Genomic DNA, 115343 nt, shown 5'->3' with positions numbered 1-115343 from the left:
TGGTTTAGTTATCAGTTGAATGCAAAGGGAGAAACCGCACCGATCTTAAGGCTCACCTACTTTGGCTTAGATGCGGGCCGCGAGTTTGAGATCCACATTAACGGCAAGTTACTCACACCAGTTACATTGAGCGGAGAAAAAGGCGCAGACTTTTATAGTCAAGACTACCCTATTCCCGCCGAAATGCTGAGCGACCCTAATCAGCCCTTTACCGTTAAGTTTGTCGTTAAAGCAGGCTCAATTGCAGGTGGTTTATATGAAGTAAGATTACTGAAGTCCACTGAATACCCGTAATTGCGTGAGAGTAATAAAGTCTGATACCCAATATTCACATATCGTAGGAAATGGCGGTTTAACCTCAGTTTACCGCTATTTAAACGCTTTCTGCCCCAAAACGTGCCAGAGAAGACTTTAGGCTCTCTCACGGTAATGACTCGGTTGACCTAGTTTTGTAATGTTTAAAGTGTTCTGGTCAACCCAAACTGGACACTTTTACTTGAGAATTATCAAACTCTACAGGTGACAGATCGTCACTAGCAGAATGAAGTCGCTCCAAGTTGTATTATTTCATGTAAGCCGCCACATCTTGCTTCATAAACTCCCTTGTTGGTTGATTAACTTTAAAAATCCAATCGTGTTTCAAATCAGTAAACGCTAAGCGCTTATTATTGTTGCTTATACAATTTTAGTTAGGAGAAGTTTTTAGCTTCACTTAGCAAGCGTTTGTTCATCACTGAGCTGATTATCAAACTGTGGCATGCCATCTGCTGACCAGGATATCGCGCGATAGTAGCTGTGGCGATTGCCGTCGGTGAGTGGCGTTCCCTGCAGTTCTAGGTAATTGCGGGCGTGGTAGAACATTAACTCCGTCTTACCGTCTTCTGCCAGTACAAAGCTGTTGTGCCCTGGACCAAAACGTTTAAGCGCTGGATTACTGCTAAATACGGGTGTGGGTGCTTTATGCCAGCTCTTGGGATCGAGGAGATCGGCCGTTTGATCCGCCCACAGTAAACCGATAGCGTAGCGATCATCTGTGGCGCTGGCGGAATAGGTCACAAAGACTTTGCCATTTTTAATGAGCACGGCAGCGCCTTCGTTGACTTTAAAACCCAGTCTTTCCCAGTTGAGCAAAGGTTCGGTGATGATGGTTTCCTGTGCTGACGCTTGCGTCGGCGACACCATTTTGGCGATCACCAATCCCGTGTTGTAGCTTTTAGCCTCATCTTGCTGCGCCCAAATAAAATAACGCTGTTCGCCAACTTGAAAGCTGGTGGCATCTAAAGAAAATGCATCGTGCGCCGTCTTAAGGCGTCCGAGTTCCTGCCACTCACCCGCCATCGGATCATCGCCATTTAAGCCTAATACAAACATGCGGTTATGAAAACGCAGGTCTTTATCACTGGCGGCATAATAGATATACCAACGGCCATCAATCTTATGTAGTTCGGGCGCCCAAATGTCGATGCTCATGGGCCCAGACTCATGCTTACGCCAAATGATCTTAGGCTTTGCTTGGCTCAGCCCTTGAATTGTGGTGGCATGGCGCAGTTCTATTCGATCGAATTCAGGTACAGAGGCGATAAAGTAATAACTGCCATCGTCGGCTTTAATCACCCAAGGATCGGCACTACGGGCAATAAAAGGCAAATTTTGAATGGTGGATGTGGGCTTTTGTGCATCAATTGCCTGATGAACGACAGCTTTATGCTCAAGCACAGGCACTGCATTCGCAGGGCTTGCCATACAAACCGACAGCGCAATTGACACCGCCAGTGCCGACAAACGGTTTGATTTAGGGTCAATTCGATTAGCGTTACCATGCTTATAGCTAATAGGTTTAGAGCGAGTCATTGAGGTTAACTTATCCATGGCTAGGTTTGCGTCCATTCAAGAGTTTTTGTAACACGATGAAGAAAAACAGTAATAACCCAATCACTATCTTGGTCCACCAACTGCTGAGCGTGCCATCGAAAGTAATGTAGGTCTGGATCACGCCCATTAAAAACACCCCAAGCACAGTACCTAACACAAAACCACTGCCACCGGTGAGCAAGGTGCCGCCAATCACCACAGCGGCAATGGCATCGAGCTCTACCCCAACTGCTCCGAGTGCATAACCGGAAAAGGTATAAAAAGTGAATACAATCCCCGCCAAGGTCGCGAGAAAACTACTGAGCGCATAAATACTGATGGTGGTTTTCGCGATAGAAACCCCCATTAACTCCGCCGATTGCGCATTACCGCCAAGGGCATACACATTGGTTCCGAAACGGCTATAGTGCATCATGACGGCAACAACGATGAAAAAAATGATAAAAATCAGTGAGCTGATATCAAGGGAGCCATGACCGGGTAAAGCAATGCTCAAATCGGCAATGGCATCGTAAAACGGATGGTCAATTGCGATTGATTCTTCACTGATGGTGGTTGCCATGCCGCGTGCTAAAAACATCCCCGCCAAGGTCACAAAGAAGGGTTGAAGCTTGTAAACGTGGATAATGCTGCCCATCAAGGCACCAAAGAGTGTGCCAAGGGGCAGAACCAGTGCAAATGCGAGCAGTGGATGCCAGTGATATTCGGTAATTAACACACTGGTGAGCACGCCACTTAAGGCAATCACTGAGCCTACGGATAAATCGATGCCCCCGGAGATGATGACTAACGTCATCCCGAGTGCGGTGATCAGTAAAAAAGCGTTATCACGGAATAAGTTAGTCACGACTCTGGCACTGGCAAAGCCTTCAAACTGCATTGAACCTATCAAAAACATCACTAGCAGTAAGGAGGCCGTGATCCATAGGGGAATAAAACGTTTAGCGATCATTTTTTGTCTCCAGCCTTGGCGCTGTTGAAGGTGCAAAGTTTGAATAGTCCCGATAGCTGACGTCTAAATTTCTCAGACTGCAGTAACAGTACACTTAAGATCACTATTGCTTTGATCAACAGGTTAAATTTGGCAGGTAAACCGCTGACGATAATCGTAGTGGCCAACGTTTGGATGATAAGTGCGCCGATGATCGACAACACAAGTGAGAAACGCCCACCGGTTAACGCTGCGCCACCAATCACTACAGCTAAGATGGCGTCGAGCTCAAGCCATAAGCCTGCATTATTAGCGTCTGATCCTTGAATGTCGGCAGTGCTTATCATGCCGGCTAACGCTGCGCATAATCCGGCAATGGCATACACGAACAGCTTGATGGATTTATCATTAATACCAAGGTAACGACTCGCTTTGGCGTTACAACCTACGGCCTCAATAAAAAGTCCCAAAGCGGTTCTGCGCAGCAATAATTGGGTCAGTAGCAACATGCCAATGACAATCCAAATCGGCATAGGTAAGCCTAAAAACTGCCCAACACCGATTGCCGCAAATGCTTCATGTTGAAAGGTAATGATCTGCCCCTGATTGATTAGCTGAGCGACGCCGCGCCCAGCAACCATAAGCAGTAAAGTCGCCACAATGGGCTGAATGCCTAAAACACTGACCAAGGCACCATTAATACAACCCGCCGCGAGGCCAACCATCAAACCCGCCAATACCACTGTCACTAAGCTGATATCCGGCACCAGCAAAAGGTTAGCGCAGACCGCGCCTGCGATTGCCATCACAGCACCAACAGAGAGGTCAATCCCACCTGTGGCAATGACTAAACTCATGCCAATCGCGAGCAAAGCGACTGGCGCACTGCGGTTTAAAATATCAATCAAGGAGCCATAAAGACGGTCATCTTGATAGGTTAAATGGAAAAAACTGCTGTCGATAAACAAGTTAACTAGCAGCAATAAGACTAACGCTAATAAAGGCCAAAGATAACGACCGAAGGACTTTGACTTACCCGCTTGATAACGGTCTGTTTTTTCTTTGGTCATTGTTTGCAGGCTATTCATAGGTAAAGCCTCCGGCGACATCATTTCTGCTGAGCTTTTCATTTATCCCTCCGCAATGGCTTGCATAACGTGTTGTGAGGTGAGTTCTGATCCCGTTAATTCACGCACTGCATAACGGTCGCGCATCACCACGACTTTGTTGGAGAATGCGACAAGTTCATCTAATTCGGAGGAGGCAACGAGCAGCGACATACCATCGTCACACAAGGACCTAATCAGTTTGATAATTTCGGCATGGGCGCCGATATCGATACCGCGGGTCGGTTCATCGAGCACTAACAAAATCGGTTCAATGGCAAGCCAGCGCGCTAAGATCACTTTCTGCTGATTACCGCCACTGAGCTGCTCTATGGGTTTGTCGGCATCGGGCGTGGCGATCTGCAATTTATCGATAAAGAACTGGGCAATTTCCTCTTGCCTCGCTTTCGATAAACAACGCCACCATCCCACCCTCGCCTGCAAGGCTAAAATGATGTTCTCGCGAATGGATAAAGGTCCAATGATGCCGTCAATTTTGCGATCTTCAGGACACAGCGCGATCCCCGCATGAATCGCATCAACAGGTTGTGAAAGGTTTAATTTTTTACCTGCTAAGTGAATGCTGCCGCTCTCGAGCACATCCAGTCCAAAAACCGCATTGCAAACTTCACTGCGCCCTGAACCTAACAAGCCAGCAAGACCCACAGCCTGACCCTTAGGCACAGTGAGCGTCATGGCTTGAATGGAGCCTTTAACTGACACGCCCTCAAGGGAAAGAAGTACCGCTGAAGTGCTTTTTTCTGAATTATTGTCAGTTTTCTTATCAACCAGTTGCTCTTGCAATGAACGCCCGAGCATAGCTTCAATCAATTGGGATTGGGGTAACTCAGATGTGAGATATTCACCAATAAACCTACCGTTTCGCAGTACCGTGATGCGGTCACTTATCTGGTAAACCTGATCGAGAAAATGGGTGATAAACACTATGGCCACACCCTTTTGCTTAAGCTGATTCAAAATACCAAACAGCACTTGCACTTCATTCGCATCAAGGCTGGCCGTTGGCTCATCTAATACCAACACTTTGGCTGACATGGCAACGCCACGGGCAATGGCGATAAGCTGTTGTACGGCTATAGAGTATTGCGACAGTGGCGCAGTGACATCAATATCCAGCTTGAACTGAGCCAACACGCTGCGGGCATCGGCATACATTTTATTAAAATGAATTAACCCAAAACGTTTAGGCTCGTAGCCCAGAAATAAATTCTGCGCCACGGAGAGGTTCGGAACCAGATTCACTTCTTGATAAACCGTGCTGATCCCGATTTTCTGCGCCTCAATCGGCGTACATAAATGCTGTTTTTCACCGAGAAAAACAATATCCCCGCCATCTTTGGATTGTGCCCCCGTCATCACTTTAACCAGTGTGGACTTACCCGCACCGTTTTCGCCCAAGAGGGCATGAACTTCCCCTGAATATAAACGTAAGTTCACCTCTTCTAGCGCTTTCACGCCGGGGTAATGCTTACTGATATTTTGCAGTTCTAAGATAAGGCTCATAACTTGTCTCCCCAAGAAACGCGTTATCGCGGCTTAGCGCAGACGACGTTTTTCATATTCAGCGGCGGCGGTTTCTTGGGTGTAAACATCACCCGTAGTGCTAATCAGTTTAGATTGGTCTTTGTTTCCCTTAAGGAATGCATCGATGGCATCAAAGGCTGGACTGCCTAAATAAGGACTCAATTCAACTGTTGCGTTGGCATCACCATCGGCCATGGCTTTGAAGTAATCCGGTACGCCATCAACTGAGACGATTAAGATATCAGTACCTGGTTTTAGCCCTGCTTCTTTAATGGCTTGCACGGCACCGAGTGCCATTTCGTCGTTATGTGCCCATACTGCGCACAAGGCTTGGCCGTTTTGTGCTTTAAGGAAACCTTCCATCACTTCTTTACCCTTAGCGCGGGTAAATTCACCCGTTTGGCTGCGGACAATCTTGGCATTGGGGTAATTAGCGATAACGGCATTAAAACCGGCGGCGCGATCGATGGCGGCAGTGGCACCAACTGTGCCCTGTAGTTCGGCGATATCACATTTGCCTTGGGTTTTATCCATTAACCACTGGGCGATTTTGCTGCCTTCTTCGGTAAAATCAGAGGCAATGCGGGTCAGGAATAATGAATCATCATCAACCTTAATATTACGGTCAACGATAACAACAGGAATGTGGGCACGTTTGGCTTCTTTCAGTACTGGTTTCCAACCCGTTTCGACCACTGGCGCAATAATAATGGCATCGACACCTTGGGCGATAAAGCTACGTACTGCTTTGATTTGGTTCTCTTGTTTTTGCTGTGCATCGGCAAATTTTAAGTCAATGCCCCTTTGCTTGGCTTCTGCTTTTACTGCCTCGCTGAAGCTGGTTCGCCAACCACTTTCTGAACCTACCTGTGAAAACCCCACAGTCGTAGCAAATGCGCAACTGGCACTAACGGCCCATAAACTGAATGCTGAAACTAATTTTAAATTTTTCATTATTATCCCTTTCAAAAATTTTAGTGACAAAGATCCCCAGACCTTCTTAATTCAGAAGATCAAACTTACAAAGCTATGTTATTTACACGTTATAAATTTTTATAAACGTCAGATATTTTTAAACTTATACACAGTAACTTGTTTATATAAAGTATTCGCTTCTAGCATCACAGTCGGAAAATGATCAATATTAACGGCGTTTGGATAACCATGGGTTTCTAAACATAAACCACGATATTGAATCAACGGCTGCCCATTATTATCAAGGTGTGAGCCATCTAAAAAATTACCGCTATAAAATTGCAAACCTAATTCAGTCGTGCTGATTTCCATCTCTCGCCCAGACATAGGGTCAATTAAATGTGCTATAGGTTTTAAGCTAAAGGATTGGCTATCACCTTTACTCTCCCTAATAAAATAATGATCATAGCCATTTTCTAAGTTGTGAATATCTTGGGAGATGGATTTGGATTGCCTGAAATCAAAGGGCGTGTTCTCGACTTGAATTGACTCACCCGTCGGAATTTGTTCTGCATCTAAAGCCAGAATGTGTTCTGAATAGAGTTGTAATGAGTGGCCTAAAATCCCGTTTTGTTTATCGGATGCCAGATTCCAGTAAGCATGATTCGTTAAACAAACAGGCGTAGTTTTATCGGATAGTGCCTCGTAACTTAAAGTTAACTCATTGTTTTCGTTTAAGCGGTACTCGATTTTTACCAGAAGATTACCCGGAAAGCCTTGATCGCCATCGGGACTCTGTATTGTGAAGATGGCTGCGACGGCATCGGGATATTGCTCGGTTTGGCATTGCCACTGGCAATGGCTTAACCCTTGAGGGCCGCCATGAAGTTGGTTACTACCTTCATTTGGCGTTAATTTAATGTGTTTGCCATTGAGTGGGAATTGAGCGCCACCAATTCGATTCGCAACGCGACCAGCTGTAATACCAAAATAATAAGGATTAGTTGCCCAATCTTGAATATTTTGGTAACTCAAACTTAAATCAATAGGCCGCTCATCTTTAGCATGAAGTTTAACTGACCAAATACTGGCACCGTAATTTGATAATAATACTTCTAACCCATGGCTATTGGTCAAAGTGATTAAATGCAACTCTCCAGGAAATGCGGTATGAGTTAATTTTCGCGTCGATATTGAGAGTTGCATAACGGTAATGTCACCTTTTAGTCGTTAAATTTCTAACAGCAGCACTCCTCTCCTATCCATGCGTATTAAATAACGACTTAATGAACCAAAAACTATATTGTTAATGACTAAATCCAACCACCATCAACGATAAAGTTTTGTGCAGTGCAGAGTTTGCTATCATCTGAAGCCAAAAATAATGCCATGGCTGCGATATCTTCTGGCATCACATATTCTTTGATACATTGATTATCTTCGATATGTTTTGCCGTATCTTTATCTACCCAGTGGGTTAATTGACGTTTAGTCATCACCCAGCCAGGCGTTAGGGTATTAATTCGAATTTTATCTTTACCTAAATCCGCAGCGAGTCCGCGGGTCAATCCCATAGCGCCGGCTTTAGAAGCGGTATACCCCGCCATGCCAGACTGACGATTATGCCAACTCATCGAGCCTAAGTTGATCACTGAGCCACCACCGAGGCGCTGCATTTGCTGCCTAACAGCTTGAACTGCAAAAAAATAATGCCGCAAATTGGTATTTAAACAGTGGTCCCAATACTCGGGCGTTACTTCATCTATGCTATGGCGTTGATCACAGGCGGCGTTATTGATTAAGACTGAGATCGCCCCTAATTCTTGTTCTACTGTCGCTAACACCGTTTTTAGTGCGTCGATATCAATCAGATCACAGGGATAAAACTTTAAGACTGCATCAGGTTGATTGGCTAATAAGCTGTTAACCAGTTGATTTGACTCATCCACAAGAATGTCGACAAATGCAACCTTCGCGCCCTGCTCTAAAAAAGATCTCACTAAGCAGGCGCCAATACCCGTACCGCCACCACTGATAAAAATGGTCTTTCCTTTTAAGCTCGGGTACTGATTACTCAACTTCATAACTCAACCTTTTTTTAAAATAATTATTTGGTTTTATTATAAAAGAAAAAGGCGCCATGTTTAATGGGAATGTGCCGGAATATCAGCACCTCGACATCCCACTAGAAAATCAAAGTCACAACCTTCGTCCGCTTGCAGCACTCTCTCTTTAAAAAGAGACAAATATCCAGTGCCGATAGGAATGGGTTTCACCGAGGCTAACTTAGCCAATCGATTTGCTAATTCGTCAGCGCTGATCTCAAGTTGCAGAATACCCGCAAAGGTATCAAGCGTGATCACATCACCATTTTGCACTGCGGCTAAGGGACCTAAATCCTGCGCCTCGGGCGCGACATGTAAGACTACTGTGCCAAATGCGGTGCCACTCATACGCGCATCTGAAATTCTGACCATATCTTTAATGCCTTTTTTCAATAGTTTAGGTGGTAATCCCATATTACCTACCTCCGCCATGCCCGGATATCCCTTAGGGCCGCAATTCTTGAGCACCATAATACTGGTTTCATCAATGTCCAGTTCTGGGGAGTTAATGCGAGCGTTGTAGTCATTAAAACTCTCAAAAACCACAGCTTTACCACTGTGTTTCATTAAATGAGGACTGGCCGCCGAAGGCTTAATTACTGCGCCTCGGGGAGCAAGATTTCCCCTTAAGATCCGAATCCCACCATTTTCAACTAAGGGCGCATCGATGTTCATGATGACCTCTTTGTTGTAGCAAGGCGCATCCACTACATTTGCCCACAGGGTTTGGCCGTTCACTGTTAAAGTGTCTTTATTCAATAAATTTTTATTAAACAGCTGCTTTAACACTGCGGGCAAACCTCCTGCATAGTAAAAGTCTTCCATCAAGTACTGACCTGAAGGTTTAAGATTCACTATGGTGGGCACATCGTAGCCGTGTGACCAATCGTCCAATGACAATTCAACACCAATACGACCTGCTATCGCTTTTAAATGGATCACCGCGTTGGTCGAGCCGCCAATCGCCGCATTGGTTTTTATCGCATTGATAAAAGCCTCGCGGGTCAATACTTTCGACAGCGTTAAATCCTCATGCACCATGTCAACAATACGCATGCCAGACATGTGGGCCAACACATTACGCCGAGAATCTACGGCAGGAATGGCGGCATTTTGCGGTAAACTTGTGCCTAAACTTTCCGCCATGCAAGCCATAGTTGATGCTGTGCCCATAGTATTACAGGTGCCCGTTGAGCGAGACATATCGGCTTCAGCATTCATAAACTCTGCCAGACTGATATTGCCCGCTTTATATTCTTGGTGCAGTTCCCAGACTAGTGTACCTGAGCCCACGTCCTTACCTTTGTGCTTACCATTGAGCATAGGTCCGCCAGTGACGACTATTGTCGGCAAGTTGCAACTGGCGGCGCCCATCAATAATGCGGGGGTGGTTTTATCGCAGCCAACCAATAAGACAACACCATCAATCGGATTACCGCGAATCGCTTCTTCAGTATCCATCGCTGCTAAGTTACGTGTCAGCATAGCACTTGGGCGTAAATTGGATTCGCCATTGGAAAATACGGGGAATTCAACCGGTATTCCCCCTGCCTCACGTATGCCATTTTTGACCCTTTGTGCTAAATCGCGCAGATGGCCGTTACAAGGTGTAAGTTCTGACCAAGTGTTACAGATGCCGATCACAGGTTTATTTTGAAAATGATGGTCTGGTATGCCTTGGTTTTTCATCCAGCTGCGATACATAAAGCCATTTTTGTCATCACTCCCAAACCAACTCGCAGAACGAAGTGCTTTCGTTTTTTTATTATTCATTTTCACACCTTCGTTATAACAATCTGTGCCTTAGTGAATGCACTCGGTTACCGCATTGACACTTACCTCGCCGCTGTATGCCGCTCTGTCCTCACCCAAAGTGGCAAAAAGACAGTCGTTAATCATTTGCGCTTTAAAGATTGCTAGTGGGTAAAAGTATTGGTATTACTATAATACTAAAATGTCAAAAAACAATAGAGGAATTATGAAAAAGGCACTTTTGAGTATTTGTTTAGTATTTAATTCGGCGGCATTTGCCGCTAATCCTGTGTTCCCCGAAGTGTTTACTGCCGATCCTGCCGCTATGGTCCATCAGGATACTGTGTACCTTTATACTGGGCATGATGTGGCCAAAGACAACAAAACCTTCTTTGAGATGCACGATTGGTTAGTCTTTAGTTCAAAGGACATGCTGAATTGGACCGAACACGGCAGTAAGTTAGCGGTTAAGGATTTTAGTTGGGCAAAAGGCGATGCTTGGGCAAGCCATGTAATTGAAAAAGAGGGTAAGTTTTATTGGTATGTTACAGCAAGACACGCCAAGATTAATGGCTTTGCGATTGGTGTGGCCGTTGCAGACAGTCCATTAGGCCCTTTTAAGGATGCGCGTGGGACGGCACTGATCACCAATGATATGACAACCGATACCGACATCGACTGGGATGATATCGACCCTGCGGTATTTATCGATGATGATCAGCAGGCCTATATTTTTTGGGGTAACTCAAAGCCTCGTTATGCCAAACTAAAGCCCAATATGATCGAACTCGATGGCCCTATTCACGCTATCGATGTGCCTAATTTCACCGAAGCGTTATGGGTGCATAAAAAGGATAAAACCTATTACCTTTCTTATGCCTCAGGTTTCCCCGAAAAAATCGCCTACGCGACCAGCGATAATGTAAAAGGCCCGTGGAAGTACCAAGGCATACTGAATGAAGTGGCAGGTAACTCACCAACAAATCATCAAGCAATTATTGAATTAAAAGGCAAATCTTATTTTATTTATCATACTGGCGCCTCGCAAAATGGCGGCGGTGAGTTTAGACGAACCGTTGCCATCGACCCGCTTTATTACAATGAAGATGGCACGATTAAGCGTATCCAGATGACGACGGAAGGCATTACTTCGGCGCAGTAATACTCTGATGATGGCTAATATGGTGCGAGGACAGTTGTAGAAACTAAAAAGGTGAGCCGAATATCGGATCACCTTTCTGTTGTCACCAAGCATGTGCGTGATGCTATTTGTGCTCGATATTCTTCTTTAGTGTATCTTGGGAGGTGGAGAGCAGTTTATTCATTTCTGCTTTAGCACGTTCACTGTCCCCTGCTTCAATCGCAGTATAAATGGCCTTGTGGCCTGGCAGTGATTCGAGGAAATCATCTTGGATGGTACTACTCAATCTAAAAATTTCGAGTAAAGCCGACTGAATTGATACGCCTAAAGAGACCATAAACTCATTGTTGGTCGCATCTAAAATCGCCATGTGGAAGTCAATATCCGAGGTATAAACCTCATCTGTGCCCACTTGCGCCGCTTCCATCTTGGCATAGGCTGCCGCAATGATTTCAAGTTGCGCTGGAGTACGTTTTTTCGCGGCAAGTTCGGCAGCAGCGGGCTCAAACACCTCACGGATTTCATACAACGACGTGTAAAATTCAGGCGAGGGTTTAGATTGAGAAAACCAATTTAAAATCACGGGATCGAACATGTTCCAATGGCGGCGCTCACGAATACGGGTGCCCAGTTTGGGACGCGACTCAATTAAGCCCTTTGCGGTAAGCACTTTAAAGGCTTCTCTGAGCGAAGTGCGAGACACCTCAAGTTCTTCACAAATGGTGTTCTCATTGGGAATATATTCACCCGGAGCATAAAATCCGCCAACAATACGCGAGCCAAGTTCGCTGGCCACCCAGTTGTGGATATTCTGCGGTCGGTTGTTTGCCTGATTTGCCATTGCGCCCTCTTATGTCCCGATATAGCCGAACAGAATCTAAAATAACTCGCTAAAAAAGCCGAAATTGATCAAATGTTATGATACTACCTTTCCTTAAAAACGTAACAGGTAATTTTTATAAAGCCAAGAATTTATGAGGGTTTCGCGCTAATTCATCCTTTCGCTTTCACCCCACTCTCACGCTTTTCTTTACACTGTAAGGCTGCTAGGGACAGGGTTAATTTACCTGCTACGGCTCATTTTATGCCTATTTTCGACAGGTTTTTAGTAGGATGGTTACGTTAGGAAATAATCGTTTTTAATATCAAAATCGATCAAGACATCGACCACAAACATGCCCGCTGATTGTGCTGCTTGAATACCTGCTTTTGCATCTTCAAACACGATACAACGCTCAGGGGCAATCCCCATCAACTCGGCGCAGCGCAAAAACGTATCTGGTGCAGGTTTGGGCGCGACGACTTGATCGGCACCAACCACATGGTCGACTAGCTCGAGTAAGCCGCACAGGGTTAAAATCTCAACCGCTTCCTCAGTATATGCGCCTGTACCTACTGCCATAGGGCGCTTGCCCGTATTCTGCTTGGCAAATTCGGCTAAACGGGTTGGCTTAACATAGAGGTGCATGGTTTCACGAACCAAGGCTTCTTTATAGTCATTCATAGCTTCACATGTGGCGTTCGGTGTTACACCAAAATGAGCAATTAAGATTTTAAGGGTGCCAATTGTAGGCACGCCAGCCAAGGATCGCATTAATGCGCCATCAATAGGGATCCCAAAGTGGGTTAATGTTTGTCGCCAAGCCTGTTCATGCAACTGGCCGCTATCGACCAAGGTGCCGTCCATATCGAAAATAATGCCATCAAAATCTGCGTACATACTGCTTTCCCAACCTTTAAGACTGAAATAAATTGACCAGCTCAACTCGTCTGACGTAAACACATTAACGTGTACAAATTGAAAAGCCGCCCTGAGGCGGCTTTGCACTATTAGCTTGAGATTATAGTCCTCTTGCTAGACCGTAATATACGGAATTCTGGCGAAGCTCATTTTTAAACTGACGAATACGAGTATCAGCATCGATGATCACCAGTTCAGCCCCCGCCATTTCTGCAAAGTCGACTATATTGTCAGTGCTGATGGCTTGGCTATAAGCTGAGTGATGCGCGCCGCCCGCATGGATCCACGCTGCTGCAGCAATAGACAGATTTGGACGCGGCTCCCACAGTGCCGAGGCAACGGGCAGATTTGGCAATTCCTGTGGTGGTGTCACTGTATCTAATTCATTGAGAATAATACGAAAGCGGTTACCAAGATCGATAGTCGATACGTTAATGGCCGGTCCCGCTTTACCGGTAAATAGCAGACGCGGAACATCGCAGCGCACACCAATCGTATGACGGTGAACTTCTAAACGTGGTTTAGCGGCGGCAATTGACGGACACACTTCAAGCATGTGCGCGCCGAGCACTTGATCTGTCACGCCAAAGTTATAGGTGTAATCTTCCATAAATGAAGTGCCACCGGTGCGGCCTTGGCCCATCACTTTCATGATGCGTACCATAGCTGCGGTTTTCCAATCGCCTTCGCCGCCATAACCCATTCCGTTTGCCATCAAACGTTGTGTCGCTAGCCCAGGTAAACCCGTCATGCCAGTTAAGTTTTCAAAGCAGTTAGTAAAGGCACCAAACTCGCCATCTTTTAAGAATTGGGTTAAGCCCAGTTCGATTTGCGCTTCTTTTCTTAAACGGTCAAGTTGGTATTCATCGTTAAACAATTCATTACTAATGACATATTCGCTCGCGTAGCGGTCGATCTGAGCCGTGATATCATTTTCGCTAATGGCATTAATTGCATCATTTAGCTCACCTAAACTGTAGGCATGCACTTCGTAACCGAATTGAATCTGCGCCGCTACTTTATCGCCTTCGGTCACTGCCACTTGGCGCATGTTGTCGCCAAAGCGTGCAATACGAAGATTTTGGCTTTCGTTCCAACCGGCCGCAGCACGGCACCAATCGTCCACTTGGGCTTGTACATCGTTTGTTTGCCAATGACCTACTACCACTTTGCGCTCTTTGCGCATGCGGGTGCCGATATAACCAAACTCGCGGCAACCGTGGGCACTTTGATGGGTGTTCATGTAGTTCATGTTAATGTCGGCCCAAGGCAGCTCGGCATTAAACTGAGTATGCAAATGCATGAAGGGTTTGCTGAGTTCATTCAAACCCGCAATCCACATTTTAGCAGGCGAGAAAGTGTGCATCCACAGGATAACGCCTACACAGTTTTCATCACTGTTGGCCGCTTGGCAAACAGCATAGATTTCGCGGGGTGATTTAACCGTAGGTTTATAGACGACTTCCATTGAAATTGCGTCTGACTGATTAAAACCGTGGACAATTTGCTCACTATTTTTCGCCACTTGCTCCAACACTTTAGGCCCGTATAAATCCTGCGAACCGGTCACAAACCACACTTGCTTTTGTTTGAATGCTTTCATATTGTTCTCTACCCTATAAATTTGATGATACTGGTAACGTGAAACCGATTGATTTTATGCACTATTTACTTAGGGCACTGTTTTGGCCGTAATAGGCGTCTTTACCGTGCTTACGTAAGTAATGTTTATCAATAAGCTCTTGTTTTAATGGCGAGATATTTGGCGACAAGGTTTTGGTTAGATAAGCCATTCGCGCGATTTCTTCGAGTAATACAGCGTGATAAACCGACTTTGCCGCGCTGTCTCCCCAAGTGAATGGCGCATGCCCCGCTACGATTACCATAGGTGACTCGCTTGGATTTCTATCAGCAAAGCAATCGAGAATTTGTACGCCCGTTTCTTCTTCATAATCGCGGCTTATTTGGTCATCACGCATCACAGCAGTGCATGGGATCTCTCCGTAAACATAATCGGCTTGTGTGGTTCCCAAACAAGGAATGGCGATTTGCGCCTGCGCCCATGCAGTAGCATAAGTCGAATGTGTATGGGTGATGCCGCCAATACTCTGCCATTGACGGTATAAATAAGTGTGCGTTTTGGTGTCGGATGATGGACGTAAACGCCCTTCGACAATTTGATTTTCAAGATCGACGATAACAATATCTTCGATCTTGAGATCCTCATAGGGCACACCACTAGGCTTAATGCCAATTACACCGAGCCTGCGATCAACTTGCGACACATTACCAAAGGTGTAAGTCACTAAATTGCGCTTCTCAAGCTCCATATTGGCTTCATAAACTTCGCGTTTCAGTTCAAGAAATGACATGTTATTTGGCTCCATCAACATAATGCCCTAGGGCTAAATACGCTTGATAAAGCGCTTGGTATTTTTCAGCATTGGCAGGATTTGGCGCATAAGTTTTGGCGACATTAGAGGCCATCACGGCTTGCGCACTTAACACATCGGGATACACGCCTGCAGCGGTTGCGGCATAAATTGCGGCGCCCAAGGCACAGCTCTGCTCGCTTTCCAGTACGTCGATGTTGCAATTCCACACGTCAGCGCAGGTTTGCATGATGAAATCTGACTTTTTAGAGATACCGCCAATCGTGACGACTTGATCGATTCGCACGCCCTCTTCCTTGAAGCGTTCGATGATGGCTCTGGCTCCGTAGGCACTGGCTTCGACTAAGGCTTTAAACACTTGCGGTGCATGGCTGCCCATAGTGATGCCGCTGATCGCCATAGATACTGATTGGTCGGCATCCGGGGTACGACGACCGTTAATCCAATCAAGCGCGACGATACCAGTGTCACCCACTGGAATAGTCGCAGCAGCATTACCCAGCTCAGTTAAGGTTTCATCCTCGAGCTGTGCAATCAGTTTGGCTTTCACTTCCTCGTCAAATAACGCTGAAGTATTGATATTTTTAATTGGCCAAGTGGTGAGGTCCTTAAACCAAGCGTAGAGATCGCCAAAGGCTGACTGCCCTGCTTCAAGACCAATTAAACCTGGCATAACTGAGCCATCGACTTGGCCGCAAATGCCTTTAATACAGCGGGAGCCAATGTCTTCATAACTGGCAACTGTGATATCGCAAGTCGACGTGCCCATCACTTTGGTGAGTACGCCTTCCTTGACATTGGCCCCCACCGCACCCGCATGACAGTCGAACGCGCCGAACGACACGATAACGTTGGTTGATAGTCCTAGATTGGCGGCCCACTCGGGCGTTAAGGTGCCGCAGATTTTATCAGAGGTGCAGGTTTCAACGGGTAAGCGATCACGAATTCCGTCCAGTAATGGATCGATAGCAACAAAGAATTCATTAGGTGGGTAACCATTCCATGACTCGTGCCACATGACTTTGTGACCCGATGCGCAGCGACCCGCCTTGTATACCTTAGGGTGAGTTGTGCCTGTCATTAATGCTGTGATCCAATCACAGTGCTCAACCCAGCTGTAAGCTGCTTGTCTCACTTCAGTGTCATGGCGCAGCACGTAAAGTGCTTTGGCCCAGAACCATTCAGATGAGTAGATACCACCTTCATATTTTAAATAGTTCTCTTTGGCGACTGTAGACGCTGCGGTAATTTGCTGGGCTTCAAGAATCGCGCTATGGTCTTTCCACAGTAAAAACATCGCATTAGGATTAGACGAGAATTCTTCTTTTAGGGCTAATGCCACACCTGCTTCATCAACGGCAATCGGTGTTGAGCCGGTCGAGTCAAAGCTTAAACCACACACGTTTGCCGCTGCGCCTGCGGGTGCTTTAGCCCAAAGTCCTTGTACAACCTCAATTAAACTTTCAATGTAATCTAAAGGATGTTGCCTAAATTGATTTTTAGCAGGGACGCAATACAGTCCCTTTTTCCAACGTGGGTAGTACACCACATTGGTAGCAACTTCAGCGCCGCTTTGTGTATCAACCAATAACGCGCGAACAGAATCAGAGCCGTAATCCAGCCCTAACGCGTAAGACCCTAAAACATTAGACATTAGCATCCCCGTACATTGAACTCTGCAATCAGCCAAGTGATCACAAACATTGTGAATATCATTTAGTACTACAATACTACTATAGCTCAATGGTATTACAATATTATTTTTATCAAAGAGTGATAATTTTTTTAACATCAGCAACAAGTTTATCGAGGTAATTGTTTTATAACGATTTGCTGTTTCTGCTAAATAGCGATAAAAATGCATCGGCAGAAAATTCGAGAAGTGCTGAAAATCGGTGATTTGAGTTAGCGTGGTCAATTTGGTGATTGACATCGAGCGGATGAGTGAGAATAATACGCGGCAGGTTGCAGAGAAGCCTGTCCGCAAAAGATGATATCACTCTGATAAATTAATAGCGTTGCGAATCGATTTCATATCGAACCCACAGCAATCAAATAAGTTTGGCTTAGCGGAATGCCAATAAACTTAGGAGAATTGTTTGTGAAACATGCAATAGCCATCACTTTCAAGCCCGCCAGTATCACTTTCTGACATTGTGCCCTTGGCAGCCACAGAAACACCCTCCCACGGGAAATATCACTCAGGCTCTCAGTCAACAGAGTCCTTAGGTACGTTAGCTATCCCTACTTTGTATTTACGTTTTGCGTTACCCATGGCATTCGCCATGATGCTCAGCGGCAGTTACAACTTAGTCGACTCTTATTTTATTTTGAAATACATCGGCGCCGATGCATTGGCTGGGGTAACGATTGCCTTCCCGTTACAAATGATGATTTTCGCTTTAGCCTGCATGATAGGAAATGGGACTGCGACCTTAGTGAGCCGATTTTTAGGGGCAAACGAGTTTGATAAGGCGAGTCAAATCGCGAATACCGGTTTCGCGTTAGCCCTATGTTGCGGCGTGATCGTCACTGTCGTGTCACTCGCCCAGCTTAATAATTTATTAGCATTTACTGGGGTAAGCTCAACACTTGCCTTAGCTGCTACAGAGTATCTACAACCCATTATCTGTTTTAGTCTGTTCACCTTTTTGTTATCCCTTAGCGGCGATTTACTCAGAGCACAAGGCAAAGTCGTGGTGATGCTGCTGGTTATCTTGTTGTCGGCGGTAATGAACATCCTGTTCGATACACTCTTTATTTCCGTATTGGAGATGGGCGTGAGTGGTGCGGCGTGGGCAACGGTGGCGGGCCAATGTGTGAGCCTATTTATCGCCGTCGTCTATTTTGTCCCAAATAACCGCTTTGCCAATAAGCAGGCGCTTCATAAGCAAGCTGCCCAGCCTATTTGTTTTAGAAAAGAGCAAATAAAGCTCAACCTCACTGAGATAAAAGCGATTCTTGGCTTGGGTAGCCCAATACTATTGTCATATCTTGGGATTGCCTGCGTGATCTCATTGGTAAATCATATTTTAGTCAGTCATTTAGCCAATGTAGTGCCCAATACGCCAGCGGCGAATGAGGTCGCGTACATGATCAGCGCTTATGGTTTGATCGGCCGCTTTAATATCTTTATCGCCCTGCCGCTCATGGCTCTCACCAGTGCAGCACAAACGATCAGTGCCTATAACTATGGGGCGATGGCATCATCTCGGGTGTTAGCGTGTGCTAAATGGGGAATCGTCTTGACCTGCTGTTATCTAAGTGTTGTGACAATCATATTTATGGGGTTTCCCACCTCGGCATTTGGTGTTTTCACCGATAATTACTCACTCATTGCCGCCTGTATTAAGATTTCGAGTGTGACGTTTATCGCCTTACCTTTGGCGGGGATCACAGGTATTGCGATTGCGGTGTATCAAGGCACAAACCGCCCTAAGCTTGCATTGCTATTATCTGGGATAAAAATCTATGGTTTGTTATTGCCCCTGCTGGTCCTGTTACCTCAACTATCCTTTACAGATATTTCATTTATCACAGGTGCATTAAACATTAATATCATGCGAAACGCTTTGATTGAGTTATGGATGGCCTTTCCAATTGCGGACATCTTAGCTTGTCTCTTGAGTTTATTGATCATCAGTATTTGGCCTTTCATTCACGTGCCGCAAGCAAATCGAGTCAGTCATGGAGGTAATGCAAAATGAAGTTAGCCAATATGAAAGACTCAAGCGCCATCGCATTAAATGAAACCAAAATTCGCGCTAAAAAGCTGCTCAAAGCTTGTCAGCAGGATGAGCTGCCAGCCAAGCAAAGAGTCACAACCTTAATGGCGAAGTTGGGCATCTTACACTCAGATCTCCAGTTAAAGCATTGCCAACAAGTGATTGCTCGTGAGCTAGGTTCTATCGATTTTTATCATTGCCAGCGAGTCCTGTCGGGTCAAGCCATACTCGGGGATGATTGGGGAAACTTATTCCACACTAAGCAATGCGAGACGCTACTCAATCATTGGTTTACTGGCTATTTAGCCGCCCGTGATTTTAATGCACAAGCTGAAGGCACATTGTTACTCCCCTACAAGAAGCAGTTTTTTGTGGTGGAGCGGCAGGATAACTGTAATGCGCTGAATTTGTCGATAATTTCGCAGCAGGTGGATAACGCCGGCGAACCGACTATCCTGAGGGATCTGGTGAGTAGTTATGCTAATGCAGACTGGCACGCCTTTGCGCTGGCCATGATCCAACACAAACTACCCAAAGTGTAATGATGGCTGAGATTGTCAGTGCATCATCTTGAATGAGAAAATCTAGAGTTAAATGACAAAAACCAACAAGGCCATCAGTGTTGATGACCTTGTTGGTGAAATATGCTGGAGGCACTGCGTTTCGAATCAGAAATTCAAGGCTAGAATAGCTAAAATGCAAAAAGCCGCTAATTACTTAGCGGCTTTTTGACTGAATATGGCGGAGGAGTAGGGATTTGAACCCTAGGTGGGCTATAAACCCACGCCGGTTTTCAAGACCGGTGCATTAAACCACTCTGCCACCCCTCCGAACGAGGCGCATAATATAAGTAAGTGTGTTGACTGTAAAGCACTAACTCTCAATTATGCGCCGATTGTTGCTATTACACTCAATCCGCTGGATTTTGCTTCACATCGGCCACTATGCCAACACGTGCGGGATCTGGCTTAGTGAAATGTTTGGCAAAATCGTCCCACCCTTGTTGGCTCTTCAGCACATAGCCGACCACAACTAAGATAGCGCAACATAGGATGCCCCAACCGATCGCTACTTCACCTAGGCTTGCCCACATAGCAACTAAGCTAGATGCACCGAAGGCAATGCTGATCTGCAAAAAGTTCTGTAATCCTGCGGCCTTAGCGGCATTCTGACTAAACTGCTGTAGCGCGCTGTTCACGACTATCGGGTAAATGGCGCCATTAGCTGCGGCCAAAATCGAGAACGAAATAAGCAGTGGGAAAATCGTGCTTGCTGGGAAAATCAGCGTGAACATGATGATCGAAATAACGCAGGCTGCGAAAATCGACAACAAGATATTCAGTGTTTGATGCCCGCCAATGCGTTTTATCAGTAACTTACTCGCATAACCACCGACAATAAACATGATGGTTTGCGGGATAAAGCTAAGGCCGATTTCAGTTGGCAGATAACCGTGCATTTCCATCACAATCGGCCATACGGTTAGATAAGCAAAGAAAGCACCGGAACAGGCGCCGAAGATCACGACGTTGCCTAAATAGCGGGTGTTTTTCAAAATTTGCCCATAAGATACCGCAGCATGTTCACTGTGTGTATGCTGACGCTTGCCTGGCACAAAGTACAATGTCATCAATATCAGTAGAAAAGCGATAACACACAAAGAGATAAAGATTGCACGCCAGCCTAATTCGTTCAGAATGTAAGCGCCAAGGATCGGCGCTAATGCAGGCGATAATGCGACCAGTGGCATAATGTTACTGAAAATACCCTGTGCTTTATCGGCATCATATTGCTCAACCACAATCGCTTGCCAAATAACCCCTGCACTACAGGCGCCAATCGCTTGGAAGAAGCGCGCGGTATTGAGCATTAGGATAGAATCACTGTTGGCAATAAACACGCTGGCAACGGCAAATAGCACTAGGCCAAAAATCAGTGCCCAACGTTTGCCGATTTTATTGACTAAGGGGCCATAAAGTAGCTGACCTAAGGCAAGACCCGCCAGGAAACAGGTCAGCGACATCGCCACCTGTGATGGGGTACTGTTAAGTGAGCCTTCAATTGCTTTGAAAGCAGGCAAATACATGTCAGTGGCAATAAAGCCGAGCATGCTCAACATGGCTAAATAGAATAGAAACATAAAGAACTTTATGTTTACAAAGGTGTTACTAGACGTTTTCATAAAATAATCGGGTCGGATTGACTAAAGCGTGCAGTCTAATGACTTGTTAAATTTATTGGAAACGTTTATTTTTGACTTGTGCTATCAATTATTTTCATTGGAACGGACGTCAGCTATGCTCTCAGAACAAGCGCTAGAACTCATAGATATTGTGGCTCGTGTAGGAAGTTTCACCGCGGCGGCGAATCGGCTGCATAAAGTGCCCTCTGCCGTGAGCTATGCGGTCAAGCAAATAGAAGAAGAACTCGGCGTCATTCTTTTCGAACGTCACCATCGCAGCGTAACCTTAACGCCTGCGGGTGAACATTTTATTAAGCAAGCCAGAACCTTGCTTACGCAGATGGACGAGATGAAGCGTGGCACGCAGCGCGTAGCCAACGGTTGGCAACCGACCTTGTCCATCGCGCTGGATAATATCGTCCGTGCCGATAGGATCAGCGTATTGATTGCTGACTTCTATCGGCATTTCCATGATATTGAATTGATTATTCGCATTGAGGTCTTTAACGGCGTTTGGGAAGCACTTGCCACGGGCCGCAGTGACATTGCAATTGGTGCAACAACCGCAATTCCAGTCGGCGGCGTGTACCAATATAAAGACATGGGCGATATTGAGTGGGCATTTTTAGTTAGCAAAAATCATCCATTGGCCAATATTGACCGCCCGCTCAGCGACGATGAACTGCGCCCTTTCCCCTCGATTTGTCTAGAAGATACCTCGCGGGAAATCCCCAAACGCATGACCTGGCTGCTCGAAAATCAACGCCGCCTCGTTGTACCCGATTGGATCCGCGCCATTAACTGTTTCCGCGAAGGTTTAGGCGTTGGTTATATGCCAGTGCACTTAGCAAGTGTGTTTATTAAAGCGGGTGCGCTGGTTGAGAAACAGCTAGAAAATCCGAAACAGACCAGCCCTTGTTGCCTCGCGTGGAATGCCGACAAGATGTCGCCTGCGCTCGCTTGGGTGCTGGAATATCTGGGCGATACTGAAAAATTGCATAAAGAGTGGCTGGCTTAAGCTTGGTTTAAACTCAATATGCTGATCTAGTCCTTATACTTGGCATGGAAATTAGCATTGGACTTGTCTTTGAAATAGGCATTGAAATTAACATTGAACTTGAAATTTGCTGTAAGTGCACCTAAGTTCAGCAGGCCTATTTATCAAGCCAATTAAGTTTTAACCAAGCATTCATGTGCTTAGTGGATAAAGATACTGATGCAGCCATCTCAATCCTAAACGTTTAGCACTTAAGATTGATATGGGAGATGAGGCAAAATTTTTAAGATTAACAATTTGTTATTCATGGTTCTATGACTTTCACCCGTATCTCAGGTACGGTATCATGAATGCAGTTAAGTTCGTTTTAGGATTTTACGGGAACTTAGTGTGCTGTAAAAAATCAAAATGATCAGTTTGGAAATGTGTCAACGGAGATCAACATGACCCAAGAAACCTTATATTCGACAAGTGCGTCAACACTGGAAGTGAACAAACTTCTTAAAAACACTTATATGCTGTTGTCTATGACATTGGCCTTCTCTGCTCTGTGCGCTGGCTTGGCAATGGCATTAAATATCAGTCCATTACTCTCCATTGGCTTATCCATTGGTGGCCTAGTGCTGTTGTTTGTGACCTTACGTAAAGCCGAGTCTGCAGCGGGTATCTTCTGGGTATTTGCCTTTACTGGTATGGAAGGCGCGTCACTGGGCTACATGTTAAATCACTATGCAGGCATGGCAAACGGTCCACAGCTGATCATGCAAGCACTGGGGTTAACGTCAGTGATTTTCGTTGCCTTATCAGCCTATGCAGTGACAACTAAGAAAGATTTCTCTTTCCTACGTGGGTTCTTGTTCGCTGGCTTGATTGTGGTGATTGCCGCTGCCGTAATTAACATCTTTATGGGTAACAGCATTGCCTTTATGGCGATTAACGCCGGTATTGCATTATTGATGACAGGTTTTATCCTGTTTGATACTAGCCGAATTGTGAACGGTGGCGAGACGAATTACATTCGCGCAACTATCTCATTATACTTAGATTTCTTAAACCTCTTCATCGCGCTGTTGCACCTTATGGGCATAGGCAACGATGACTAATCCTAGTTAGCGATTTTTAGCTTAACTTGCGTTAGAATGGCCCTACTTTTAGGGCCATTTTTATTTTAAATGAGCAAATTTATTATCCAAGTGAACGGGCCCGCTTATGGCACGTCGGCGAGTGTTAACGCCTTACGCTTTTCCCAAGCTGCACTTTTGGCTGGGCATCAGATTATCTGTGTGTTTTTTTATCAAGACGGCGTGTATAACTCCACAGATTTAAGCTTACCCGCCTCCGATGAAAACGATGTGATCAGTGACTGGAAACAGCTCGCGCAATCCCATCAGCTCCCGTTAGTCAATTGCGTTTCAGCAGCGCTGCGCCGTGGGATTTTAAGCAAGCAAGATGCCAGTGAGAATGGCCTAAGCCACTGGAATGTGGGCGAGTCATTTATCATGGGCGGTTTAGGCGAGCTTGTCACCGGCATTGAATCGGCCGATCGTTTGATCAGTTTTTAACTTTCAGGGTGACTATGAAAAAATTGTGTATTCTATTTCGCTGTTCGCCACACGGTACTGTTCGTGGCCGCGAAGGTTTAGATCTCGCCCTGCTGAGCGCCAGCTTTGAGCAAGAAGTGAGTTTAGTCTTTGTCGATGAAGGTGTGCTGCATTTGATTAAAGATCAACAGCCTGAGCTTATCGGCGCTAAAGATTACATCTCCACCTTTAAAGCACTGCCGCTGTACGATATCGAGTCGGTATTTGTCTGTAAGCAATCCTTAGCCGACTACGGCTTAAGCCATGGCTTACTGTCAGTTCCTGTTACTGTGGTCAACGATGAGGCCATCGCTGCCCATTTAAAACAGGTGGATGAGGTCTTAGTATTCTGATGATTTTACATCATATTCAAACATCTCCCAGCCGAGATAGTGCGTTGAAACTCTGCTTACGTTACGCCTGTAAGGAAGATGCGATTCTACTATCGAGCGATGGCGTGAACGCGTTACTGCTGCGTCAATGGGCAATGGCATTATCGCCCTTCAAGCTCATGGTCTTAAAAGACGATGTCGTCGCACGCGGCCTATCTGAGCGTTTAAAGAACGTGACGCTTATCGATTACAATGAGTTTGTGGCTCAATCATTACTCCATGACAAGGTGATAACGTGGTAAATCCATTGCAATTTAATGGCGCAGAAATCGCCCGTGACCATCAAGGTTATTTAAAAGATCTCAACGATTGGCAACCAGATATGGCTTTACTATTGGCGGCAGAAGAGCAAATCGTGCTTACGCCCGCCCATTGGGAAGTGATTAACTTTGTTCGCGATTTTTATCTTGAATACAAAACGAGCCCTGCTATTCGCGTATTAGTCAAAGCTATTGGCCAAGCTTTAGGGCCAGACAAAGGCAATTCAAAATACTTATATACCTTGTTCCCTATTGGCCCTGCAAAACAAGCGACCAAAATTGCAGGCCTGCCAAAGCCAGCTAAATGCATTTAATCGTATAGGTTAAGTCATCACACTTAACTCAATATCGAACGTAAGCGTCAAATGTGAGCATTGAACATAAACATGGCACAAACAAAAAAGGCATGTTCCCTTGGGAAACATGCCTTTCTTTTTACTTGAACAAAGTTAATAGGGTTATTTGACGTTTTCTAACACAACCCAGACGGCTTTGCCTATGGTCGCCAACATCACCGCAAAAAATACAGCAATGACAGCGGTATAGGAAAGCCAACGGAGATAGCGCTGGCCTTTATCCATAGTATTATTTTGCGTTCCATTAGCCTATTTGAGTCAAGCCGCCCATGTATGGACGCAGCACTTCTGGGATTGTGATACTGCCATCGGCATTTTGATAGTTTTCTAAAATAGCGACTAAGGTACGACCCACAGCTAAACCGGAACCGTTTAAGGTATGCAGTAACGCGGGCTTATTGTCTGCTTTCACGCGGTAGCGCGCTTGCATACGACGGGCTTGGAAATCCTTCATGTTTGAGCAAGAAGAAATTTCACGATAAGTGTTTTGTGCAGGTAACCAGACTTCGATGTCGTAGGTTTTGCTTGAGCCAAAGCCCATATCGCCAGTACATAAAATCACAGTACGGTACGGTAGACCTAAACGTTGCAATACCGTTTCAGCATGACCTGTTAGCGCTTCGAGCGCCGCCATTGAATCTTCTGGCTTAACGATTTGCACCATTTCAACTTTATCGAACTGATGCTGACGGATCAGACCGCGAGTGTCTTTGCCGTATGAGCCCGCTTCGCTGCGGAAACATGCGGTATGCGCGGTTAATTTAATCGGCAGCTCGTCTTCATCAACAATGCTATCGCGCACTAAGTTGGTTAATGGCACTTCGGCCGTTGGGATCAAGCTCAAACCCTGACCTTCTTCGGTGGCAGGTTTCGTGTGGAACAAGTCTTCACCAAACTTAGGCAGTTGACCTGTGCCCAGCAAGCTTGCCTCGTTAACCAGTAACGGCACATAGGCTTCGGTATAACCGTGCTCTGTGGTGTGCAAGTCCAGCATGAACTGACCAATGGCGCGGTTTAAGCGAGCAACTTGGCCTTTCATCACGATGAAACGTGAGCCAGTTATTTTCACTGCATTTTTAAAATCTAAACCGTTTAAGCCTTCGCCTAAATCGATATGATCTTTAATTGGGAAATCAAACGTGCGTGGCGTACTCCAGCGGCGAACTTCAACGTTCTCCGTTTCATCGGCACCGATTGGCGCGGATTCGTCTGGCAGGTTGGGCATTGACATGGCAATGGCATTGACTTCTTCAAGCACGGCCGCCAGTTCAATCTTTTTGGCATCCAGCTGTGAACCTAAATCGCCCACTTGCGCCATGATCGCTTCAACATCTTCACCACGGGCTTTAGCTTGGCCAATGGATTTGGAGATGGCATTACGCGACGCTTGTAATTCTTCGGTAGTCACTTGCAGTGACTTACGCTTTTCTTCTAATTGAGTGAGGTGAGCTATGTCTAAAATAAAGCCACGGGTGGCCAGTCGCTCAGCGGTAACTTCTAATTCGTTGCGCAAAAATTTAGGATCTAACATGTGATATATTCTTAATAGTTAAATGCGAGAAAAAACCAGTTGCTGACCTAAGTACACCATGAATAAACATAGACTTAGATTCAACACCACATTCAAAGTCGCCTTCAGCCAATCCCCTTCTTGCAACAGCAATAAGGTTTCATTAGAGAAAGTCGAAAACGTTGTCAAAGCGCCCAACAGGCCGATACCGATCAGCGCTTTGAGTTCTGGGCTGATATGACTCATTTGCCCCAGTGCGTAAATTACGCCCATTAAAAATGAACCGAGGACATTAACCAACAGTGTACCAAAAGGAAAACTGCTGCCAAATACTTGGATCATGAATATTGAAATAAGATAGCGAAAAACAGCCCCAATTGAACCACCTAGCGCCACAAGTAAGAAATTATTCATATCTTTTATGCTCGCTGGCTTGATCTAACTGGGCTAATTGCGCCAACTTATCTTTGATTCGCTTCTCGAACCCTCGCTCAGTCGGAAAATAAAACTGCGCTGTTTGCAGGGATTCTGGGAAATAATTTTCACCACTGGCATAGGCATTGGCTTCATCGTGGGCATATCGATACCCTGCTCCCATGCCAATGTCTTTCATTAACTGAGTCGGTGCATTGCGTAAATGGTGCGGTACTTCGACTTGCCCAGTATCGCGAGCTAACTCACGCGCGGCCTTAAATGCGGTATAGACAGCATTGCTCTTTGGCGCGCTGGCAAGATAAACAATGGCTTGCGCTATTGCTCGCTCGCCTTCGGCTGGGCCAACACGGTGAAAACAATCCCAAGCATTAAGCGCTATGGTCATCGCCGCAGGATCGGCATTGCCGACATCTTCAGAGGCAATCGCCAGTAAGCGCCTTGCGACATACAGCGGATCGCCGCCGCCTTCTAATATTCGACAAAACCAATACAGCGCCGCATCGGGTGCTGAACCGCGGATTGATTTATGGACGGCTGAGATTAAATCGTAAAACTGATCGCCGTTCTTATCGAATCCGGCAACTTGGTGCCCCGCCACTTGGATCAACATCTCAGTGGTAAAGGTGCCGCCATCGACGAGCATATCGCTCATCAACTCAATAAGATTTAAAGCCTTACGGGCATCACCATCACAAAGTTGCGCCAGAGTGGTGAGTACATCGGTTGGCATCACAAATTGGCGTTGGCCTAAGCCGCGCTCGGTATCGCTTAAGGCTTGAGTCACTATATGGGCAATCTCATCATGGCTTAAGCGCTTGATAAGATAAACCCGTGCCCGCGAGAGCAAGGCATTGTTGATTTCAAAGGATGGGTTTTCAGTGGTCGCACCGATAAAAATCACAGTGCCATCTTCAATAAATGGCAGAAAGGCATCCTGCTGGCTTTTATTGAATCGGTGGACTTCATCGACAAACAATAACGTGCGTTGACCACGGGATTCAGCCACGGCTTTCGCTTGCTCAATCGCTGCGCGAATATCTTTGACGCCAGAGGTGACCGCAGAGATGCGTTCAACGTGCGCATTTGAATAATGTGCAATTAATTCGGCTAAGGTCGTTTTACCTGTGCCCGGCGGCCCCCACAACATCATGGAATGGGCGCGCCCCGCTTCCAATGCTTTGCGTAGCGGCTGGTCTTCACCCAGTAAATGGGCTTGGCCTATGTACTCAGCGATCGTTCTTGGCCGCATGCGTGCGGCCAAGGGACGAAAGTCGGGGGCGAAATTAAAGGATAAACTGCTCACGCTATCGCCTAGTGCGCTGTTTTACGACGTTGATCATCAACATCGACATTATCAGGCAGCACAAAGCTGAACAGCGCTTTGTCTTTATCAGTAATCGCTTGCTGATTGCTCAAATCAAATTGGCTCAAATTACCTTTGTCATCGGCAACATTAAAGTTGGCTAACTGGGCATTTTTGAAACACACCTTGACAGACAAAATACCCGAATCAATCGCCTTAGGTTTGATCTCATAGCAGTCTTGTTGCTTAGTGACTGAATACTGTGACCAAGTGGCATCGTCGCGGTGGACTAACAAGGCGATAGGCGAAGCATTAATGGCCTCGGCAAAATCCATGATGACCACTTCTTCGGCGAAGGGATTGTAGATCCATAAATCTTTACCATCGGCGACAATTTGCGATTCATCGGGCTGAGTTAAATGCCAATAAAACTGATTTGGATAGGCCAATGCAAAGATACCAGAACCCGTCTGAATGACCTTTTTATTGACGTCAGTGACGGTTTGTTTGAAATCGGCTTTTAGTGAAGCAGTACCAATTAACTTGTCTCTTAACTGCTGCGCATCATCGGCAAACACAGTCGCGCTAAATAGTAAAGGTGAAGCTAACAACACAGCGCATAATCGTTTTTTCATTTTATTCCTTACCCTGTAAAACCCTTGGGTGTATCAAAGCCACGCCTTAGCGCGGCTTAATAATGTTTTGGTGCCGGCGGCGCTAAGACTTCACGGTTACCGTTGTGGCCTTGAGCCGAAACGATACCTTGGGCTTCCATCTGTTCAATAATGCGCGCTGCACGGTTATAACCAATCTTAAATTTACGCTGTACGCTTGAAATCGAGCCGCGACGGGTTTCAGTCACAAAGGCGACGGCTTCATCGTAGAGTGGATCATATTCTTCATCGGTTTCTGCGGTTTCACCCGGTAGTAAGACTTGCTCACCATCGCTGGCACCATTGAGAATTTCATCGATATATTGCGGTTTACCACGGGCACACCAATCGGCAACAACGCGGTGAACTTCATGGTCATCAACAAAGGCGCCATGGACACGGTTTGGAACCGCGGTACCCGGTGGTAGGAATAACATATCCCCCATACCGAGTAAGGTTTCAGCACCCTGTTGGTCTAAAATGGTGCGCGAATCGATACGCGATGATACTTGGAACGCCATACGTGTCGGAATGTTAGCTTTAATCAAGCCAGTAATCACATCCACTGACGGTCTTTGGGTTGCTAGGATCAAATGTATGCCTGCGGCACGGGCCTTTTGCGCGATACGGGCAATCAACTCTTCCACTTTTTTACCGACAATCATCATCATGTCGGCAAATTCATCGACCACGACAACAATCGATGGCAGCTTATCTAACGCAGGCGCTTCAGGCTCCATGCTGTCGGATGACTTCCACATAGGATCTAAAATCACTTCGCCATTGGCTTTCGCCTCGGCAATTTTGGCGTTATAGCCCTTGATGTTACGCACGCCCATCATAGACATTAGCTTGTAGCGACGTTCCATCTCGCCCACACACCAACGCAGTGCATTGGCGGCCTCTTTCATATCGGTAACCACTTCACAGAGCAAATGCGGAATGCCTTCATAGACAGACAGTTCCAACATCTTGGGGTCGATCATGATAAAGCGCACATCTTCTGGGCCAGACTTATACAGTAAGCTGGTGATCATCACGTTTACGCCCACAGACTTACCAGAACCTGTGGTACCGGCAACTAATAAATGCGGCATTTTTCCAAGGTCAACCACGACTGGGTCGCCGGCAATATCTTGGCCTAACACCATAGTTAAGTTGGATTTACTGTCGGTAAAGGCGGCGCAATCTAACACATCGCGCATAAACACGGTTTCGCGGAATTTGTTCGGCAATTCGAGTCCGACATAAGCCTTGCCTGGGATAACTTCAACCACGCGCACACTTTCAGCCAGCAGTGAACGGGCTAAATCCTTCGACAGATTAGAGATTTTTGACGCTTTAACGCCAGGCGCTAATTCTAATTCGAAGCGCGTGATCACAGGACCTGGATACACACCCACCACATTGGCGATGATGTTGAAATCGGCTAACTTCACTTCAACTAGACGAGCGACTTGATCTAACTCTTCTGGGCTGATCGGGTTTTTCTTACGATCTGGCACATCAAGCAAATTGATACTGGGTAACGGGTCCATTGGTTTTTTTGGCGCGGGTTTATCTTCTTGTCCCGGTAACACCACAATGCCATCCACAATCTTCGCTTTTTGATCTTGCTTCTTACGCTGGGCTTGATTCACGGCGCCCGTTGAGGCTTTTGTATCAAAATCAATGACGTCATCATCGGTAAAGCCTAAGCTTTCATCGTCATCTTCCGCCAAGGTTTGGCTGTTAAACACTGGCTCATTGTCGTCGTGATCGAATGAATGAGAATTGAAATCGGCTCTTTCTTGCTCATCATTTCTTGCATGTTGAGGTTCAGCTAACCAAGGTGGCGCTTCAAAATTGCCATGGGCGGCAAAATCCTCTTGATCGATTTGAGGCTCAACCCTTTGTGCATTTTTGCTTTTACTGCCATTCAAACTCAAAATTTTTGCAAGGGCCGATAGCTTGGTTTTTTGCGGCGCAACTTCTTCAATATTAATGCTTTCGGTAATAAACCCTTCATCTGCGGCAGTAGACAGGGTTGGGGTTATTTCGGCTCTGCGGCCAATATGACGTTCACGCACCTTTGGCGTTGCAACGACTGGCGGCTTCTCAAGCACGTATTGTGATTCGCGGCGCTGTTTAAACTTATCAACCACAGACATAAAACCACGGGTATCTTCGGTTTCACGCTCACGTTTCATCGCTTGCGGTAATAATTTAAGTTTCTTATAAATCCAAATAGAGATTAAGCCGATTTTCTCGACCACGGTCAGCCAGCTGATCCCCGTCAACAGGGTAAAGCCAGAACCTAAGAAGCACAGCAGCAATAAGGTGGTGCCGAGTTTATTAAAATACGGCAGCATGGCTTGGCCGATCACATCGCCCGCCACCCCGCCTGCCGAAAACTCGTAGATATTGTTGGCGTTCATACTCGCCAACGCAGAAAACCCAAGGATGATCAGCAAAAATCCAATCAATCTCAGGGCCACTGAAAAGTAATCAACTTCGAGCAAATGATGGGCGCGTTTGAACAGCAGCCAGCCGGTCGACGCGACAATGATTGGCATGATGTAAGCCGTGACGCCGAAGAAATATAACAGAATATCGGCTATCCAAGCCCCTACTGCTCCGGTCCAGTTTTTAATATCGCCTTGAAAATGCGACTGACTCCAACCAGGATCAGACGGACTAAAACTCGTCAATGCGAGTAAAATATAAGTGGCGAGGACACAACAAATGATAAGTCCGCCTTCCAGCAGACGTTGCAGGCCAGTGAGCGTGCGTACACTATTTCCTTGAGACAAACGACGTAATCCATAAAAAGTGAAAACAGGTGGCCTAACGATACCAGAATCCCACTAAATGTGGAGCACATTAGCCTGTTTTTCTGTGCAGAATTGGCCATGATTGGCAAAAATTAACCTATTGGGGTGTTTAAGTGTGCTTTTGGAGAGGAATGAGTTATTACACAAACACTTCCGTTAACAACTCTGCTTAAAAATGCCACAAAAATAAGCCCCTAAGTTGGCGAACTTAAGGGCTATAACAAGGTTAGTCGTCGTAGTTGTTTAACGGGATAGTTGTGCTGACTTAAACAATAAATAAGGGGCCTAAGCCCCTTATTGTAAAACCAAACAATCAGGGTAATTTAGATATCTGAGAGTAGATGATTTATCGCTACGCGACTGGTGTGTTTAACCTCTTCCATCACGACATAAGTGCGCGTGTCGGAAACAGAAGGTAATTTCAACAAGGTTTCACCTAACAAGCGACGATAAGCCGACATATCTGAAACACGAGTTTTCAGTAAGTAGTCAAAATCGCCTGAAACCAGATGACATTCTTGAATGTCGTCGAGTAACTGCACTGCACGGTTAAACTTATCAAACACTTCGGGAGTATCACGGCTTAAGGTGATTTCCACGAATACCAGTAGGGATGCACCCAGGAAATGAGGATTGACCAATGCGGTATAGCCATTGATATAACCTTGCTTTTCGAGTCGTTTCACTCTTTCTAAACACGGAGTTGGACTAAGTCCGACTCTTTTTGATAATTCCACATTAGAAATGCGGCCATCAAGTTGTAATTCGTTAAGAATGTTGCGATCGATGCGATCCAAGTCTTTTACAGGACTCTTTTTATTATATGCCATTTATTTAACCTTGCTTTATCACTAAAACAACATTTTATTCTACGTATGCCGAAAGTTCAGCAGCATAAACTGCGTCGCCGATACTATACTAGATATCCCTGAATTAATCACGTTCAGGTCACGATAAAATAACAATTATGCCCATTAAAAGTGGGTTTTCAGGCAATTGAGGCTCAAAGATGATTATTGGTGTTCCCAAGGAAATTAAAAACCACGAATATCGTGTCGGTATGGTTCCTTCTAGTGTTCGCGAGTTAGCGATCAAAGGTCACGAAGTTTTTGTAGAAACAAATGCTGGCACAGGTATTGGTTTTTCAGATCAAGATTATATTGATGCTGGCGCCACAATTTTAGCGACTGCTGCTGAAGTTTTTGCTAAAGCGCAGATGATTGTAAAAGTAAAAGAGCCTCAAGCAGTTGAACGCGCTATGTTGCGTCACGATCAGATTTTATTTACTTATCTGCATCTTGCGCCAGATTTACCGCAAACTGAAGATTTAATTAAAAGTGGTGCCGTATGTATCGCTTACGAAACTGTGACTGACGACCGTGGTGGCCTGCCCTTACTTGCCCCAATGTCAGAAGTTGCTGGCCGTATGTCTATCCAAGCTGGCGCTATGGCATTAGAGAAATCATCTGGTGGTCGCGGTATGTTACTGGGCGGCGTACCAGGGGTTGAACCAGCTAAAGTCGTCATTATTGGTGGCGGCATGGTTGGTACTAACGCAGCGCAAATGGCTGTTGGTTTAGGCGCTGATGTTGTAGTACTTGATCGCAGTATTGATGCACTACGTCGCTTAAATGTGCAATTCGGCTCTGCCGTAAAAGCCATTTACTCTACTGCTGATGCGATTGAACGTCATGTTATTGAAGCCGATCTTGTGATCGGTGGCGTACTGATCCCAGGTGCTGCGGCACCTAAATTGGTTACCCGTAGCATGATTTCACGTATGAAGCCGGGCAGTGCCATCGTTGACGTAGCAATCGATCAAGGCGGCTGTGTTGAAACGTCACACGCAACGACTCACCAAGATCCGACTTATATCGTTGACGATGTTGTGCATTACTGTGTGGCGAACATGCCAGGTGCGGTTGCTCGCACTTCCACTTTCGCACTTAACAATGCAACGCTACCGTATATTCTTAAGTTAGCTAACTTAGGCTATAAAGAAGCGCTGTTGCAAGACAAGCACTTACTCAATGGCTTAAACGTGATGCACGGTAAAGTGGTCTGTAAGGAAGTGGCTCACGCCCTGAACTTAGCGTTCACCTCTCCAGTTACATTACTGGCATAAGCATTTAATTAGCTTAAGCTTTCGGTGGAACATTGCGTTTGCTTCACCTAGCAAATGATCCAAATCGGCCTCGACTCTGTTGAGGCTGATTTTTTATTGGCCAGAACCAAAGCTCAAGCATGCGAATCGATAATCTCCCGTATCCAAACTTGTCTCGTGCTTTCGTTAGTGATGCCCTCTCAAGCTGTTTATTTGGCCGTAGTAAAGTAAAAATGACACTCTGAATACCAAAGCGCACTGACTCGATTAGCGCAATCTAAAAGAATCGCCCTCCAACACTTTACCCCCACAGGTAAATTCCCTACAATCCTTGCAATTTGCTAAAGGCACGGAGATAAAAATGAGCCAGGTCAGACATTGTAACTTATTGATTTTGGGTTCAGGCCCAGCAGGATATACCGCAGCCGTTTATGCTGCGCGTGCTAATTTAAAACCTGTGATGATCACAGGTATGCAGCAAGGTGGTCAATTAACCACTACGACTGAAGTTGAAAACTGGCCAGGTGACGCGGATGACTTAACTGGTCCAGCGTTGATGGAACGTATGCAGAAGCATGCTGAAAAGTTCGATACTGAAATCTTGTTCGATCACATCAACGAAGTGACCTTAACCGAGCGCCCTTTCCGTTTGAAAGGCGATAACGGCGAGTACACCTGTGATGCGCTGATCATCGCAACTGGCGCTTCTGCCCGTTACTTAGGATTAGAGTCAGAAGAAGCATTCAAGGGCCGCGGTGTATCAGCCTGTGCGACCTGTGATGGTTTCTTCTATCGCAATCAAAAGGTCGCTGTGATCGGTGGCGGTAACACTGCCGTTGAAGAAGCATTGTACTTAAGCAATATTGCCGCTGAAGTGCATCTGATCCACCGTCGTGACAACTTCCGCTCAGAAAAAATCTTAATCGACCGTCTGATGGACAAAGTTGCCAATGGCAACATCATCCTTCATTTAGATCAAACCATGGATGAAGTGGTTGGTGATGCTATGGGTGTAAACGGCCTGAAGATGAAGAGCACTAAAGATGGCTCAATCACTGACTTAGCCGTTGCTGGTGTGTTCGTCGCGATTGGTCACAGCCCTAATACCGGTATTTTTGAAGGCCAGTTGGAAATGAACCACGGTTATTTAAAAGTACAGAGCGGTTTGCAAGGTAACGCCACGCAAACCAGTATCGAAGGTGTTTATGCTTGTGGTGATGTGATGGACCAACATTATCGTCAAGCGATTACTTCTGCGGGCACAGGCTGTATGGCCGCACTCGATGCAGAGCGTTATTTAGACGCTAAGAAGTAACTAGACTCAATTTTTCAACGAATAGCAGGCTTAGCCTGCTATTTTTTTAGCCCAAAATCCTTAAGCGATTACAAAAAATTTTGTGAGTTTTCCAATCAGTACTGTTCACGCGTGCACATGTTTTTCCTTCACGATGCTTAATCTTGTACCAGTCAGATGAGCGCTTATAAGTGTTTAGGTAAATAACATCATTGGGTTAAGTCAAAAATGGCGCACAAAAAAAGGGACCAAATGGTCCCTTCTCTACAGCAACAAACTAATTTCTTAGTTTAACGCTTCTTTTGCTTTTTCAACTAAAGTTGCAAATACAACTTTGTCGAATACAGCGATGTCAGCCAAAATCTTACGATCGATTTCGATAGACGCCTTTTTCAGACCGTTGATGAAACGGCTGTAAGACAGACCATTTTGGCGAGCGGCAGCATTAATACGTGCAATCCAAAGTTGACGGAATTGACGTTTTTTCTGACGACGGTCACGATAAGCATATTGACCAGCTTTAGTTACTGCTTGAACAGCAACACGGTAAGTACGGCTACGAGCGCCATAATAACCTTTAGCTAGTTTTAAAACTTTCTTGTGACGAGCACGAGCGGTTACACCACGCTTAACTCTTGGCATTTTCTAAACTCCTAAATTAAGCGTAAGGTAATTGACGCGCGATTGCTGGAACGTCAGCTTTTGATACTAAACATTTGGCACGTAAGTGACGTTTACGTTTAGTGCTTTTTTTCGTCAAAATGTGACGTAAGTGTGCTTGCTTGCGCTTGAAACCATTAGCGGTTTTCTTAAAACGCTTCGCTACACCCTTGTCTGTTTTCATTTTAGGCATTTCTAAAACTCCGCATTGGGATGTTTAATAAAAAGCAAGGCGAGCAAAGGCCATAGACCTTTGCTACTTTAAGTTTTGCCCTACTTATTTCTTTTTAGGCGCTAGCACCATAATTGCTTGTCGGCCTTCCATTTTCGGGAAAGATTCAACAACCGCATACTCGTCCAAATCAGCCTTGATACGGTTCAATAGATCCATACCCAGGTTTTGGTGTGCCATTTCGCGACCTCGGAAACGTAGCGTAATCTTCGCTTTGTCCCCGTCTTCCAGAAAACGTATCAGGTTGCGTAGTTTTACCTGATAGTCGTTTTCGTCAGTTCCAGGACGGAATTTAATTTCCTTGACCTGAACCTGCTTTTGCTTCTTCTTTTGTTCCTTGGCTGACTTAGCCTTATCAAAAAGGAACTTACCGTAGTCCATAATGCGACATACTGGAGGTTCAGCATTTGGGCTGATTTCTACCAGGTCTACACCTGCTTCATCTGCCAAATTCTGAGCATCTCTGATGCTTACCACACCAATAGCTTCACCATCAATGCCAGTTAAGCGTACTTCAGGTACACCTGTGATTTCTTCATTGATTCTATTAGGGGCCGGCTGACGCCCTGCTGTTTTTTTGATCTTTATGACCTATTCCTCCAACAATTTGAGACTACGGAGCGAAATCTGTTGATGGATTTTAGTGGCGAAATCTTCAAGTCGCATCTTACCTAAATCGATACCATCACGGGTACGCACCGCTACTTCCTTATTTTCCATTTCTTGATCGCCAACGACCAACAAATAAGGGACACGCCTTAAGGTGTGTTCGCGTATTTTAAAGCCTATTTTCTCATTCCTCAAGTCAAAAGACGCTCGAATACCTTGTTCTTTGAAGAATTTTACGACTTCTTCAACATAATCAGCCTGTTTATCAGTGATATTCATCACGACAACTTGCATTGGGGCTAACCAAGTTGGGAAACGTCCTGCATATTCTTCTATCAAGATACCCAAGAATCGTTCCAAAGAGCCTAAAATGGCACGATGGATCATCACTGGGGTCTGACGGCTATTATCTTCGGCAACGTAAGTTGCACCAAGACGGCTTGGCAACGCATAATCGAGCTGCACAGTACCACATTGCCACGCACGGTCCAAACAATCGTGTAAAGTAAATTCGATTTTTGGTCCGTAGAACGCGCCTTCACCTGGCAAAATGGTGAATTCAATATTATTGTCACGCAGAGCTTGCTTAAGCGCTTCTTCCGCTCTGTCCCACATCGCATCGTCACCGATACGTTTTTCTGGGCGAGTCGACAGTTTCACCACTATATTTTCAAAGCCGAAGGTGGCGTATGTATCGTAAACCATCTGGATACAAGCACTCACTTCCTCTTGAACTTGGCTGTCAGTACAGAAAATATGCGCGTCATCTTGGGTAAAGCCACGTACGCGCATTAATCCGTGTAACGAACCAGAAGGTTCATTACGGTGACAGCAACCAAACTCAGCCATACGTAATGGCAGGTCGCGGTAAGATTTCAACCCTTGGTTGAAGATCTGCACATGGCCTGGGCAGTTCATTGGCTTGATAGCATATTCACGGTTTTCGCTGCTGGTCGTGAACATGGCTTCTGAGTATTTATCCCAGTGACCAGAACGTTCCCACAACACGCGGTCCATCATTAATGGACCTTTTACTTCTTGGTAAGTGTATTGGTTTAACTTACGGCGAATGAATCTTTCTAATTCGAGGAAGATGCTCCAACCGTCGTTGTGCCAGAACACCATACCCGGTGCTTCTTCTTGCATATGATACAAGTCGAGCTGCTTACCGATTTTACGGTGGTCACGCTTAGCCGCTTCTTCAAGACGGGTTAAGTGTGTGCTCAAAGCTTTTTTGTCAGCCCAAGCAGTACCATAGATACGTTGCAACATCTTGTTTTCTGAGTTGCCACGCCAGTAAGCGCCAGCAATGCTCATTAATTTGAAATGTTGGCAGAAACGCATGTTAGGTACGTGCGGTCCACGACACATGTCTGTGTATTCTTCGTGATGATACAGCGCAGGCGTCGCGTCTTTGCTGATGTTTTCATCCAGAATGGCAATCTTATAATCTTCGCCACGCGCCGCGAATGTATCGCGCGCTTCTTGCCAGCTAACCACACATTTTACTACGTCATAGTTAGTTTTGGCCAGTTGAAGCATGCGCTTTTCTAAGGCGTCGATGTCATCTTGAGTCAACTTGTGCTCAAGGTCGATATCATAGTAGAAGCCGTTATCGATAACTGGACCAATCGCCATCTTGGTTTCTGGCCACATTTGCTTAATCGCGTGACCTAATAAATGCGCGCAAGAATGGCGAAGAATTTCAACACCTTCTTCGTCTTTGGCGGTAATGATTGATAGTTCTGCATCGGTTTCAATGAGATCGCAAGCATCTTTTAATTCGCCATTAACGCGGCCAGCGATACAAGCTTTCGCTAAACCAGGGCCAATATCGGCGGCAACATCGAGGGTCGATACAGCATGAGCAAACTCGCGTTTGCTACCATCGGGAAGTGTAATTACAGGCATGAAATGTCCTTTCCAGTGGTGACCCACACGTAGGGCCACTTGGTTTTAGTTAATGTAAGAGAAATGCTCGCTAGGTTAAGACAGTACAGGAGTCTTAGCCGCCTTGCGTAGCAGGGCGTTTATTCTAAGGGATTGTAGCTAAAAGGCGCAAGCATATTGGCCAGAATTGGGATTGAAAGCAAAAAGCAAATTCATGATTTTGCAGTGTCTTGGTAACTTAGCGGTCATCTAACTCCCCTATTCTGGCGCCAGTTTATTAGCCATCACTGAAAACATGACAAGGGAGTTGATATGTTGAACTGCATTCTACTGGCTGTGGCACTCACGAACACAGTCGCCGCTTTACCTGAGCCGCAGCATATAAGTACAAACGAACCTCAGATTGATACTCAAGTATTACTCGTTGATATTAAAAGTGAACTTGAGCTACAGATGCAGCGTTTAACGCTGGATATTACCCAAAATGCCCGCGATGGCGTGTTACACAGTAGCGAAATGGAAGGGTTAGTCACGGTTAAGGACTAAATGCTAAAAGTGTTGTTGAACAATTAAGCAAAATATTTAACCAGAAGGTCTATCGTGCTGCCTTTTGAGACCGACTTCGTCTAAGTCAGCGCACTGCACTCTGCTGTATACTCAAATAGGAAGCACTTAAATAGAGGCGCTCGAATAGGACGCACATAAACAGCACTCAGGTTTGCAAAACCAACGCGCACAACAATAAGTGCGATGAACGAACTAAGTGTGAGATGTACTGATTGAACTGAGTGATTCGCTCTATTCTATTGGGGCTCTGCTCTATTGTGGCTTTCTTCTATTAGCTATAAGGAGTTACACCATGAGAGTCATGAACAAAGTTATTGCTTGTCCCCACTGCGGGCACCATCAAGATATCAGTATCGATGCCAGCTGCGGAGATCAAGATTATTACGATGATTGCCGAATTTGTTGTAATCCCATTCACTTACGCTTACATATCGACGAATTGAGACGTACCGTTGAGCTGTATATCGATTCAGACGACGAGCAAATCTATTAAACGAGATTGCACTAAAGGCTGCGATGTCATGAAACTAACGGGCTTGTTCGTTAAAACGCCTGGCCAGCACGCGCTCGACAGTGTCGACGATAACTTGCGTTTGGCTGTCGATCTCAATATTGAGTTCATCACCCACTTTATACTGACTTAAATTGGTCAGTTTTAGGGTTTCAGGAATTAAGTGCAACTTAAAGCCGGAGTCACTCACCTCGCCTACCGTTAAGCTGCAGCCGTTAACGCCAACAAAACCTTTATAAAAAATGTAATCCATCCATTTAGGCTCAATGCCCAGTGTCAGATCATAATGCTGTTCTGTATGGCTAATATCAACGACTTTAGCCTTAGTATGGATATGGCCAGAGAGAATGTGACCACCAATCTCACTACCAAAAGTTAACGAACGCTCAACATTAACGCTTTGACCTATAGACAAATTAGCCAGATTCGTCAGTCGCAAGGTCTCTTCCACTACGTCGAAAAATACCCTATCATCAACGACCTGAGTCACAGTAAGACATACCCCGTTATTTGCCACACTTGCACCAATCGCAAGTCCCTCATGCAAATCAGGTTCGAACGCTACCTCAAGGGTATTTAGGCCATCTTTCTTATGTATTGCAACCACCTCGCAGGTGGCTTGAACTATACCTGTAAACATTTTTTGCTCGCTTAATCGTTAAAGGCTGTATTTATGAATAATTCAGGCTATCAAGCCAAACGTTTAATCCAATTGGCGCTGCCGGTGCTAATAGCTCAGGTCACTCAGACCATGATGGGCTTTATTGATACCGTTATGGCGGGCCGTGTTAACGCGGTTGATATGGCCGCTGTTGCGGTCGGCACTAGCCTTTGGTTGCCCGCTATTCTGTTTGTCCAAGGTTTACTGATGGCTTTTACGCCTTTATTTGCCCACTACAATGGGGCGAATAACCAAAAAGCTATCCAACCTTTGGCCTTTCAAGGTGCCTATCTTGCCATCATTGGTGGCATTGGCGTGATGATTTTCCTCGCATCAGCGCCCTTTGTGCTTGGCCATATGGATTTAGAACCAGAATTATACCGCTTAACCATTGGATATCTCGACGGTATTTTATGGGGCGCGCCCGCATTTGTACTTTATCAAGTGCTGCGCGGCTGTAGTGAAGGGATTTCTTACACGTTACCGACTATGGTCATTGGCTTTGTCGGCTTAGCAGTGAACATCCCCGCCAACTACATCTTTATTTATGGACACTTTGGCGTACCTCCGATGGGTGGCGCTGGCTGCGGTATTGCCACTGCCTTGGTTTTTTGGGCCATGCTGATTGCCATGACGATTTATATGCAGCTGCATAAGAAATTCGCGGCCTTGGCTCCTTTCAGTAAATTTCATCGTCCTGACTTTGAAACGATGAAAAAAATGACCAAACTCGGCATGCCGATAGCTATGGCGCTGTTTTTTGAAGTGAGTTTATTTGCCATTATCGCGCTGTTACTCGCCCCATTAGGCGCAACTGTGGTGGCAAGTCACCAGATAGCACTGAACTTTTCTGCCATCGTATTTATGCTGCCGTTATCTATTGGTATCGCGGTATCGATTCGAATTGGTTACTACTTAGGCCGTGATCGCGCCGATATTTCCGCAGTGGTTACCAAAGTGGGTTTATGGCTTGCGCTGTCCCTTGCATTATCAACTGCAGTCTTGACCGTCATATTTAGATTCCAGATTGCAGAGCTTTATAATGGTGATCCTGAAGTTGTCGCTTTAGCCGGCAGCTTGATGTTGATGGCGGCACTGTATCAATTATCGGATTCAGTCCAAGTGGTTGCCGCCGGAGCCCTACGTGGTTATAAAGATACCCGCAGTGCCTTTTATATCACGCTGTTTTCCTATTGGGGCATAGGGATGTCACTCGGTTATACCTTGGCTTATACGGATCATATCGTTCCTGCCATGGGCGCCCATGGTTTCTGGGCCGGATTGATAGCAGGCCTCACCTCGGCGGCGCTGCTATTTTTCATTCGACTGCGTTACATCCAAAAACATGGCGTGCATTTAAGCCTCATCGATGGTGATAGTGTGCATCATTGATAGCATTAACGGCGAGCATCGATGCTCGCCGTTTTGTTTATCGGTTTGATTTCGATGCCTTCTCTAATACCAATCACATTAAATATCTAATCAGTTCAGAGTCTCACAGGCATCTCAATCCAAGGCGTATTGACGCAGAAATGGTTATTCCCTTTTAAGTCAATGCAACACAGGAGTGGGATGCCTGCGTGGCTCCCTAAGGGCGGCTGATGTTAACGGCATGGCAACGCGCTTTATACTGCGTTTAAGGCTTTCGACAGAGCACCACTATGCCTTCAAGCCTTCGCCTTGTCTAAAGCGCGTTGAACTCCCGCTGAATGAGCAGATATTTTATACGATTGGTATAAACGAATAAGAAACTGCGGTTTTATCAGCGACTTTGCTGAAACACTGGACAAGTTGCACAGCAATTCACCATTTGACGACAAATTTGATTTTTTTGCTTGCCAGCCCTGCGCTATGCCCCTAATATAGCGCTCGTTCCAAGGCGCAACGCTTTTGAATAGCAAGTTAAAATTTACTATACACCCGTAGCTCAGTTGGTTAGAGCACTACCTTGACATGGTAGGGGTCGGTGGTTCGAGTCCACTCGGGTGTACCACTCTTCTCAAAGAGTATAAACATTGAAATTTTAATCAAAGTAACAATACACCCGTAGCTCAGTTGGTTAGAGCACTACCTTGACATGGTAGGGGTCGGTGGTTCGAGTCCACTCGGGTGTACCATTTCTTGCTTTAACTTCCTATAATACCTCAATTTAATATAATTTTTATTCGGACTCTAAATTTACATTTGTGCCTAAGATAAAATTTTCGTGCCTAAACTATGTTTTTCCATAAACATTCAAACACACCCTGCCCGTCTGTTCTGACTGAATATACCTCCATTGCTTAGCTCACATTTACCGCTGTTCCCCCAAAATTCGCCGTTTTTCTAAATTTGTGCCCATCTTGTGCCAAACCTGTTGGCACAAGATGCTTTTGACTATTTCTTTGTTGACCCCCACCATAGTTGGCACACAACAGCAGCTTAAAATTCAACTCTGCTTGAAACTATCAAAGGAATTATCCGAAAAGTGTATAAAGTTTTTGTTTTACCAAATGTTTGGAAGTGAAAGTATATAAAAAAAGAATTATGTGATGAGTCTTATTTTTTGGTAAGCACTCTAATCTTTTCATATGATGTGTCAGATCTCGTCTGAACTAATACAAATAGACTAATAGCCTAACCCTGCCTACATCAGTTAGCATAAGCCTTGCTTGGCTTGAGGTTATGGTTTCTTTTGGCGAAGCAAATAAATAATAACATCTTGCCATGCTGTCTAAAAATCACTTTCAAGAGATCTCCAGACAGTAGTGGACACCACTTTAGAAAAATAAGTTAATTGTCTGTTGCCATCGACCTGCTTTCTCCACTTTGATATTACTACCGATCTCAAAGACCCATAAAGAGCCATTAGAACGAATTTGCCAAGTTGCCGAACATAATTCACAGCTAGCTTTAAATCCTTTTCCGCTTCTAGGGACCAAATTTGATCCTATCGTTTTAACTCCACAGCATGGACAAAACTTCAAAGCTTCTGCTGCAAAGTATCGCCTGAGAACAGCATCTTTATTTGTTGGCGCCAATTGAAAATTATCAATCCAAGCATAAATATTGAAACCCTCATTGGTCTGGGCATAAAAAACTCCGGAAGCGTGCAATTTTGGCCACTGTTCTAGAATCGTTTGGGGTAGGTTTGAAACTACCTCTCCATACTCTGATGCAAAAATGTTACTCCACCATCTCTGGATAACCACAATCATCAACTCTTCAGAAAACAGATCTTCTGGAGAACAATTGATAATACCCTCTGCATCTCCTTTCCAATTCAAACAGCACAAAATGCGTCCACAAACAGCTTCAATGTCCTGAGAAGCGTTAATCAAAGGTACAAACAAGACTTTTTTGTCAAAACCGGCGTTTTTACATAATAAATGCCAATTACCATCCCGAAAATAAAGTTGCCCTTCAATGCCACAAGGATGAGTTAACACCCAGTTCTTTTTTGACCGATTAGAAATCGTCCATCCCAATTTTTTATGCGAACGAAGAAGAAGCAAACCAATGAAATCTCGATAGCATTCAACATGGAATTGCGCCTTTTTAAAGATTTGTTGGTAATCCCTAGAAACAAACTCTATTTCTTTTACCCACAATTCCCACAGCTGACGAACTTGGATATAGTGCGGGTCGTTGTGTAAAATATTGGTATTTTTTAACACTAAAGAAACTGCCGCATCCCTTGGAATACAGCGATATGTTTCGGTTTGCTTTAACTGAAGAATTTTTCTTAATTGTTCTTCCAAACTGATTAATTGATGTTCCGAGTACTGTTTTAATTGCTCAGCTTCGTTATCCTTAAAAGACTCCCCCCACGTTTCACAAACAGAATGCCTTAGACTGCGATGGAGAGATGAACTGCCCTCTAGGTCTAATCCCTGACGCATGGCTTCATTCAGTTGCTTAACCTGAGCAATAAGAGTTCTTAGAAATCGTTCCAGATGATCGAGCAGTCTGGCAAATACACGATTCTCATAGATATGAACTTCATCCTCACTAATCTTTGCTCTAAGCTTACTTGGTACAATCCCTATAAACGTTCGTTGTTGCCAACATTCGGAGTGGGCGGCTAAATGCCGCTGATAATTATTTGCCGTGCGCTTTACCCTGGATACAGGTAAAAGCTCTTCATCATAGCGCATAGTAATACGCGGGGCCTTAGCAATAGCCTGTAAATGTCCCAAACTAAGCACTCTGTTCAATGCTATCTGTAGCTCAGTTGGCTCCAAGCTTTTTGCTATTTCAGCTGGTATAACCGGCGATACCAGATGGTCAGTATCAAGCTTATCGAAACTTAATTTAATGTTCTCAAGTGCATCAAAAGCTAACTGCCTTTTTGCTAAAAGCATGCTGTCAGTTTTTACCGTATTAAACCGAAGTAAAATATTGCTAACTACTATTTGCCCTCTTCCGTCGTCAAATAAAAGTGTACCTTCAGGCCATACACCAAGGGCTCCCAAAGAGGCTTTTTCAAGGAGCGCAAAGCGTCCCGAATCTATTGGCACAGAGGTATTACATTCAAAAATATCACCTGTAACACAATCAAGAAGGCGCAGCATCAAGCAATTTCCTTTCGCTCTAATTCATGCTCAATTCGTTCTTCGCACCTAATAGCAATGTCTGCTTTAAATAATTTATGCCACACATCGCTTAACTGTTTTTGCAATTCCGATAAATGTTCTGGCTTTGTGTCATAGCGCCCTGTGACCTTGCCGTTCCGGAAAAGTCTTACTGATAAAAGATGATCTAAGGCATCACTCATCGAGCCACCAGATGCAACAACTACCGGTAAAAATTTTCTGGCCTGCCGTTCTAATCGATTACCCCAGCCAATCCCAAACCGTTTAGCCAAAACATTAGTAACGTCATGCGCGTAAAGCGTATTGAATATCATATCAACATCTGTACGATATTCGCTGATGGCATTTTGAAAGCAAGTTTGAAGTGATGAAAAGCTATAAATGACAGATCTCTTTAATGTGCTTGGCAACTGCTGAATACCATTTCGGCCTAACTCCAAAACAAAGCTTCTGTCTTGGGTTTTATCCGCAAACTCAAACGTAGTTTCATCATGGTTGGCGGTACCGATGAACCACACATTATCTGCGACAGGTATCTTGCGGCCCTCTCTTAAATACCGAGGTGTTTTTGCAGGGGAATCTTCCATCAATACAACTTGTCTATCCTCACCAGATAATTCCAGCGCTGAAAGAAACTCAGCAAAATATTGTTCTGGCCGCGAAAGGTTCATTTCGTCAAGGAGAATGATATTAAAACGGTCTTGGTATGTTGGCGTCTGGGCACGGTAAAGAGCCTGTAAACACTCTTTTTCGTAATATCGTTTTTCAAAGGCATTGTAGTGGCCAACAAGATCATCCCGATCACGCCAACCAGCCTGAACAGGCACCACGGTACAATGTCCGCCAACCGCATTTGCGAATGCTTTCGCTAAGGTGGTTTTTCCAGTACCGGAAATCCCTTGAAAAATATGCAACTGGCTCATCGCCAAGCCACCCAAGAATAACTGCAGTGTCTCTTTATCAAAATACAGGGGGTTATTACGATCACTTTGAAAAATTCTTAACTGAAGCTCGTCAACAAATTCAGTTAGTGATCCAACAGGTTGAGTTGACGGGCTTTCGTTATATATCGTGTCCATCCGAGTTAACGCGGGGAAGACAGCCTGCCCTTGTTGACGATCTTTTAACTCATCAATTTCTTGCTTTAATTGCTCTGTCGCAAGTGAAATTGCATCGTTATGTTGCTTCAGAACGCGATTTTTCATCATCAAATTTTCGCGTTCCATTATACCAATGGCTCTTTGATGACGCTCTGCATTAGCCTCGTTTAGCTCTTGCTTTAGGTCTCGAAGTTGCTCTTCAAACGAACGATTTAAATCTCTTAGATGCTCAACTTCATCCTCTAAATCTTCAACAGGACGTCCAGAAAGTTTTTGCCGGTACTCTCTCATTGCCGATTCAATTTTTTCTACATGGAGTAAAAGCTCCTCAGCTGACTCCATACCTTTTTGCTTGAGCGCTCTCTCCAACTCAGAGAAATCCATTAATCGTGTCTTCAAATCGAGCACATTAATTTCGTCACGTTTTCGGTAACTTTTTAATCGTTCAATTTCAGATTCTAATATTGCGTTCTGCTGACTAAATTCCTGTTCAAGCTGAGCTTTCCTTGTTTGAACTGTTGTTTCAAGAAGCGTCTCTTTCGAAGATAGTTCTGCTTTACGCGCTACCAAGTCTGCTTTAGCTTTCTCTAGTTCAAATTTGCTCTGCTGAATTTCCTTGGATGCTGCCAAAAAATCCGCAGAAAGCGATCTGATCTGCTCTTCTTCCACATTCGCGGCTTGCAAAAATTCGTTCTGACTTTTTGCCAACGACTGCATGTGCTCGGCACGAGCTTTTGCCAATTCTGCTGTCAACATCGCAAGGGATTGACTATGTTGAGTAATAAAGCCAGCTTCGGCTTCAGCTTCTCGGGCTAACAGTTCTTCCGCTTTTCTAAGAACATCTTTTTCCATTATTAACAAAGCTGTCCGAATCTCTTGGGTCTCTTTACTACTTTTATCGTGTTCAGAAATTAAAGCCGATAATTTTAATTTTTCAGCCTCTAGGGAAGCTTTAAGGATATCGGCCTGAGCTCGGGCTTCAGTAATCGCTTGAAGTTCAGCTTCATACTGTTTTTTTGATTCAGTGAGTTGATCCACTAGTTGGTTTAATTTTTCAGTTTGATCTTTTTCTAACACACTTAAAACTGAATTGTCCGGCCTCTCACCGGTAACAGCTTCAACCTTATCTGCAATCGCAGTTTTTGATGATTTCGGTGTCATATATGATGCCGGAATACCAGCTTGTTTGTTACGTTTAACCACGTTCCAATCCTTCGAAAAATATATTTAAAAAATAGGTAGTTATTGCTGCCGCTTCCAATGCTTTCTTTTTGGAATTATCAGCGCTGCTATCCACATGTGCTGCACTGTCGCGCCAATGTGATAACTGGTAGGCAGCCAGAAAATGTGATTCATTGATAACGAAGTGTCTAAGCGGGTGATTCGGGTAGTCGGGCATCGACATTAAACATACCGCCATACATAAACGGAATGAGCCTTGTTTATTCCGTGCGGTACTGAAAAGGCTTGTCGGTTTGACCTGAATAGCCTCATGCACCTGAGCTTTTGTCAAAAAGGGCGAGGTTGCCCAAAAAAGCTTTTCAATATCTGATTTTTCAATAGTTCTAGGAAATATATAAAGGTTTTTTAGCGGAAATTTTTGCAAACAATAACGAAGACAATGCTCGATAACCCCTGAACTTTGAGTAATCAGATCACGATAATCATGGTATCTGTCTTCAGATTCTGAGGTTTCAACATCCAGTTTCCGGCTTGTCCAACCGTTCAGTAAGCCAACCAAACCATCAACTAAATCTGCTTTATGAAACTCCGCTAAAACTTCTAATTTTACCTGCTCCTCACGAGCGGCTGCTGCATCCTCTAGCGAAGAGAACTCGCCTTCAGTTTTGCCACCAATCAGGCTCGCAACTTCTTTAGAAAGTTTTGGCACAGATAAACATAAATCACGAATTTTTTCTCGCATCCAAAGCACATCATGATGAAGACCAAAAGGATCCGATACCCCCCAAAGCTCTTCCAATCCGACATCTGAATAAATCCAAACCCATAAGAATGCTGCAAAGGGTTCTTTATCTGACAGCTTCAAAACGTCCATCTGATAAATGGACTCAAATTCCTCTTTTGAACCCATTGAACGCGCGTTACGCTGTGCAGCTTGGGTTGAGGACATGATACTTTTAAGCGTTTCACGATTTGGTTCAAATGGCCTGACTCGGTCTGGCAGTATCATCGGCTGCCATAATCTAGTTGAAGATTTAGACATCGAAAACTCAAGCTGAGTATTTGAATCTGAAACAGGCTCAATCATATCAAGCGCATTACTGTACCTTGGTAAAAAGCTCCCTTTAATAGCATCCTGAAAAACGTAACCGGTTTTTAAGCTGCTAGCACCGGAAACATCATTGTTTAGCATATCAATGCCGTCTTTGGTGAGAGTTCCCGTCTTTCGATCAATCCAGCCTTTGGGTATCAACTGTTGATTAATGATAAAACTGACGAGCTCAGGCTCTAAACCATGCCACCTTGCAAGCTCCTCGACCCGCTGGGAATCGATACCCTTTCCTCTGCCCATAGACAGTTGTGATAACAAAGCCTTTTCAAAAACGTTGGCGCGTTTTGTTTTTAAATCTGGCCCATACACCTGCCATACATAAATTGGTAAAAGTACTGGTCTAACTGCACGCCGATCATTGACAGGCGCTTGTTTGACGACACAGATAAATTCATCAGAAAACTTTGCCATGTGGTCCCTCACAAAGTTTATAAAATGCCGGAAAACCGGGAAGCAAAGGCATTCCATCCTCAAGATTCCCGCTGTTTATGGTACCCAGCTCTTTGTCTCCCACCACAATAAGCAATCTTTTCTGGCGACTCATTGCAACGTTAATACGATTTGCTAGCCGCAAAAAACCGAGTTTTTTATTTAACTCTTCTTCAGTCATTTCGATTTCAGAATCCCAGGTTCTAACAACGGAGAGAATGACAACGTCAAACTCCTTGCCTTGGAAAGCATCGACAGAGCCAACTCGAAGACGTTCGTCCCCGGTTTTGGTTAAGCGAAATTCTCCAGCTATTTGCCAGCCATCATCTGAGTGTATTGCACAACCAAAGGCTTCTAGTTCCTGATAAATTGCATCGCGTTGAGCGCTATAGAATGTGATTACACCAACACTCAAATCAGGGTGATCACTAAGGATTTTAAAAGCCTCAGCGGCACACCGTTTCGCTTCAGCTATTCTCAGTCGGCTAGCATTATTGCGTTTCTCAAGCCCTTGACTTTTTGGAACATCAATCCATGCTGAGTGGAAACCTTTATAGCCATCTATCTGGTGCTCGAAATCTCCTGCCTCTAAACCAGACTTGATTGGTTCGAAGCCTTGCCGCTCATAAAATTCTTGACTGACAAAGCTACCAAGCTCAGGATGCATCCGGAACTGAGTGTCGAGCATCACGACGCGTTCCGGCCCGCCTTTTTCGTGCATCGTTTTAAATTTTCGGTGCAAATATTCAAATAAACTCATGCGCAAAAGCTCGCTCTTTACCAGATCAAGCTCTTGCTGTTCTTGAAGTTCTTTTTCCACCCTAGGTTCTAGCATGTGAGGAAGTTGGAGATGATCGCCGACCAACACAATACGAAACTTTGCCATTGACATGGGGATCATCAGGTCCAGTGGCGCAGCTCTGGCTGCCTCATCGACAATCACTGTATTAAATGAAATGCCAAGACGCTCAGAGTTCTCCTTGATGCTTGCCATGTGATCGCTGTCAGATTGCTGACAAGTAGCGCCTATTACCGTTACGTAATCTTTAATACTATCCTCAACATCCAACGCCCGCTCCTCCAAAGCTTTGACATAATCATACCGAGCCAGGAGTGGCCCCAGGGTTCTTGAGTTTGCAATTGATTGGTATAACTCTCGCTCCAGCATGTCTAATGTGTTGCAATCTGCTTCTGATGTGTAGGAGCGGAGTAAGAAAGGTCTGTAGTCAGGACGCACCAAATCTATCATTTGGTGTTTTAGCTCGCTTAGCTGCTGAAGCTGACTTTCTGATGGCACTTTTAAATCATTCAATGCTGTAAAAAGTTGCTTAAATTGACTGACCAAGGGAGCGGTGTTCAAGTCAGCTATACTTTTGCAAAAGCTTAAAAAATCTTGTAATCGTTCAAAACCGTCGTCATTAAAAGCCACAAGCTCAGTACGAATTCCACGAACTTTTTGCAGCAACTGTCGGCGAACACTATTTGATAAAGTTAACGACGAATTTTTATTAAGGTTGTCATATGTGGTCAGCCAAAAATCGTTCATCTCATGAGACAAATGCATACCATGTAGCTGAGAAAACTCGTTCAGCAGTTCTTGAATTTCATTTGAAATCACTTTTCTGACACTAGGCTCCCTTGCAATTCTTAACTGCAGCATCGCTTTTTTGATTTTTTCAAATTGGGCAAACACTGGCCAGGAGCGCATTTCCAATTCAAGCCCAGGCTTTAGCTCAAGTAATTTATTCAAGCGCCACTTTGTCACCATTATTTCAGAACTATCATTACCAAACCGTCTGCCGCCAACCTTAATAGCTGGCAGCCCAAATACCCCAGAACGTTCAATAACATTATCAACGGCATCATGCTGAAAACTTGTCAGCAACACCTGATGACTCAATGATTCTCCGGGAGAAAACTCTTCAGCGATACGTTGTTGAAGCGCCGCAATCACCTGTGTTTTACCTGTACCAGGGGGGCCAATAATCAATGCGACATCAGGCGTGTTAAGCGCAATCTCCAATGCCTTTTTCTGACGAATCGTCGGCTCACCTTTAAAGCGTTGTTTTGCTTTTGGCGAAATTGCCCTTAATTTTGATTTTCGTTCAACAGGTGGCTCTAAGCCCTCAAAAATCATCCGTAGTTGCGGCATTGGATTGTGGTGCGTTTTTATCGCGGTATAAGCTCGTTCCCGTCGATCGTTTGCAGTTTTATCCCCTTGAATAGAAAGAAACATAACGCCTTTGCGTGGTGGAACAGGCTGACTTAAATCAACTTCAATATAGGTAGGAAAAAACTTAAGATTACTTGCTAACAGCGGCCGACGCCCATCTGGTGACTTTTTAAACGAGCCTGATATATCTGAAAGCCACTCAGGAACTTCCTCGGAAATTTCAAAGGTCAGATCTTGAATACTCAGATCATCGCTCTTTTGCAGATTATTTATTCTTTCTGCAAAAGCAGCTGATTGACCATGACTCAAGTGCAACCTAAATCGGGGCATTTCACCACCAGTATGCTTAGGTTCGGAGTAATTAACATAGCCCAACGTTTTGGCAGTTCTTGTCGCCTGCTCCCACTGAAGCTGGCTGTATGACTCCCAAAGACTTAGGTAGCTCCCGGTATCGTTAATATGTTGTTCTAATAAGTCTATTGCACCCGTTTTTAATAGTGCAGCCGAGGTACCATCAACAAAATCCACGTTGCCGACAATTGCTATAAAATCATAAGTGTCTCGACGTAATTTAGTCAGCCTCTTCGCTTTCCAAACACCCTGGTCATTTACAACAGACAATGCATGATCTTTACCGATGACCTTAAAATCTAAATGAGATTGTTGCCTGTAATATTGAGCAATTAATAATGGCTCTTCCAGTTCAATGACAAATGAGTGCTTAAGCCAAGCCGTTGCCTCGATGATGCTATTACTGGTTATCAATTGGTCCTGATGAAGTTGCGTCGATATATATGAATCGACAGCAATTTTTAGATCTAACGGCAGTCTGGTTGAAAAGCCAAGATATTCAAGATGTAGATGGTCCAAGCCTTTTTGCGCCAGACGCCACAACCCTGGTTGAGCAGACGCCAAATCGGCAGTTTTCAAATCTTTTGGATTTACCAGTGCAACCTGACCATGCTGAGCAACAACTAAGTTACCACTGTCGTATACAACTTGAATTGCATGCCCTACTTCCCAGTTTAACGTAGTGGCATTACTGTCAATAAAGTTGACGCAATGGAGTTTTTTGTCGAAATAGCGAAAGTCCTTTAACCTCATATCAGCCCCTTACCAACGAAATGCCCAAACAGGGTGAGTCATGACATCATCCGAAGGCATTGGAGGTGTCAAATGTACAAAGTAGGTTTTTCCGCGTTTGATTTCAGGAGCCAGCAATACACCCCTTGTAATTTCCTGTTCTTTACCATCCGCTAACAAAATTATCTTGTTGCCCGGAACAACTTTTAACGCCAAGCCATTTTCATTAAAACGGATCTGACATACCTCACTTGATTCTTGATATAACTGTGTACCCGCAGGTACTCGTTTCAATGTCATTACCTCACCTAAATTCACAATTTGACCGAAACCAGTTTTCAATAATTTTTGTTCAAGATTAGGATCTGCAGTGTATAAAAGCGCAGTCAACAACACGGAGTCCGTCGGGTTTGCTTCGTTTTTACAAAATGGACAAGCACTATTTCGGTTAAAAGTACTGCGGCATTTTGGGTTATGGCAGTTTAATAACAGCGATATTGCTTCATCAACGGTGCTGCGCCACTCAGTGATGGTTGGACGTTCCCATGAACAATTTTTACCTTGCTCAAAACATCGCTGGAATAAAGTCTGTAATTTTTTCGTTGCAACCATCCCCAGCGGGATCCCACCGCTGGATGCGTTACAATCATCAGAACTATCACCAACCCACGGCAATTCGCCACGATAAGCTTGTTCCTGTAAATCAGGCTCTCCATCCTCTACCAACATCCCTATCAACGGATGTTGCATAGTCAGCAATTGATAGGCAATCACCGCAAAAGACCAAGCATCGGTAAGACTATTCACACCTGATTCGCCCCTTACGACCTCTGGCGCGCCAAAACCTGGTGAGTAGAGGTGCATAGAACTGGCACGTTCACTGATACAAATATTGTCGCAATCAATGAGCCATACCCGCGCATCATTAACATTTTCAGAGACAAAAATGTTACTCGTTGATAGGTCGCCATACGCCATTCCGCGCGCATGAAGTCGAGAGAGAGTGTCAGCAAGTTGGGCCAAAAGTTGTAAACGTCTTTTTAAGCCACCTGTTTGCAGGAAGCCATGGAGACCTTTACCTTCAACTAAGGCAACAAAACTTCGCTCCATTTCACTAGTTAATGAATGGAGTCCGTCCATCAACTCCATCACATAACCTGGCACAGGTTTATTAATTAATGCCTTGGGCGCCGCGATTGCCAGGCCATCCAGATCCTGGCGCAAAACCCACTGGATATGATTGAACCATTGCTCTTGTTTTACTTTATCTTTCTTATAGAAGGTTTTAACTAAGGTGTTCTGATGATTTGTCTTCCAAACCTTCCCTTGGCCGCCCTCACCCAAAAGCTCCAAACAGTCATAATCAGCACCATATTGGTCCTGAACAACTCGCCTTTTTGAAAAAGCTTTTGGTTTATCCTTTGTTAATACCGGTTGTTCACTCATTGATACATCCTTGCGGTAGGCATACCGCTATCACTGTTTTGTCATCACTATGCCCAGGGGTTGGCCAGTTTATTAGTTGACGCCTCAGCCAAAGCTTGCCCAGCCTCCGGCTTTTCTTAACTAGTCCATCAGTTAAACACTGACTAAATGCTGTGGGATCTAACAAATCTTCACTAATACCATCAGTCATCAATAACAGACTATCTCTGTGTTCTTGAAGATAACCAGAACCAAAACGCCAATCCGATAAATGCCGGGAGATACCTAGCCCTGTGGTTTCATTGCTAAAACCTGTCGTCTTAGCGTTGGAAAGTACCGAGGTGGGCGAAGCAATCATGCCATCGCCTAAATGGGCATAACGAAAGCGTCCGTCCGCCATGCCCCAAACCAAAATGCACGTTGTGACGGCATCTGATGGTTCAACGTTCAAAGCTTTTAATTCTGCCAGCCAGCACAAATAAAGCGCCCGGACTATGGTTCTATCATCAGCATTAAAATCGTGCTTTTGAACGCTTAATATGGCTGCCTTCGCGGCCTCTCGTGACCCAATATCTGACTTGGGACGAGAGCCCATACCATCACAAACAACGGCAGCCCAACACTGTTTCCAACACCTGGCTGACTGGCAATCTTGGTTTGGTAAACTGTCACGGATATGAGCAGGCCCAATCACAGAACACTGATAGAAACGCAGCTTCACTAGTTAGAAACCTAGTTCAAGCAGATCGTCATCGTCTCCTGGTAGATACTCAATTTTAACCGATTCATTAGGCTTCACACTTCGCGAACGAGCGCACACACTCATGGTTACAGCCTGGAAAAAATTGCGAATATCACGCGCATCGTTTGCCTGAAATAATGGCGCTTCTAAGTCATTGGTAAATTCTTGGAGGAAATTCAGGTCAGCATCAGAGCCAATAGCTAAAGCTAGCCGAGTTACTTTTTGTGAACGCTCGCCAGAAACAAGCCGTTCAAAGGGTCGTCTTATTTCATCAGTAGGATGGCCATCAGAAACCAAAATGACAACTGGACGATAAGCTCGTGATGGGATCAGCTCTTTGTCTTCCAAAAGCTCAGTAACCAGGTCGAACGCAGCTCCCATTGGGGTACGACCTGATGCGTCAAGACGGCTAAATGCTTTAATACTGTGCGCTGGCGATAACGGCAAATGCTGTGTAACGCTCTCACCAAAAGTTATCAAACCAAGCTGAATCTCTGCATTCATTCGGCCTTCTTGCGCGAAACTCTCAATCATATCTTTTAAAGCTTGGTTTAACGCTTCGATTTTGCCATCAGCGCTCATACTGCCGCTCACATCAGCCAGAATAATGACTGGTAATGGCCGCGCGGATTTGGCAACAAAATCATTAATACCCATAAAATTAATTTCCTTATCTATAAAACGTCCAGCTTACATATCAAGACTTATGCCAGAACAGAATCCCTATTAGTATCATGCAATTATCAGGCTAGCTATAAAAAAGAACGGCAATATATAGTTATATTTCACATTTTTAAGTAATTTATTTTACCTAATAAAACAACTTATAGTGCGTTTAAACTTGGTTTAAAAAGAAACAACCATTGTATTAATAAACCTCTTTAACATCGAAATGGCTTTGTTTCCTAATAGTGAAATCCAATGTTTTTCGGGTTTAAATCAAAATAATATTCTGATTACAGATAAACGACTGACGATGAAACAAGGGTTTTAAGCGCCATGCTGGCGCTCAGGAAGCACTCTGTAGTTATTTGTGCTTTTAGGAAACAAAGCCCATCGAAATAGCTAATTAAGCACAATCTTATTTTTAATGTACCCACATCCTTCGACTTCCTCACTCCCCATTTATTTCTGCCTCACATTCACGTTGATATTTGGAACAAGCAATAGCAGGTTGACAATATCAACATTATTTAAAATCATAGCTTCAGTTAGCGGGTATCCTATTCCCCCCCAAGCTCTCTGTTCAACCTTATTTCCCAGTGCAAGGCCCGCCATCACAAGATTTACGTAATCAAACTTAATAGCCGATATCAACAACATACTTTCGTATGTACAGGTGATTTGCAAATAGATCGCAGCCTCTATATAGCATTGCTTTTCTAGTAACTATTTTACTTTCCCTAGGACTTCGGCCAAGTAAGCTGATTCGGCGCTATTATACGAAATGATGTCAAACTACTCTCGATGTTTTTCAAGATGGTATCTATAGTTAATATAAAATGGCGAATATTCGGAGTGATTCAATGCTATTTCCCAAGCATTGAGTCACTCTGATAATTAATTTAAAAATATTATTTACAAGCAGTTTCTATTAACTTGTCATCTCGCTAAATTCTGCGTCAATGACTTCAGCAGTCTCGCGCCATGCTTTAAAACTTAACTGACGCTTTTGACTCTCTATCAGGCTTGCCTCCAGTGACTCGAAGTTATGCTTAAGTTCGAGGTAATCGCTGAAAAATTGTTGTTTAAATTGCTCAGCGTTGATTAGCTCAACTAATTCTTTACGCTGTAGTTCAAAATTTTCCACCATTTCAACAATCGCTTGGCGGAAGTTGTCTTCGCGTTTCTGCTGTTCCCAACTATCCCAAGCTTCGATAGCAATTCCAATAATTGCTAACGCTCCATTAGCACCCTTAGCAAATTTCATCGCCCCCCATGGTTTGAATTTAAGATACTTGCCTATATCCAAACCAACCGTTTTGGCTACGGTGATAATGCCATCACGAGTGGCTAATATCGTTGTGTTGTTAATCAGGTTGCCTTTTAGAAGGTGACTCACCCCTTGCTTGCCTAAACCTCTGATTATATTATTAAAGTGATTAACTTCGGTATCGAAACCTAGCTGCATTTTTTTTATATCTAGATTAATTGATTGGGTCTGCCTGCTAAATTCATTCTGAATACGAGTATTCAGCACGATACCTTCGGCCCCAATTTCGTTCTCAAAAAAATCACTAAAAGACTCAAGACTACATCCCTTAGCCTGTACGATTAAATCAGAAAAATAGTGCGTAATAAAATCACGTAGACTGATACGCACATCTTCAATTTTTCTATCTGTCGTAGCAAGCTGAGATTTCAATCGAGCATGAAGTTCACTGAGTTTACTAACCTCTTGTGTCACTTTTTCATCGTTCTCTATGGCTAATGGTAATTGATTGTTTAAGACATCACGGATCACACTGGAGCGCATCTCATTAACCAATGCTGTGCTACCGCCATTATGATTAATTTTATGAGAAGTAGCAGCTTGCAAAGTAGCAATTTGGGACAGCTTCTTAAACTGTTCAATATTTTCCAACCAGTGCTCGGTGCCTAAATCAAATGGATTAGCAGCCACTGCGACGATAGAAAGATCAGCCGTTTCCTCATCATTCAAACCTACCAGTTCTCGTAAACGCCCACACACGTTGCTACGTTTAACGTTCAAATTATCGAGGTAATCTTGCTCATCTTCAACATCAGCCACTTCATCGAACCGACTAAGCACAAAAACAGTACGAGGCAGCAAATCCAATGTGCGGAATAACCAAACTAAATCATCCTTGTGGCTTTCTTTAATTGGATTAGTCGAATTCATCACATATAGTACGATGTGAGCCTCACTGACATACTTTTTTGTGATGTCTTTGTATTTTTCAATCGCATGAGTATCTGCGTTTTCCTGCTCCTTAAAACCAAAAAGACCTGGAGTGTCGATCAATACAAATTCTTCGTCAACTTCGTAAATCTTCACTTCATTGGAAGACTCCTGATGACTTATTTTCATGCTAGTCTTATCAAGTTTCTCCATCCAAGCGGCAGCAATCGAAGTTTTACCCTCTGAAAAACCACCAATTAGGGCTACTTTAAGTTTTTCACCCGCTACACTATCGATTGCAGTTTGCAATTTGTGGATTAAGGAAGGGTCAACAACTACGCCTACTTCTTCCCCTTGTTTAAGAAACTGTAATAACTTTTCCAGTAGCGTTAACGAACGCGACTGCTGAACTTTAAAAGATTCAAGTGTCTTTTTCATTATTTAGATCCTAGGTTTTCGATTTGTGTGGAAAGAGTTTGTAATTGATGAGTCGATTGACTCAATAACTGCAATAGGGTTTTCATTTGTTCCGCTGGTGCTGTAAGTGCTTGCTCAAGTAAATCTATTTGAGGCTTCATCTCACTGTGCACACTCTCTAAGCTAGTTTTAAGAGACTCACTGAGCTGAGCAGTTATTTTGCGCAAATTTTCATCAGTGGATTTACGTTGTTGAGCTTTTTTATAATCTGAATCAAAAGCACTCCATATCGATTTTGCAAAAGAGAAAACCAATCCAGCCAAACCCAGTACTAGTACCCAGCCACCAGTCCCTAGAACTGCTGCAATTGCTCCCACAAAAGTTAAAAGCAGACTTCCAACTTGAATACCGTTATCTAAATTGAGCTTAAGTTCAAACTTACCGTTTAACTGTATACTATTAAATTTGTTGTAGATATCGGAGAGTTCCCTTGCTTGCTCTTCAAAACGTTGAAGAATATCTTCAACGTCTTCTTGAAACCCTTTTATCACTACAGTCATTTTCTGTGGCAACTGTTTAATCAGGTTTTCTTGCTCACTCTCAATATAGCCTTTAAGTTTCTGCTTAAATTCATCATTGCCGATATCATTATCAATAATCTCGTACATCTTGTTTTGCACGTTGCTCTTAAACTGTTGAATCAAGGTGTCCCCGCAGGATCCTAAACGTATTTTAAAACTACTAACACTTCCCGTTAACTGCGCTTTAGCACTGTTACTATCGACACATAGCGATTTAGTAAGCTCATCAAACTTACACTTTATATCTGTGAGAGTATTGACGGTTTGGTTGACCGCATCATTGGCTTTATGAAAGTTTGCTTTAGTAATTTTCTGTTTACTACCACTCAGCAATTGCTCACTGAGCAGTTGTATAAAGTCTCGCATTCGAGATTTGTCGAGCAGATTTTCAGCACTGAAATCAACAAGAAATTTATTGCGTCTTTTAGCATTTTGTGTGTTGGGAGAAAAATGATTTGTTGATGCCAAAAATGCTGGTAAAGCTGTTAATGAGAACACTTCACGATAATGTTTGCCTAGCTGCTCACGCATTTTCGTATTAAGGCCAGCCAAACTGGTATTTTCATCTTCAGATGTTAACGGCCGATCCGTCAACGAATGTTTAGGATTGGTGATTTTCTTATTAAAAATGGTCCAAACCTCGGTTTGCGCACCAAGATGCTCTTTTATTTTTTCGAGGGTGCCTTTACGTTGCTCATCGCCAGTTTGAGGAGGTGCGGCCTGATTTGTAACATAAAATACTGCATGTGCTGTCTGTACCGCATGCTCAATTTCTTCACTGATTAACCCTTCATTGCCTTCAATACCCGGCACATCCAACAGAACAAAGGACTGACCGTTAAAGTCGAATGTATAACGATGGGTTTTACGGGTAAAATCAGCGCGGCCATCACCAATGATTTCCCCATCGGCGAACATGTTCAGTTCTTCGGTGTGTGTTTCAGCTTCTTTAAGCTTCAACTCTAAATCTTGTTTAGCTTGTGTGGCAATCAATTTTTGCTCTGTGAGCAATGTAATCGCATCATTGTGCTCGGCAATTAAACTAGTTAACAGCAGTTCTAATTCAATCAACTGTTTTTCTTCAGGAAACTTTCTAAAGGCATACAGTATTTTCTGCCAAAATGTAGCGGTTAGCTTGCGCTGTTCAATCAGTGCTTTTAACTGTTCAACTGAATTCACAGCGTCATTATTTTTTTGTTCATGCAACTCAACTGCCGTATTCAGGGTTTGATCCAATTCACTGAGCCGAACATCGGATTGCTTAGCGTCTTGTTGTAATTTATACCAACTTTCCTCGTTAAGGTCATATTTGTGCTGCAGTTCGCGAAACAATTGCTGGCTAGCAAGTTTACTTGGTTCTTGTAAAAGAATACGCAACGTTTCTATAATGGTCGACTTACCAGCCCCTGTTTCACCATAAAATGCGATGGTAAAATTATTCCATTCAGCACTTTTCTCCAGTGTAGCAAGCTGCGTTCTTAATTGTGCTTGGTTCTCTAATAGCAAGACCCTTGCATTATTTTGTACCTGGCCAAGGGCTTCGTTATTTGATTTGTTATCTATAGAGCCGATGATCCGATTAAGTTCATCATTTATACGTTGGTAAATATCACTTGGGCTATTCAGTTCAAACATAATATTATGTCGTTCCAATGTCGGTTGGTGGTAAAGGTTATTAGAGGTAAAGGTAAGCCTCTCTACATAAGGTTTTGGGTTTTCTTTAGATAATTTAAACTCTGTAATTATTAATACTTCGGCCAACTTCTCCCAGTAATCGCAGTGGCTAAACCCACAAATTTCAACATTCTCAAAGTGCTCAACCTGATTGCGTCCTAAACAAGTCTCCCCTATGTTCATCAGCAAGCTCCAATCAGCCTTGGAGTATGCATTCAGTATTCGCCCCTTTACCAAGCTTCGAAGCTGTTTTGCCTCATTAGGTTCAACAGTAACAGCCGCAGCCATTAGTAACACATCGTTAATTATCACCTTGCAATCAGCTGTTTCACCTAATTTTCTCAAACAACTGATAATCAAACGGCCACCTAGAGAATGACCAATCAAGTTAATGGTATTAATTTCAGGATGCTTTCTAGACAAATAGTCTTCCAGTTGCGTTAATAGCTGTTCACCCATTATTTCGGCGCGCGAACGAATTTTGTAAAAATGTGTCGCTCTATCGGCTACACAAACTAATGGAAAAGCAGACCAATGTATTCGGGTCGAAGCAACAAGCAATTCCCGTGTGCGACTATTAATACTGGTAAAATGACTCGATGGCCAGAAAGCAAAAATATTTGTATGCACTTTAATGGATTCAGGAATACTGCCAATTAATTTTTCTCGATCTTCAGTATTATGCCCTGCACTATATCCGTGGATAAAAATATTAGCTTCTGACGCTTTATCACTGAAAGTCTGAAGGGAGTGGAATTTAAATTTTTTGTTCATTAAATTAATTGATTCTTCTTTAACCATATAAGCAAGGGTTTTATGTTCCTTGACGTAACACTATAGGATTTTTAGCTTTACACCCATAGTAATATGCTTGTAATACACTACAAGTTTAATCATATTATCTAACACCGTATAAACTTGCTCTAAGCTAGAGTGTCATTTTTATTTTTTGTTAACTAGATTTTTTAAAATCTCAAACATAGATGCTGACTTAGGCATTTTTATAAACTTAAAATTTGTGTGTTGACATTCTGGACACTCTTGTGGAGGCCCAATGATGACATCAGATCTACAGTATTGCTCTTTTTTCCAACCGCAGTTCTCACACTGCCAAGCCATATTTCCAAGTGGCATAACCATTATTAATTACTCCCTGTGTTCTGACATGAGATCACTTGCTAACTTTTCAGACAATGCTGAATCACTAAGATAAGGGACTTTTCCGGAAGGAACTAAATTAGCAGCAGCATCAAGGTGCACGTCCTGATCATCGAAGAAGATGTGAGGCCGAAAGGCTTTTAACACTTTAGTCTTCTCTACTCCTCCTAAGAAAAAAGCCTCATCAACATACACGCCCCAATGCCTTAAGGTTTTAATTACTCGCATCTCCGAAGGGCTATTACGAGCAGTGACTAATGCAATGCGGATCGGTGAGTATTCAACGCGAATGGGTAATCTATCCTGCAAGCGAGACAACTTATGCAATAAACTGGCGTAAGGCCCCTCTGCCATTGGGATATTTTGTTTTGCGTCTTCTTGAGCATGAAAGGCTTCCATGCCTTGGGTTTTGTAAACTAATTCACTTTCATCGGAAAACAATACGGCATCACCATCGAAGGCGATGCGGACTTGACCCTCTGGTATTTCCGGTGCATCCGTTGGCGGCGCTTTTAATATTGCCGCGGCGCAGTTCTTGGAATCAATCACCTGCTGAGCATCTTTAACATTGGTGGTGAGAAACAGGTCCACATCAAAGGCATCGAGATAATCGGCTACGGTTTCGCCCGCTGTAAAGGCTGAACGGGTAATGTTGAGCTTGTCGTGGCGAATAGTATTAAGCACCCGAAGACCGGTATCTGGGCTGTTTTGTGACATCACTACAACTTCAACAAGAGGGCTATTGCCCTGCTGATATTGATTAAGGCCAAGTAAAGCTTTGATCAGAGGGTAACCGGTCCCAGGTTTTAGCGGTTCATCTTCGTGTGCCAGCATAAACTCGCGGTATTTTTCAATGGCAGTATCAGGATCTGATTCAAAGGTTTTTCTGAAAATTTGATCAGATTCCGCCATATCGAATAAGGCCGTGGCTGAAATACCAACGACTAAGGTATTAGAGAGATCTAGTGGCATAAAAACATCCTTGTTTCAGAGACTTGTATTCAAGCATGAAGCTTTGCTGAACTCAAATTTTTTTGATAGAAAAGTTAAATAATTATAAAAAATACTGCTGAATACACAGCATATCCATTTAATGGAATTCGGCTTGTTACCTTTGTTTAATACTATTCCTAAGCTAGTCATATTAATCCTTTAACTGTTTTTGCTGGTCAAGCTCGGTATCCTGGCTTGCTATGTTTTTACTAACAGGCACTTCATAGGTGTCGCCTTTGACAAGGTATACTAGTAAGGCGATGGCGCTGATGATCAAAATCACTATTAACAGGGCTAACAGTAACAACAGCTTGGACATTGCTCATACCTTTTCAATAAATGTATGACGACTAATGCCAGAACTGCGCCACAATCACGCCAACAGCTATAAGTTATTTAAACACTTATATTTCAATTTCTTGCGACAAATTTGTTTAATCACACCAATTAAACCAGGTAATCAATCTTAATAATTGGTAATTATTATTACTTTCTGTAATCACTCAATTGCACTATCTTGTCGCCAGCAAGAGTACTATTTTCAGCCGTATTAGTAGCAGATGCTAAATCTGGCTTTGCTGGTAGTGGTTGCGGTTCCATTAAAATATCTTGGCAGTAATCCATCATCTTTACTATTGGCATAAATTTTTGTTTTTGATCTTTTGCGTGCTTCTTTTGAGTACTGAGATGAATCGATAAATCGGTGCACAAATCGGAAGGCAGCTCATTAAGCTCCTGCTCCGCCAACGTTTGGCTAACCCAAAGTGCGGCATCACTAATATGGCCGCTAATGCTTAAATCGGTATTTTTAACCCAATGAGTATCCATGTTCAGTTTAGATAGCTCACTGAATAGCATAGCAATATCACTACTTGGGATGGCACGCAGCTGCTGCAAGGTTTCTGCTAATGAATATTGCCACTCCATTTGCAAGCGTGCTGCTAATTCATCCAGCGTTAGTTTTGTATCAGCGGGTATAAATACAGTAAAACGGCTGTTTGCTTCACAGGCAATAATGGTTTTGTGACGTGATTTATAGGCATTATCGATAATATGTACTTGCCAGCAACAGGTGTGATTATCTGACGCTAAGCTATGGACCCCTACTCTCTGGCCATCTTTCTCAGGCAAGCGAGACAAGTCGGCTTTAAGCCATTTGTTGAGTGCATTGGTTGCGGATAGTAATAATTTCATACTTTTTTTATCGTTCCCGTTACAAGAATCACAACAACGAATCAAATTTAGATATAAGAATCGATGAATAGCAGCTTCCCTGTGACATGTTTAAATATTCCCTACAAGCCCATTGAAGACATAAGCTCATGTTCACTGACGGCTTCTGGCGTTACTACTGCATCACTGAGCATCGTTTTTTTAGCTAATAACTTGTCTAAATTCACATCAAACGAATCATACTCTGGATGTAAAAGGCAGGGTAAATGAACAAAAACAGGTTTTTCCTGACCAATTCGATAGACTCGATCTGTTGCTTGAGCTTCTTTTGCCGGGTTCCAATGGCGCTCTAGATGCACTACATGATTTGCGCCAACAACGGTCAATCCTACGCCAGCAGCAACCGGTGACATAATGATAATATTAAAGCCTTGTCTCGACTCAAAGTCGGTAATCATTCCTTTACGCGACAGTTGGTCCTTCTTCGTTGCCATCGCTTTACTGTCACCATTAATGACATGAATCTGTAACGCATAAATTTTGTCTAAGCAAATTTTAAGCACTGCCTGAAGCTTTTTAGTCGTCGCAAAAATAATGACTTTTTCTTGTTTGTTTTTTATATCTGCCAAGATATCTATCAACATAAGCAACTTTTCAGATTCCTGCATTTTATGCAGCGCTTCTTTCGCTGTGCTTGGCGGCGCTTTAAAAATCTCATTCAGTCTTGGGTGTAAACTAACCGCTCTTAATTGCTGAAGTACTGCTAAAGCATGAGTGCCGCCCTCTTCCTTTGCTTTGGCTTTTCTGTAGTCTTCAACAATTTGGTTATAGCCAAGTAACTGACCACCGCTCATATTACGAGCGAGCTCGGGTGCAAATAGCATATTGTCAGCAAGATCTTTATGAATACCTGTTTTTATAGTTTTCTTTGGCATTCCAGTTAATTCTTCTTCCTTGGTACGGCGTAACATAAACTGCCCAACAGAGGAGCGTAAATCATGACCAACGTCTAAGCGTACCTCAGTTTTTTCTTCTTCATTAGCATTACTAATAGGTTTAATCCAACGCTCTCTAAAATAGCTCCAATCACCTAATAATCCTGGTTGTGCTGTATCCATTAAGCACCAAAACTCACTTAAGCTATTTTCAACAGGCGTGCCCGTTGCGAGTAGTTTAAAGTCAGCTTTTAACGCCTTTGCTGCGCGTGTCGCTTGCGTATTAGGGTTTTTAATATTTTGAGCTTCGTCAAACACTACAACCCCCCAATCAATTACACACAAAGAAAACTGGTAATCTCGTAGAGTCTGGTAAGTAGTAATAACGATACGTCTATCCATATCTAAGCGTTTAGTAGCTGCATCAGCACCCACGTGTAGGGCGTAACGAATAGATTTATGGTCAGCATGTGATTCATTCATCACAGTAGTAAGCTGCATGGACTCTCGTTCAGCCCCTTGAACTTTAAACTCTTTCAAATCCCTTGCTGACTGTAATACTTTTATATCTCGAAATGGCGAATGCTTAAACGTTACTGCCACTTCTTGCTCCCAGTTTTCTAATAAACTAAGTGGAGCGACGATTAAAATAGGCTTTTCAGATTTGTTGTTTTGTTTTTGCATTGTTAAATATTCCGCTAACATCACTAGCGTCATATACGTTTTACCCAGCCCCATATCATCTGCTAACAAGGCGCCTTGAACACGATACATATCATCATAGTTATCCATTTGCGCCGATTTAAGTAACGACATCATCCAGCTAACACCAGACTCTTGATGAGGGAAAGGGGTTCTGGCTAAATTACTGCGATCAAAATTAATTTTTCGGTCTAACTGTGCGACCTTATTTACAATATCTTGATTATGATCTTCTGCATCTTTTAGCAATAAAGACACTTGTTCTTTACGGTCCGGAATATCATCAAAACCAGGTAGGTCAGTATCATTAATAGGATTTGCTAAATTGTCCCTTACCTCTGCAAGCGCTTCATTTACACGCTGCTCATCACGAATATCAATGATTTCATCATCAACAATGACACTGTCGGCATTTTGCCCTTTAGCTTGCTCGTAACTTTGTTCAAAAGAAGCTATATCTTCTTCACATTCAAGCAACCTAACTAAACGCTCTGGAGGTTCACTCGCAGCATTAGTTGAAAACCAGCCGTTACTTCCATCATTATCTTGCCCAAAGGGAATATGAACCATCTTGCCGATACCATAAACACGAATGGAAAAACCTAAATCAAGATTAAGAATGGATGCATCTAAAAAAGCGGATGGTGTTTTAATAAATTCTGCGACTTTATGTGCTGGAATGGTCCGATTTTGCAGCACTTCTTTTATGGCTTGTTTTTTATCATCTGACAACAACACAATGCGATCTTTTACTCGCATTACCTGTCCGTCACCTTGTAACTGAGCAAATCGATTTTGCAGTTCTTCAATCGATGAGCCATCACCAAAGCTTGGGCTAAGCTCTAAGCTACCATCTGCTTTTTGGTTAGCGGTAACAGTAATTTGCTCTGGTTGGACTAAATCAAATTTATCAAACTGCTTTAAATCGAGTTTTAAACCGTCTTTTACCGCTTGTTGTAACCTGGCGATAGCCAAAACATTATTAAGTTCAGTGCGGTCATCTGGTGTAAGAGATGAATGATCTTCTACAGCCAAAACAGCATTAAGCTGCTCAGGTGTCATTAAAAACTGTGTTTGCTCACTAAAAGCCAGTATGGGCCCTTTTCTTTTGACGGGATATTTTTGATGACCAAGCATTGCAAACAACTGTAATGTAAAACTACTTTTAGTTGTTCTACCTTGAATATCAATGTCAAAATCGTGACTACAAAAAGGTGGCAGTCCAAGAACTTCGGCATCTTCTGGGTCGAGTAAACAAGCTTGCTCGCTATCCACTCTAAAGCCATTAGGTATCGTTTGTGCGATGTCTCTTTCTTGGAGCATTTTTAACACAACATGCGCAATGAGCTGACTGCCGCCGCCCTCACCTTTGTTTAAACAATGGTAAGAAGCCTCGTCAGTTACAAAGTTAACGCCATATGAGTCATACACTAAGGAATATCTATCGTCTGCTAAATGACTATTTTTATTGTTAGGCAAAAGCCCTTTTATTAAGCTAACAAGTGACATTTATGTTTTAATTCCTTTTAAATATTACTAGTGTCAATCACATTTCAGTCGGCAAGATACCAACAAAAACTCTCGTCTCGAGTCACTTTCTTTTGTGATAACATTGTATAAAGCTTAGCGTTAACTGTCGGGCGATCTGCAAACATCGAAAATTCATTGTCTAAAACCTTAACTAACTCTTTAGCCGTAATAGGTTGGTAAGCGTGTAAAGCTTTTAACAAGTTAACCTCTAAAAGATTATTTTCTTGTGTATTCTTCTTAACAACAGGCAATCCATAACGATTGACATACCTTCTGTACTTATCGCTATCAAACAGTTTCTCTAAATCCAGTTCAACACCATTATCCGTCAAAAAATCAATGGCATTTTTTTGCCAAGACGTTGGTGAATGTTGAATAGCCAAATATTTTCCGTTAGGTAACCTTTCATTAAATTCAGCTGGAAAGCGATTTGTGAGCTCGCCATGAGTTAACTCGGTTAACGAGTAATTTGTTACCCTCTCACTAGGTAAGCCCATATAAATCCATAATTTAAAATTATGCGAGCCTTCAACAATATGAAAGTCACCACAATCTAAATAAATAATTGACGTCTGTGGCATTGCTTTTAATTTGATATAACTGGTCGTTAAGCTCTTACCAAGTACTCTTTTTACTGTATTTTCAGCTTGATAGCCAAGCATTAGTCGTGCATTACGAACAAAGCCATGTTCGTAAAGCCCCTCTAAAAATCGTTTCCGCGCAGGGTACATCCTATTGAGTGATTCATCACCAGTGTGATTAGCGTACTCTGCAATAGCGCCCAAAAATAACTTTAGGTCTTCTTTAGCAAGCCAGCTTGTTACCGCTTTTATTCTATGTTCACCAATGGGTTTCCACCACTCACGATAGTTTTTTGCGGTATTGGCAATACGGGGATCACCCGCTAAATTGAGCACGAAATTTTGCCACACTTCACTTGGTGCACCGGCAGAGCGGTCAATAATAATCTCAAGTGCTATGTGGCCAATGCGTTTGCCCTCTTCAAAAGGCATGGTTGCAACATCACGCTTTAATAGTTCGTGTAGAATATCGTTCGGCTCACCAACGGGTATTTCCCTTAGTGTGTCTAGGTAATATTGAGCATGACATACATCTAAAAAACGCCCTTGTGGTAACTCGTTTAAACGCAATTTTTTTAATTGTTCACTAAGATCTAAGTGGTTTTGTTTTGCAAGATTCACTAACGCCTTAGGGGCAGTTAAATCAAACAACCATTTTGCACTATTCAGAACAGATATAATGGTATCACTGCTTTTTTTCCGCTCATCTAAACGTTGCGCTATTTGTTGCTTAATCCATGCTGTTAATTTATTAAAAATATTGCCATCAACCAAGGCATCAAAATAACGATAAACTAACGAAATTAAATTCATTAACGACGACATGCCAAGCTTAGGGTGCTTAGCTTGAATGTAATCAATGGTCGCTTCGTTTAATGAGCCTTTTCTTATCTCTTGTTTATCAATCCACAGCTGAGTTAACACCCTAACGCCTTTGCGTTTAAGCAGTGTATGGTTTAATTGCGCAACATCCCCATTAACCACAAAACCACTAACTTGCTGTTCTAGAGCCTTAAACTCTTCACCTTGCCCTGCACCATCAGCAATTGTCTTAGTTTGTAATGTAAGGCTGCTCCACTGCTTTGTAATACGCTCCCAGTTAAACTGGGCGAGCTCTGGTTTAGGGGGTAAAAACAGCATAATTACTGCATCTCCAAACGACTTCTTACTGATTCATATTCCGAACTTGTAGGTCTACGAATAGTGAAGCGAATATCAATTCGTCTATTGGCACCAAAATCTACATCTGTCAGTTCATCAACTACTTTTCTTCGTGTTGCTGCATAGCCACTTACTGAAAAAAGAGGGTTACCATCTTTGTTGTTAATACTCGCTAAATTAAGGTGACTCGGTAATGATTGGCTCCACAACTCCCACAGTGAAATCGCTCGAAAAGTAGATAACCCCCAATTACCTTTACCCAGCATGCCATTGAAATTTTTACTGTCGGTATGGCCTTCAATAAAAATGGTATCCAGAAATTGCTCACGCTTGTCTGTATTAATCACCATTGAAAGCACTTCACCAATTTCAAGCGCGGTTTGTTCAAATTGAGGATTAATATTAAATGCAGCGCTATCAAACCCTAAAATGTCGTTAGGGATACTTAACACGGTTTCATTTTCACTAACGGTCACTTGTATGCCACGTTGCCTTAGTAAATCAGCGGCTTCATGTAATATCGTTTTACGAACCCCTTCAGCTAAGTGCAGCATTTCTAACTCTTGGGTAAATGCTTGTTGCTTATTTTCAAGCTCTTGTTTGGCTTCCATAAGTTCAACCATTAACACAACAGACGCTAAAATGAATAAAATTAACAACCCAGACAAAATGTCAGAAAACGACATCCAATATGGGTTTTCTTCATCTACACTCACGTCGTCTGTTCTAAATATCCGCATTAGCTATGCTCCAATTCATCCACTAAGTCAGAAATTGAACTCACTGTTCTGCGCATCTGGTCGCTAAACTCAAGTGTTGTTGTATTCCAGGTTTCCATTCGCTCTTTCACTTGGGTATTAACTTCAGATGAATAACTGCGGAGCCACTCATCGGTTTGCTTTTCAATATCCGATACCTGTTTAGCTAAGGTATTGCCTAAACTTTCAAATGATGACTCAACACCCTGTATAAACTCAATTTGATGGGTTTTCATATCGCTAAAACCGCTTTGAGCCAACTTTGCTGTTTCGCTAAACTGATCTGTTGTAGCAACAAGTGATGTTTCAAGCCCTGTTAGCAGTTTAGCTTGTTCAATAACATGGTTCGCTAATGCATCATTTTGAGAAGATATTCCTATAATGGTGTCAGTCATATTAGCTAAGCGCGTATCAAACAGCTCAGTGGCCTTCATTAAATTAGTTGATAACATCGCAATTTGGTTTGAGCTATTGCTTAAATTTTGGCTACTTGTCGCCGAAGACTCAGCAACTGTTTTAAGTTCGCCTACCACCTCTTTATGTTGTGCAATAACCGAATCCATATGGGTTTGAGTCCGTTTTACCGCATCGGTCATTGACGTCAACATTTGGTCTTGCTGCGCTAACCATTTGCTTAGCTGAGTTTGCAGCTGATCACGATATTGCTCATCTCGTTTAGATGCCTCAACTTGTTGGTTTTGTAATAACGAACTAAAGTTTTCTTCAAGCTTTTGTTGGCGCTGTGCTGAGTTGTGCATAAAGCTTTGTAAGCTGGTTTCTAACCCACTGGTAAAGGCTTGTTGCTGTGCAGTGGTCTTTTCATTTTGGCTAGTAATATCACTCACAAAACTACGATTTGATTCACCCATAGCATTTTGCACTTGGCTCATAGAGTCAGATAACTGCGTTAACGTTTGCGACTGCTCAGTTAACCAATCACCTAATACCGACTGTAAGTTATCTACATGGCTTGCTTCACGTGCAGCTTGCGACTGCTGCTGTGACTCGATGGCTGAAAACAGCTTTTCTTCCATCGCCTGTTGGCGTTGTTCGCTTTGGCTCAGCATTGCTTCAAGCTGTTGGTTAAATTGTGAAGATGCTCCAGCCTGCTGCTCTGCCATTAGCTGTGATTGTTTGCTGCTTTGTTCAAGTACCGCGTTCATTTGCTCGCTTAAACGACTGACCGCATCGTGCATTTGCTCAGTCGACTTCTGCATGAGCTTGCCTTGGCCTCTACCTGCTGCTTGCATGCTCTCGGTAAAGTTACCAATAAGATGCTCTAACGCCCCGCTGGTTTGCTGGCTGGCATTACTCACTAATGATTGCATTGCAGGTGCCATTACGTTGTTTAACGCATTGGTAAATGCTTCTTGCATGCTGTCACTGACGCCAGAAATGGTTTCTTGCAAACGGTCGCCAATACGCTCATGCAGCTCTTGCAGAGCTTGACTACTTTCACTGGTGTTTTTAGAGATATCAACTAACGACTTTTCAGCAGGTAAACGAGGATAAAGAAAATCAATTTTTTGCTGTACGGTGATAATGTTACTTAAAATGGTCCGTTCGGCTATTTTCTCTATAAAGTTAAGCAGTAAGCTTAAACCCACACCCCAAACAGAGGTCACAAAGGCAAACGCCGCGCCGCTCATCATGCTAGCAATACCGGCTTTTAATACTTCAATATCGTTACTTTCAATATGAATATCACGCAGGCCCATGGTCAGGCCCATAAAGGTCCCTAACACACCTATCGCAGTTAAAAATGAGGGCGTAGCAGCCAATAACCTGTTAGAGGTTAATCCTGCAGAAAGGGTTTTATGATTAAAAAAGTGCTCTGCATCCAGGGTATTATAGACGCGCTGGGTGCGATCATCTTGTACTAAACTTTCGCTAAATTCATGCCACAAGCTATGCACTATTTTATCTTTTGATACGCTCGCTCGTTCAGTAATACTCAGGCTATTATCATAAAGCGTGGTGACTGTTTCCCCCTTAATAATCTGCCTGACTTGCTCTACTCTGCTTTTACTTTTAAGCGTACGCGAAATAATGGTTATCAGCGCAATAATAAACACTATCAATAGCGCAAGCCAAAACGATACCCCTAGAAGTGATTGAGGTATCAACCAATGCGATGGCAAAAAATCCAACATTATTACTACTCCCTTAGTGTATTTGGGTATTGATTATTTTTCGTTATAGTTCGCCAGCGAAAGCTTTTTGGCTTAATGAATTAGATAACTCATGATCAGATTCATTACTGCTATTCATTCGCTCAACAGTTCTAGTTTGTTTATCAAGAATATCCTCAAACTGCCTTTGTAAATCTAAAGGGGGAAGAAATAGCTTAACTTCTTCAAGTTTACCTTTACTTATCATGCCCTTCATGGAGTTTGTTGATGCATTTTGAATTATTTTCTTAGAAAAAATTATCAGTGCATAAAGAAACCAACTTAATACACCATCTTTTGGAGTTAATGCATTAATTTGTTGATTAAAAGAAACTTCTCTATTGGCAAAAGCAGCATTACCGATACAATCAAAACTACCAGCTATGCAGGTTATAAGTGTCGAGCCTTTAGGAACAGTCCTCGCAACTTTCACACCTTCATGGGACAAGTATTCAGTTGCCGTTGTGAGAATATGATGAGGTGTATTTATATTATCAGATTTAATCCATTCAACATCGTTACCGAAATACTCAGGAACCTTTCTCGAAGGAGTATTACCTGTCGTTACCGTCGCTAGCTCTTTTATAGCTTTAACTTCCCAGCCTTTTGGGTTGGTGACAGGATCGCCGAACATGTCTAGGAAGACGCTGCGAAGGAAGTCGTCGGCGAGTTTGATGGCTTGCTTGCGTTTGCGACGGATGGCGTCAGCTTTATCTAAAATCGCGGCAATGCGTTTTTGCTCGTCCAGTGGTGGCAGAGGGATTTCAAGCTCTTTCAACTTACTCGAATTTACTCCAGGCTGAGCAGCACCATTTGCCATGACTGAAATTTGGTTCCAATACATTGGCGATTTAAAGAAGTGAGACAAGTAGCTTGGAACAACACTTTTACCAGGTCTAACTCTAATCAAATATGATGCAAATACAGATGGCTTTGGAAGGCTTCTGATTAGAAAACTTTTGCCCGTAGTCGCTCCTGTTCTTGCAAAAACAATGTCGCCAACTGCTAGTTTGTTATCTTCAAATTCCTTTGGTGAACATTTACTAGATGGTACTGTACTCCAATCAACAGAATCATTTTGTAGATCTGTAATACGCAGAAACCTTGGGCCATCAGTTTTCTCAACTGCAGATGCGGTTAATCCATAATCCACTTTTTCCACAACATCACCCAATTTTACCATTGGCCAACTCACAGCATTGCCTCCAGTTCATTCAAGTCTTTTAGAATGTCGTTTTCTAGGGCTTTAAGCTTGCTTAGGATGACTTTTGGGTCGTCATAGACTTCGGCGGTGTGCACCACTTCTTTGTAGCGGTTAATGGACAAGTCATATTTGTTCGTTACGATATCGTCTTTACTGACCCAAAATGCCTTTTGAGTTTTGTCATTTTCAGCGGTTTGAGCAATGGCTTTATCACGGGCTTTAAACTCACTCACTAGGCTTGGTAAGTCGTTGTCTTTGATTGGCGTTCGCTTGTCATCAAGCGAAAAACCATCGGCTTGGACATCATAAAACCACACATGATCGGTGCTGCCGCCTTTGGTGAAAATAAGGATAGCAGTAGACACGCCAGCGTAAGGTTTAAATACCCCACTTGGTAATGAAATGACCGCTTCAAGCTGGTTGCTTTCGACTAATAATTGACGCAACTGCTGGTGGGCATTGGATGAGCCAAATAACACACCGTCTGGCACGATGGTGGCAGATTGACCGCCAATTTTTAGCATGCGCTCAATCAGCGCGACAAACAGCAGCTCAGTCTTTTTGGTTTTAACTTTTCGCAGCAGCTCAGGGCAAACGTCTTCTTCATCTAAACTGCCTTTAAATGGCGGATTAGCAAGAATGATATCGAAGCCTTCTTTTGAATCTAGTGGGAAGTTTTCACTAAAGCGTTGGCTTAGGGTGTCTTGATAATGCACGTCGGGTTGTTTAATGCCGTGCATCACTAGGTTCATTGCAGCAACCCGCAGCATGGTGGCATCAAAATCAAAGCCGTGAAACATGTCGGTGTCTATGTGTTGGCGTGCTTGTCGGTCAATTAAATCACCAGAAAATAGTACATTTTCAAGCTGCTGGCCTTGATTGTCTAGAAGCGGTTTACCGTCTTCATCAAATAATGGTTCACGTTCTATACTGTCTTTTGAAGTGTATTTTTCGAGCAGGTATTCGTAAGATATTGATAAAAAGCCACCGGTACCACTCGCGGGGTCACAAATACGGCTGGTTGTGCTTGGGTCTAGCATTTCGACCATGGCGCGGATGATATGGCGCGGCGTTCTAAACTGGCCGTTAATGCCGGCGGTGGTCAGTTTGCTGAGCAAATACTCGTACAAATCACCTTTGGTATCGCTGTTATCAAGTGGCAAGTCGTTAACCATTTCAACCGCTTTTACCAATAAGCTTTGTTTTTGGATCATTAACTGGGCATCTTTCATAAACTCAGAAAATAACGAGCCTTCGTTACCCTCTTTTACTGATGCTGCAGAGCTTGAACCAAAATACGGGAAGAGTTCATCTTTGACTGTTTTGTATAGCTGCTCTGCACCTAAATGACGGATATTTTGCCAACGTAGGTGTTGCTGCGCATCATTGAAACGACGGTTAAACGCTTGGCCAGTTCGTGCACTTCGTTTTTCGTCAACTTGTTCATTCATGTCGAGCATGCGGGCGTACATTAAAAAAGTAATTTGCTCGATAACTGTTAATGGATTGGTAATGCCGCCGGTCCAAAATTCTTCCCATAGCTTGTCGATTTTGCTTTTTAGTTGACCTGTGATCATGGTGTACTCTTATTGCTGATGTGCTGCTTACTTGGCTATAGAGCCTATGCTAGTCAGTTTTACCCTTGGCGATAAGTGTTTTATCGCCAAGATGATGTGTGTGCTAGTAAATTAATCAGTTTAGGTTTATTGCGTTATCTGGTTAACGTAAATATCGGTTGACCAATCAAAACTATTTTTGACACTAACAGTGTCATAGATTTTAGTTAATTGGAGTAACTGATTTTGGACATCATAAAATTCAAATTTTGCATTGTGATACTTGAGATCATGTTTCCAATAACCTAAGCCTTGATCAAAGCGTATTGAGAAGCTTAATCCTGAGGCAAATGTTAGAACCAGTTCTCGACGATGTTGTATGTTGCCTCTATAAGTCGAAACATCTAAATTGATAGGCATTTTTAACCCCAATTTAAACCAGTGTTCAAACATCTCACGCATTTCTTGCTGGTCGTCCCAATCGTGTTCGACCTTGGAGCCAGTAGAATCTTTTCTGTTATATAAAGTAAAAATGTCGACTCTTGGTGACACGGTAGCAAATGGTTTAAGTAATTCCCCCAACATTAGCAGTGACCAAGGATTTTGAAGGTAGCGATCACTGTATTGAATGGTTTCAATGTGTTGCGAGTCTAAAGCCTGTTTAAGCACTTCGTTGTTATCTTTTAAGGCTTGCCAAAAATGTTGGCCAAATTCAGTTAACAGACCATTACATTCTTTAGTTAGCTCTACCGCAATTTGGGTTACCTTTGCGGTTTTTTGCCACACAGAGGTATCAATAGACACTATAGACACATCTTGATGTAGGTTTGATTTAATTAAATATGAGTTATCTCTATGCTGTAACCAATTTTGATCTGGGTTTGCCACAGTGAGGTTATTACTGGCGATGGTAAATACTCCATCACTGTTATGAACTTGCGCCAATATATGGCCGCTGTCGCCGTTTACAGCTGAAACACTTGGGTTACCTTGATAAAGCTTAACGCCTTTGGCATGAAGTTGAAGTAAGTCGTCAATTATGACTTGCTCGAATGATGCTAACTGTACGTCAGAAGGTATTACGATATTTAATGAAAGCTCATCATTGAAATTATCATACTGCTTTAGCTTTCGTCTAAATGTACTTGCCGCTAAATCCCATTCATTTGGATCGTTTGATAAAAACAAAGATATAGCCGTAGCCTGCTTATTCAACGCTATGTGTATTTCTTCAAATGCACTTTGGCTTGCATGTTGTGATTGGGTAAGCAGCTGCATTGACTCAGGTATAGCTAAACTTAGACTGAAATCTTTTGTTAGCCAATCCAGAGCCATTAAGCGATTTAGATTATCGACATCGTGACGCGTGTCGGCATCAAGTAAACAAGCGGCACATAGGCTGTCGCATTGATCTTTACAGTGAAGCGTGTCATAGGCCTTTGATAGGATAGCGGCAATCATGGTAGACCCACTAGAGGCAAAGCCTGCTCCTCCACTTATCGTGTCATAAAGTTGTATTGCTAATACCGGCTGTGTATTGATTAACGTAGGTTTTATTGTATAACCCATTTCATTATTCAATATGCCTAAACTTGCTGCGAGTGCGTTACGCGTGGCAACTGCAAGGGTTAATGCGATTGATCTATTTTCTGTATTTGGTCCGGTGTCGTTTAGATATTCACCGGTTTTTGGGTGGCAAAGTACTATTTCCAGTACATCGGTTTTAGTTTGACTACCGAGATAAATATCTTTGTGAATATGTGAAGACCCTTCGCAGTCGTGGTGACGGCCATCATTTTTATCTTTTTTAGATCCGCGGATTGGTTTATGTGGCTTTTCAGGTGTTAATGTTGTGGGGAATTCACCCTGTGCGGTAAGGGATTCTGCGCGTCCACAACTCAGACACATTGCATAGCCTTTACCGTGTTCGCCTGCGCTGTAGTTAAATACACTTCCGTCTGTACCGTAGCGCATAAAACCCAGTTTAGGATTAGGTAACGGGTGAATTGGACTATTAACACTGACCCAAGCTGGTTGAACAGGGATATAGTGTTGAGTGGTAATATTGTTTGTTGGCGATGCATAGAAATCGGTGACAAAACCTGTGGGCTGAAGCACTTTTAATTTGTCTTCAACTTTTATTGAATGGCCACAATGAGAACAACACAGGTTACTGTCAGACGTTTGAATTTCTGTTGTATAACCTGTTTGCCCGCAGCTAACGCAGCGCCATGCTAAATCAAATTTTTGGGCATCTTTAGCGTCTGCAACAGCAATATTTTGCCAGTTAAGCGATACGCCAGCAGAACGGAATACACGGCCATCGATGACCATTTCAGCACCTGGTGCATACTCACGTATGGCAATTGCTAGATTGCGTGACGGTAAGCCACGCAAACGAGAGATATTGTCTTCTCGTTCAGCATTATTTTTGCTACGTCCTTTTTGCTCACGTATGAAATCTTCAATATTGGAATTATCCAGATTGACAATATCTGTAGGGAATCCATAACCGGGTAAAAATGCTTTTGCTGCTAGCTCACGTAACAAGTACTCGCGACGATGACGTTGTAATTCCATGCCTAGTCTAAATGCATAAGGGCCATCCTTTTGAGTGGTGCTGAGTTCTTTTTCAACACTATGAAGTTCTTTTAACCAAGCAGTTTGAAGCTCTTCAATGCTATTAACCGTTACATCGACTAATGACTGGATTGATCGACCTTCTAAAACTGTCCCCTTAGTTAGTCGTGAAATATCTTTCTCAAATGAATCTATTTGGGCTGCTATATTGGCTTTAAATCGATCACAAATACTCAAGGTTTCACTTTCGTAAAACCAGCTTAAATTGAGTGATGTTTTCTCTTTTTCGGTATGACCTACTTCTTGTGTTAAAAAAATACCCAGTAAAAATGCATTAACATGACGTTGTGTTAATCGCGCCGAGTTAAGTGAGACAATCGGCGCCGATATTAATGTTGTGAATGGCCAAGCCGGATTGTTGAATACTTGAGTATCGTGTGGGTTAGATTTACACAATGTAAAAGCTAAAGCTCGGGACTCTTTGCTTCGCCCTGCTCGACCTGCTCGCTGTAAATAGTTAGCTGGGTGCGGTGGCACGTTGTTCATAACAACGGCTGAAATACCGGCGATATCGACACCCATTTCCATGGTGGTCGAACAATTCAGCACATTAACTTTGCCCTGCTCAAATAATTTTTCATAATTTTTTAGACGTTCAGATGACTGCTGCGCCGAATGTTCTGCAGTGCGGTAGTAAAAGCCACCTTCGATAGTTCTATCGTTAATATCTGTCCAGAGGTTTCGAGAACGTAATAACTGCACATCTACATTGTCAGCGACTAATCTTCTAATTTTATTAACGCCAATTTGAAAATCTTCTTGTTTAGCCGAGAAGCTCCAAGCTGCTGGGAAATTGACTTCTTCACATCTAAAGTTACCACTATTCAGATCCCTCGGTAGATACGGGGTAATAGACCTTAACGTTGTATCTATAAGTTTATTAGTAATTGGACAAATGAAAGCTTTTTCAACGAATGAAAAAGTCATTTTACTGCGGTCTAAAAAGAACTGATTACCTTCATAGCTTAATATGGGGTGAAGCCCTTCTGTTAGGGCATCCCATGCATCACGCAATATATTATTAATAATATCTTTATCTATATTTTTTTCGATATCTAGATTAAAAGCCAACACTAGCAACTTAGCTAGTCTGTTTAATTGATTACCTTTAATTTGTGGCCATTTCTTAACTCTATTTTCATCATCTTCATTAGATAAAGGGTTTCTTAACGTTTTTGTTGCAAAATTACTTCCAATCCAACTTTTCCAGTCTTCATTTAAATTTATATAACTGTTTTCTCGGACATAAAAATCGAGGCACGTTTTTAAATAATCACGCCAATCCTCAATCGACCCTGGCCAGATACTGGGTAAACTAGTAATTTTATCGAGACCAAGGTAGCTAACTTTAACCATTCCTTGAGTTTCTAAGCTGTTTTGACGTTTAGGACGACGAGCAAACTCACGAACAAGCAGCAGCTCGGCAAGCTTTCTTGGTCCTGCAGAACCATCAAACACTTCTGGATTTGCATATTTATTATATTGAAGCATTGCTTTGCTTACACTGCCATGTGCAATCAAACTGTCTATCATTTGAGACCAAGACAATGTAATCAGGTTGAGTTTACTTGCAGTACCTGCCAATAAAGATGCAGCAAGTTCATTTAGTTCATTTGCTTTGTCTTTAAGTCCCATAGAGGCCATTTGTTTTGCTAATGCAAAAAGATCTTCGGGTTTGGCATCTGCATTTGGCTTTTCTTGGATAGGTGCTTCAAGTTGAGCTTTTTTTAGGATGTCTACAACTAATCCACGCAACTTTGAACGTTCCGCTTCTTGTTGCATCCGAACAGCCATTCTGGCTGTTCCTTGCCTACTATCAGTAAAGGTAATTAATTTCCGACCTCTTCCGGGTAAAGATTGAGGACCTTCTTGATCTCCAGGCTTCATTTCATGGTCAGGGCAATATTCTAAAATGGTTGGAACTACGTTAGCTACATAAAATGGCGCACCGAGAATACTCCGGCGATAGGGTAAATGACCACTAAACCCTTTATAGCTGCAATTCGAACATATCGGTTGCGTTGTTTCATTGTAAAAATAAGGCACGCTGTTGGAGGCTAAACTTGCAATTTCACCAGTTTTAATATCAATTTTGATTGGTGAAAAATATCGTTTATCATCTTTGTCTGCTTTATCTTGTTTACTAGACAAAACAATTTTTGAAATACTTGAAGAAGATTTTTTAGTTTCTTTTGATTCATCATCATCATCGTTACTTTCTACAGTCAGTGAAAATTCATCACCAGCATCTTGCTGCCATTGACTTAATTTTCCATTTTTATCTGCCCCCAATAGATGCGGTTCATTGCACTCATTACAAAAAGCTAGCTCAAGCACTGGGGCTTTAGTGTCACAATCACAATGAGTTCTACTTTTTGAATAAACGTAACCATATGGCCAGTTTGTTTTAAGCTCTGTATCTGCTTTTTTCGAACAGCTAGGATCGATACAGGTAAATAATCCACTGAACATACGTTGAAAATAATGCGCTCTGACTTTTAAAAATGCTTCTTTATTGGGCGCGGGTTTGGTCGCCGTCAGTAAATCTATCCAAAGCAATAAAGTTTGTTCATCAAAAGGTTTATCACCCAATAGATTAGACACTTTCTGATTTATGTCTTCTAATGTTTGAGGTATTGATGAGTTCACAAACACAGTTCGAATCGCTTTAGCAATTGATGAACTGGCTAGAGCATCAAACCTAGTGCGTGAAACGTCCAAACTAAAATCTTCTTTTTTTACCGTTTCATCTGCTGGGATAGACATTAAGTCTTTAATACTGGTATGTTTCTCTTCAAGTCGGGGTATTTGTGGAATGACCCTTTGGCCACCAATCACGGTAACTTGATCTTGGTTAACACCAGCCAGGTCAGCTAAGTATTTTTTGAGTTGATTAGCGGTATCTTTACCGGCGATCGTAGCCGATGTTGCCACGAATCGAACATCTTTTGCTTCAACACCAAAGGCTATTAATACTCGTCGTAATTGCAAAGCCAACTCAGCGGCTTGAGACCCTACATAAGTATGTGCTTCATCAAGTACAATCCATCTTAGTGATTTTTGTTTTTTTGATGCTGCAATGATAGGAGCATCAACTTGTCGCACCATCATGTATTCAAGCATGGTGCCGTTTGTGACTAAAATGGGTGCTGGCTTTTCTCGCATTAATTCACGTGACAAAACCTGATTGGGTACTAAATTTTGAGCTGATGAAACTTTAGCCTTCAAATTTTCTGTATTACCGTTGTACAAACAAAAACGCATGTTGTTGCCAAAGTGCTTAGTCCAAGCATCCAAACGCTCTTTTTGAGAGTTGATTAATGCATTGAGTGGATATAAAAATAGCGCTCGGACGCCCACAAGGGGCTCATTGGTTTGCTTTATCTCCCGATAAAGATCTTCAATCACTGGTACCATAAAACATTCTGTTTTACCTGAACCAGTACCACTGGTTACGACAACAGATTGAGGATTATCATTTAACAACATTTGCCAACTTTTCAATTGATGAGTAAATGGCGAATACTCTGCATTGAATCGATAGCGCCCATTATTTGTATGATCGAGTGCTGTGATGACTTCTTTAGACAGTAGTGTGCCTTTCAATTCAGATATACTGACTTTTGCAGGCTCCCAACCAAAAGTATGTTCAAATAAAGGTGAAGATAATAAAGACTCGCCTTTGCCACTCGGTTGATTTAATACACTTTTTAGGTGTGTTCTTAAGGATGGGTTACTAATACCAAATACACTCAATGACGCTTCTTGTGCACGCTCTGCTGCTTGCTTCGTTAGCTGTGAAAAATATTCCATAATAAAGCCTTAAATCAATTCTGAAAACGTTAATAAATGGAATGTATACATGCTTGCAAACCAATTAGGATCAAAGTCACGTACTTTCTTCAACTTAAAAATTGCATTTGATGAACTATCATAAATGTCTGATAAATTAGCTTTACCCGTTGATACAGCAGCTAAGAACACAGGTAAATAAATAACAGAGTTTTGGAAGTTATGTAGACTGTTAATATCTATCTGTCCGAGTGAATTATTTTGATACCATTTACTTAATTCGTAACCTTCACTATCAGGCCACACATCGTTTTCACTGTGTTCTCGTAATAGGTCTTGTAGCCAATCCTGTCCAGCTATGTTCATTATTGGTAGTGGTAGCTTAAGTTTGGGGTCAATCTTATTTGTAATCAGATAACTCACTAACTCTTCGCTAAAACCTGGTATATGATACAAAATAGATTCATACCAAGGCTCTGCTATCATTTTTACGTATTGTTTATCGACACCTTTTTGCTCTAACCAATCGAGAACTTGTTTATAAGTTTGGATGAATAATTCTGGTGGTGTCACTTGCCATAGAACCGGAAACTCTGATTCTATTCGCGCCATAAATTGTGGATTAGCTTCGAAACGATAAAAACACAGTATTAATGCTTTGGGGTTTGCCACAATTTCACGCCAAACTTGGAATGTTGTTAAGGACAAATTTTGATAGTTGCTGAAGAGTTTAACCAAAAACTCCCATCCACTATGTTGTAGGTTATCAGCCATTTGCATTACAACATCAGCTATCACGTGAGTATTAAATTTAGGATGATATGCTTGAACAGCCCGTTGTAGTGAGTTCACCTGTTGTTTTACTTGATCGTGATCAGCTTCGTCTTCTGACATATGATTGCTACTGTCATGACCTACGAGCAATTTTGCTCTGAAATTTGTCGCACTATTTGAGCTTGGTACTATTAACCATGGACCTTCATTTTTATCTACTTGCGGCATTTCATAATGACCAGTGGATATGCCTTCACTAATTAATGCTTCTATTTTTGTGGGTGTTCTTTCAGGATTGCTCATTTGCATTAGTAACAACTCTGCACCGGCTACAACATTTTGACCTTCCGCTGAAATTTTAAAAAAACGTTTATCTTCAGTTTCGTATATTCGGCTACTATAACGATATATTTTATATTTTAAGTTGCCAGAGAAGCTCGAAATGGTCATTGTGACCTGTGCATCCAGATCTGGGGCTAAAGAAAGTAATTCGTTAATTTCATCTTTAAAACTATGTAAACTTATAATTGTAGGTTGTTCACCAACACGGAATTGATGTTTAAAGTATGGTGGCGATCGACCTTGGTTTTCTAAAACAATATCTATTTCGAAGTTAGCAGAGCATTCAGCTGATGCAAACAAATGTAAACGACTGCCGAGCAGATCATCTATTGATAAGTGCTTCTTGAGAGGCTCCCCTATAGCATCAAATACAAATGCTCCTTGTCTTGGATAAGGCAGCTTTATATGAATTGGGGTAGCCATTAAGTTTGGTGTAATACTTAGGGTCAACTCTGATGGCGGTAGTCCGTCACAAGATAACTGTAAACAAACTCCGTCGGGTGTATCTTTTTTGATAAAAGTCACTCTATCGGTTGATATGCTGTAAATCATTTTGTTTTTTGTTGTTATATTTATTTCACCCTGACCGATCTGTATTCCTGCTTTAGTTGAAATTTTCACTCCAGGAGGTAACAGGCCTATTCGTTTTCGGAATAAGGTTTCACCATGTTGGTTTTTTAATGCAAATGTTTGGCGACCATAAAGTTCGTGCAACATTAATTCTGACTTAGGTTGGCCACTTATGTATTCAGTTAAAACATGATCCAAAGAAAGGTCACTGTCTATAAACCGGTATTTAGGCAGTCCTAGATACGTCGCACTAGGTTCCGTGTCGTAAGTTATCATGTCCCCGAATAGGTTAAGTCCTAACTCGGCTGTTGATGTATTCAATGATTTAACACGATATTTATCATCGTCAAGGGTTATAACAATTTCACCTTGAAGTAATATGAAATTGGGTTTTGAACTATGAATATTTTGTGGCCATGACGAAACTTCACCGTTAATGATGTTGTAATTAGACGATTTTGGTAATATTAAATACAACTCTTCTTTGTGACTAAATGTGGCTTGACCAGCATATTTATACTCGCCATCTTGCTTGATAAATCCAACTGGCATCTCATTGAGAAACACACTAGTGTTATCCAATAACCATCGAGCAATTTCGTTTCCACCTTGCCTAGCTACAACTGACAATTGAGTCTCGGATGATTTTCTCAAAACCCTAATACTTCGATTTCTAACTTTGATTAATGCGGACTCACCTGTTCCATTTATATATGAAACACCTAAATTTTGTAAATCCTGGGTTGATTCCGCCAAAAACAACTCTAATCGGTTTGATTTAAGTTGATGTGGTTGTGTTTTCATTATGAGTTCATCAGGTAAAAGCAATTTTGTAGTGATGGTTAGCTCATTTATATTTAGGTAATGTTCTGTTAATAACTTTTTATTAAATTTGGTGCGTTTAAAACCTTCATGACTTGCTTGTAATAACCAAGAGTTAACGATGTTTGTTCCAATACTGTTATCTAGAGGAATTGGGAAATCTTCGCGCCATTTGGGTGAAACATTATCTAGGTAGTCTGCGGGGTTTGATTTGTTTTCTAATGCAAAAATATCCACAAGATTGACCAGTTTTTCTGTCATTAAAGTGATTAATTGAATAGATTCTTGTTCATTAAATGCTTGAGGTAACGATTGAACATTGATGGCTACAAGCTTTTCAATTGGTTCTCCAAGTAATTTTGCTACCGCGACATTTTTCAAAATCCGCTTAAGGACTTGCCCAAATTTATTGTCATTGTTACTTAACAATTTAAATGGAAGTCCTCCTTCTGAAAACAGAGTACCTAAAAAATTACGGCGTTCGGTGTAAGTTTTTATAGGTCTCAGCCAATAAGATTCAATACCTTTAAGCACTGTTTTTTCAATTTGAGACGGAGTTAATTCATCCCCCAAATCAACCCATATAGCATGCCAACTCCAACCATCATTGCTTTCATAGTTACGCTGATACCATACGGAGCAATACAAGCAAAAAATGGCTGCCCATGAAATATTATTGTATCCATGAAGTTTACTGTCTTTATGCTTAAAAACTAGTTCTTTAAGTAACGTATATTCAGCTTCAGTTGCTTGATATTCATATAATGGCTTACCTGTAGGTTGCCGTAATCCTCGGTCTTTTAGAAATTGACCAAGCCATTGTGATGGGGTTATTAATTGATTCATTTTGAATGACTCCCTGTCATATCATTTGTTTAAATTCTTGATTTTTTTCAATTAAATAGATTTTATTGCCTAATTGAACATCAAATTGAGTAATGAAATCTTGAATAACATCTGCTTGCTGCTCGCTAAATACCCCATCTAATCCCATGTCATGGACTTGAGTAAATGGTGCATCATAAAGTTGGGATATTTGTATCGACCCATAACGAATTAAATGATTTTGCAACATGCTAATAAAACGCTGTTGTTTGGCATTCATGTGGGTATGGCTTTGTTGAACAAATTCAGTAAATTTTGTTTCAATATTGTCTTTATCCATTCCGACAATAGTGCGCAATATTTTGTCTAACGTGGCGGTTGATTCAGGGAAAAAATCTTTTAGGGTATTTAAATCAACGTTCGGATTTTGGGTATGCACAAGGGAGTTTAGTTTTGCTAAATCATCCTCTGTTACCGGATCGCCATTGCGAATTTTCTGCAGAACTAGGTCCGTTGCAAACAATGGCGAAAGTGTTTTTTCTACCTCTTGACGAAATATTTGATAGTCGATAGAGACAATTTTTGTTGGTCGTGTTGTTTCGCGTATTTCACTAACCTCTTCTTTTACGTCAATAACATAATCAACTGTTGGAACTTGAGCTGTTTTGTCGCGTAAATGAATGATACTGCGCAGTGCTAAACGACTTTGTTCTAATGCATCAAAGGTTAGCAAGTCCCAGTATGTACGGGTTTGAATGTTGGCAATATCTTTCGCTTTTGCACGCACTTCATTTAGGTGCATTTGTAATGACTCTACCTTGCCCATTAAACTTTGTTTAACAAGATCTATTTGATTGGGATCGGTAAACATTAGCATTTGAATGGTGGCAAATTCATTATCCAATTTATAGGCTTCAGATTGCCCCATTATGTTACGCCATTGCATTAGTGGTGCAATATACTCAAACAAATTGGCTTTTGTTTGTGGCGCAAATTGGTTAAGCGTTTTATCATCTTTACAGGATTCAACCACTTGCCAGTTATCGCGCACCGCGATAGTGTTCATATCAAGTGCTTTAATATCTTGATGGATAAGCTTTATCACGGCATCAAAGGTCGTTATGTCTGCCTTTTTAAGCGCGGTTTCAGCCAGTAACAGACGGCTTTCAAACAGTTTTTGAGTAAGAGATTTAGCCTGTTTTACATCTTCTTCGCTTGGGTCCATATCGAAGTAGTTGAAGTTTTCCCAGTGGTCAAAAATTAAGAAGTGGGTTTTATCTTTGCCTTTTCCGTAGAGATCTTTGCATAGGCGTGTGCCACGACCAATCATCTGCCAAAATTTGACTTTTGACTTAATGGGTTTGGCAAATACAAGATTGACGCATTCTGGAACGTCAATTCCGGTGTCGAGCATATCTACTGAGATAGCAATGCGGGCACTGTTTACTTCATTTGATTTAAAGTCATCAATTAACTCTTCTGCCCGTTCATATTTTGAATGGATAACGCGACAAAAGTTACTGCCTAATTGAGGATACATTTCGCCAAACAGCTGCGACAGGAGTTCAGCATGAGCAATGTTGCGGGCAAATACTATGGTTTTACCAGGTAGTTGACCGTCACTATCACGCAGGCCTTTTTCCATTAAATTACGTAAAATAACGCGATTGGTGTCTTTATTTTTTACCGCTTCATCGACTTGTTTAGCGTCAAAGTTTAACTCGTTAGGGTCAAAGCCTTGATCTTCTAATTGTGCGATTTGTTCATCTGTGAGGTTATCTTTTTTGATACCTTCGCGTAAAAATTTAGTGGTTAAACTAACAATTTTATAAGGTACTAAGTTACCTTCTTCAATCGCCTTTTCTAATGGGTAATTAGCCGTAGGCAATTTGAAATCACAACCAAATAACTGGCACGTTGAGCGCGATACCATTTCAACAGGTGTGGCGGTTAAGCCGACCTCTAGTGCATCAAAATATTTAAAAATATCACCATAAATATTATAGATAGAACGGTGTGATTCATCAGCGACAATTAAATCAAAATAACCAACATCATATTTTTGATAAATACTCATCATGCCAGGGTAAGTAGCAATGAATACCCTTGAATTTGTAGCTAACTCTTTTTTGGTTTTACCTACGATGTATAGTGGCTCATTGGTAAACTCATTAAAGGCATTGCCCGCCTGTTTACATAGCTCTTTACGGTCACATAAAAACAGTACGCGTTTGGCCCAGCCTGCATTGAGTAGCCGTTTAGCCAGCGCAATAGATACACGCGTTTTTCCTGTGCCGGTTGCTTGTACGATAAGAGATTTGCGATGTTTATCGGCGAAACGTTCACATACACGAGTGATTGTTTCCATTTGATACAAACGGCCTGCGACATTAGTATCGATTGGTGTTTGATTTAAATCTTTTTTAAGGCCTCTCTGTTTAATTAGATATTGCAGCGAGTCTTTAGAGTAATAGCCGTAAAGTTTACGACTGTTATAGCCTTGGGCATCGTCTAATATACGGATGTCGTAACCGTTAGAGTAAAAAATGATAGGTCGTTGATTGTACTGTTTATGTAATGCATTTGCATAAAGCTTGGCTTGTTGCCTGCCTTTTTCGACAGATTCACGAGTCCGCTTCGCTTCTATTACTGCGAGTGGTTTTCCGTCATCGTCCCAAAGCACATAATCTACATAACCTATGCCTGTACTGGTAGGCTGATCAGTTACCTGTACTTCTTTACCTACTTCATCTGTGCTCGTTTCATCAAGAGACACCTGCCAACCAGCAGCCCGTAGATCCATGTCAATGATCCGCGCACGTGTTTCTGCTTCGCTAAAGTTAAAACTTGCAGTGATAAGTTTGTTAAGCGCCTTAATTTCACCGACTTTTGCTTCATTTATCGTTTGCTTGAGTCTTTCGGCTTCTTGTTGGGCTTGTTTTTGTGCTTGTTGAGACGCCTCTAATTCTTCTAACGCTTTTTTGAGCCGAGCTTCATTTTGGCTCAGCTGTAGTGCTAGTTGTTTATTTTTTTTAGTAAATTCAGCATCACCTTGATTTAAGGGCTGCTTTTGTTCTGGCGCAGTAAATTCTGGGCAATCAGCTTGTTTCCCATTTCCGTAAGCCATAAATAGATAACAGGCAACATAATAGCTTTCTTTTAAAATCCAAATAGCTTGTTGTTGATCGACTCGACCTTCGTGTGCCGCTTGATTACCGCTTTTGCGTATTGCGTGAAGTTTATCGGTAATTAAATTGGGGACTACGCTAGTGAAATCATCCGATGTGAGCTTGTCATAGATATTTGAATTGGGAAAAGCAGGTAATTGAAGTTCTTTATAAAAATAGCCGACAACCTGTTCAGCAAAACAGCGAAGTTTAACCAATGCACTTTGTGGATCTGATATCGCATACTCTTCGGCAAATGCTGCTAATTGATGGAGCTGTGGCCACTTTGTTTGAATATGCTCAAAATTCATTGATTGCTTCATTCCGTGTTGCTTCCTTATGTCCCTACTGCATTCGCAATAACAATGCCAATCTGCCGCGATGGTTATTTTTCTATGTCAATCTGCAAACGCTTCATCCAATTGGTTAGCGTTTGATGATCTTTTAAGCCCAACATTTGCGTAGCTTGCTTTTTTACATTACCACTGGCTTTTAATGCCGCTTTGATATATCTTTTTTGAATATCATCAGTGAGTTGCACTATATCAATTTTATCGTGAAGAGACATAGATATATCAGTGGCTTGTTGTGGTTTATGTGATGAAAGCAAGGCATCTGCAAGATCGTTAGCTGTGATAATGCTTGAGTCGGACCATAAGCAGGCCCGATTTAATGTGCTCCATAACTCACGAATATTACCTGGCCAAGCTTGATTGGAAATAAACTCTATTGCTTTTTCGCAAATATTCTTACTTTGATACTGAGGATGTTTGGACCCAACGTGATTAATTTGGCTAATGAGCTGATTGACTAATTTTGGGATATCTTGCTTTCTCTCTCTTAGTGCTGGCATTTGGATAATGCCGACCGCGAGTCGATAAAACAGATCTTCTCTAAACTGGCCAGCGGCGATCTGTTGTTGTAGATCTTGATGTGTGGCCGCAATGATTCTCACATCCACATAAATGGGTTTATTGTCTCCAAGGCGATTAATCTCACCTTGCTGTAAGGCTCGTAGCAATTTAACTTGAATATCAAGAGGCAGCTCCCCTACTTCATCGAGAAAAAGCGTGCCGCCATCGGCTTGCTCAAATAGACCTGCATAGTCTTTGTCCGCCCCCGTAAAGGCCCCTTTTTTATGGCCAAATAATGTAGAATCTGCCAAGTTTTGCGCAAAAGCGCCACAATTGACGATTCTGATGGGTTTATTGGCCCTTAAACTTCCTTTATGGATGGCATGAGCCATTAATTCTTTTCCGGTACCCGTTTCACCTAAAATCAATGCAGGGACTTCAGCGGCGGCAATTTTTTGAGCTTTAACAATAAGGGCTTTCATGGCGGGTGATTGGGCAGTTAAAGCTGTAAACGCTGTGCTGTGCATGGATAAAGCACTGGCACTCGAGGCAATGTTCTTAGCGGCAGATTTGACATAGGTATGAATAAAATCGAGGGGGATATCCACCTCAATTAATTGATTATCTGGAGTGGTTTGTAAAAAGTGGGTATTGGGCTTTCCTTTACCTATAAGCACTGACAAAGTGGTCATGGTTGGCGTGCCGGATGTGAGGTTTATTGAAAGCGTTTGCGCTTCATCACTCAGTTTTGCTATCCAATGTTCGCTAGTTTTTGCAATTGACTGATAATCAATCGGGCTATTTATATGGGCTTTAAAGACTTGAATATCGTGAAAAGGACGCTGATTAATGGCCAGTTGTTTTTTTAAATAGCGTTCAAATTGTGGCCACAGCTGTTCATCTTTATTGGATAAAATAACTATTTTATCGAAGGGAATTTTGGATTTTATTGCCAAGGTTACAATTGCGGCGCCCTTGTCAGACTGCATGTTTTCAAGGTCTTTATTACCAAGCCAGGTAAGTAGTATGTTCAATGTGGTCACTCATCCATTAGTTTGTAAATAATATTACATCAAATAATTTTATTTACTACTAAGAAACGCAGCTATTAATCTTCTACGTACTCAATCACATCCTCTACTTTGCAACCAAAATAGTGACACAAAGAGTCGATGGCTTTGGTCGTCGTCGAGTATTCGTAGCTTGGGTTCATCATCTTAGATAAGGCCGTTCGATTAACACAAGCTGAATCTGCGACTTCCTGAAGTGTGATTTTTCTTCGCTCTCTGAATTCTTTTTCAGCAATTAACTCTTTGATTTTAAATCTAATCACTCAATTCCATCCTTAAAATACGTAAAAACATTGAAATGTTCCTTGTAAGAACATCGCCGCCATGCTTAAATGTTCCTATCAAGAACATTTTATCAAACCAAAGAACATTTCGAGGTATTTATGCCACAAACATTACTCAATGCAAAAGAACTTTCTCAAAGAATAAAGTTTAGCGTGCCTTATATCAACCATACATTGAAAGATAATGTTTTCATCGAAGGGGTTCATTACATAAAGCCATTCGGTGGTCGAAAAATTTTCTACATCTGGGAAGTAATTGAAAAGGAATTATTTAAACCAAGCTCCCCTGCTAAATTCATCATTCCAATGGCTAGAGGAGGTGTATGTCATGGCTAATATTCGTGCACGAAATGGTAAATTGTTATTTGATTTTACCTATCAGGGCGTTAGGTGTCGCGAACAGACCACATTGCTAGATAACCGGCTGAACCGTTCTCGTCTAATGGGAATGCTTAACACAATGGAAGCCGAGATAAGATTAAATAGATTTGTATTTAGGAATTATTTTCCATCAAGTCCACGATGCTCACATTTTGTCGATTCTGATGTGCTTATCGAGAACAATCTAGTCGAAGTACAAAAATACAGTGGATCAACATTACTCAGCAATATCCCCACATTCAGTTTATTTACCGCTGAATGGCTGGCTGAGAACCGGATACAGTGGAAAATTAGTCACTACAAGAATGTCGCTATGATATTTGAGCGTTACTTGATGCCTGAATTCGGGCATTTTCGTTTAGACGAAATCACCCGGCCACAGTTGATTAAATATCGGGCTAGTATCAGTGAACCGAAACGGAAAGGAAGGCAAGGTAAACTCAGTAATGACTGGATTAATCATGTTATGACTCCGTTGCGAGGGATCTTAAACGAAGCGGCTCTTCGTTTTGAGTTCCCAACGCCATTTACCAATATTAAGCCGTTAAAAATTGATAAAACGCCTATAGAGCCTTTCTCATTGGCAGAGGTACAGCTGTTTTTATCTAACGTTAGAGAAGATTTTCGTGACTACTATACGGTGCGTTTTTTTACCGCGATGAGAACTGCTGAGATCGATGGTCTTAAATGGCAATACGTCAATTTAGAGCGTGGTGAGATATTAGTTCAAGAGACTCTGGTTGATGGCAATGTCGAAACACCCAAGACATCGGCATCTTATCGCAGTATTCAATTGTCTCAACCTGTAACTGAGGCGCTTAAGCGTCAATTCAGCCTGACAGGGAGATTGACGTACGTTTTTTGTAACTCTAAAGGTAAGCCACTCGATCATCGAAATGTCACCAAGCGGATCTGGTATCCGGCGTTAACCGCTTTGAACCTCAAACGTCGTCGCCCTTATCAGACGAGACATACCTGCGCAACCTTATGGTTAGCCGCTGGCGAGAGCCCAGAATGGATTGCCAAACAAATGGGGCATAGCACGACCAAAATGTTGTTCGAGGTGTATAGCCGTTATGTACCCAATATCACAAGACAGGACGGCAGTGCTTTCGACCGCTTAGTAAAACAAATTCAGCTAGCTACATCAGGAGATCCCCATTATGAATAACGTTATATTTGCATGGGTTAAAGACATTAAAATCAGTGGTCATCTACCTACTGCTAACTGTGAATTTATTTCAAACCAAAAGACAATACATGCCATCACATCTGCAGATATTGCCAGGACATGTCAATTCAACTATGGGCTAGCTCAAATGAACATTACTCATGATAGCCGAGGTAATGTCGTTATCTGTGCGATGAAACCCATACTCACTCGTTACAGTGAAAATGAATATATTCAGTTAACTCAGCTACTGGGTTCGACAAAAGAGAAGTTGCTGGGTCGTTTTTTGAAGTTATTAAGCCTAGTGACTTGTCCTGAACTACAGCCCTTCGTCAATTTTATCTTTGAGAGAACAGACATTCTTAAGATATTTATCAAGGCCCAAGCCAGTTATCAGCATCACCATTCCTATGCCAATGGACTATTTGAACATAGCATAGAGGTCGCTGAGATGACCTATCACAATGCCAAACATCTACAGCATTCAGAAATCGAGTGTCAGACAGGACTGGTAGCGGGGTTATTTCATGATATTGGTAAAATTTATGCCATGTTAAACCAGCACATTGAACATTATGTGCCTGGCCCACATGAGAGCTACAACTTCGCGATTCTAGCTAAGCCTCTGGGTGAACTGGGCACCATCAACAGTAAGGTATTTGCTCTACTGAGCGACTTACTTGCTGCAAAACCCTATGGCCATAAAGTCCGCTATGCAATGGAATACGTACTTCAGCAAGCAGACCGCAGCTCTGCACAATCGGGGTATGTACGTGATCAGTTTAAGTCATTACCCGCCCACTATGATTTTAGAAAAGTCGGTGATTCTGTCATCCGAAGATTAAATTAAGTTGAGCAATCTTAATGATAAATGACGATAAAAAATGCTAATGTGACAACTGTTCCATCAGAGTTTCGTTGGCATAAACCTCAAAAAAGATCTACATCAATAGCTCAAAATAAGCAGCAAATGTAAAAAACTGAATATGCTTTGATGTCTTTGTATTCGCTTATATGAATTGTTAACTACGGCTATCTCTAGAAACCCATTACCATCATGCTTGCCTAAATAAAGCCCTTCACTCTCACTAGCAACGACAAATTTAGTGTCACTGAAACCATGTTCGATAAGCGTCTTCTTCCATCTAGCCTGGATAATATTAGACTTTTCAGGGGTTAGGTTTGCATTATGATAGCGAAAATTTAAATGCCTGGCTTTTAAATCCAACAATTGACATAGGCGGATAAACATTCTTGAAATATTTGCGTCTGGACAGCGTAAGGCGTAATTTTTACCGGGAACCGCATACCGCAAAATTTCTATCCCTAGGCGAATATTTTCTAAGGTCAATGAACCTTCACTAATGTTGTTATCCAATTTATTACATAAAAAGATAAACACACGTGTTGAATTAGCTAAATGTTTATTTTGTTGGATGTTAACAACTGAAACGTCTATACGCGGAAACTTAGGGATTAAGGGTAAGTGCCTACCTCTGCGAGGATAATTCTTATGAATAGTCTCGGCATTACTGAGTAACTTTTGTAATTGCTCTAATGGAACCACATAGTGCGCGGCAACTTCGATGGTGGATGATGTATGTAACGCATTTAATGCTTTGGCCCAAGTTAAACTACTGATAGTTAAGTCTGTTTTTATATTGACAGAGAAGTTCGCTAAACTTGGCATCACTAGGCTGACTGTTTGTTGAGCTGGTTTAACGGCAAGTTTGTGCATTACGTCCTGAGTGTAGTACGTTATGCGTTCAGCTAGACTCAATCCTGGTTCTAGGGGTTGCAGTGTCACACGACCCACGCACTCTGATGTAAAGTATTTTGTCAGTTCAAAGCGCGAATTGTGCTGCAGGTAATACAGTAGGTCTTTTAAATGAAGATAACTATTTAGCGTCGATTGCACGTCTTTATGGCCCATCATATGAGACAGGATAAACATTTTCTTGCGGGTGTTATCACTATAGCAAAGACGTGTTTGCAACCTTTTTAGATACTTTTCATCAAAAAACTCATCATTGAACAAGGTCAAATGTCGCCTGCCCGTCTCTATGATGCTGGCATTCAAACGACACCAGGTCCAATTAGCAAAACTGTGTCGTAAATGATGTACACGTAAACTTTGATCTTGGGTGTAATGACGCATTAAGTCTGTTATTAAGTCATAAGCCTGATTCACTCTTCTCTGATTATCAAATAGTAAGGTGCTATTCTTAGCCCCTGCTCCATGGATGATTCGATAAGTGTATCGCAACTTACTCAATGCCGTTTTCGGCCACAAAGCGTCTAAAGGTAACTCTCTTCTGGCGGAGGTCGTTTTTAATGTCCTATGTTTATTAGGTCTCACTGAAAGCTGAACATAATCAAAGTCGTTATGGGTTGGTTCAGTCAGAGAGAATGTAAAATCCCCCCAGGTTAACTTGGCGGCTTCATTTCGACGTAATCCACTGTAGAAACAGAAACACAAAAGAAAATAGGCATCGCGATGCACTAGACAATGTATCGATTGATGGTCTAAATAGGATAATATGGCTTGCACATGTTCATAGGAAATCAGGTTGCTATCTACCTCGCTGGAGCTCCCAAACACCTCAATATCAGATAAACATAAATCTCGAACAAAGCCTGAATCAATCAGAAACTGCGCAAAATAGTAGATATATTTTTTTCGCTGTGCCGAAGAAAAATGGTCAGCAGCATCATTTAATTTCTCAGCCCAATCCTCACCCGACAATAAGTAAATATCGCTTGTGCAAAAAATGATTAGAAATGGCCGGCTTAAACTTTTGACATAATCAATAGTTGTCGATACTTTTAGCCGCCGCTTGTGCGTACCACCTGTCTTTAGTAACGAATACAGCCATGCACATAAAATCCAAAAGTATGGATTACTCTTAGATGATTGTTGATCCAGAATGATTGCTATAGCCCCAAGACAATCGGCTCGAGGTTTGTTGCTATCTACAAGTTTACAGAGCTCGGTATATACCTTATCTAATTGTTCGAGGGTCTTTTCCATCGACACAAAAGAAGTTTTCTCGTTCGTGACAACGGACCAATCACGAAAAGCCTTGGTTTTATCAGAAATGGCTTCTGAAAGGTACGGTTCGGCGTTTGCATAAACTTTTCCTGTCAGGATACGTACAAACGCATGTGTGGGCAATGGCTGGCAAACGCCAGGTAACATGTACATACGATATTGAACCGGGCCATAACGGAGGACGTTATCAATTCGTCGCAGCACCCTTAGCTTCAATAGTGATATATCTGACCAATCGAAATACGATCCGTAATTAAGATAATGCACTAAAGCAGCTTTGAACTGACTGGGCTTTATTGCGAAAGACGCGCTATGGTGCACATTATGCCATTGCTGTAAAGCCATGACAGCCATATCACTTAGCACATAACGTGGCGAATTTATTTTGATATTTTGGCATTGCCAATAACAAATTCCTCCCACGTAGAATATGTCCTGTGGGTATTCAACCATAAGCTGTAAATGTTCAGTTTTCTCTATGTTCACTGTGTAATATAAGACGAGTAATAGTCTCCCCAACTTAGCCTTGTCATCTAAATCTCTATGAGGCGCTATCAACTCCCTGCTTAATTGAGTGTTAATGAGCTCGACTATGGGTAATTTTGTCAAATCTACCGGGGTCAACATCGGTTTATCACGTTTTAACGTGATGATTGAAGGAATGTTTGGCGAGTCTATGTCTAAGAACTTTTTGGCATAGTTGAGTATAGATTGCAGTATGAGAAGTTGTGCTTGTTTGCTTAGCACTTCAGGCTTCAATGCGGCAAGCACGTTTTCTAACTCTTCTGGTAAAAAAGCGTTATCAGAAAGTTTAATCTCCTTTTTTAGATGCCCGAGCAGATTGTGATAGGATGCAAAAAATTCGTTTTCAATTTTTTCTGACTTTTTATTTTTTACAGCAATAGATGGCGATATGCTGTTTAAAAATGCGGTGCGGCATTCTATGTATAATGGATGTAGCTTCCCCTCTTTTGATAGCTGGATTATGAAAGCACTGACTTTAGTGGTTGCCATCCTACCTCCCTGAATAACTTATCTAAGATAGGCACTAATTCATTAATGGCTTCGATATGGCTTAACGCTGAGTAATTTCCTATTGGTACTTCACCAGCTTGCCAATGACCCATTTGAAAGTTGATTAACTCAGGATCGACTCCTTGATCTAATAAACTACTTTTTAACCAGTGACGACCTGCATTGGCTGGTATAGAGTTTTTTTCCTTTAGTACGCTAATTAATTGTGAAGGAGACAAGCTGCGGGTAACAATTCCTGACTTTTGCTTTTGAAAGAAAAAAAATGGACCATGTTGACTGCGGGAGTTTCTTATCTTTGTATACCAAGCTGAGGCTTGTAAATTGTCATAGCTCAATACTTGCCGATCAACATCGATTATATTGTCTAGTTCGCTGCATAATTGTGGCATTAATAGCCGCAACAATCCGCGCAAACAGCCAAGATGCCGTCGATATTCGACTAATTGAGCCGTTAACACTGATGGGATTGCGACAATACGTGAATGAGTAAAGTCGCTATCGTCTTTGTCGCTTATTCCCATCAAATTAAAAGAAGGTAGAAACAAAGCCAAGGTAGGTAATGGATTCCAAGCCGCACGGTAGCCAGTACCAAATAGCAACATCCATGCTGTGTAAGCTACAAATACATTATGATAGGCTAAAATATCCTCTAACCTGTGTTGAGGTGTTGGGGATAACGCCTTTGTTTGCTGAGACAAATGGATTATCAATTGTTGGATAGTCGCTTGGGTTGGAGTAAACGTTGATCCTAAATATTGCTCTTCTTGCTGCCAGTATCTCAACTCAAATAGGCTGACTATTAATGGTTTTCCGCTGTAAACTGAAATCCCCTTTGCAACATCGTTCCAAAATTTCAATAACTGATCACAGCGCTTTTGATCGCTAACACTGGAATAACTGCGGGCGACTCGAGTGGTATACATATTAACTGCATAACTGAAATCAATATAAATGGGGTCTATCACATTTGTAGAGTTGATGTAATTGCATACGAAGTTGGTTAATCTTTTAAGACTTAAACGTCCACCACCAGAGTTGTCAGAAATTTTCGCCAGCTTTTGGGCCAATTTAGACTCAATTTTTTCAACGTCAACGTCCTCAATAAGATTGCCGACTAAACGTGCTCCCATGTGAATGGTGATTAATTTAACCAAAAAGTTTGGACACGCAGTAAAGACATCTTCAACCGTTTTTCTTAGCCCTATTTGGTTCAGACGAGGTCCTGTTGAGTGCGATAGAGGAAAACACCACCATCCATTTCCTCTAGGATCGATATAAAGACCTTGTTTTTTAGATGACAAATCACGAAACACACACAGATTTTTGACCTCTGAAACCGATTTACTGAGAATCAGCATAGTCCATAGAATTATTGCGGTTTCTCGAGTTGATCCGCGACGGCCATAAACCAATAATTTTTTAGCGAGCAGGTAGAGTTCGGCAGGCATCAATAACTGAGTATTTTGCATGCCGATGTTATGAGATCGTCTTACTCGGCTAGTAACATCAATTTCAGTCCGGTGCTTAACCATTGGATTAAAATTAATTGCAACGTCAAGCAACGCCGTTCTGTCTCGCTTTTCCGACATATCAGCATTAGCCATCACAAATGATTGCGACGGGTAGAAATCATCTTCGTCCAGACCTTCGCTATCTGGAATCATATTATCTTGTGGCAATATCGCAGATAAACCATCATCAGTCCCCACTATGGGGTCGGTAATCGGATCTCCATATCTCTTGGGTCCTCTATCTTTATCGCCATGTCCACGAGTACGGCTAATGGCGGGACACCAACTATTGCGAAAAAAATGGCGCAGAACTCTAACATGGGACGTCGGATAAATATTAAGTTTGCTATATTTTCCAGCAAAAATGCTATCGAGATTAGCTGCTATTGATTCTGGGCTATCAAGATGAGAATTCAATATGTGTACTCGACTAGCGTCGAACGTCTTATCTCCTAATTCCATCATTAATCGAAAATTACTGCATGCTTCCTCTTCTCTTGATGTCGTTTTAGTGGCAAATTCAGGATCAGTCAGCGAGTCAAGGGTATCAAAATACTGCTTGATGAAGGCGGCAAGTAACGCACAGGAATGGTAATCAACCTTATATTTCCAAGAACAGATCAAAAGCACATAAAATGGGCGTTCATGACACCATCCCTTACGATACGTGTTTCGATAAAACTCTTTGTTTATTGATAAATCGTTCACTACCATTTGGTGTGCATGGAAGGCATTATAAATGTAAGGCGCAAGACACAGCATTTTTTGAATAAAATTCGCTACTTCAGTAGAAACATTATTCACACGAGTAATTAACACGATTAATTGGAAAAAAGCGCTCAGATCATCAGGCGCATTGACTCGTTCTAAAAACTCATGGAGATCAGCTAAAATGGTCTCGGCATCGATCTCTATAGCGTTTATCTTACAATAGCCTTCTATGTGTTTTAGGACTTTTTGTTCAAGTATTGTCATTTTAACTTCACCGATTTAGTACTGATATGTAGCCATCGACATAGTTCAGTCTTTGTTTTAATCGATGGGAATAACGACTGCCATTCGGGGGAAAGAAATACTGATGGCTGATCTACACTCGTAAACAAATGGGGCAATGTATAGTTAATGGTATCGGCGCTAATATCCACAAATTCTTTTAACAGCGGCCTCACTACATCGTTCATTAAAATTAATCGTCTCAGTTGCGCCTTGGGTCTTCGAGACAGGATTAAACAAGGGACGCTTGAATCCACATTTTTAGCATATTTGGCCTTGCATAACTTCTGAAAAGTTAATAAACCTGATAACACCCGATAATGTCCTGCTTCGGTTTTATAAACCAAAAAGGGGGACTGGTAGGCATCGAGTAAAATTGTCGCTGGCGATTCGAATGAATCATCTGAGCATGGTTTCAATGAGCTAATTAAATTAAAGCTCTTAGCAAATTCCTCCACATCTTTATCAAGAGTGGTCAACTTCAAGTCGACTCTCTCTAATTGAACACCTTCAAGAAGCTTTTCCAATTCGCGCCGTATGGTTTCAACTTGATGATTCATCTGCAAACCTACCCTTTGATGGAATAGTGGTCAAAAATGACATTTACAGATTGTGCCTAAAGTGTGCCGAAATCAAGTAAATAAATGCTTGAAAATACGCCAAAACACCTAGCAAAGTGAGTTTTAATTTAAACTTTATCCATATAAAACATATATTTATGGAAATAATGCTAAAGTGGCTTTTATCTAATTAATGAATATTAACGTCTTGACATGGTAGGGGTCGGTGGTTCGAGTCCACTCGGGTGTACCACTCTCTTCACAGAGTATAAAACGTGAAAATAATACAATACACCCGTAGCTCAGTTGGTTAGAGCACTACCTTGACATGGTAGGGGTCGGTGGTTCGAGTCCACTCGGGTGTACCATTTCTTATTCTGCATTTCATCTATTCGCCTAGTTAGTCATCCAATTATCAATAAAAAATTAAATCAAACCGTCTTTAAAACACATAGTTATGTCCTCTATCGCCTCTATATTTTTGATTTAATTAAAGTCAACCCCAGAAAATCTACACTATTCAACATCCAAAACGTAGTACCCCCTACTAAACCCAATATTGGCAGTAGAATTGTTGCGCCCTCTTCAATCTTTTTAAACTAGCCGCCTAAAAATCTCTGACTAAGTACGGCATCGAACAGACACTCGAAGGTCAATGTCGCAGAATCATGCATTCATCGTCTGTTCGTTAAAAATAGCGTTAAGACAATCACCTGCAATTATCATAATCGCTCTATAGTGAGCGATCCCATCAGCATTTAGCGAGGAACTCCCAATGTCGAATGAAGGCTTTCATGAATCCATCACTGAACTCACAGATAAAACCAAGGACATGCACAGTGTAGTGGCACACTAATTTTGGCCACCTAAATAGAGGTGATATTATTACCTCGTAGATGACTTTAGGTGAATACATGAGAGCAACAACCAGAAAAACATTTAGTGCTGAATTCAAACTTGAAGCAGCCCAATTAGTCCTCGATAAAAACCATAGCATCATCGAAGCTGCAAAGGCGATGAACGTAGGTAAGTCCACTATGGATAAATGGGTGAGACAGTTAAAACTAGAACGCCAGGGTGGCACACCAAAAGCATCTCCGATTACCCCAGAACAAATTGAAATCCGTGAACTGAAGAAACAAATAGCGCGTCTTGAGGAGCATAATCTAATCCTAAAAAAGGCTACCGCTCTCTTGATGTCAGACTCGATGAACAATTTACGCTGATCAGCGCACTCAAGCAGAGCCACTCTATTCTCACAATTTGTAATGCATTCAAAGTGCATCGAAGTAGCTATAAATATTGGCTAAAAAGAAAAGAACATATCGATGCTGATTTTACAATTTTATGCAGTGAAGTGAAGGCCGCGCATCGTATTAGTCATGGCTCTGCCGGTGCTCGAACGATAGCGCAATTAGTGACTAACAAAGGGATCTGTCTCAGTCGTTATCGAGCCCGTAATCTAATGAAAAAGCTTGGGTTATTGAGCTGTCAGCAGCCTAAACATTCTTATAGGAAAGCTGCACAAGAGCATGTAGCGATCCCGAATACGCTTAATCGACAGTTTGCCGTAACTCAACCAGATCAAGTGTGGTGTGGCGATGTGACGTATGTTTGGGTCGGTAATCGTTGGGCATATTTAGCGGTTGTTCTAGACCTGTTTTCCCGTAAACCTGTTGGGTGGGCTTTGTCATTATCACCTGACAGCGAGCTGACCTGTAAAGCCTTGAAAATGGCATTTGAGTTAAGGGGGAAACCTGAGAATGTGATTTATCACAGCGATCAAGGTTCACATTACACAAGCTTGAAATTCAGACAATTAATATGGCGTCTTCAGATTGAGCAAAGTATGAGTCGCCGCGGGAATTGTTGGGATAACGCACCAATGGAGCGTTTCTTTAGAAGTTTGAAATCTGAGTGGATACCCGCCAGTGGTTATGGGAATTTTACAGAAGCAGATAAAGAGATCACAAATTACATCACTGGATATTACAGTGAGACCAGACCCCATCAATATAATGGTGGGTTAACGCCAAATGAGTCAGAACGTTTATATTGGAATGACTCTAAAACCGTGGCCAATTTTACTTGACCACTACAGATACACCTATTGCTCACAAATAAGCATTCAATCTGGTTGTTTGTGCGAGCGATTTGCACGAGAAAACGCCTTTAGTTACTAAGCTGCCGTTGTTGTAATACCCATTTCTGCATGTATTATTTCGCCATTTAGCTCACTTCATACAACCTTGCTGAATACTAGCGTGCAAAGTTTATCACTACGGGCTTAGTGACTTTTATCATTATCGTAAGGACGACACTTGATGTGGCCTTAACAAGCGATCTCGCGTGTAAAGTCATTTAGGAATATGGGACCTTTAAATGCCAGTATCGCGAGCACTGCTGTGCTAGAAAAACGAGCGATGCCAGTCATTTCTAAACGACTAAAAACATCACTCATTATTTGTTTACATTGAAATGACGACTCAATATTGAGGTATCACATCACTTAGGGTTTATAACTCAAATTTTACCGAGTAGAAGGAGTATAACGAGGATAAATACCACCAAACCTAATCCACCGCTTGGTCCGTACCCCCAGCTTTTACTGTGTGGCCACGTCGGTACCGCACCGATCAACATCAGAATCAAAACAACCAATAATATTGTTCCTACCGTCATGAGAGTCTCCTAGACATTATGGATATCACTCGAACCAGAAATCTTAATCAATATGACTTTAGCACTACAGACTTAGACCCTTTTAAAAACTCACATAAAGTAGTCATACCTTATGCTTAAGGTGCTTACTTAATCGTAAAGCCTCTTACATTAACTAGGTTTGTCGACATCCTTAGCCGCTTCTTTTACATTACCCATTGTTTTTTGAGTTTTACCTTTTATCTGCTTCTGAACACCTTTTACCTGTTGTTTGGGGTTTCCAACTATCTCACCTATTTTTTGCTGCGCTTTGCCTGCAGCATCTTTTATTGAACCTTCTATCAAGTCTTTGTTCATGGTCAATTTCCTTTTGAAGTTGTTGATATAATGTTTAAATAATAAGTGCTCATAATCTGTTCTGAGCCAGGGTTGATTTTTAGTGAATATCTTAATGAGTAAATGCATTAGTAAAACTAGGTTAAAGGAAAGTAATATCGATTTATTAGTGTAAGATTTCACTGGCAATGCTTTACATCAAGCACATAGTATCAATTTTGATATTAATAATGATGCAAAATGAATTCTAATATAGGAATGATTTATCGCCATATTGAACTTTATCTTGCGCGAAAATATTTGAGTGTGCGCCATAGTGGACATGTCACTGTGAATTTGAAATTAGTTACGAATTACTTTTGTTGTCTATTATCTAACTATTTTGTAGGCTGTGGACTAAGGCTGTAGCCGAGTCATATTAAAAATATCATAAAATTAAATAACAGCAATTATATTTATTAATGTGAATATCAATGGTTGAAGACATATCAATCTAAACCTATAACCAAACTTATACTTTCTTTAAAAGTGCGTCTGTGCGATAGCGTACAGACTGTATCAATGTAGTCGCTCACAAATCTCAAAAAATAATCCACACTAAACCAACAAACTAAATACACTTGATATGACTAATGTAAATATTACTTCTAACTAGATTTCAATATGGCTTTTAACGCATGTGGTTCTATTGTATAGCTAATCCCGCTATATATCAGTGTACCATCAACGCTTGTGATGAGTTAACTCCTTAACTACTGAATAAATACAGAGCCTGCCTGGACTGTACATGCTATAAATCGTCAATTTGTTTCATGTTACGTGCCAGCAACCGCTTTTCTGCTTCTTCAAGAGACAGTATATTGCTAAGAAATTCAGTTACGGAAGGTGCAGAACTGCAATTTTGTAGATATTCAAACAGTCCAACAATATTTTTATGATATTCTAGTGTGGCTATTGCTATTTCATCCGTATCCATCTTCTCAAACGGATGCTCATCTGTTAAATGAATAGGTATGGCCGTTTTTTCATAGAAATGTCGACAATAAGTGTTAAGTGCATTGCTATTGCTATTGCCATTATCCTCGAACTGTCTGATGACCCGTTCCATTTTTTTCTCGTGAGATGAAATATATTCCAGCAGTAATTCGCTCCGCTCGCTATCATTTTCCAGTGCGCAATGTGCCGCAAACACATGCAGCTGTTGGTGGATATTTTTAGTCCATTGCATAACATCATAAAGCGTTTCAATTTGCATATTTATCCTCAGCATAAGGTTATTAATGATGAGTATACCCGTTTTTATTCATTGACTCTGTTCGTTGCCGCACTGATTGCGAACAGTATAATGCCTGCAAAAAATAGGGAGAAACTGCTAACCTAATGTGTTGTCCTACCATGACTTGGTTGAACCACATCATTCTTCCACTTTCAGGCGATAACTGTATTGGATTTTGGTACGAAGCAAAGGTTGGCTTAGTCCAACATCTATAGATATCAGTGCTGAGTCGTTAATACGAACTAGCACGAGCAATCAAAACATTAGCAATAATAGAATATGCAGGAGAAGTAGCCGATCACTCGGCTACCCTGTTTAGCGGAAAACTTAAAAGCGGTAATTAAAACTCAAGGTCACATTACGTGGCGTGCCATAGTGATACACGCTATAAGCTTCGGACATTGAGGATGAGGCTGACATATAAGCGTAGTATTTTTCGTCTAATAAATTCTCCACATTAAGTTGCAGATCCATATTATCGGCGAGGTTATAACGGGCCATCAGGTTAACGAGGGAGTAAGCTTCCTGATCTATTTTTACTGTGCCGCCTTCAGAGTAACTGTCACTTTGCCAATTAATACCACCACCCACGGTTAACTCAGGCACATAATCGACAAACTGATACGTGGTAAATAGCTTAAACTGTTTACGTGGGCTTGTGGTTGCCATGCTGTTTCCTTCCACATCTTCTGCGGTAAACTGAGAATAGCCAGCTGTGATATTCCAACCATCAATCAACTCACCCACCACTTCTAACTCGAAACCTGTACTTTCAGTACCTTGAGCAGCTTTGTAATTAGTAACGGGTTTGCCATCAATTATGACTATTCCATTTGGCGTTGCTAGGTTGTCTTGATCAATTTTAAATAGCGCGACAGTTGTGTGCAGACGATCGTCAAGATAAGCACTCTTCAGACCAATTTCATAAGCTTTACCTTTTAATGGGTCGAGATACTCTCCATAAGCATTAGTCACATTTTGCGGATTAAATATTTCGGTATAACTCACATAGGCACGATGTTGCTCACTAATGTCATATAAGGCACCGACATAAGGTACAAACACCCCATCATCACCAAAGTTGGTATCAGTGCCGTAGCTCACTCCTTCACGATTCCAGCTGGAAATCCGGCCGCCAGCAATGATTTTTAAGGCTTCAGTAATGGTGAAACGGGTTGCAGCGTAAAAACCTTTTTGCTCAGTGTCCATCTGCAGCTGACGATTGGCGTCCGTTGACCATTCAGGCTCAGCAAATGCATTGCTTTGCCATTCGTAAAAGTTATCTACGGGCTTGTTGTCGTAACCGCTCATATTATCCCGAATGGGTTCAAAGGTATCGGCATAGGACTTTTGTTTACTGTATAAAGCACCGACGACAAACTCATGTTCACGATTAAACAGTTGATAATCCCCTTTTAACTGTAAATCGAAATTATCTGAGTTGCTCTCACCGTGGCTGTGATAACGCTGACCACTTAATCCTGCCCCCGTTTCTTTATCAAGCAAACCAGACATGTAGATCATTTTAGTGGTGGTTTCATACTCCATACGGTTGTAGTTCGCCACCAGTTGCCAGCCATTGTTGAAATAATGATTGAGGTTGGCAAAGTAGTTTACGTTGGTGGTTTCCCAGCGACTCCAATCTGCTGCCGTTGTAGCAGAAACATCCCAATCGGTAGGTGTGCCATCGCTGAATACGGCTGGTAATGCTCCCCACATGGCGCCTTTAGGATTATTGTTGTTGTAACTGCCCCCCACGCGCAACATAGTGTTATCTGTGATATCAGTATCGATAACACCGTAAAGAATGGTTTTGCGGTCTTGATAAAGTTCTTGATATGAATCGCTATTGACGTATTTAGCAACCATACGACCGCGCACACTACCACTTTCATTGAGGCCATTGGAGACATCGGCGGTGATCTGTTTTTTATCCCAACTGCCCGTTGCTACATCGACATAACCCTTCAGGTCGCTGCTATCGGCATGTTTACGAACTAAATTAATCGAAGCAGAGGGATCTCCGGCACCTGTGAGTAAGCCAGTTGCCCCCCGCACCACTTCAACTCGCTCGTAAATGGATACATCAGAAACGGTTTCACCAGCATCACCACCTAAACTCCAAGATAAAGGTACACCGTCAATTTGGTAATTTTGCACTGAAAATCCGCGAGCATTGAAACCATTACGCACATTGTCAGTTTTAGATGACGATAAACCTACCGCATTATTAACGACATCAACGACGGTATTAAGCGCCTGATCTTGAATTCGTTCAGCGGTTAAAATCGACACTGACTGCGGTGTTTCCATTAGCGACAATCCAAGCCCTGTGGCGGTATCGATTGTTTTGCTAACAGTGTATTTACCCATCACTGTGATTTTTTCAATATTTTGGTCTTGTAAATCAGGAGTTGACTGCTCCTCGGCTAAAACCAGTAAAGGATTTAAGGCCAAAGCAACAGCCGCCGCAAGAGGAAGAAGATTAAATTGCATAGTTAGTTGGATAGTTTATTTAGAGTGGCAATACGGTAACACTATTGCGAATCACTTTCATTTGTATTTTAGTGATTCGGATAACATATTTGCTATTGACTCATGAAGGACAACGCAACTTGGTGTTTCATGCAATTGAAACTTGCCATTTAAGAGAAAGCTCACAGCAAGAAAAGTGATTTTTTAGCCGTATTTAAGCCCAGATGCTTAACCTTTAAAAAACAACCCCTTAGCTTGTCACTCTAAGAGGTCGTCTTTGCTGTCTGGGCTTTAGGTTTTAAACTTGTTTTAAGGTGATTTGTACTACTGCACGAGTATATCAGCGGGCAGTGGCCATTTTCCGACTTGCCACTCACCTTGCCAATTCTCTATCGAAATCCACAGACTTTCGTTCGACGTTAAGGTTTTTGACGAAATCGCGTGCACATGCTGGCCATGCTTATTACCGTGTATAATGCCATTTTCACTGCGCTGTAAGTCTGCGATAGGCAAAGCTTGAGTTCCAATATTGGCGTAGCCTTGGCGTATATTGGCTATATCTCCTTTTTCAAAAACCAACATAAAATCTTTTACGTAATCATCATGATGCACGTAAGGCGCGTTAAGGTCTAAGGGTAAAGGCGCAATGGTAAACTCGCCCAACTGCTGAGCCTTCCATGCAGGAGGAAATGTGGGTGTTAACGACTGATATAGAAATAATATCGGTAGGAGTAGAATTAACCCACTGAGTTTATACTTATTTCTTAGCCAGAAGCTTGAGTTAGTAACAGCCATTAACATCCCTCCTCTAGGACTTCAGTTGCTGTGTTTTGAGCGCTTGCATTTTTAAATGCTCGCAGATTGCGCAATCCCCACATCATAAATCCTGTAATCGACATACCCGATAGAATTAATCCAAAAATAAACCAAATGATTTTTGTCCAAATACCGCCTAAGGTGCCGTAATGCAGAGGATCGGCAATATGCATTAGGGTTTGCATGCCCGTCATCGTCTCGGGTGAGGTGGCACGTGCAACCTCCCCTGTCCAAGGATTAATACTGAGGTTATATGAATACTGATCGTAGAAAATATGATCGCCGCTACCGCTCAGGTGATACATGTCTCGATTGTGTTCTGGTTGCATCACATAACTTGGCTGAAAATCTGGAAAACGTGTTTGCGCTAGCGTTAAGGCTTGTGCAAATGACACGCTCGGAGCCAGCTTCCCTTCATTTTCATGGACGTAGGGCAATTGTTCTACGCCGACCAATGGCGCATGGGCTTCTATATCAATATCCGCATGCCAAAAAATGGCTTGGGTTAAATACCATAACCCCGTCACGGCCATGATGGCGATAAACCAAATAGACCAAACACCGGACAATTTATGTAAATCAGCTAATAACGTCTTTTTCCCTTGATTGAGTCGCAGCTTAGGTGCAAATAAACTCCGCCAAAAACGTTTATAGACAATCAATCCAGTGACTAAAGACGCGAGCATGAACAGCGCCATCGAACATACGAGGTAATAGCCAAGGCTGTAACTGCTTTGCCAGGGAAATAGTAACCATGCATGTAACGATCTGATAAAGCCCACAAAGGTCATACCTTCATTGATCTGTTGGATCTCACCTGTGTATTGATTCACATAGGCCATGGCAAAGGGCTTATCCGCATCACTGAACATCACCACATTCACCAAATATGGCTCTAAAGTCATAGCGCCAGTAACCGCCGCACTTGGGTAGGCTGTCTCAACAATTGTCATCAACTCGCTGACTGGTTTCTCCGGTAAATCATTAGGATTCAATGCTCTGGATGCAGGATTCGTGAGCCAAGTGATTTCATGACTTAATACCGCAATCGTGCCCGTCAAACAGATAAAACAAAATAACAACCATATTGGGAGCGACACCCAACCGTGCAACATAAACCAGAACCGGTTACTGATCTTCGCCATTTGTGACTTTCCTAACACTTATCTAATGCCGAGAGTGTAAAGGTAATGCAAATTGTTATCAATACGATGTACCGGTAATTGTTTTCAATTAGAATGCCGGTCACAAAATACTATGATGGGGAATCATGATGCATAAAACGTTATTAGCTACACTCATTTCAGGCCTGTTATTTGCCTCGAGTTTGTACGCTGAAGAGACAGAATCCGACGCCAATATTGAAGTGATCAGTATTAAAGGAAGTCGTTTAGATAAAGCAGCGACTGCAACGGGATTACCTTTAACACTGAGAGATACACCACAGTCGGTTACGATTATAGATCAAGAGTTTATTCAGAGTTTTTCACTTAACAATGTCGCCGACTTAATGTTTTTAACACCGGGTATTTCGGCTCAAAAAATAGAAACTAATCGGTACTTTTTTAGTGCCCGCGGTAATCCTATCACTAACTTTCAATTTGATGGCGTGCCAGTTAACTACTCAAGTTTCTTTAATGATGCTTCGACCGATACCGTTATCTTCGATCGCGTTGAAGTGGTGCGGGGCGCAACGGGATTATTAACCGGAGCAGGTGAACCCTCTGCCGCCATCAACCTCATTCGTAAACGTCCAAAGTCATCACCTGGTGGTTATCTCAGTGCCAAACTAGGTTCATGGGACAGTTACCGTGTTGAAGGCGACAGTTCAGTCGACATAACAGATGATGGTGACGTTCAAGCGAGATTTGCAGCTGCCTATGAGAAATCTGACAGTTTTACCGATCTTGCTGAGGATGAAAACCTGCAAATATATGGCGTTGTTACTGCACGATTAAGTGACAGTACTTTATTCACTTTAGGAGCGGATTATAGTGACCGCGATCCTAAAGGCTCCACTTGGGGTGCGCTGCCACTCTTTTATGCCGATGGCAGTCTAGCCAATGACCTCCCCCGTTCAACGACCACTGCGGCATCTTGGTCCAGTTGGAAGCGTCATGGCACGAACGTTTTCTCTACTTTAGAACACAGCTTCGATAGTAATTGGGAGCTCAAACTCGACATTGAACATCGCGAAGACAAAATGGATGGCCACTTATTATTTTTGTATGGCGCCCCAGATAAAACCACAGGTTTGGGTATGAGTGCATCGCCCATGATCTACCAGTCAAGCCGTAAGCAGGATGCTGCGCGATTATTTGCTTCAGGTCCATTCGAATTATTTGGTCGAGAACATAAACTGACAACCGGCCTACTCTATTCAAAACAAGATATTAGCGCTGACTCTTATTACACCACAGATACCTTGAGCGTTGGTAACTTCTTCGAGTGGGATGGCTCGATTGCAGAACCAAACTACCCATCAACCCCCACTACTCAAGAGACTGAAGAGATCCAGAAAGGCGCCTATATCGCCACTCAACTCAGTCTGCATGATCAGCTGACTCTATTACTGGGGAGTCGTATTAGCCAATACAGAATCGACCCAGGGTATGAGCACAATGATGTCATCACCCCTTATGCGGGACTCGTGTATGACATCACTAACAGCGTCTCAATCTATACCAGTTACACCGAAATCTTTCAGCCCCAAGACGCAAAAGATGCCAATAATAAACGCCTAGATCCGACAACCGGCAATAATATTGAGCTTGGTAGTAAAGCTGATTTCTTCGACGAAAGACTCACCGCCAGTGTGGCAGTATTTAAAGTTCAAAAAGAAAATGTGGCAGAAAGAGATCCTAATTTTAAAGATCCACTTCCAGATGGCAGCTTTCCAATGCGCGCAGTGGATGGCACCAGCAACCGTGGTTTTGAAATGGAGTTAACCGGAAGGCCGACGGAAGATTGGGATCTGTACTTCAGTTACACCTACAGTGAGTCTGAAAAAGCCAATGGTGAAGCCTTTGGTACGCATTTGCCTAAAAACTTAGTACGATTATCTACGCTTTATCATTTTAATGGTGCTCTCGAAGATCTCACATTGGGTGGTAACTTAAGCTGGCAGAGCAAAATTTATGTAGAAAATGCAGGTCCTAACGGCGCAAGCTCTGAACAAGACAGTTACTTCATTGCCAACCTGATGGCGAGTTATCAAATTACTGACGATGCCATTGTCCGCTTGAATATTAGAAACGTGTTTGATGAAAAGTACTACTCCAGTATCGATTTCTACGATCAAGGGTTCTTCGGCGAGCCGAGAAATGTCGAACTTAGTCTGAGCTACAATTTCTGATCATCTTACTCACTAGGGATACCGCGCAGCGCTTTTATGCGCGGCATCCCTAAGGCAGCACTATCATGTGTTAAAACATCATCCGGTAAACGACAGAGGATTAAGCCTTTGGGCTCAGGGAGATATCCATTACAATGAAGTTCATTTTGAGTCCGTGAAACAGATATTCAGCCTATGCCTAAGTCTCATACCCACATGCACCAACATTTGCAGATGCCATATTCGCGGGTCGATCTTCACACGTTGGCGCATCAACTTGCCCTCAAGCAAGTGACCATTATTGGGAATGCTTCTGGCAATTGGCAGCCAGCGACTGCAGGTACGACATTTATCTTTAACGGCACGCAATGGCATGAGAAAAGTACTCAAAATAATCTGATAGTGAATATCGCTAACGGCGGTTTTGCTGAGTCAAAATATGCCTTTGTGGTACAAGGTCACCCGCAAAGTGATTTGCTTACCCAAGCGTTGACACAGGTTGCGATTGAATTAACGCCCAAACTTGGCTGTTGGCCTTCATCTGGCCTAACCACAATAATGCTGATGCAGCAGTTATCTCAGCATGTGCAAGTGCAAGTGCAAGTGCAGCGGATGTCGCTGTTTCCGAGTTTAGCAAGGCCCAATGATTTACCGCCTGAAGACCACTTACCTTGTATGGTGCATAACTGGTTAGGCGAACGGCGGATTGCGCAGACGCTCGCGCCCACACTTGACTGGCCGGAGTTCACCTTGCCAGCAGTTTGTTTAGCAAACTTAGCGGCAGTCAATAAAGCGCGTGGTTCCCAAACTTCAATGATGATGAAAACGGGCAATCCTTTTGATTTACTTGCGCGTTTACAAGAATCAACCCCATCGGCAGATATGCCACATTCCGCAAAAAACATACAACTCGATTGGTTGATTACGCTGGCTCATACGCCTATCGACGTTTGGCTAAAATATGCGGATTTAAAACAAGTTATCAATGCCGAAGCATTATTTTTTAATCACATGCCAGAATCAAAACCCAGCTATTGGTATTTAATGGATACTAAGGCGTCCCAATATCTCGATGCTATCCGCCACAGTTTGGCCTATTGCTGGCAAACACATTCGGCTAAGACAAGGACTGACTCACACCTCCTCTAATCATTAACAGTTAGACTTGCCAACCAAGCTTGTACTCGCATCACACTGCCATTTACCGTATTTTGACGTACTTTCAAAAGATTATAATCAGCCAAGCGGATGTTTACTCGATGCCATTCCTAGTGGCTCGAAGTAATTGATCAAAGCGTTAAAAATCACTTTTCGGTGGGCTTCATCGGGATAAGCGCCCTCCTTTGCCATTGCTGAAAAGCGTGTCCCAGACACTAAATACGGATTCGAAATCGCATCATAGGATTCAATACAGGCTTCAAATGCCCGCGCCATCATTTCAGTTGGCCGTGCGAAGTACTGCATGCCATGTTTTTTGTCTAAGGCAATCGCTCGGCGCACATAATCATGGGGCTCATCGCCATCACCACTCAAAAACGTTACCTTGAAGATCTCTGATAAGCGTGCATTCAGTGGATGTTCTATGACGGGCAGATCCGACAACCAAAGATCGCTCGCGCATTGAAACCGCTTAGACGAAGATTTGAAGGACTTAGCGGCAATATAGTGGTCAAACGCATGCCAAAATTCGTGGGCTAAAGCGCCAGCACCGGCATTTTTTGCCAAGGCCAATTCCCGAGTCGCGGGCGCATAATGGGCCTGAACGCCTTTTTGACCGCCATGACCAAAAGCCAGACTCACGGTTTCGCGCAGACCTAACGTCAAAGGTGGCAACTTTAAGATAAAGGCCAGATCGGCGAGCGAATCAAACACCAGATCCGCAGCAAGGCGCGATTCATCCCGCGTAACCCAGCGGCCAACACGTACATGACTAAAACCAAAGGTTTGTTTAACATCAAGAAATGTCACCTGCTCACCAAATCGGTAATCGGGTCCATGGCGGGTATATTGCTGATTGATTAACACAGTTTCCCTTGAGTACTAATGCACTGAATGTCGAATGCTTTGTTTAGCTGGGCTTGTGGCGAGGTAACATCACCTCGTCCCATATTACCGCACGATTCCGCCCGAGGGTTTTAGCGTGATAGAGTGCTTTATCGGCCTCGGCCACCAGCTTTTCAGCATCCGAGCGACACTGACTTCCGGTTCCCACGGGCAATCCAACCTGCTCCACATCTGCAATATCAGTAGTATTATCAATGCTATGGCAAATAATCACAGGGGTTAAGGCGCTGACGCCTGCTGAAAATTGATATTGAAAATCAGCCACGATTGCAGAAATGTCCTCATTGGCAAGGGATGACATCATACGCATTACGATTTTTTTAGCTGTATCAACCGTGGTTTCTGGCAGTAGCAGTGCAAACTCTTCACCGCCGAGGCGGCCAAAAATATCGTAGGGACGCGTTCGAGTGCTGATGAATTGGGTAAAATGTTGCAATATCTTGTCACCGACTTGATGGCCGTAGCGATCATTAACCAGTTTAAAATTATCGATATCCATCATCACTAGGCATAATGGCAACTGTAAGCGACCCAAGCGTTTGATTTCATGTTCTAACTGCTGAAAAAAGTGCCGCCGATTGGCAATCCCCGTTAACTCATCGGTGAGCGCGAGGCGATTTAATTCAGTCTGCGCATTCCTAAGGGCAAATTCGACCTGTTTTAACTGAGTGATATCCGTGCAAACAATCACCATATCGCCATTGTGATAAACCTGTTCCGAGAGTTGTAACCAGCAGCCATCCACCAGATCCACTTCAAAACGTCGAAAAGCCGATTTACGTTGATTGGTATGAATCAGTTCGAGCCATTCCTCTATGGTTTCATGCTCAATTTTCGGTCCCTGTTTATGGGTAAAGGCAAAGCGCATCATGTCGTCAAAATGCTTGCCGACCATGTCTTGATCAACAAAACCAAACATTTTCGCAAAGGTATTATTATAAAAGATAAAATAATTATGCTTGTCTAACACCGCTAGACCATTCTCGCTCAGCCGCAAAGCTTCCGTTAAAAATGGGTAAACCAATTCAAGGGGTTTCTTATCCATCGGCATTCCTAGCAGTGACACATTTAAATTAGAACTTAGGTATGTTTAGCGTAGCAGTGTTCTGAGCGGATCACAGCGCTTCTACCTTAGATTACACACTAACCGCAAAGGTATTTGCACCATTGCTGTGCAATTCGATGAAGTCAGCTAATGTGATTTCAAGATTACATTCAATGCATTGATGATTTACTCTTTTACCGCTAATTTGCTGAGAAAGACTTCGGCACTAAAAGGTTTCTGCATGAAATGCACCTCAGGAAACGACGCTAACTCGGGAATATCATCGCAGTCATTCGCGGAGAGCAAAAAGAAACGACAGCGATGTTCAATAGGGCTATCACTCACCAAGTTTTGTAATACTTGCTGCATCTGCCTGACCAGTTGTAAACCGTTCATGTCTTGTAAACGATAATCCACAATGACAATCTGTGGCAAATGGTTAACCAACATCTTCAGTGCTTGCTCTGTATTATCAGTACTGAAGGTTTGAAAATGATAGTGCTCCAGCATGGCGCGACAAATTTCAAGATTAAACAGATTGTCATCTATGATCAGCACTTTTTGTTGATCATATTGAAGTGTTAATCGTTCTTTCACTGCGCTGAGCTGACAGGGGAAATGCAGTAACACTGTGGTACCTTTGCCCTTTTGACTGCGCAGCCTAAACCGACCGCCAATCTGCTCAAGCAATCGATTACACGTATAGAGCCCGAGTCCCATACCCGATGTCGCGGCAATAGGTGAGTTAGCGGCGTGCATAAAGGGATCGACTAAAGCGCGCTGCGCTTCCTTTGACATACCATCGCCAAAATCGCGGATCAGCACCCTAAGCACAGCGCGCTGATTTTTAGCATTCGCTTTAAGGTGTAAATCCATATAGCAATGCACTTCGCTACCCGTACTGTATTTGAACGCATTATTGATAATGTTGGTCATGAGTTGGAATAACTTAGTCCCATCGAGTTCGATAAACTTCGGCAAAGACTCACTTACTACAATGTGTAAACGTTTGCCGGAGGTTGCACTAAATGCACGATAATAGTCCTGAATATTGCCCACATACTCGTGTAAGTTCACCGAATGTAAATTCAGTTTTAACTGCCCAGCTTCTGCCTTACTGTAATTTAAGGTATTTTCGGCAACCGAATAGAGTAAGTTGGCAGACCAGGCCATTTTATCGACGATTTTATCCAGTTCCTCCGGTTGTGACAGGGCTTTTTTTAGCATGCGACTATAGCCAAGAATGGCATTGATTGGGGTGCGGATCTCATGATTAATGCTCGAAAGCACGGCTAATTTAGCGCGATTGTCGAGCTTAATTTGCTCCACAATTTGCTGATTTTTAGACTTAAAGTACAAAAGGAAGGACAACACTATGCCAAGGGCTGCAATCAGTAGGATGATCACGATAAGCTCGATAACTTCTTTTTGTGGCACTTGATATTGTACCTGTAAACTCACTCGGGTTTGATATTCAGGGATCGCTAAGGTTTGGCTATCAGAGTAATTAAATAATGAAAATAGGCCGCTGGCTAACTTAAGAGTGCAGGATGAGTTTTGCAGTAACGACTGCTCAAATGACTGTTCAAATTGATAGGTAATGCAAACGCCCTGCTCTTGTTCGATTCGCGCGAGTATCCGCTGATGAGAAACGGCATAAACGAGATAAGGCATATTAGGCTTATCAATGGCCACCACAGCCAAAGTGTAATTGGCAAGGCTCGCCTTAAGCTCCCCTTTAGGATCCTTGACTAGCTCAAACTGTTTAAGCTCAGTAGCCATCGTTTTATCTGAGATATAGGCCAGTTCAAGACTGGGGGTCAGCGTAAAAGCGACGGCAGATTTGATTTTAAGTAAATCCTTGGCAAAAATCTCAAACTCCTGTGACGTCACCTTACTCGACGCGTGGAAAAAAGATTTCAGCGCATCCAACATGATCTTATGTTGTAGGAACATATCCCGCGAGGAAGTAAAAACCGCCTGCGCTTTTTTATCGTAAATAGCGTCAAACTCATACAGCGAGTGGGACAAGGTTAGCCACAGCACTAATATTGTGACCCATAAGCCACTGAACATATTGATGCAAGCACTGTATTTAACGCTCATTGACGTAATCCATTACGACATTAAGCAAATCGTTTAGCTGATGTTTAAACTGTTCTTGATCGCAAGAATTAGCCATAGGCACGGTATTCTTAAGCTGCAAATAGCGAGCAATCCCCACGAATTGATGTGTTAGGGCCTCGATACTGTCATTGGACTCACATTTTTCTAGCTCGAGTCGCATACGCTGCAACTCTGCGATAAGTGTTGATCGCAGCCGCGATTGCTGTTCTTGGCTGTATTGCTCAAAAAATGTCGATAAGGCCAGTGTTAACTCATTATTAATTATTGACTTAGTATCCATGGGTTAGGCATTCCCTATTGTATTGCGCAATCCAATCAATAAGATAACGACCTTCAATTGGCGGGCTATATAAATAGCCTTGGGCAACATCACAGCCTAGTTCAGAGAGAATGGCTTCTATTGCACTTGTCTCAACGCCTTCAGCAACGACCTTTACGTGCATCTTCTGCGCAAGCGCTATGGTGGACTCCACAATGAGATAATGTTGGTGATTAATATCCATATCGGAGACAAAACTTTTATCAATTTTAATTTCTTTAAAGGGAATGGCATCGAGACGATCATAAGTGGAATAACTTTTACCGAAATCATCGAGGGAAATATCGATATTGTTGATGATCAGCCGTGCAATTGAGTTAAGCACTCTATCTTGATTGATGATCTCTTGCGATTCAGTGAGCTCTAAAATCAAATGGATGTGTTTATGCTCACGGCCACATTCGATGATGAATTCAATCAGTTCATCGCAGGTCAGATCGTCGGCGGTAATGTTAATCGACAGCGCAAACGCCGTCAGTAAAGGTTGACGCGACCAACATTGCAACGCCTGGGAAATGACCATCCGCGAGAACAGGCTATTCAGCCCCTGTTGATTAACCAGTGGCAAAAAAACGTCGGGATAAATATAGCCATTGGATTGATCGCAAAGCCGCGACAGCACTTCAAAACCCATGATTTCCTTGGTCTTGAGGTTGATCTTAGGTTGATAGCAGAGAATTAATTGTTCATCTTTAAGCAATTGCCGCACATTGATATTGGCCGCCCTGTTTTGCACCATCGATTGATGTTGATGCGCATGATGCCTATCCGTGGATGCTTCTAACAATGGCGTTAAAATATCATTCACGTTGATAGGCTTAGCAAATACCCCCAGCAAGTTGAGCCTCAGCACTGTGATGATATTGTCCACCAGCTCTAAAGTCCGTTTATCCGAGGAGCTGATCACCGCAATCGGAATTGCGGCAAAACGGGGCTCGGAGGCCAACATATTGATGACTGCGATTCCATCTCCTTGGTCCATCTTGAGATCTATGATGATCAAATCAAGCACCACTTCGATGTCAATAATCAGTTCTATGCCTTGATTACCATTACAGGCCTCATAGATCTGCACATTATCGTCAACCAAGAACTTATGGATATCGGCTTTCATGGTTTCTCGAATAAAGCGCTGATCATCTATGATGAGAATATTCATATAGGGGTCTCTAACTGCATGAAGAAAATGGGATCGATCGTTTGGGATTTTGATGAAGGAATGACGGAAAGCTTGAGTAGATTACGATTTGCCATCACCTCTGTGCGACTGGAAAAAAACGAATAGTTTTTTACCGGTTTGCAGCGACCTTCTATCGTTCTCACTTTGAAAATGGGTAACTTAAATTGCGTTAACTTTCGTTTTAATGACTCATCACAGATATTAAAACTTAAAAACTTGAGTGAGCGACTCGCAGCCAATTCATTGAGATAAACAGACATCATGTAGTTTTCAATATAGGGAGTCACACCAAAGGAGGAGAACACCATCAAGGTATCTGGTAAGGCTTGGCTGTTATGGTTAATCACCTCGAATAA

Annotated in this window: 85 protein-coding genes, 4 tRNA genes and 1 pseudogene (2 of these 90 cut by a window edge); 24 read left to right on the top strand and 66 right to left on the bottom strand. The window is 42.6% G+C overall.

Annotated features, from left to right (window positions below):
• A protein-coding gene (locus OX890_RS12650; RefSeq protein ID WP_268649329.1) for a glycoside hydrolase family 127 protein crosses the window boundary here: on the top strand, window positions 1–294 show its 3' portion. It extends 2085 nt beyond the left edge of the window; only the last 294 of its 2379 coding nucleotides appear in the window; the start codon falls outside the window, past its left edge; it ends in the stop codon at window positions 292–294.
• Window positions 295–472: 178 nt separating this feature from the next.
• On the opposite strand, the pseudogene OX890_RS12645 reads toward OX890_RS12650, so the two are convergent.
• From OX890_RS12645 to OX890_RS12605, 9 genes and pseudogenes are all read right to left on the bottom strand, one after another.
• Window positions 473–652 (bottom strand): annotated as a pseudogene (locus tag OX890_RS12645) (IS3 family transposase); the annotation flags it as partial.
• A gap of 56 nt (window positions 653–708) precedes the next feature.
• Window positions 709–1869 (bottom strand): glycoside hydrolase family 43 protein, encoded by a 1161-nt coding sequence (locus OX890_RS12640; RefSeq protein WP_268649328.1) that lies wholly within the window; start codon window positions 1867–1869, stop codon window positions 709–711.
• The gene (gene yjfF, locus OX890_RS12635) at window positions 1862–2824 is read right to left on the bottom strand and encodes a galactofuranose ABC transporter, permease protein YjfF (RefSeq protein WP_268649327.1); all 963 of its coding nucleotides are present in this window, start codon (window positions 2822–2824) and stop codon (window positions 1862–1864) included. Before yjfF ends, OX890_RS12640 begins: the two co-directional genes overlap by 8 nt.
• Complete coding sequence (locus tag OX890_RS12630) at window positions 2821–3933, bottom strand: ABC transporter permease (RefSeq protein ID WP_268649326.1); 1113 nt, start codon at window positions 3931–3933, stop codon at window positions 2821–2823. Before OX890_RS12630 ends, yjfF begins: the two co-directional genes overlap by 4 nt.
• Window positions 3934–5433, bottom strand: coding sequence for a sugar ABC transporter ATP-binding protein (locus OX890_RS12625; RefSeq protein ID WP_268649325.1), 1500 nt, complete (start codon window positions 5431–5433; stop codon window positions 3934–3936).
• Window positions 5434–5466: 33 nt separating this feature from the next.
• A complete protein-coding gene (locus OX890_RS12620; protein WP_268649324.1) occupies window positions 5467–6408 on the bottom strand; it encodes an ABC transporter substrate-binding protein in 942 nt (313 codons plus the stop codon).
• Between the two features lie 108 nt (window positions 6409–6516).
• Entirely contained in the window at window positions 6517–7575 is a 1059-nt protein-coding gene (locus OX890_RS12615; protein WP_268649323.1) for an aldose epimerase family protein, read from the bottom strand.
• 107 nt (window positions 7576–7682) lie between these two features.
• Entirely contained in the window at window positions 7683–8453 is a 771-nt protein-coding gene (locus tag OX890_RS12610) for an SDR family NAD(P)-dependent oxidoreductase (RefSeq protein WP_126491926.1), read from the bottom strand.
• Between the two features lie 60 nt (window positions 8454–8513).
• Window positions 8514–10247, bottom strand: coding sequence for an IlvD/Edd family dehydratase (locus OX890_RS12605; RefSeq protein WP_126491925.1), 1734 nt, complete (start codon window positions 10245–10247; stop codon window positions 8514–8516).
• Window positions 10248–10452: 205 nt separating this feature from the next.
• Here OX890_RS12605 and OX890_RS12600 point away from each other — a divergent pair, with 205 nt between their 5' ends.
• Window positions 10453–11388 (top strand): glycoside hydrolase family 43 protein, encoded by a 936-nt coding sequence (locus tag OX890_RS12600; protein ID WP_012587649.1) that lies wholly within the window; start codon window positions 10453–10455, stop codon window positions 11386–11388.
• 103 nt (window positions 11389–11491) lie between these two features.
• Here the strand turns inward: OX890_RS12600 and OX890_RS12595 are convergent, their stop codons facing one another.
• The 5 genes from OX890_RS12595 to OX890_RS12575 all read right to left on the bottom strand — a co-directional run bounded on the left by OX890_RS12595 (window position 11492) and on the right by OX890_RS12575 (window position 17155).
• Complete coding sequence (locus OX890_RS12595; protein WP_126491924.1) at window positions 11492–12208, bottom strand: FadR/GntR family transcriptional regulator; 717 nt, start codon at window positions 12206–12208, stop codon at window positions 11492–11494.
• 276 nt (window positions 12209–12484) lie between these two features.
• Window positions 12485–13087, bottom strand: coding sequence for a beta-phosphoglucomutase family hydrolase (locus tag OX890_RS12590; protein ID WP_126491923.1), 603 nt, complete (start codon window positions 13085–13087; stop codon window positions 12485–12487).
• 121 nt (window positions 13088–13208) lie between these two features.
• Complete coding sequence (gene araA, locus OX890_RS12585) at window positions 13209–14711, bottom strand: L-arabinose isomerase (RefSeq protein WP_126491922.1); 1503 nt, start codon at window positions 14709–14711, stop codon at window positions 13209–13211.
• 61 nt (window positions 14712–14772) lie between these two features.
• A complete protein-coding gene (locus OX890_RS12580) occupies window positions 14773–15480 on the bottom strand; it encodes an L-ribulose-5-phosphate 4-epimerase (protein WP_126491921.1) in 708 nt (235 codons plus the stop codon).
• A gap of 1 nt (window position 15481) precedes the next feature.
• Window positions 15482–17155, bottom strand: coding sequence for a ribulokinase (locus tag OX890_RS12575; RefSeq protein ID WP_126491920.1), 1674 nt, complete (start codon window positions 17153–17155; stop codon window positions 15482–15484).
• Between the two features lie 508 nt (window positions 17156–17663).
• Between OX890_RS12575 and OX890_RS12570 the strand changes: the two genes are divergently transcribed.
• Window positions 17664–19208: an MATE family efflux transporter gene (locus tag OX890_RS12570; protein WP_268649322.1), complete on the top strand. Its 1545-nt coding sequence runs from the start codon at window positions 17664–17666 to the stop codon at window positions 19206–19208.
• Entirely contained in the window at window positions 19205–19768 is a 564-nt protein-coding gene (locus OX890_RS12565) for a hypothetical protein (protein ID WP_268649321.1), read from the top strand. The genes OX890_RS12570 and OX890_RS12565 overlap by 4 nt, the downstream gene beginning before the upstream one ends.
• A gap of 197 nt (window positions 19769–19965) precedes the next feature.
• Here the strand turns inward: OX890_RS12565 and OX890_RS12560 are convergent.
• Window positions 19966–20056: transfer RNA gene (locus tag OX890_RS12560), tRNA-Ser, on the bottom strand.
• An 80-nt stretch (window positions 20057–20136) separates the two neighbouring features.
• Entirely contained in the window at window positions 20137–21408 is a 1272-nt protein-coding gene (gene punC, locus OX890_RS12555) for a purine nucleoside transporter PunC (protein ID WP_012197176.1), read from the bottom strand.
• 115 nt (window positions 21409–21523) lie between these two features.
• Here punC and punR point away from each other — a divergent pair, with 115 nt between their 5' ends.
• The 6 genes from punR to OX890_RS12525 all read left to right on the top strand — a co-directional run bounded on the left by punR (window position 21524) and on the right by OX890_RS12525 (window position 24951).
• Window positions 21524–22426, top strand: coding sequence for a DNA-binding transcriptional activator PunR (gene punR / locus OX890_RS12550; protein WP_012197177.1), 903 nt, complete (start codon window positions 21524–21526; stop codon window positions 22424–22426).
• Window positions 22427–22848: 422 nt separating this feature from the next.
• Window positions 22849–23508 (top strand): Bax inhibitor-1/YccA family protein, encoded by a 660-nt coding sequence (locus tag OX890_RS12545; RefSeq protein WP_006081638.1) that lies wholly within the window; start codon window positions 22849–22851, stop codon window positions 23506–23508.
• A gap of 69 nt (window positions 23509–23577) precedes the next feature.
• The gene (tusD, locus tag OX890_RS12540) at window positions 23578–23967 is read left to right on the top strand and encodes a sulfurtransferase complex subunit TusD (RefSeq protein WP_006087499.1); all 390 of its coding nucleotides are present in this window, start codon (window positions 23578–23580) and stop codon (window positions 23965–23967) included.
• Window positions 23968–23981: 14 nt separating this feature from the next.
• Window positions 23982–24338, top strand: a complete 357-nt coding sequence (tusC, locus tag OX890_RS12535; protein WP_063882974.1) for a sulfurtransferase complex subunit TusC — start codon at window positions 23982–23984, stop codon at window positions 24336–24338.
• On the top strand, window positions 24338–24619 hold the full coding sequence (tusB, locus tag OX890_RS12530) for a sulfurtransferase complex subunit TusB (RefSeq protein WP_006081641.1): 282 nt from the start codon (window positions 24338–24340) through the stop codon (window positions 24617–24619). The genes tusC and tusB overlap by 1 nt, the downstream gene beginning before the upstream one ends.
• Window positions 24613–24951, top strand: coding sequence for a TusE/DsrC/DsvC family sulfur relay protein (locus OX890_RS12525; RefSeq protein WP_006081642.1), 339 nt, complete (start codon window positions 24613–24615; stop codon window positions 24949–24951). The genes tusB and OX890_RS12525 overlap by 7 nt, the downstream gene beginning before the upstream one ends.
• 144 nt (window positions 24952–25095) lie before the next feature.
• Here OX890_RS12525 and OX890_RS12520 read toward each other — a convergent pair whose 3' ends face one another.
• The 7 genes from OX890_RS12520 to lrp form a co-directional block, all read right to left on the bottom strand.
• Window positions 25096–25218: a hypothetical protein gene (locus OX890_RS12520; RefSeq protein WP_006081643.1), complete on the bottom strand. Its 123-nt coding sequence runs from the start codon at window positions 25216–25218 to the stop codon at window positions 25096–25098.
• A 19-nt stretch (window positions 25219–25237) separates the two neighbouring features.
• Window positions 25238–26524 (bottom strand): serine--tRNA ligase, encoded by a 1287-nt coding sequence (gene serS, locus OX890_RS12515; protein ID WP_268649320.1) that lies wholly within the window; start codon window positions 26522–26524, stop codon window positions 25238–25240.
• Between the two features lie 18 nt (window positions 26525–26542).
• On the bottom strand, window positions 26543–26917 hold the full coding sequence (gene crcB, locus OX890_RS12510) for a fluoride efflux transporter CrcB (RefSeq protein ID WP_242326350.1): 375 nt from the start codon (window positions 26915–26917) through the stop codon (window positions 26543–26545).
• Window positions 26910–28241: a replication-associated recombination protein A gene (locus tag OX890_RS12505; RefSeq protein ID WP_242326352.1), complete on the bottom strand. Its 1332-nt coding sequence runs from the start codon at window positions 28239–28241 to the stop codon at window positions 26910–26912. Before OX890_RS12505 ends, crcB begins: the two co-directional genes overlap by 8 nt.
• A gap of 8 nt (window positions 28242–28249) precedes the next feature.
• Window positions 28250–28876, bottom strand: coding sequence for an outer membrane lipoprotein chaperone LolA (lolA, locus tag OX890_RS12500; RefSeq protein ID WP_259504819.1), 627 nt, complete (start codon window positions 28874–28876; stop codon window positions 28250–28252).
• Window positions 28877–28932: 56 nt separating this feature from the next.
• A complete protein-coding gene (locus tag OX890_RS12495; protein WP_107947542.1) occupies window positions 28933–31686 on the bottom strand; it encodes a DNA translocase FtsK in 2754 nt (917 codons plus the stop codon).
• Between the two features lie 344 nt (window positions 31687–32030).
• Complete coding sequence (gene lrp / locus OX890_RS12490) at window positions 32031–32537, bottom strand: leucine-responsive transcriptional regulator Lrp (protein ID WP_006081649.1); 507 nt, start codon at window positions 32535–32537, stop codon at window positions 32031–32033.
• A gap of 179 nt (window positions 32538–32716) precedes the next feature.
• Here lrp and ald point away from each other — a divergent pair, with 179 nt between their 5' ends.
• Both ald and trxB read left to right on the top strand, forming a co-directional pair.
• Window positions 32717–33832 carry an alanine dehydrogenase gene (ald, locus tag OX890_RS12485; RefSeq protein ID WP_107947544.1) on the top strand — a complete coding sequence of 372 codons (1116 nt, stop codon included), beginning with the start codon at window positions 32717–32719 and terminating at the stop codon, window positions 33830–33832.
• Between the two features lie 340 nt (window positions 33833–34172).
• Window positions 34173–35126: a thioredoxin-disulfide reductase gene (trxB, locus tag OX890_RS12480; RefSeq protein ID WP_107947545.1), complete on the top strand. Its 954-nt coding sequence runs from the start codon at window positions 34173–34175 to the stop codon at window positions 35124–35126.
• 264 nt (window positions 35127–35390) lie between these two features.
• Here trxB and rplT read toward each other — a convergent pair whose 3' ends face one another.
• From rplT to thrS, 4 genes are all read right to left on the bottom strand, one after another.
• Window positions 35391–35747, bottom strand: coding sequence for a 50S ribosomal protein L20 (rplT, locus tag OX890_RS12475; protein ID WP_006081652.1), 357 nt, complete (start codon window positions 35745–35747; stop codon window positions 35391–35393).
• A 16-nt stretch (window positions 35748–35763) separates the two neighbouring features.
• Window positions 35764–35958 carry a 50S ribosomal protein L35 gene (gene rpmI, locus OX890_RS12470; protein ID WP_006081653.1) on the bottom strand — a complete coding sequence of 65 codons (195 nt, stop codon included), beginning with the start codon at window positions 35956–35958 and terminating at the stop codon, window positions 35764–35766.
• A gap of 84 nt (window positions 35959–36042) precedes the next feature.
• Entirely contained in the window at window positions 36043–36585 is a 543-nt protein-coding gene (gene infC, locus OX890_RS12465; RefSeq protein WP_012089240.1) for a translation initiation factor IF-3, read from the bottom strand.
• A 3-nt stretch (window positions 36586–36588) separates the two neighbouring features.
• The gene (gene thrS / locus OX890_RS12460; RefSeq protein WP_107947547.1) at window positions 36589–38517 is read right to left on the bottom strand and encodes a threonine--tRNA ligase; all 1929 of its coding nucleotides are present in this window, start codon (window positions 38515–38517) and stop codon (window positions 36589–36591) included.
• A gap of 291 nt (window positions 38518–38808) precedes the next feature.
• On the opposite strand from thrS, the gene OX890_RS12455 reads away from it, so the two are divergent.
• Window positions 38809–39042, top strand: a complete 234-nt coding sequence (locus tag OX890_RS12455) for a hypothetical protein (protein ID WP_107947549.1) — start codon at window positions 38809–38811, stop codon at window positions 39040–39042.
• A 313-nt stretch (window positions 39043–39355) separates the two neighbouring features.
• Complete coding sequence (locus OX890_RS12450; protein ID WP_006087488.1) at window positions 39356–39556, top strand: CPXCG motif-containing cysteine-rich protein; 201 nt, start codon at window positions 39356–39358, stop codon at window positions 39554–39556.
• Between the two features lie 34 nt (window positions 39557–39590).
• On the opposite strand, the gene OX890_RS12445 is transcribed toward OX890_RS12450, so the two are convergent.
• Window positions 39591–40214, bottom strand: coding sequence for a riboflavin synthase (locus OX890_RS12445; protein ID WP_012197183.1), 624 nt, complete (start codon window positions 40212–40214; stop codon window positions 39591–39593).
• 33 nt (window positions 40215–40247) lie between these two features.
• Between OX890_RS12445 and OX890_RS12440 the strand changes: the two genes are divergently transcribed.
• The 3 genes from OX890_RS12440 (at window position 40248) to OX890_RS12430 (ending at window position 42352) form a co-directional block, all read left to right on the top strand.
• The gene (locus tag OX890_RS12440) at window positions 40248–41627 is read left to right on the top strand and encodes an MATE family efflux transporter (protein WP_107947551.1); all 1380 of its coding nucleotides are present in this window, start codon (window positions 40248–40250) and stop codon (window positions 41625–41627) included.
• A 524-nt stretch (window positions 41628–42151) separates the two neighbouring features.
• A tRNA-Val gene (locus OX890_RS12435) sits at window positions 42152–42228 on the top strand.
• Window positions 42229–42275: 47 nt separating this feature from the next.
• A tRNA-Val gene (locus OX890_RS12430) sits at window positions 42276–42352 on the top strand.
• Window positions 42353–42994: 642 nt separating this feature from the next.
• On the opposite strand, the gene OX890_RS12425 is transcribed toward OX890_RS12430, so the two are convergent.
• The 23 genes from OX890_RS12425 to OX890_RS12315 all read right to left on the bottom strand — a co-directional run bounded on the left by OX890_RS12425 (window position 42995) and on the right by OX890_RS12315 (window position 88630).
• Window positions 42995–44788, bottom strand: a complete 1794-nt coding sequence (locus OX890_RS12425) for a hypothetical protein (protein WP_268649319.1) — start codon at window positions 44786–44788, stop codon at window positions 42995–42997.
• A complete protein-coding gene (locus tag OX890_RS12420; RefSeq protein WP_263204187.1) occupies window positions 44788–47112 on the bottom strand; it encodes an AAA family ATPase in 2325 nt (774 codons plus the stop codon). Before OX890_RS12420 ends, OX890_RS12425 begins: the two co-directional genes overlap by 1 nt.
• Window positions 47105–48613: a hypothetical protein gene (locus tag OX890_RS12415; protein WP_268649317.1), complete on the bottom strand. Its 1509-nt coding sequence runs from the start codon at window positions 48611–48613 to the stop codon at window positions 47105–47107. The genes OX890_RS12420 and OX890_RS12415 overlap by 8 nt, the downstream gene beginning before the upstream one ends.
• A complete protein-coding gene (locus OX890_RS12410) occupies window positions 48597–51908 on the bottom strand; it encodes a DEAD/DEAH box helicase (protein ID WP_268649316.1) in 3312 nt (1103 codons plus the stop codon). The genes OX890_RS12415 and OX890_RS12410 overlap by 17 nt, the downstream gene beginning before the upstream one ends.
• 9 nt (window positions 51909–51917) lie before the next feature.
• Complete coding sequence (locus OX890_RS12405) at window positions 51918–53333, bottom strand: serine/threonine protein kinase (RefSeq protein WP_268649315.1); 1416 nt, start codon at window positions 53331–53333, stop codon at window positions 51918–51920.
• Entirely contained in the window at window positions 53326–54006 is a 681-nt protein-coding gene (locus OX890_RS12400) for a PP2C family serine/threonine-protein phosphatase (RefSeq protein ID WP_263204195.1), read from the bottom strand. The genes OX890_RS12405 and OX890_RS12400 overlap by 8 nt, the downstream gene beginning before the upstream one ends.
• A 30-nt stretch (window positions 54007–54036) precedes the next feature.
• A complete protein-coding gene (locus tag OX890_RS12395) occupies window positions 54037–54711 on the bottom strand; it encodes a vWA domain-containing protein (RefSeq protein WP_263204183.1) in 675 nt (224 codons plus the stop codon).
• Between the two features lie 937 nt (window positions 54712–55648).
• Window positions 55649–57355 (bottom strand): LeoA/HP0731 family dynamin-like GTPase, encoded by a 1707-nt coding sequence (locus tag OX890_RS12390; protein ID WP_268649314.1) that lies wholly within the window; start codon window positions 57353–57355, stop codon window positions 55649–55651.
• A complete protein-coding gene (locus OX890_RS12385) occupies window positions 57355–60390 on the bottom strand; it encodes a DUF726 domain-containing protein (RefSeq protein WP_268649313.1) in 3036 nt (1011 codons plus the stop codon). The genes OX890_RS12390 and OX890_RS12385 overlap by 1 nt, the downstream gene beginning before the upstream one ends.
• Before the next feature lie 345 nt (window positions 60391–60735).
• Window positions 60736–61719 (bottom strand): 5'-nucleotidase, encoded by a 984-nt coding sequence (locus OX890_RS12380; protein ID WP_268649312.1) that lies wholly within the window; start codon window positions 61717–61719, stop codon window positions 60736–60738.
• Between the two features lie 172 nt (window positions 61720–61891).
• The gene (locus OX890_RS12375) at window positions 61892–62059 is read right to left on the bottom strand and encodes a hypothetical protein (RefSeq protein ID WP_259528213.1); all 168 of its coding nucleotides are present in this window, start codon (window positions 62057–62059) and stop codon (window positions 61892–61894) included.
• A gap of 167 nt (window positions 62060–62226) precedes the next feature.
• Entirely contained in the window at window positions 62227–62934 is a 708-nt protein-coding gene (locus tag OX890_RS12370; RefSeq protein WP_268649311.1) for a DUF6933 domain-containing protein, read from the bottom strand.
• 101 nt (window positions 62935–63035) lie between these two features.
• The gene (locus OX890_RS12365) at window positions 63036–66059 is read right to left on the bottom strand and encodes a DEAD/DEAH box helicase (protein WP_268649310.1); all 3024 of its coding nucleotides are present in this window, start codon (window positions 66057–66059) and stop codon (window positions 63036–63038) included.
• 44 nt (window positions 66060–66103) lie between these two features.
• Window positions 66104–67801 carry an EH signature domain-containing protein gene (locus tag OX890_RS12360; protein WP_268649309.1) on the bottom strand — a complete coding sequence of 566 codons (1698 nt, stop codon included), beginning with the start codon at window positions 67799–67801 and terminating at the stop codon, window positions 66104–66106.
• Window positions 67802–67803: 2 nt separating this feature from the next.
• Window positions 67804–68562, bottom strand: coding sequence for an OmpA/MotB family protein (locus OX890_RS12355; RefSeq protein ID WP_226058608.1), 759 nt, complete (start codon window positions 68560–68562; stop codon window positions 67804–67806).
• Complete coding sequence (gene zorA, locus OX890_RS12350; protein WP_268649308.1) at window positions 68562–70733, bottom strand: anti-phage ZorAB system protein ZorA; 2172 nt, start codon at window positions 70731–70733, stop codon at window positions 68562–68564. The genes OX890_RS12355 and zorA overlap by 1 nt, the downstream gene beginning before the upstream one ends.
• A gap of 43 nt (window positions 70734–70776) precedes the next feature.
• Window positions 70777–71946: a restriction endonuclease subunit S gene (locus OX890_RS12345; protein ID WP_268649307.1), complete on the bottom strand. Its 1170-nt coding sequence runs from the start codon at window positions 71944–71946 to the stop codon at window positions 70777–70779.
• The gene (locus OX890_RS12340; RefSeq protein WP_268649306.1) at window positions 71943–73532 is read right to left on the bottom strand and encodes a type I restriction-modification system subunit M; all 1590 of its coding nucleotides are present in this window, start codon (window positions 73530–73532) and stop codon (window positions 71943–71945) included. The genes OX890_RS12345 and OX890_RS12340 overlap by 4 nt, the downstream gene beginning before the upstream one ends.
• A 126-nt stretch (window positions 73533–73658) precedes the next feature.
• Window positions 73659–79964, bottom strand: coding sequence for a DEAD/DEAH box helicase (locus OX890_RS12335; protein ID WP_268649305.1), 6306 nt, complete (start codon window positions 79962–79964; stop codon window positions 73659–73661).
• Between the two features lie 9 nt (window positions 79965–79973).
• On the bottom strand, window positions 79974–83297 hold the full coding sequence (locus tag OX890_RS12330) for an STY4851/ECs_5259 family protein (RefSeq protein ID WP_259565429.1): 3324 nt from the start codon (window positions 83295–83297) through the stop codon (window positions 79974–79976).
• Between the two features lie 16 nt (window positions 83298–83313).
• Window positions 83314–86766 (bottom strand): DEAD/DEAH box helicase family protein, encoded by a 3453-nt coding sequence (locus OX890_RS12325; RefSeq protein WP_268649304.1) that lies wholly within the window; start codon window positions 86764–86766, stop codon window positions 83314–83316.
• A 62-nt stretch (window positions 86767–86828) separates the two neighbouring features.
• Complete coding sequence (locus OX890_RS12320; RefSeq protein WP_310473046.1) at window positions 86829–88340, bottom strand: sigma-54 interaction domain-containing protein; 1512 nt, start codon at window positions 88338–88340, stop codon at window positions 86829–86831.
• Between the two features lie 65 nt (window positions 88341–88405).
• The gene (locus OX890_RS12315) at window positions 88406–88630 is read right to left on the bottom strand and encodes a helix-turn-helix domain-containing protein (RefSeq protein ID WP_259528191.1); all 225 of its coding nucleotides are present in this window, start codon (window positions 88628–88630) and stop codon (window positions 88406–88408) included.
• A 120-nt stretch (window positions 88631–88750) separates the two neighbouring features.
• Between OX890_RS12315 and OX890_RS12310 the strand changes: the two genes are divergently transcribed.
• The 3 genes from OX890_RS12310 to OX890_RS12300 all read left to right on the top strand — a co-directional run bounded on the left by OX890_RS12310 (window position 88751) and on the right by OX890_RS12300 (window position 91053).
• The gene (locus OX890_RS12310; RefSeq protein ID WP_268649303.1) at window positions 88751–88987 is read left to right on the top strand and encodes a hypothetical protein; all 237 of its coding nucleotides are present in this window, start codon (window positions 88751–88753) and stop codon (window positions 88985–88987) included.
• A complete protein-coding gene (locus OX890_RS12305) occupies window positions 88980–90203 on the top strand; it encodes a site-specific integrase (RefSeq protein WP_259528189.1) in 1224 nt (407 codons plus the stop codon). The genes OX890_RS12310 and OX890_RS12305 overlap by 8 nt, the downstream gene beginning before the upstream one ends.
• A gap of 148 nt (window positions 90204–90351) precedes the next feature.
• On the top strand, window positions 90352–91053 hold the full coding sequence (locus OX890_RS12300) for an HDIG domain-containing metalloprotein (protein ID WP_159436990.1): 702 nt from the start codon (window positions 90352–90354) through the stop codon (window positions 91051–91053).
• A gap of 96 nt (window positions 91054–91149) precedes the next feature.
• On the opposite strand, the gene OX890_RS12295 is transcribed toward OX890_RS12300, so the two are convergent.
• Genes OX890_RS12295 through OX890_RS12285 form a run of 3 tightly spaced genes read right to left on the bottom strand, consistent with a single transcriptional unit; the run spans window position 91150 to window position 97354 of the window.
• Window positions 91150–94269, bottom strand: a complete 3120-nt coding sequence (locus tag OX890_RS12295; protein ID WP_268649302.1) for a tyrosine-type recombinase/integrase — start codon at window positions 94267–94269, stop codon at window positions 91150–91152.
• Entirely contained in the window at window positions 94239–96776 is a 2538-nt protein-coding gene (locus tag OX890_RS12290; RefSeq protein WP_268649301.1) for a hypothetical protein, read from the bottom strand. The genes OX890_RS12295 and OX890_RS12290 overlap by 31 nt, the downstream gene beginning before the upstream one ends.
• Window positions 96773–97354 carry a hypothetical protein gene (locus tag OX890_RS12285; RefSeq protein WP_263236120.1) on the bottom strand — a complete coding sequence of 194 codons (582 nt, stop codon included), beginning with the start codon at window positions 97352–97354 and terminating at the stop codon, window positions 96773–96775. The genes OX890_RS12290 and OX890_RS12285 overlap by 4 nt, the downstream gene beginning before the upstream one ends.
• A 291-nt stretch (window positions 97355–97645) precedes the next feature.
• On the opposite strand from OX890_RS12285, the gene OX890_RS12280 reads away from it, so the two are divergent.
• Window positions 97646–97722, top strand: a tRNA-Val gene (locus OX890_RS12280).
• A 546-nt stretch (window positions 97723–98268) separates the two neighbouring features.
• A protein-coding gene (locus tag OX890_RS12275) for an IS3-like element ISSba5 family transposase (RefSeq protein WP_126491693.1) occupies window positions 98269–99446 on the top strand; the annotation gives its coding sequence in 2 pieces (ribosomal slippage) (window positions 98269–98527 and window positions 98527–99446; 1179 coding nt in all).
• A 431-nt stretch (window positions 99447–99877) separates the two neighbouring features.
• Here OX890_RS12275 and OX890_RS12270 read toward each other — a convergent pair.
• The 6 genes from OX890_RS12270 to OX890_RS12245 form a co-directional block, all read right to left on the bottom strand.
• Window positions 99878–100036, bottom strand: coding sequence for a DUF3309 family protein (locus OX890_RS12270; RefSeq protein ID WP_006081661.1), 159 nt, complete (start codon window positions 100034–100036; stop codon window positions 99878–99880).
• Between the two features lie 150 nt (window positions 100037–100186).
• Window positions 100187–100372, bottom strand: coding sequence for a CsbD family protein (locus OX890_RS12265; protein WP_126491911.1), 186 nt, complete (start codon window positions 100370–100372; stop codon window positions 100187–100189).
• A gap of 769 nt (window positions 100373–101141) precedes the next feature.
• Window positions 101142–101606 (bottom strand): hypothetical protein, encoded by a 465-nt coding sequence (locus OX890_RS12260; protein WP_268649300.1) that lies wholly within the window; start codon window positions 101604–101606, stop codon window positions 101142–101144.
• A gap of 348 nt (window positions 101607–101954) precedes the next feature.
• Window positions 101955–104123 (bottom strand): TonB-dependent siderophore receptor, encoded by a 2169-nt coding sequence (locus tag OX890_RS12255; RefSeq protein WP_268649299.1) that lies wholly within the window; start codon window positions 104121–104123, stop codon window positions 101955–101957.
• 303 nt (window positions 104124–104426) lie between these two features.
• The gene (locus OX890_RS12250; RefSeq protein WP_268649298.1) at window positions 104427–104897 is read right to left on the bottom strand and encodes a hypothetical protein; all 471 of its coding nucleotides are present in this window, start codon (window positions 104895–104897) and stop codon (window positions 104427–104429) included.
• A complete protein-coding gene (locus tag OX890_RS12245) occupies window positions 104897–106063 on the bottom strand; it encodes a PepSY-associated TM helix domain-containing protein (RefSeq protein WP_268649297.1) in 1167 nt (388 codons plus the stop codon). The genes OX890_RS12250 and OX890_RS12245 overlap by 1 nt, the downstream gene beginning before the upstream one ends.
• Before the next feature lie 128 nt (window positions 106064–106191).
• Between OX890_RS12245 and OX890_RS12240 the strand changes: the two genes are divergently transcribed.
• Complete coding sequence (locus tag OX890_RS12240; RefSeq protein WP_310473070.1) at window positions 106192–108273, top strand: TonB-dependent siderophore receptor; 2082 nt, start codon at window positions 106192–106194, stop codon at window positions 108271–108273.
• Window positions 108274–108447: 174 nt separating this feature from the next.
• Entirely contained in the window at window positions 108448–109401 is a 954-nt protein-coding gene (locus OX890_RS12235) for a hypothetical protein (RefSeq protein WP_268649295.1), read from the top strand.
• Between the two features lie 87 nt (window positions 109402–109488).
• Here OX890_RS12235 and OX890_RS12230 read toward each other — a convergent pair whose 3' ends face one another.
• From OX890_RS12230 to OX890_RS12205, 6 genes are all read right to left on the bottom strand, one after another.
• On the bottom strand, window positions 109489–110277 hold the full coding sequence (locus OX890_RS12230; protein WP_268649294.1) for a CLCA_X family protein: 789 nt from the start codon (window positions 110275–110277) through the stop codon (window positions 109489–109491).
• A gap of 43 nt (window positions 110278–110320) precedes the next feature.
• The gene (locus tag OX890_RS12225) at window positions 110321–111361 is read right to left on the bottom strand and encodes a sensor domain-containing diguanylate cyclase (RefSeq protein ID WP_268649293.1); all 1041 of its coding nucleotides are present in this window, start codon (window positions 111359–111361) and stop codon (window positions 110321–110323) included.
• Window positions 111362–111547: 186 nt separating this feature from the next.
• Window positions 111548–113467 (bottom strand): ATP-binding response regulator, encoded by a 1920-nt coding sequence (locus OX890_RS12220; protein WP_268649292.1) that lies wholly within the window; start codon window positions 113465–113467, stop codon window positions 111548–111550.
• Window positions 113457–113768 carry a hypothetical protein gene (locus tag OX890_RS12215; protein WP_268649291.1) on the bottom strand — a complete coding sequence of 104 codons (312 nt, stop codon included), beginning with the start codon at window positions 113766–113768 and terminating at the stop codon, window positions 113457–113459. Before OX890_RS12215 ends, OX890_RS12220 begins: the two co-directional genes overlap by 11 nt.
• A complete protein-coding gene (locus OX890_RS12210; RefSeq protein ID WP_268649290.1) occupies window positions 113758–114966 on the bottom strand; it encodes an EAL domain-containing protein in 1209 nt (402 codons plus the stop codon). The genes OX890_RS12215 and OX890_RS12210 overlap by 11 nt, the downstream gene beginning before the upstream one ends.
• Window positions 114963–115343: the 3' portion of a helix-turn-helix transcriptional regulator gene (locus OX890_RS12205; protein ID WP_268649289.1), read on the bottom strand. 588 nt of this gene lie beyond the right edge of the window; the window shows 381 of its 969 coding nt (coding positions 589–969); the start codon falls outside the window, past its right edge — the gene reads right to left on this strand; its stop codon occupies window positions 114963–114965. The genes OX890_RS12210 and OX890_RS12205 overlap by 4 nt, the downstream gene beginning before the upstream one ends.

Source organism: Shewanella sp. DAU305, from assembly GCF_026802235.1.
GTDB lineage: Bacteria > Pseudomonadota > Gammaproteobacteria > Enterobacterales > Shewanellaceae > Shewanella > Shewanella baltica.
This window is presented reverse-complemented; position numbering and strand designations above follow the sequence as displayed.

Coding starts and splice junctions, on each gene's coding strand:
- OX890_RS12640 (WP_268649328.1), bottom strand. CDS start 1,869: ATGGATAAGTTAACCTCAATGACTCGCTCTAAACCTATTAGCTATAAG.
- yjfF (WP_268649327.1), bottom strand. CDS start 2,824: ATGATCGCTAAACGTTTTATTCCCCTATGGATCACGGCCTCCTTACTG.
- OX890_RS12630 (WP_268649326.1), bottom strand. CDS start 3,933: ATGAAAAGCTCAGCAGAAATGATGTCGCCGGAGGCTTTACCTATGAAT.
- OX890_RS12625 (WP_268649325.1), bottom strand. CDS start 5,433: ATGAGCCTTATCTTAGAACTGCAAAATATCAGTAAGCATTACCCCGGC.
- OX890_RS12620 (WP_268649324.1), bottom strand. CDS start 6,408: ATGAAAAATTTAAAATTAGTTTCAGCATTCAGTTTATGGGCCGTTAGT.
- OX890_RS12615 (WP_268649323.1), bottom strand. CDS start 7,575: ATGCAACTCTCAATATCGACGCGAAAATTAACTCATACCGCATTTCCT.
- OX890_RS12610 (WP_126491926.1), bottom strand. CDS start 8,453: ATGAAGTTGAGTAATCAGTACCCGAGCTTAAAAGGAAAGACCATTTTT.
- OX890_RS12605 (WP_126491925.1), bottom strand. CDS start 10,247: ATGAATAATAAAAAAACGAAAGCACTTCGTTCTGCGAGTTGGTTTGGG.
- OX890_RS12600 (WP_012587649.1), top strand. CDS start 10,453: ATGAAAAAGGCACTTTTGAGTATTTGTTTAGTATTTAATTCGGCGGCA.
- OX890_RS12595 (WP_126491924.1), bottom strand. CDS start 12,208: ATGGCAAATCAGGCAAACAACCGACCGCAGAATATCCACAACTGGGTG.
- OX890_RS12590 (WP_126491923.1), bottom strand. CDS start 13,087: ATGTACGCAGATTTTGATGGCATTATTTTCGATATGGACGGCACCTTG.
- araA (WP_126491922.1), bottom strand. CDS start 14,711: ATGAAAGCATTCAAACAAAAGCAAGTGTGGTTTGTGACCGGTTCGCAG.
- OX890_RS12580 (WP_126491921.1), bottom strand. CDS start 15,480: ATGTCATTTCTTGAACTGAAACGCGAAGTTTATGAAGCCAATATGGAG.
- OX890_RS12575 (WP_126491920.1), bottom strand. CDS start 17,155: ATGTCTAATGTTTTAGGGTCTTACGCGTTAGGGCTGGATTACGGCTCT.
- OX890_RS12565 (WP_268649321.1), top strand. CDS start 19,205: ATGAAGTTAGCCAATATGAAAGACTCAAGCGCCATCGCATTAAATGAA.
- punC (WP_012197176.1), bottom strand. CDS start 21,408: ATGAAAACGTCTAGTAACACCTTTGTAAACATAAAGTTCTTTATGTTT.
- punR (WP_012197177.1), top strand. CDS start 21,524: ATGCTCTCAGAACAAGCGCTAGAACTCATAGATATTGTGGCTCGTGTA.
- OX890_RS12545 (WP_006081638.1), top strand. CDS start 22,849: ATGACCCAAGAAACCTTATATTCGACAAGTGCGTCAACACTGGAAGTG.
- tusD (WP_006087499.1), top strand. CDS start 23,578: ATGAGCAAATTTATTATCCAAGTGAACGGGCCCGCTTATGGCACGTCG.
- tusC (WP_063882974.1), top strand. CDS start 23,982: ATGAAAAAATTGTGTATTCTATTTCGCTGTTCGCCACACGGTACTGTT.
- tusB (WP_006081641.1), top strand. CDS start 24,338: ATGATTTTACATCATATTCAAACATCTCCCAGCCGAGATAGTGCGTTG.
- OX890_RS12520 (WP_006081643.1), bottom strand. CDS start 25,218: ATGGATAAAGGCCAGCGCTATCTCCGTTGGCTTTCCTATACCGCTGTC.
- serS (WP_268649320.1), bottom strand. CDS start 26,524: ATGTTAGATCCTAAATTTTTGCGCAACGAATTAGAAGTTACCGCTGAG.
- crcB (WP_242326350.1), bottom strand. CDS start 26,917: ATGAATAATTTCTTACTTGTGGCGCTAGGTGGTTCAATTGGGGCTGTT.
- lolA (WP_259504819.1), bottom strand. CDS start 28,876: ATGAAAAAACGATTATGCGCTGTGTTGTTAGCTTCACCTTTACTATTT.
- lrp (WP_006081649.1), bottom strand. CDS start 32,537: ATGGCATATAATAAAAAGAGTCCTGTAAAAGACTTGGATCGCATCGAT.
- ald (WP_107947544.1), top strand. CDS start 32,717: ATGATTATTGGTGTTCCCAAGGAAATTAAAAACCACGAATATCGTGTC.
- trxB (WP_107947545.1), top strand. CDS start 34,173: ATGAGCCAGGTCAGACATTGTAACTTATTGATTTTGGGTTCAGGCCCA.
- rplT (WP_006081652.1), bottom strand. CDS start 35,747: ATGCCAAGAGTTAAGCGTGGTGTAACCGCTCGTGCTCGTCACAAGAAA.
- rpmI (WP_006081653.1), bottom strand. CDS start 35,958: ATGCCTAAAATGAAAACAGACAAGGGTGTAGCGAAGCGTTTTAAGAAA.
- thrS (WP_107947547.1), bottom strand. CDS start 38,517: ATGCCTGTAATTACACTTCCCGATGGTAGCAAACGCGAGTTTGCTCAT.
- OX890_RS12455 (WP_107947549.1), top strand. CDS start 38,809: ATGTTGAACTGCATTCTACTGGCTGTGGCACTCACGAACACAGTCGCC.
- OX890_RS12450 (WP_006087488.1), top strand. CDS start 39,356: ATGAGAGTCATGAACAAAGTTATTGCTTGTCCCCACTGCGGGCACCAT.
- OX890_RS12445 (WP_012197183.1), bottom strand. CDS start 40,214: ATGTTTACAGGTATAGTTCAAGCCACCTGCGAGGTGGTTGCAATACAT.
- OX890_RS12440 (WP_107947551.1), top strand. CDS start 40,248: ATGAATAATTCAGGCTATCAAGCCAAACGTTTAATCCAATTGGCGCTG.
- OX890_RS12425 (WP_268649319.1), bottom strand. CDS start 44,788: ATGCTGCGCCTTCTTGATTGTGTTACAGGTGATATTTTTGAATGTAAT.
- OX890_RS12415 (WP_268649317.1), bottom strand. CDS start 48,613: ATGGCAAAGTTTTCTGATGAATTTATCTGTGTCGTCAAACAAGCGCCT.
- OX890_RS12410 (WP_268649316.1), bottom strand. CDS start 51,908: ATGAGGTTAAAGGACTTTCGCTATTTCGACAAAAAACTCCATTGCGTC.
- OX890_RS12405 (WP_268649315.1), bottom strand. CDS start 53,333: ATGAGTGAACAACCGGTATTAACAAAGGATAAACCAAAAGCTTTTTCA.
- OX890_RS12395 (WP_263204183.1), bottom strand. CDS start 54,711: ATGGGTATTAATGATTTTGTTGCCAAATCCGCGCGGCCATTACCAGTC.
- OX890_RS12390 (WP_268649314.1), bottom strand. CDS start 57,355: ATGAAAAAGACACTTGAATCTTTTAAAGTTCAGCAGTCGCGTTCGTTA.
- OX890_RS12385 (WP_268649313.1), bottom strand. CDS start 60,390: ATGGTTAAAGAAGAATCAATTAATTTAATGAACAAAAAATTTAAATTC.
- OX890_RS12380 (WP_268649312.1), bottom strand. CDS start 61,719: ATGCCACTAGATCTCTCTAATACCTTAGTCGTTGGTATTTCAGCCACG.
- OX890_RS12375 (WP_259528213.1), bottom strand. CDS start 62,059: ATGTCCAAGCTGTTGTTACTGTTAGCCCTGTTAATAGTGATTTTGATC.
- OX890_RS12370 (WP_268649311.1), bottom strand. CDS start 62,934: ATGAAATTATTACTATCCGCAACCAATGCACTCAACAAATGGCTTAAA.
- OX890_RS12365 (WP_268649310.1), bottom strand. CDS start 66,059: ATGTCACTTGTTAGCTTAATAAAAGGGCTTTTGCCTAACAATAAAAAT.
- OX890_RS12360 (WP_268649309.1), bottom strand. CDS start 67,801: ATGCTGTTTTTACCCCCTAAACCAGAGCTCGCCCAGTTTAACTGGGAG.
- OX890_RS12355 (WP_226058608.1), bottom strand. CDS start 68,562: ATGCGGATATTTAGAACAGACGACGTGAGTGTAGATGAAGAAAACCCA.
- zorA (WP_268649308.1), bottom strand. CDS start 70,733: ATGTTGGATTTTTTGCCATCGCATTGGTTGATACCTCAATCACTTCTA.
- OX890_RS12340 (WP_268649306.1), bottom strand. CDS start 73,532: ATGATCACAGGTCAACTAAAAAGCAAAATCGACAAGCTATGGGAAGAA.
- OX890_RS12335 (WP_268649305.1), bottom strand. CDS start 79,964: ATGGAATATTTTTCACAGCTAACGAAGCAAGCAGCAGAGCGTGCACAA.
- OX890_RS12330 (WP_259565429.1), bottom strand. CDS start 83,297: ATGAATCAATTAATAACCCCATCACAATGGCTTGGTCAATTTCTAAAA.
- OX890_RS12325 (WP_268649304.1), bottom strand. CDS start 86,766: ATGAAGCAATCAATGAATTTTGAGCATATTCAAACAAAGTGGCCACAG.
- OX890_RS12310 (WP_268649303.1), top strand. CDS start 88,751: ATGCCACAAACATTACTCAATGCAAAAGAACTTTCTCAAAGAATAAAG.
- OX890_RS12305 (WP_259528189.1), top strand. CDS start 88,980: ATGGCTAATATTCGTGCACGAAATGGTAAATTGTTATTTGATTTTACC.
- OX890_RS12300 (WP_159436990.1), top strand. CDS start 90,352: ATGAACATTACTCATGATAGCCGAGGTAATGTCGTTATCTGTGCGATG.
- OX890_RS12295 (WP_268649302.1), bottom strand. CDS start 94,269: ATGGCAACCACTAAAGTCAGTGCTTTCATAATCCAGCTATCAAAAGAG.
- OX890_RS12290 (WP_268649301.1), bottom strand. CDS start 96,776: ATGACAATACTTGAACAAAAAGTCCTAAAACACATAGAAGGCTATTGT.
- OX890_RS12285 (WP_263236120.1), bottom strand. CDS start 97,354: ATGAATCATCAAGTTGAAACCATACGGCGCGAATTGGAAAAGCTTCTT.
- OX890_RS12270 (WP_006081661.1), bottom strand. CDS start 100,036: ATGACGGTAGGAACAATATTATTGGTTGTTTTGATTCTGATGTTGATC.
- OX890_RS12265 (WP_126491911.1), bottom strand. CDS start 100,372: ATGAACAAAGACTTGATAGAAGGTTCAATAAAAGATGCTGCAGGCAAA.
- OX890_RS12260 (WP_268649300.1), bottom strand. CDS start 101,606: ATGCAAATTGAAACGCTTTATGATGTTATGCAATGGACTAAAAATATC.
- OX890_RS12255 (WP_268649299.1), bottom strand. CDS start 104,123: ATGCAATTTAATCTTCTTCCTCTTGCGGCGGCTGTTGCTTTGGCCTTA.
- OX890_RS12250 (WP_268649298.1), bottom strand. CDS start 104,897: ATGGCTGTTACTAACTCAAGCTTCTGGCTAAGAAATAAGTATAAACTC.
- OX890_RS12245 (WP_268649297.1), bottom strand. CDS start 106,063: ATGGCGAAGATCAGTAACCGGTTCTGGTTTATGTTGCACGGTTGGGTG.
- OX890_RS12240 (WP_310473070.1), top strand. CDS start 106,192: ATGCATAAAACGTTATTAGCTACACTCATTTCAGGCCTGTTATTTGCC.
- OX890_RS12235 (WP_268649295.1), top strand. CDS start 108,448: ATGCCTAAGTCTCATACCCACATGCACCAACATTTGCAGATGCCATAT.
- OX890_RS12225 (WP_268649293.1), bottom strand. CDS start 111,361: ATGGATAAGAAACCCCTTGAATTGGTTTACCCATTTTTAACGGAAGCT.
- OX890_RS12220 (WP_268649292.1), bottom strand. CDS start 113,467: ATGAGCGTTAAATACAGTGCTTGCATCAATATGTTCAGTGGCTTATGG.
- OX890_RS12215 (WP_268649291.1), bottom strand. CDS start 113,768: ATGGATACTAAGTCAATAATTAATAATGAGTTAACACTGGCCTTATCG.
- OX890_RS12210 (WP_268649290.1), bottom strand. CDS start 114,966: ATGAATATTCTCATCATAGATGATCAGCGCTTTATTCGAGAAACCATG.